The following is a 111313-nucleotide window of genomic DNA, read 5'->3' as shown; positions in this document are numbered from 1 at the left end:
GACGACACCGATGGCTTCGCCGGGCGCGACGGAGAACGTCACGTTGCGCAGGGGCCAGAACTCCCCGGGGCGGCTGCGGCGCTTCGACCCGGCGAAGAGATCCTTGAAGCTCCGGCGGGAGCGTCGATTGCGTTTGAAGCGGATGCCGGCATCCTTCACCTCGATCACCGGCGTCGCGATCGCCGCGGCCCCGATTTCCGGTGCGACGGTCATCAGATCTCCTTCAACACGGTCTTGATGGTGCGGCGGAAGACGAGCAGCCCGATGCCGAGGATGATCAGGCACATGATCGCGCTCACGATCACATCGAACCACTTGAGTTCGAGGGGGAAGAAGGCGGAGCGGTAGAGAGAGAGGATTCCTGACATCGGGTTGAAGGCGGCGAGCGGCCGAAAGTCCTTCGGCACGTTCACCAGCCCGTAAACAATGGGGGAGGCGTAGAACATGAAGCGCAGCCCGAGCTTGACCGCACGTTCGAGGTCGCGGAAGAACACCACGAGCGGTGCGACGATCAGGCCCACACCGAGGGTGAGCACGGCCTGCATCACGATGGCGAGCGGCACAAGGAGCACCTCGATGTGCAGTCGGGCCGGGTCGGGCGTTCCGAGCGACAGCAGTGCGAAGAAGACGATCACCGGGATACTCACGATGAACTCGATGCCCTTGGACAGCACGAGCCGCGCTACCCAGATCGTGCGGGGAATGCGGGTAGAGCGGATGAGCTTCGCCTCTTTGGTGAAAGCTCGCGTCGAATCGGAGATGCTGCCGTTGAACCAGGTCCACGGCAGCAGCGCCGTGAGCAGGAACACGATGTAGGGTTCGTGCCCGACGCCGCGATGGAAGATCACCGTGAAGACGAACCAGTAAATGGCCGCCATCACCAGCGGATCCAGGATCGACCAGAAGTAGCCGAGGAACGACGTGGAGTATCGGACCTTGAGGTCGCGCGTCGTCAGCAGCCACAGGGAATGCCGATAGCGCGCAAACTCCGAACGCTCGGGGCGTGCTTCGAGAAGTGCACTCACGCGTTACGGGTCCTTAGCGTCACGCACTCCGCTTGACTTGCGCGAAGGGTGGGAACTCAGACGAAGAGGTTCGCCCGCTCGAGGTCTTCCGCGAAGTCAACCTCTACGGCGTAGAGGTCGGAGATGTCTACCGGCTCAAATCGTAGCTTGTCCTGCTCGATTGCCAACTCGATGCCGCGCTCGAAGTAGTCCTGGTCATCGACGCGACCGAGCTGGCGGAGGAGCGCCGCCTTGTCGCCGCGGGCGACGTAGTTGATGCCGACGGCCTCTCCGAGCCCGCCCTTGACGGTCTTGGACAGCTTGTTGATGTAGCCCTCGGCATCCACCGTGTACTTGACCTCCTCATCGGAGACCTTCTCGGTGTTGACCGATACGAAGGACTGGTCGGCATCGACCATCTTCTTGGCGCGGACGAGGGCCTCGGGGTCGAAGACGACGTCACCGTTCATCCAGAGCACGCCGCCCTGGCCCGACGCGCGCAGTGCACGCATAAGGCTCTTGGAGGTGTTGGTCTGGTCGTACTGCTCGTTGTAGACGAAGGAGGCGCTGGGGAAGGCCTCGATGATGTGCTCGAGCTTGTAGCCGACGACGATGCTGACTTTGGCGCCGGTGCCGAAGGCCTGCTGGATGTTGTCGAACTGCTGCTGCATGATGGTGCGGCCGTCACTGAGCTCGGTGAGCGGCTTCGGCAGCGAACGGCCGAGTCGGCTACCCATGCCGGCGGCCAGAATTACGATCTGTGTGCTCACGATTTGTCTCCTCAGTTGACTGTGGTCTTGACCGGGGCAGGTGCCAGAATCACTTCGAAGTCCGATCGTCATTAGGTTGCGATCGTGAATTGATTCACCTTTTATTCATCCCCAGACTGTTGCCTGGACACGTCGTTGTGCGTTACCACCCTACCGTTTAAGGCCAATTCGGCACAGGGGCGGGCAGATCACGTTCCCAATTCGTGATGAGATGCCCAGTTCGCGCACAGGCACCACTGTCGGCATTGGTACGGTTGACGGGTGGATTCAGAACCTGAGGAGAAGCCAGCGGGAGCATCGGCGGCTCCGCCCTCCGGCGGCGATTCCGAGGCACCGGAACCGCCCGCCGAGACGGCTGCTCCGGCAGCACCGCGGGCCCGCAAACCGGCATCTCCGCGCACCTCGGCCGCGTCGCGGGTGGGTGCAGCGAAGCGTGCCGCGACAGGGTCGCGTGCCGCGAAGCCCGCTGCGGCAAAGCCGGCAACCGCACAGCCGGCAACTGCAAAGCCCGCTGCGCCGAAGCCGGCTTCGGCGAGGTCGTCGACGACCCAACCGGCCACTCCCCGCACCACCACTGCGCGAACGACAAAGCCTCGAGCCACCGGTCCGCGGCCGAACACCACCCGGGCGGCACCCCCGAATGCTCCGGCCCTGCCGTCGAGCGACGTCGTGGATTCCCCGAGCGGCACGGCCGCGTCCGAGCAGTCCACCGAGGCATCCACCGGGCCGTCGTCGGATTCCGTCTCGGCTATGCCGGCGACCACGCCAGTAAGGACAACGAGTCCTCGCCCGACGAAACCACGGTCGACGATTCCGCGCTCCCTATCGGTGCGACCACCGGTCACGCCGGACGCGGCTCCCGTCGCGGCAGACGCGGGGGCAGAGATGGCGACTGCGACTGCGCCTGCCGAATCGCCCGCGTCAGCGGGCGCGCCCACCGCACCCGCGAAGCGCCCACCGGTAATGCCCGCGCCCTCGGCGCCCGAACCCGCCGGGACCGACGTGCCGGCCGAGGCCATGTTCGGCGCCATCCTCACTCCGTCTTCCGCTACGGCGCGCACCGCCATCGCCGACCGGGAAGTCGTCATGGTCGTCTCCGACCTCGTGAAGCGTTTCGGCGACACGGTCGCTGTCGATCACATCAGCCTGTCCGTGCCGGCGGGCACCATCTTCGGCATCGTCGGGCCGAACGGTGCGGGTAAGACCACCACGTTGTCGATGATCACCGGTCTGCTTCGACCCGACGGAGGATCGGTCTCGGTGCACGGGGCGGATGTCTGGACCGATCCCGCCGTCGCCAAGCGCAACATGGGGGTGCTTCCTGACCGACTGCGGCTTTTCGATCGCCTCACCGGTAGCCAGCTCCTCTACTACGCCGGCACCCTTCGTGGCCTGGACGCCCGCACAGTGCAGCAGCGATCGGGCGATCTCGCCGCGGCCTTCGGCCTCGAAGACGCGCTCGGGCGTCTCGTCTCCGACTACTCCGCGGGCATGACAAAGAAGATCGCGCTGGCCTGCGCGATGATCCATTCCCCTCGCGTTCTGGTGCTCGACGAACCATTCGAATCGGTGGATCCTGTCTCCGCAGCCAACGTCACCGCCATCCTGCAGCGATATGTCGCGGCCGGCGGCACGGTCGTGCTCTCGAGCCACAGCATGGATCTGATCCAACGCATCTGCGACCTGGTGGCGATCGTCGTGAGCGGCCGGATCCTCGCTTCGGGCACGATGGCGGACGTGCGCGGTTCCGGGTCGCTCGAGGAGAGATTCCTCGAGCTCGCCGGAGGGCGCAAGACGGCAGAGGGCATGGAGTGGTTGCACAGCTTCTCGGACTGAGAGGGGCTCTGCGAATCGAAGGGAACAGATGGCGATCACCGATGCGACCGCGCCGCTCCCGGCGGGGTTGACCACCGAGGAGTTCCGGCTCCGTCCCATCGTGGCCGACGACGCCGCGATGGACTACGCCGCCGTCGTGGAAACCCGGGAGTACCTCCGGCTGTGGGAACAGTCGGCCTGGCCAGACGACGACTTCACGGTCGAGGCGAATCGCGAGGATCTCGAGGATCTGCAACAGCGTCACAACGATCGTCGCGCCTACACCTATACGGTGCTCGACCCGAGCGGAGGCGAGTGCCTCGGCTGCGTCTACGTCTTCCCGGCGACCGCTGCATTCCTCACAAGGGCCTCGGTGACCCAGATCGGTCTCGACGCCTGGGCAGACGTGGACGCCGTCGTGTATTTCTGGGTTCGTCGCAGCCACATGGCCACGGGTATGGACGAACGCCTTCTGGCCGAGCTACGACGGTGGTTCACCGGAGCGTGGGGACTCGACTGCACTGTGTACGTCACGAACGAGCAATTCACTCACCAGGTGCACCTCATCGGTCGCACCGACCTTGTGCTGAAGTTCGAGTTCGTAGAGCCCGACAAAGCGGGCACTTACCTCGCTTTCGGGTGAGTTGATGGTGCCCTCTTCGCCCGCGACGCATCATGCTAACGTCGCAGGGAACCGCGAGAAAGAAGCCCCGCAATTCCAGTCTTGACCCGCCAGCTTCTCGGACTGAAACTCCGCGTACTCGCCAACACTTTTCGCCGCAGTCCGCTGCAGGTGGCCGGGATCGTGATCGGTCTCGTCTACGGGATCGGCGCCGCCGGAGTGACGATCGCCGGGCTCGGCTCGCTCCGCCGCGTTGAGCCGCTGCTCGCCGGCAGCATCACCGTCACGGTCGGTTCGGTCATCGTGCTCGGGTTCCTCCTCGTGCCGCTCGCGTTCGGGGTGGACAACACTCTGGATCCGCGGTCTTTCGCCCTGCTCGGCATTCCGGCCAAGCGCCTTGCCGTGGCGCTCGCCCTTGCCGGACTGGTCTCCCTTCCGGCACTGGTCATTGCCGCGATCTCGATTGCGCAGGTCGTGACCTGGGCGCGCGACCCGCTGTCCGCAACGCTCGCGGTGCTGTCCGCGATCCTCATCGTCGCCACCTGTGTGCTTGGCGCCCGCGTGTCGAGCTCGATCGCGGCGCTGCTGCTCGCCACCCGCCGGGCGCGGGATGTCACCACGCTGGTGCTGCTCGTCGCGCTGGTGTCGCTCGCGCCGATCGTTGCCCTGCTCGCCTCTGTCGACTGGGATCGCAACGGCCTCAGCGTGCTCGAATCCGTTGCGGATGTTTCGGGCTGGACGCCCCTCGGAGTGGCCTGGTCCGCTCCGGCTGAGGCGGCATCCGGCAACGACGGCGTGGCGGTGCTCAAGACGCTCATCGCGCTCGCCGTGGTTGCGCTGCTCTGGCTGGCCTGGCGGGCACTCGTGAGCTGGCTGGTCGTCACTCCCCAGCGGCCGGACCGCGAGTCGCGCTATGTGGGGCTCGGCTGGTTCGGTCGTCTGCCCGATTCGCCGGCCGGTGCCATCGCTGCCCGGAGCATCACCTACTGGATTCGCGACGCCCGCTACCACACGGCGTTGTTGGCCGTGCCGGTCGCCCCACTGCTATTCGTGATCGCTCTCGCGGTGGCCGGGGTGCCCGCCACCGTGCTCGCGCTCATCCCGGTACCGGTGATGTGCCTGTTCCTCGCCTGGTCGGCCCACAACGATGTCGCCTACGACAGCTCGGCGGTGTGGCTCCACCTCGCATCGAACACCGCCGGCTGGGCTGACCGGCTCGGGCGTCTCGTGCCGACGCTGATCATCGGCATCCCCCTCGTGCTCATCGGCGCACCGCTCTCTACAGCGGTGTCTGGTGATGGCGCAGACCTGCCGTCGCTGATCGGGGTGAGCTTCAGCCTGCTCTTCGCTGGGCTGGGGCTCTCGAGTGTGATCTCGGCGCGATTCCCGTACCCCTCCGTGCGCCCGGGAGACAGCCCATATGCCCAGCCGCAGGCAAGCGGAACCGGGGCGGGCCTCATCCAGTCGATCTCCTTCTTCGCGACCGTCGTGCTCTCGCTGCCGGCGATGTGGTTCGCCCTTCTCGGACTCCTCAACCCCGGGGAACGCGGCTGGCCGCTCGCATCGCTGGCGGTCGGGGTCGGGCTCGGGCTGGTGCTCCTCGCCCTCGGCATAGCCTGGGGTGGTCGCATCTTCAGTCGCCGGGCGCCGGAGCTGCTGGCGTTCACGCTGCGCCACTGATCGCGGTCGCACCGCTCGCCGGGCGTAAAATAGACCCATGAGCGGTGACACACAGCAGGGCGGCGGCGGCACGGACACGCTGGACCGCGAACTCGAAGAGCTCCTCAACCAGGAGCAGATCGAGGAGGGCGACCACGAGCGCTTCTCGCACTACGTGCAGAAGGAGAAGATCCTGGCGTCAGCCCTCAGCGGCAAGCCGGTAATCGCCCTCTGCGGCAAGGTCTGGACTCCCGGCCGCGATCCGGAGAAGTTCCCCGTGTGCCCGACCTGCAAAGAGATCTACGACGGCCTGAAGAAGTAACGCGTCCGGCCGCCCGATCCGGCCACCACCTCCCGTTTTTACGACCACAACCCTGTTCAGACAGGCAGGTGGTCGTAAAAACGGGAGATGGTGCGGGCGAGGTGGAGAGGGCTCAGGCGTAGCGGGTCGGGATCACCGGATCGCCGCGACCGAGGCGGAACGCCTCCTCCGGCAACTCCGCGATGGCCGCAGCCCGGTGTTCCCTCGCGAGACGGGTGCCCGACTCCCCGCGGAAGCGCTCGACCGCCACCCCGTCCACCATCAGGGGTACGAGAAGCGGGCGGTGGGCGGATGTCGCGGGCTCCGGCTCCCCGACATGGATCACTTCGGCGCTCGCCGTGCCCGCCGCGGTGAACTCCCGCACGGGAAACTTGCGGCCCCCGATCGACACCTTCTCGGGCGACCTCTTGGCGACGGAGATCCAGTCGCCGGCGGCATCCTTGCGCGCCACGAGTTTGTAGACGAGTCCGGCGGCGGGGGAGCCCGACCCGGTGACCACCGAGGTGCCGACCCCGTAGGAGTCCACCGGCGCGGCGCGGAGGGCGGCGATCGTGAATTCGTCGAGGTCGTTGGTGACGGTGATCTTCGTGTTCACCGCGCCGAGGGCGTCGAGCTGGCGGCGTACGGCGCCCACCTGCTCCGGCAGATCGCCGCTATCGATGCGCACGGCGCCGAGACCGGTGCCGGCCACGCGCACCGCGAGGTCGACGGCGGCCGTGACGTCGTAGGTGTCGACGAGGAGGGTGGTGCCGGGGCCGAGCGCGGCCACCTGGGCGCGGAAGGCATCCTCCTCGGTGTCGTGGAGGAGCGTGAAGGAGTGCGCGGACGTTCCCATGGTCGGCACGCCCCAGCTTCGGCCGGCCTCGAGGTTGCTCGTCGCGGCGAATCCGGCGATGAAGGCCGCCCGAGCGGCGGCGACGGCACTGCGTTCGCCGGTGCGCCTCGATCCCATCTCGGCGAGAGGGCGACCGCTCGCGGCCGACACCATGCGCGAGGCGGCGGTGGCGACCGCAGAGTCGTAGTTGAGCACACTGAGCGCAAGAGTCTCGAGGATCACGGCCTCGGCGAAGGTGCCTTCTACGACGAGAATGGGGGAGCCGGGAAAGTAGACCTCGCCCTCCTGATAGCCCGAGATCGTGCCGCTGAACCGGTAGTCGGCGAGCCAGTCGAGCGCCCGGTCGTAGACGACCTCGTTGTCGCGCAGCCAGTCGAGCTCACGGTCGGTGAACCGGAAATCTTCGATGAGGTCGAGCAGCCGCCCGGTGCCGGCGACGATCCCGTAGCGGCGCCCTCCCGAGAGGCGGCGCGCGAAGACCTCGAAGACACAGTCCCGATCGTGGGTGCCGGCGCGAATGGCGGCGTTCAGCATCGTGAGCTCGTAACGGTCGGTCAACAGCGAAGATACGGCGTCGGTCACGAGTGCCAGCCTAGCCAGCAGTTCGCGCGTGTACCGTGACACCAATGGAGCGCACCCGTTGGATCTTCGCCGGCCAACTGGGCGAGTCGTTCGATGACGGCGGACGGATGCTGCTGGTCGAGGCTCGCTCCGCCCTGCGTCGGGCTCCCCTTCACCGGGCGAAGGCGCACCTGATCCTCTCCGCGATCCGGCACCGCGCCGCCGAACTCGGAGCCCGGGTCGAGTTCCATCAGGTGGAGCGGTACCGGGATGTTGTGAACGGCCGCGACGATCTCGAGGTGATCGATCCCACTTCTTATGCCGCCCGGCGTCTGGTGCGCTCCGTCGGAGCGACTGTCTTGCCGAGCCGGGGTTTCGTCACGACTGAAGCGGAATTCGCCGAATGGGCGGATGGCCGAAAGGGCCGACCGATCATGGAGGACTTCTACCGCTGGGTGCGCAGCCGCACGGGCATCCTGCTCGACGGCGATGCTCCGGCTGGCGGGAAGTGGAACTTCGACCATGAGAATCGGCAACCGCCGCCGAAACGCGCCGTCTCGCTCGACCTGCCGGAGCCCTGGTGGCCCGAGGAGGACGACATCGACCGGGAGGTGCGGGCCGACCTGGATCGCTGGCAGGCGGCGGGGGAGATCCGCCTTGTCGGTGACGATGGCCCGCGCCGGTTCGCGGCGACGGCGGCAGAGGCTCGGCTCGCCCTCGACGACTTCATCGAGAGCCGCCTCGGCGACTTCGGCCCGTTCGAGGATGCGACGCTCACCGGCGACTGGACGATGGCCCACTCGCTGCTCAGCGCGCCGCTCAACCTCGGCCTGCTCGATCCGCGCGAGGTGATCGACCGGGTCGAGGCCGAGTATCGCGCCGGACGGGCCCCGATCGGCAGTGTCGAGGGCATCGTGCGCCAGCTGTGCGGCTGGCGGGACTGGGTCTGGCACCTGTACTGGCGACTCGGGGAGGACTACGTCGACCGCAACGCCCTCGGCGCGACGACACCGATCCCGCGCGAAGTGCTCGAGCTCGAGGCATCCGCGATCGAGGCCAACTGCCTCAGCCAGACGATCGGTGGAGTTCGGGAGCACGGCTGGGCGCATCACATCCAGCGACTCATGATCATCGGCAACTGGGCTCTGCAGCGCGGGTACGACCCTAAGCAGATGAACGAATGGTTCACCGGCATGTTCGTGGACGGCACCCCATGGGTCATGCCGGCGAACGTCGTCGGCATGAGCCTGTTCGCCGACGGCGGCATCGTCGCGACCAAGCCCTATGCATCCGGCGGCGCCTATGTCAATAAGATGACGGACTACTGTGGCGGCTGCCGGTTCGACCCGAAAGTGCGCCTCGGCGCGGATGCCTGTCCGGTCACCGCCGGCTACTGGGCGTTCCTCGACCGGGTGGAGCCGGCGATCCGCGGCAACTTCCGGATGGCGCAGCCGTTAGCCGGACTTCGCCGTCTCAGCGACCGGGAACAGGTCGTCGACCAAGAACGCCGTCGCGTGGGGCTCTAGGCCAGCCGCGTAAACTCGGTGCCTATGGATGACGCGCCGATCGGGATCTTCGACTCCGGGGTCGGCGGGCTCACCGTGGCTCGCGCCGTGATCGACCAGCTTCCGCACGAGTCGGTTCTCTACGTCGGGGACACCGCACACTCGCCCTATGGCCCGAAGCCCATCGCCGACGTGCGGCGCTATACCCTCGAGGTGCTCGACGACCTCGTGGCGCAGGGGGTGAAGATGCTCGTGATCGCCTGCAACACGGCCTCTGCAGCCATGCTTCGGGATGCGCGCGAGCGCTATACCCAGGCCCTCGGCATCCCGGTGGTCGAGGTGATCCAACCCGCCGTGCGCGCCGCCGTACGGCAGACCCGCAACGGCCGGGTCGGAGTGATCGGCACCGTCGGCACCATCGGATCCCGCGCCTACGACGACGCCTTCGCGGCGGCCCCGCACCTCGCGCTCTTCAGCGAGGCCTGCCCGCGATTCGTGGAATTCGTCGAGGCGGGTGTGACCAGCGGACCGGAGCTGTTCGAGGTCGCCGAGCACTATCTCGCACCGCTCAAGCACGCCGGGGTCGACACCCTCGTGCTCGGCTGCACCCACTACCCCCTGATGTCCGCAGCGATCCAGTACGTGATGGGCGAGGATGTCACGCTCGTCTCGAGCGCGGAAGAGACCGCGTTCGACGTCTATCGCACGCTCGTGAAGCACGGAATCGAACGGGGTGCCGGATCCCCACCCACCCACGTCTTCGAGGCAACGGGTGACTCGCAGGTCGAGTTCACCCGCCTGGTGCGCCGCTTCCTCGGGCCAGAGGTCTCGTCCGTCGAACTCGTGGAGACCGGCTCCCTTTCACTTCCCACCATCACATCGCCCACGATCCAGAAGAAAGGCGGCACCCCATGACCGCATCAGGACCCCGCGCCGACGGCCGCGAACTCGACCAGCTGCGAACGGTCACCATCGAGCGTGGCTGGAGCGACCAGGCCGAGGGATCTGCCCTGATCTCCTTCGGGCGCACGAAGGTGCTCTGCACCGCCTCCTTCACCAACGGCGTGCCTCGCTGGATGACCGGCAAGGGAAAGGGCTGGGTCACCGCCGAGTACTCGATGCTTCCCCGGTCGACTAACGACCGCATGGACCGTGAATCGGTCAAGGGCAGGATCGGCGGCCGCACCCACGAGATCTCCCGCCTGATCGGTCGCTCGCTTCGCGCCGTCGTGGATATGAAGTCCCTCGGCGAGAACACCATCGTGATCGACTGCGACGTGTTGCAGGCCGACGGCGGCACGCGGACAGCAGCCATCACCGGCGCCTATGTGGCGCTCGCCGACGCCCTCGAGTGGGGCCGGACCAAGAAGTTCATCGGGCAGAACGCGAAACCGCTCATCGACAGCGTCGCGGCGGTCTCCGTCGGCATTATCGACGGCACTCCGATGCTCGACCTCGCCTACACCGAGGACGTGCGGGCCGAGACCGACATGAATGTCGTCGTGACCGGGCGTGGCCTCTTCGTGGAGGTGCAGGGCACGGCCGAGGGCGCGCCCTTCGATCGCACGGAATTGAACGCGCTGCTCGATCTGGCCCTCGGGGGCGGCGCCGATCTGACCCGGCTGCAGGTGGAGAGCCTGGCCCGATGACCGCCCCGCTCGTGCCTCTCGTGCTCGCCACTCACAACGCGCACAAGGTCAGCGAGTTGAGACGCATCCTCGGCGCCCGACTCGACGGCATCGACCTGCTGGCCTACGACGGGCCCGAGCCGGTGGAAGACGGCGACACCTTCGAGGCGAACGCCCTGATCAAGGCGCGGGCCGCCGCCGCCCACACCGGTTTCGCGGCGATCGCCGACGACTCGGGGATCGCCGTGGCCGCCCTCGGGGGCGCTCCCGGCATCCACTCGGCACGGTACGCCGGCACACGGGACGACGCCGACAACGTGCGCCTGCTCCTCGCGAATCTGCAGGGAGCGGATGATCGCGGTGCCGAGTTCCTCTGCGCCGCCGCCCTCGTGCTTCCCGATGGTCGCGAGACCGTCGAGCTCGGTCGCTGGCCGGGCACCGTGCTGCTCGAGCCCGTCGGTGCCGGCGGATTCGGGTACGACCCCGTCTTCAAGCCCGCCGGCTATAGCGTCTCCGCGGCCGAACTGCACCCGGATGAGAAGAACGCCGTCAGCCATCGCGGGCGTGCTTTCGAGGCACTGATGCCGACCGTGCGGGAGTTGCTGCTCGGCCGGCCCACCTAGAATTCGGGGATGACCGCGACCGCCCGCAGCATCCGCCCGGCGGCTCGGGGTCTCTTTCTGCTCGGCCCCGCTTTCGTCGCAGCGATCGCCTACGTCGATCCCGGGAATGTGGCGGCGAACCTCACCGGGGGCGCGCGCTACGGCTACCTGCTGGTGTGGGTGCTGGTTGCCGCCAACCTGATGGCGGGGCTGGTGCAGTACCAGTCCGCCAAACTCGGGCTGGTGAGCGGGCGCACCCTTCCCGAGCTGCTTGGTGACCGGCTGAAGCCCACATCGCGCCGACTGTTCTGGGCACAGGCCGAGCTCGTAGCGGCGGCCACGGATCTCGCCGAAGTGATCGGCGGTGCCATCGCGCTCAACCTGCTCTTCGGGCTGCCCCTATTCGTCGGCGGTCTGATCGTCGGCGCCGTCTCGATGGCGCTGCTCGCCCTGCAGTCGCGCTACGGGCAGCGGCCATTCGAATCGGTGATCATCGGGTTGCTCGCCATCATCGCGATCGGGTTCCTCGCCGGACTGTTCATCACCCCGCCTGACGGTCTCGCGGTGCTCAATGGGCTCATTCCGCGATTCGACGGAACGGGCTCGGTGCTGCTGTCGGCGAGCATGCTCGGCGCCACGGTCATGCCGCACGCGATCTATGTGCACTCCGCGCTTGCGCGCGACCGCCACGGCCACGTCACGACACCCGAGGGGCGGCGACGCATTCTGAAGGTGACCCGCTGGGACGTGATTGTCGCGCTCAGCATCGCCGGCGTCGTCAACATCGGGATGCTCCTGCTCGCCGCTGTGAACTTGCGCGGCGTCGACGACACAGACACCATCGCGGGAGCCCATGCGGCGATCGGCGCATCGCTCGGACCGGGGATCGCCCTGGTCTTCGCCATCGGGCTGCTCGCCTCGGGGCTCGCATCGACCTCGGTGGGCAGCTATGCGGGCGCGACCATCATGGCGGGACTTCTTAAGCGCCGCATCCCGGTGTTCCTCCGACGCCTGATCACCCTGGTGCCGGCTGTCGCCCTACTCGCTGCGGGGATCGACCCGACCTGGGCTCTCGTGGTGAGCCAGGTCTTCCTGAGCTTCGGCATCCCGTTCGCCCTCATTCCGCTCCTGAGGCTCACGAACGACACCGCAGTGATGGGGGAGCAGGCCAACCGGCGCCCGGTGCGCCTGGCGCTGTCGCTCATCGTGGTGTTGGTCGTCGCCCTCAACCTCGCCCTCATCGGCCTCACCATCTGGGGCTGACCGGGCCGGACGCGAGGGGGGAACGGGAACGGTACCCTTGGAACCCTTATGGCTTCCGCATCCGAGTCTCCCGTCCAGATCGATGATTCCCCCGGGGATCGCATCGCCGCCGCCGTCGCGCGGTTCGGCGAGCAGGTGGTCGTCGATCGCTCGGCGTCGCTGCTCCGGGGCGGAAACGAGGGCGAGGAATTCCTCCTCATCGTCGGTGGCCGTCACGCCCAGGGAGTGCTCGACGGTGCTCCACCGCTCTACTGGCCGGAGGTCTGGGGCGCACGGGCCCTCACGTTCGTGTGGGCCGACTCCGCGGCATCCGCTGTCCATCGCGGACTCGGCGACCAGGCCTGGCGGGTGCGGGAGATGTGTGCCCGGGTGGTGTTCGTCCGCCGGCTCGACGAGCAGGACGCCCTCACCGCGATGCTCTCGGACGAGGTTGCCAGAGTGCGTGGCGCCGCGGCGCGGGCACTCGGCGAAGTGGGGGATGCCAGCCATCTCGAAGCGCTCAGCCTGCTGCTCAAGGATGACGAGAAGGAGGTGCGCCGATCCGCCCACGATGCGATGGTGCGCCTCGAGAAGCGCACCACCGCACCGTAACGAAGATCAGTCGGGCTACTCGTACCGGAGAGACTCGATCGGGTCCTGTCGCGCGGCCTTCGCGGCCGGGAGCGTGCCGGCGACGAACGCGATGGCCATCACGACGAGGATGATCGTCGCGATCGACCCGGGGCTGAATGCGATGAGTGTAAGGCCGGGCAGGGCGGAGAAGACCGATCCCGAGAGTGCCGCACTGACGCCGCTCCCGACGAGGATCGCGATACCCGCTCCGATCGCGCTGCCGAGGAATCCGATGAACACGGCCTCGAAGCTGAACAGCCCGAACACCTTCCCTCCTCCCATGCCCATCGCCTTCATCAGCCCGATCTCGCGGGTGCGCTCCTGCACCGACATGAGCAGGGTGTTCACGATGCCGAAGCTCGCGGCGAGCAGGGCGATAACGGCGAACGCGTTGAGCACGAGGACGATCGCGTCGATCACCGTCTTGAAGGTGCCGATCTGGTCGGCGACGGTCTGTCCCTCGTAGCCGGCCTTCGTCAGGCGGTCTTTCAACTGGGTGACTTCGGTGGCGCTCGCTGCGGTGTCGAAGCGCACCGACGCCTGCGAATAGCGATCCTTCGCGCTGCCCGCCAGACCGACGCTCTGGGCGTCGAAGAGCTTCTGGGTGAGGGCGGCGTTGGTGGTGGCCGCGTCCGCGACGGCGCCGAGACTGGCGTCGGAGATGCCCACGATGGTGGCATCGACGGTGGAGGTGTTGCGCGCGGAATCCGTGACGCCTATTTTCACCGTCGTGCCGATCGCTGAGGCGTTGCTCGAGAGCCCGAGCGCCTTGACATAGGACTTCGCCAGCACGATCTGGGACTCACCCGAGGTGGAGCTCGGCTGCGAACCGGCCGCGAGCTGGAGCTTGATACCCGGCACCGCGCCGCTCGCATTGAGCGTGTACTTGGTGCCGGATCCCACTTGAACGTAGCCGGGACTGATCGACAACGTCGGCTGCACCGACTTCACCCCTTTGAGCGAGGTGATCGTCGAGATATCGCTGGGGGTCAGCGCTTGCACGGTGCTTCCGGGGCGTCCGGCACTGGAGGAGAGCAGGTCGGGGTTGTACTTCTTCGGGCCCGTCGTCGCGGCATCGGTGCCCACCTTCGTGACCGTGAGCACGTCCTGGGCGCCGATGGCCGCGACTGTGGTGTTGATGTAGTCGTTGATGCCGGTGCCGAGGCCGTTGGTGATCGTGAGGGTGAACGCGCCGATGAAGATGGCGATCACGGTGAGGGTGGTACGGAGCTTGCTACGGAAGCTGTTCTCGATCGCCGTGCCGATCACGTCGATGGTTTTCATGCGGCCACCGCGCTCTCGACACCGACGACCAGGCCGTCACGGATGTAGATGCGGCGATCGCAGCGCGCCGCCAGGTCTTCGTCATGGGTCACCACGATCAGGGTGATGCCCTTCTCACGGTTGAGGCCAAAGAGGATGTCTTCGACCACCCCACCCGTTGCGGTGTCGAGGTTACCTGTCGGCTCATCCGCGAAGATGATCCGCGGGTCGTTGACCAGCGCCCGCGCGATCACCGCCCGCTGCTTCTGTCCGCCCGAGAGCGCACTCGCCTTGTTCGTCGCCTTGTCTTTCAACTCCAGCTGGTCGAGGGCCGCCAGCCCGCGGCGCTTACGTTCGCGGGATCCGATGCCCGCGATCTTCAGGGGCAGGATCACGTTTTCGAGAACCGAGGCGCCACCGGTGAGGAAGAACTGCTGGAAGACGAACCCGAAGGTGCGATTGCGCGTGGTGTTGAGGGTGCGCCCGGTCAGCAGCAGCGCGTCCGAGCCGGCGAGTTCGATGGATCCACTGCTCGGTCGGTCGAGGAGCGCGAGCAGGTGCATAAGCGTTGACTTGCCCGATCCGCTCTTTCCGACGATCGCGACGGACTCACCCTCGAAGATCTCGAGGGAGACCCCCTTGAGGGCGTCGAAGCGCCCAGGGCCGCGACCGTAGGACTTGGTGACATCACGGGCGGCGAGAATCGGTACCGGCATACGAATGAGCTCCTTGGTGGGGGTGCGCCACCAGCCTGCGCCCTCGGCGGCCTCCCGCCGTCATCCCGGGGTACGAATCCCGGCTACTCCCCGGGGCGTAGGGGCCGCGGTCAGTCCTTCTTCTGGTCGAAGTATTTCTGGTCGATCGTCACATCGGCATCGGTCGGCGTCGCGGCCGGCTGGCCTCCGGACAGTTTCGCGGCCTTGCGCGCCTTCAGGGTGGACTGGAGGAGGTGGAAGACGGTGGGGATGAGCGTGAGCAGCACAACGGCGAGGAGCACGACATCCACGTACTTGATCACGAAGTCGGCGACGGGCTTGATGTTGCCGAGGAGGAAGCCGAGTGTGGTCACGCCGGCGCCCCAGATGAACGCTCCGACCGCGTTGTAGAGCGAGTACTTGCGGTAGTCCATCTTTCCGACGCCTGCGGCGATCGGGGCGAAGGTGCGCACGATCGGCACGAATCGGGCGAGGATCACGGCGAAGCCCCCGAATCGCTCGAAGAAGGCGTTGGTGCGTTTGACGTTCGCGATACTGAAGAGCCCGGTCTCCTTGCGTTCGAAGATGCGGGGACCGGCCTTCTTGCCGATGTAATAGCCCACTTCGCCCCCGAGGAAAGCGGCGAGCCCGATGGCGAGGGCGACCCACCAGATCGGGATCTGGATGGTGCCGGTGAAAGTGAGGAGACCGGTGATGAGAAGCAGTGTGTCACCGGGGAAGATGAAGCCGATCAGCAGGCCGGTCTCGGCGAAGATGATCGCGCAGACCAGAAGCAGCGCCCACGGTCCGGCCTGATTGATGAGCAGGTTCGGGTCCAGCCAGGGGATGAGTGAGCTGTGCAGCAAGGCGAGGTACTCCAGTCGTCTAGTGATGTTGACCTGTGCGGAAGAAGGGACTTGAACCCTCACGCCTTGCGGCACAGGTACCTAAAACCTGCGTGTATACCAATTTCACCACTCCCGCGAGTGCGGCCCCAGTGTACCGGGCACCCGGTCCGAAGGCCTGATGAGAGCCTGCCCCAGAAGTCGCCTGAAAAAATCAGGCGACCGATGTATCTGTGGGGGCTTGCCCCGCTCTTGAGGGGTGATGAGAATTCAAACCATGACTGACAACGACTCCGTCCGCGGCCGACCCGACGGCCAGCGGACGCAGTCGCATGTCATCTGGGATGATTCGGCGGCGGCATTCAGCCGCTGGCTCTCCGGCGAACCCGGAGCGATGGATGAGTTGGTCCACACCATGACACCCGTTCTCTGGCAGGTCGTCCGCGCCTATGGTCTTGCCCAGGACCAGGCCCAGGATGTCGTGCAGACTACATGGCTGACACTCGTTCAACGCTCCGGGTCGATCGCCGATCCCCACGCCATCGCGGCGTGGCTCCTCACTACCGCGCGCCGAGAGGCCTGGCGGGTGTCCAAACGCAATGCCGTGAGCATTCCCGTCTCCGACGAAGTGCTCGAAGCGGTGACCGAGGACGAGGCATCTGCGGAGGATGTGGCGCTCGCCCGCGACGGCGAGAGCCGGCTCTGGGCCTGCGTGCGCCGGCAGTCCGAGCGGTGCCAGCGACTGCTGAGGATCGTCGCTTTCGAACAGCGACCCGACTACGCGAAGATCGCCAGGGATTTGGAGATGCCGGTGGGGAGCATCGGTCCCACGCGAGGGCGCTGCCTGTCGAAGCTGCGGGAGGCCCTCGAGCTGATGGAAGGTGCACCATGATGACCGACGACTACTCCCGTGTCTCCGACGAAGACCTTTTTGCCCGCCTGCGACGACTGTGGCGCCGACGCGACCCGATGCCGGCAGAGCTGGTGGACAACGTGCTCGTCGCGCTTGCCACCCACGACCTCGTCGTCGAATACGCCATGCTCACCCTCCTGGAATCCAGCGACGTGTCGGCGGGAGTGCGGGGAGTCTCCGACGTGCAGTTGCTCGAATTCAGCCACGGCTCGCAGTCGGTCATGCTGCGCGTGAGCGATCTCGGCGGCGGGCGTCGCCGCATCGACGGTTGGATCGCCCCGGCGTCCCCCCTGTCGGTGCGGCTCGAACAGGACGATGATGACTTCACCAGCGTCGACTTCAGCACCGTCGCGAGCGCCGAGGGACGGTTCGACTTCGCTGACGTTCCCGCGGGCCGCACCCGGATGTGGCTCGAGCCCGAAGTCGGCGCGGCCGACTCCCGCCAGGGATTCACCACCGAGTACTTCACCGTGTGACGAGATCGATCAAATTGTAAGGAGATCGGATTGAGCGAGCAGGACGACACTGACGCATCCACTGGCGGGTCGATCGGCCGGTACCGGCGTCGCCGACGCTGGGACGACCGCTTTCCGGCACAGGTGGGGCGGCTTCTCGACTCCACTGCGACGACTGTCGACGGCATCCGGGTGCATCCCACCTGCTATGTGCCGGATCGCATCCTCGTCTCGACACTCGCGGATGTCGCGGCGAGGGCGGAGGTCCTCGGTCGTGTGGCCGGCGAGCTCGGCTGGACCCTGACCCTCGACGAGAAATTCGTCACCCCGCAATTGCCGGAGTCGGAGGATGCCCGCAAGGAGCGGGTGCGCCGCTACCCGTGGGCGACCGGGGCGCTCGGCGTCGCTCGCTTCGTGATCTCGGTTCGGCCAGGGGAGGCGGTCCCGGCACCGGATGCCTGGACCCTCCTGCAACGGGCGCGAGCGATCCTCGGGCGGGATTCCCTCACCGGCGTCGGGCTCGATCACCTGCTCACCGTCGACACGATCGGCGCGAACCCGTTCCATTCGACCAACCCGTTCCATTCCACGAACCCGTTCCACTCCACCAACCCGTTCCACTCGACGAACCCGTTCCATTCCACGAACCCGGCAGGCTCGAGCGTGGATGTCGGTGCGATCGACAGCTACGGATCGCAGGGCAGCGGGGGACTCCAGCCGGTGGCCTATGCCGGTCCGGCCCCGTACCGCCGGGATCGTTCGGCGAACGATCCGCGGCGCCCGGTCGTTGCGACCCTCGACACCGGCTGCGGACCACACACCTGGCTCGACCCGATCGTCGACACCACGGCGCGGCTCGATGGCGCGGCGATCGGGCACATCGATCCCGCCACCGACCCCGAGCTCGACGGCGATCTGGTGGGCGCGATGGACGGCGGACTCGACGAGGTGTCGGGCCATGGCACCTTCATCGCCGGACTCATTCACCAGGCCTGCCCTGAGGCCGACATCGTGGCGTGGCGGGTCGTCGACTCGGACGGCGTCATCGTCGAGTCCGAACTCATCGCTGCCCTCACGGCCATCGCAACCCTCATCGGCCGCGCGGCCCTCGGGCTTCCCGGAGGGCTCGGCATCGATGTGTTCTCGCTCTCGATGGGTTACTACCATGAGACCCCGGAAGATGGGCTGTTCGACCCGACGATGTACGAGTTGCTCGCGTCCATGGGGCGATGCGGCACGGTCGTGACCTGCTCGGCAGGCAATGACGCCACCGATCGGCCGATGTTCCCCGCGGCCTTCGCCCCCTGGCAGGGCGGCGGCGGGCCGGTGAACCTGGCGCCCGATGCCGTGCCGATCCTGGCGGCGCGTGCCCTCAACCCGAACGGATCGACGGTCGCACTGTTCAGCAACGACGGTCCGTGGATCGGCTGCAGCGCGCCGGGAGGGGCCGTCTTCTCCACGATGCCCGCCTTCAACGGCGGCGACCAGCCACTCGCGAGGGTCGAGAGCGATTTCGGGGGCATCATCCGCACCCGCGAATCGATCGATCCGGATGATTTCCGCGGCGGGTTCGCCATCTGGAGCGGCACCTCCTTCGCTGCTCCGCTCATCGCGGGCGCCGTGGCAGCCGCCCTGGATGCATCATCGCTGCAGCCGTTCGGATCGGGCACTCTCGCCGATCTCGTGAAAGTGGGGTCGGCCGCCCTGCAGAAAGTCGCCGCCGCCGCGCCATAATGAGGAAATGCTGTCGGCGGCGGTCCTGTACGAGCGCGGTGTCGAGCACTCCAACGCGGGGCGCCACGCCGCCGCGCGTGCCGCGCTCGATGAGGCTCTTCGGCGCTCGACGGATGCCGAGCTCACGGCCCGCATCACCGGAACCGTCGCCTACCTGGTCTCGGAGACCGGCGATCCGGACCGGGGGATCGCGCTCTGCCGGTCGGCACTGGACAGCCCCGGTCTCAGCAGACACACGCGAGCGGTGCTCGGCAGCCAGATCGGGCTGATCGAGGTGCGCCGGGGGGACGGGGATGCCGCGCTGCCCTACCTCTCTGCCGCGATCGCCGACCTCGGCGAGGATCCCGCCAGGCTGGGTCGGGTACTTCTCAACCGCGGCCTCGCCTACCTCGACCGGCGCGAGGTCGTGGCGGCCGAGCGGGACTTCGACGCGGCAGCGGAGGCCTTCCGGCGCAGCGAGGAGCCGGTCGAGCTCGCGAAGGCCCGCAATAATCAGGGCTATGCGGCGATGCTCGCGGGCGATCTGATCGCCGCGCTTCGCCTCATGGACGAGTCCCGGCCGGTGCTCGCGGCACTCTCCCCGGTCGCCCTCGCCACCTGTGATGCCGACCGGGCCGAGGTGCTGCTGAGCGCCGGGATGACCTCGGAGGCGATCGAGCTTCTGGAGACGGTCGCCCACACCTACGGGCTCCGGGGACTGCGGCAGGCCCAGGCCGAGGCGGAGTTCGCGCTGGCGAGAGCGCTGCTGTTCGACGATCCCCGCCGGGCCGCGACGGTCGCCCGACGAGCGGCCCGACGGTTCCGCGCTCGGGGGAGCGAGAGCTGGGCACTGCGGGCGGAGGCGTTCTCGTTCGCCGCCACCGTCGCCTCCGGAGCCACCGGTTCGGCCCGCGCGATCGAGGTGCTCCAGGCCCGGATCGAGCAGACCGCCACAGCGCTGTCGGACCGGCACTTCGAGGGCGACGCACTCTCCCTCCGCCTGCAGGCGGCGCGGTTGCGCGTGCAGTCGGGGGATGCCGCGGGAGCCCGGTCGGCGCTAGCGTCGGCACCGCTGCCGGCGGGTGCCACCATCGGCACCCGACTGCTCCACCGTGAGGTCGGCGCCGAGCTCGCAGTGCTCGAACGGCGCCGGCCGCGCGCACTCACCCTCGCCCGCACCGGTCTCGACGAGCTTGCCGAGTGGCAGTCGAGCTTCGGCAGCCTCGACCTCCAGAGTGCGCTCGTCGCCCACGGCACGCGCCTGATCACGGTCGGCATCAGCCAGGCGGTCGAGAGCGGCCGCGCATCCGAGGTCTTCGAGTGGTCGGAACGCACGCGCAGCCTCACCGGCCGGATCGTGCCGCTGCGGCCGCCCGCCAATGCCGCGAGTGCCGCCGACCTCGCCGAGCTGCGGCAGTTGCGTGCCTCCGATCCCTCCCCGGCCACGGCGGACGGCCGGGCGGAGTCTGCCCTGCGAGCCACCATCCGCGCGCGGCAGTGGGAGGGGCGAGGATCCGGCAGCCTCGAGGATCTTGCGACACTCGATGAGGTACAGGGGGAGCTCGGTTCGGAGGATTCGGCGCTGCTCGCCATCCTCTGGTCGGGGCAGCGGCTGACCGCCCTCGCCGTCACGCCGCAGAGCGCGACAGTCGTCGATCTCGGTCCGCTCGGCCCGATCCGCTCCGAACTCGACGGGCTGCTCGCCGACCTCGACATGGCCGCAGCGACCCTCCCGCCACCGATGCAGGAGGTCGTGAACGCGTCGCTCGCGCACCGCCTCGAACGGCTGGACGCTCTCATCGTCGGGCCGGTCCGGCGGAGTATCGGGACCGGAAGGCTCGTGGTAACTCCGCCCGGTGTGCTCGCGGGCATGCCCTGGTCGCTGTTGCCGACCCTCACCGGGCGCCCGCTCACTCTGCCGATCTCGGCCACCCGGTGGCGCACCCAGCGCGCGCGGCCCCTGTCCCTGCACTCCGTGGCTTTCGCGGCGGGACCGGGGGTCGCCCGCGCCGAGGAAGAGGTGACGGATGCGGCGGCCGGCTGGGCGGCATCCACAGTGCTGGTCGGGGCAGCCGCCACGAGCGCGGCGGTGGCGCAGGTCGCCCAGCGGGTCGATCTGCTGCACGTCTCCGCGCACGGAAGGCACTCTGCCGACAATCCGCTGTTCTCGGGCGTACAGCTCGCGGACGGTCCGTGGTTCGGGTACGACGTCGACCAGCTGCCTGCAGTGCCCGCCGTGGTGGTGCTCTCCGCCTGCGAGGTGGGACGCTCGGCGGTGCGCTGGGGACAGGAGGCGCTCGGCATGTCGCAGGCCTGGCTGCATGCGGGGGTGCGCTGCGTGATCGCCTCGCCGGCGAGTGTCGACGACTCCCTGGCCTGCGAACTCCTCACCGAGGCGCATTCCCTGATGGCCGCGGGAGTCACCCCCGCGGAGGCGCTCGCCACGGCCGGTCCGGCCTCGGGTCGCCGTCCGGTATTCCAGTGCTTCGGGGCCGGCTGGTAACTCTGTTCTCCCAGATGTAAAAAATACTAGACACTGTGTGAGCTTTGCATTACATTCGCTGATGTCAGCAATTCTTTACATCTGAAACAACAGGAGAGAACACGTGTCCGTTTCCGAAAAACGAGCGTGGATCATGGTGGTCGTCGCGACCGTGGCCTACGCCACCTACCTCGCGATAGTGCTCGGCCAGGCCGGCGGTCATCCGCTCGCCGAGGTGCCGTACGAGTGGACGCTCGTCTGGAGCGTCGTCGGGGCCATCCTCGCGTCGATCCTGATCGACATCCTCAGCTCCTTCTTCGCTCCGAAGGGCGCCGCGGAGAAGGACCAGCGCGACCGGGAGATCAACCGGGTCGGCGACTACATCGGTCAATCGTTCCTCGTGATCGGAGCCGTCGCTGCCCTGGTGCTCGCGCTGCTCTCCGTGGTCCCGTTCTGGATCGCGAATGCCATCTATCTCGGCTTCGTGCTCTCTGCCGTCGTCGGATCCGTCGCCAAGATCATCGCCTACCGCCGGGGCTTCCAGGAATGGTGAAGGCGACGCGCATCACCAACGACATCCGGCGCCTGCGGTTTGCCACCGGCGAGCTGACCCAAGCCGACCTCGCCGCGAGGGTCGGCGTCACCCGCCAGACCATCATCGCCATCGAACAGGGGCGCTACTCGCCTTCGCTCGAGGTGGCATTCCAGATCGCCCGCGTCTTCGGCGTACCGCTCGACGACGTGTTCCACTACCCCCGCGCCGAAGGAGAAACCCCATGAAAGCCCTTGTCCAGGATCGCTACGGCTCAAGCGACGTGCTCGAGCTCGCCGAGGTCGAGATGCCGGTGATCGGGGATGACGACGTACTGCTCCAGGTGCGAGCGGCCTCCCTCCACCGCGGAGACTGGCACATGATGACCGGCCTGCCTTCCCTCATCCGCCTTCTGGGCTTCGGACTTCGTCGCCCCAAGTCCCGGATCCGGGGCATGGATGTCGCGGGCGTCGTGCACAGCGTGGGAAGCCGGGTGACCGACCTGAAGCCGGGCGACGAGGTGTTCGGTGTCTGCCGGGGATCGCTCGCCGAATATGCCGGAGCATCCGCGAAGGGGCTCGTACCAAAGCCTGAGGGGATCAGTTTCGAGCAGGCCGCGGCGGTGCCGACCTCGGCCGTGTCGGCCCTGCAGGGTCTCCGCGACACCGGCCGCCTCACCACGGGCCAGCGCGTGCTGGTCATCGGTGCGGCCGGCGGCGTCGGCATCTTCGCCGTCCAACTGGCGACGCAGCTCGGGGGCATCGTGACCGGGGTCTGCAGCACGCCGAAGGTCCAGCTTGTGACCTCTCTCGGCGCGGATGCCGTGATCGACTACACCCGTGAGGGGCTCGGAACCGAGCGCTACGACCTCATCCTGGACCTGGCCGGCAACCGGCCGATCTCGCTGCTTCGCCGGTCTCTCGCCCCGACCGGAACCCTGGTGATCGTCGGCGGTGAGAACGGCGGACGTGTCCTCGGCGGCTTCCAGCGCAGCATCGGGGCGATAATCCTCTCCCTCTTCACGCGCCAGCGCCTGACCGGGCTCACCGCGGTGCAGCGTCGGACCGACCTGCGGACGCTCGCCGACCTGCTGGCGGCAGGATCGCTGGTGCCGGTCATCCATCGGGTCTATCCCCTTGCCGAGGCTATCGATGCGATGCGGATGCTCGAGAGCGGTGATGCGCGGGGGAAGCTCGTCGTCACGCCGTAGCCCGCCGGCCACGGGGAGTCGCTGCTGAGGATGAGCCACCTGGTGGAGTCGCATGCGGCGCGATCCGCGCGGAATCGATTCTCGTTCGATCTATCGAAGGATGCCCTGCTGGCGTGCCGCGGATACCGCAGCCGTGCGAGACGTCACGTCGAGCTTCGAGAAGATGTGTGCCAGGTGCGATTTCACGGTGGTCTCCGTCACAAAGAGCTCGCGCGCGACCTCGGTATTGGAGCGTCCCGCCGCCACGGACTCGAGCACTTCCATCTCCCGGGCGCTGAGGCTCACCTGGGGCGCCCTCATCCGGCTGAGCAATCGCGACGCGATCACGGGAGCCAACGCACTCTCGCCCGCGGCGGCCGCAAGCACAGCGGCGACGAGTTCGTGGGGCGGTGCGTCCTTGAGAAGGTAGCCGCTCGCTCCCGCCTCGACGGCCCCGAGAATGTCGGCGTCCGAGTCGTAGTTCGTCAACACGAGCACATAGGGCGGAGCCGCCAGGGCGCGAATTCGTCTGGTTGCATCGGCCCCGGTCGAGGTCTCGCGAGCGCCGAACTGCAGGTCCATGAGCACCACGTCGGGATTCTCCCGCTCGGCAGCGGCGACGGCCTCGTCCGGTGTGGCCGCTTCTGCGACGACGTCGACGTTGGTCTCGGAGCCGAAAAGGGCCCTGAGTCCGGCGCGCACGATCGGATGATCGTCGGCGATCACCAGTCGGATCATGAGCTCTCCTGCAGCGCGAGGTTCACAGTCACGATGGTCCCCTTTCCGGGAGCGGACTCGACCGTGAGGATGCCACCGAGCTGGTCGACGCGCTCCTGGGTAGCCTGCAGCCCGAAAGAATCAGTCTTTCTGGCGCTGTGGCTCGCCGACGGTTCGGCCGAGTCGAACCCCCTGCCATCGTCGGCGACGGTGAAGGTGAGGGCCTCGGAGTCGACCGCAAGTGTGATGGTGGCGGTGCGTGCCTCGGCATGCTGGATGACATTGGCCATGGCGCCCTGCGCGATTCGCAGCAGGGCGGTCTGGAGCTGCATCGGCAGGCTGAGCGAGTCGGAGATCCTCACGTTCACGACGAGACCGTGGCCGGCCCACTGTGTCTCGGCCAGGCGACGGAGTGTGCCTCCGAGCCCGACCTCGTCGAGGTTGGGCGGGGTGAGTTCGCGGATGAATCTCCGGGTATCGGCGAGGCTGGATGCGGCGGTCTCCCGAGCGAGGCGGATGTGCTCGAGGCCCGGCCGGTCGGTGTCGGCTCGTTCGGCGGCATGGAGCAGCATCTGGATACTGGAGAGGCCCTGGGCGACGGTGTCGTGGATCTCGCAGGCCAGGCGTGCGCGTTCGGCCAGTACGCCCGATTCGTGTTCGGTGGCCACAAGCTGGTCCCGGGTGGCGATGAGCTCCGCCATCAGGAGTTCGCGCTCGTGCGCCTCGCGGGCGAGAGCCTGGTAGCCGAGCCCGATCATCACCGCGACGGCGGCGCCGACGACGGGACCGATCACTCCTCCGACGGTCCATCCGCCTTCGGCTCCGAGAACGAGAATCGCAACGACCGTAGTCGCGATGACCATGACCGTGCCGATTCGACGTCCGAGCAGGTGGAGGTAGAGGAAGAACAGCGGGAAGACCAGGTAGGCCGCAACGGAATTCAGCCAGAGCAGAAGCACCCATTCTGCGGTCACCAGCGCAAGCCAGACCAGGCCAGGTACGCGCCCGCGCGTGCGTGAGGCGCGTGCGAAGATGCCGCCTGTGGCATAGGTCGCCAGGAGCATACAGGACAGGGCGACGAGTGCCACGCTGGCCCGCGTGGGAACCAGGATGGCGCGCCCGATGACGAGCACAGTGAGAACCCCGAAGAGGAGGTGCAGACCCGTGCGCAGGCCCACGAATACCGGGGTGAGCGCGGTGTGGGCCATGACAATCAACAGTACGCGGCGGGCCCGCGGCATCCATCGTTCGAAAGTAGGAGAGAGACCTCCATCTTTTCAGCGCGGAACAGTGTGCCGGCGACGGATGCCCGGGATCACGCCCGACGGAAGAGTTGTTCCTGTCGCCACCACGGTGACACGAAAGGAACGCCCATGTTCGTCGCCCTCCGCGACCTTCGCTTCGCCCGCGGCCGGTTCATCCTCATCGGCTCGGTCGTGGCCCTCATCACCATCCTCGTCGGGTTTCTCAGCGGGCTAACCGGCGGCCTCGCCGCCCAGAACATCTCCGCGGTCCTCTCGATCCCCGCCGATCGCATCGTATTCTCCGCACCCACCGTCGACAGCGCCGGAGCGAGTTTTTCCGACTCCGCGATCACCGCGACGCAGGCAGACACCTGGGCGTCCACGAGCGGCGTGAGTTCGGCCAAGCCCATCGGCATCACCCAGACGCGAGCAGAGCACGGCGATTCGCGCGCCGCAATCGCGCTGTTCGGAGTCCGTCCGGCTTTCGACAGCACCAGCCCCACCGCGGACGGATCGCTCAGCCTGTCCACCTCCGCCGCGAAAGACCTCGGTGTCTCGACCGGTGACGCGGTCACTATCGCCGGCACGTCCTACCGGGTCCAGTCGATTGCGGGTGACTGGTGGTACAGCCACACGCCCGTGGTGAAGATGACACTGAATGACTGGCAGGCATATTCGAAAGCCACCGGAAGTCCCGACGCCTTCGCCACGGTGCTCGCCGTATCGGGAGAGCCCGACTGGGCGACGGCATCCGACCGCACCGGTACCGACGTCCAGACGACGCTCGGATCCCTCACCGCTCTCAGTGCCTTCAAGTCCGAGGTCGGATCGTTGCTGATGATGGTGGCCCTGCTGTTCGGTATCTCGGCTCTGGTGATCGGCGCGTTCTTCACCGTCTGGACGATGCAACGCACGGGTGACATCGCGGTGCTCAAGGCACTGGGAGCCAGTACCCGTTCGCTCGTTCGCGATGCCCTCGGCCAGGCGCTCATCGTGCTGGTCATCGGAATCGGGCTCGGGATCGCCATCGTGGCACTGCTCGGCACCCTCGCCGGCGGCGCACTGCCGTTCATGCTCAGTCCGCTCACCACAGTCCTGCCCGGGTTCATCATGATCGCCCTCGGCCTCGCAGGAGCAGCGTTCGCGCTGCGCTCCGTCACCTCCGCCGACCCCCTTACCGCCCTCGGGAGCAACCGATGATCCGCCTCGACAACATCACCCTCACCTTCGAAGACGGAGACGCTCGCGTCACCGCCGTAGATCATGTCTCATTGACCGCCCACCCGGGAACTGTCACCGGCATCACCGGGCCCAGCGGGTCGGGCAAATCCAGCCTGCTGGCCGTCGCCGCGACGCTTATCGCCCCCGACTCCGGGCGGCTGATCATCGACGACGTCGATGCGACGCGGCTCAGTGCAGCCGCCGCAAGCGACCTGCGCCGGGATGCTGTCGGAATCGTCTTTCAACAGTCGAACCTGATCCCCTCGCTGACGGCTCTCGAGCAGCTCCAGGTGATGAACGAGCTCGGCGCCCGGCGCAGCCGGAAGGCGCGCGCCCGGGCCACCAGACGAGCGGGCGAACTTCTCGACGCGGTCGGGCTGGGGGACCAGTCACACAAGCGGCCCCACCAGCTCTCCGGCGGACAGCGTCAGCGGGTGAACATCGCGCGGGCCCTGATGAACGACCCGAGCGTGCTTCTCGTCGACGAACCCACCAGCGCTCTCGACCAGGAACGCGGCGCGAGCATCATCGAGCTGATCCTGCGTCTCACTGATGACCTCAACACCTCCACCCTGCTCGTGACGCACGATCTCGTGCACCTGCCGCGAATGCACGCGGTCGTGCACATGGTCGACGGACGCCCGTCGGAACGCGTGCTCGTCTGACCGCGCGCGATCATCGCCCCTCGATGGTCGCGAAAGCACTTCCGCCGAGTCGCGATCGGATCCGGTGTCACAGCCTCGACCGTGCCCGTCGCGTGTAGAGTGACCGGTTCGACTTCGGCGCCCCGCCGCTACAGATGGAGCAATCGTGACCACTGAAATGACCTGGATCCCCCCTGCTGTCCTCGCGACTCTCACCGAGGAATTCGCCCACTTGACCAGCCTTCCCCACCCGACCGACCGTGAGGCCGAGAGGACAAGCGAAGTGCGTCGGCTGCTGCGGAGTGCAGAGGCCACGATCAAACCGGATGACGGGCTCGTCGAACCGGGAATGCGCATCACTGCTCGGCTCGCCGGGGAATCGCGGGCGACCGTGTTCGTACTCGGCGACAGGAACCTCTCGATTCTCGACCCGAACATGACGACCGATGTGTATTCCCCGACATCACCATTGGGGGCTGCCATTCTCGGGACCCGCGTCGGTGACACCATCAGCTACACCACACCATCGGGCTCCCGAACAACCGTGGAGATTCTCGCAGCGGTTCCGTACACGGGCTGATTGCGGCACCGGCCAGTGCCGCCGCGGACATCGGTGATGTCGTAATCCGGCTGCGAGGGTTGCTAACGCGCGGCCAAGACGCAGAATTCGTTTCCCTCCGGATCGGCCATGACCACCCAGGATGCGCTGCCCTGACCGAGGTCGACGCGGCTGGCTCCCAGGCGGACGAGTCGCTCGACTTCGGCGTCCTGGTCGTCGGGCACCCAGTCGAGATGGAGCCGGTTTTTGCCCTGCTTGTGCTCGGGCACCTCGACGAACAGGATGCTGGGCGTGTGACCCGGTGCCGGAGCCAGCTCTACCGCGTCGCTCTCCTCGCCCACGATCTGCCACCCCGTGGCGGCCTGCCACCACCGGGCGAGCGACGCACAATCACGACAGTCGACAACGATTTCCTCGAGACGAAGAGCCATTCCCCCACACTAGGCAGGCGCCGCCCCAAACTCGAGGGACAGTGTGCCGCTACGCGCCCCGGTGGCACGGCATCGGCCCCCTGGCAGCGAATGGATGGACCGCGCGGCGCATTCTTCCCCAGGCGAACCAATCCGGCGCGCGAGTGCCTGTTGTCATGAGAGAGGGTCGGGCATAGTTTGGGCGGGCGGGCGGCACGACGTCGGTCGACGCTCGCACCACACAGCCCGAGGGAGTGCTCCACGGGGGCGCATCGGTCGCCTTCGCGGAAACGCTCACCTCGTTCGCGGGATTTCTCGCCGTGGACCGTGCGCGCTTCCACGTCGTCGGTATGGAGATCAACGCCAACCATCTCCGGCCGGTCGCCGGGGGTTGGGTGGCGGGGATCGCTCGCCCCATCCATCTCGGCGGACGAGTTCACGTCTGGGAGGTACGAATTGTCGACGAGCAGGAGCGGATCGTCTGCATCTCGCGGTGCACCCTCGCCGTGATCGAGAAACCCAGCGCCTACACCACGCCGGAATCTCGACCGTGAGCCTCAGCGCGGGAGGTGGCCCGTCACGCGGTCGAGGAAGAACTCCGGGTCGAAGTCGGGGAAGATCGCGGCCTGCAGGATGAAGCCCTGACTCGCGGCGAGGAACAGGGGTGTCTGCTCGCGCGCGACCGCATCGGCGGCCAGCGGGTCGAGTCCGTGCTCTCGCTGCTGCCAGAGGGAGATGTAGGAGCTGTAGGCCGAGATGAGCCGGTCGAAGACGCCGGACGCGAGGGCGCGGAGTTGTGGATCCGTGACCGCTTCGCCCCAGAGTTGCACGAGAATCGCCGGGGAGCCCACCTCGCCGAGCATGCCCCTCAGCAACACGCCCACAAGTTCGCCGGGAGGCGGCATGGGGGAGGACTCGGCGAGCCTCGAGATGTCCTGCACGCGCCCACCGATCACCCGGCTGGCCACGTCGAAGACGATGTCCGACTTGCTCGAGAAGGTGCCGTAGATGGCGCCAGCCGACATCCCGGACTCGGCGATGATGTCCGCCATGGATGTCGCCTGAAATCCCCGGCGGCTGAACGCCCGGAGCGCGGCCGCGGCGATCTCGGCGCGCTTCGCCGTGCGGTACTCCTCGGTTACTTTGGGCATGCCTCAGCATAAAAAAGAATGTTCGTTCTTGACAAGCGGACACGCCGCTGGGAATATCAAAGAACGAACATTCGTTTTGGAAAGGCCGGTCATGACCGTCGTCGAATCGCATTCCCCTGGGTCTCCCCGCACGCCGTGGGCCCGGCTCGTTGCCGTCGGCGTGGCGCTCGCCGCCGGGCTGAGTGTGCTCCTGGTCGCCTTCCTCTGGCCCAACGTCACCGCGTCGGTGAAGGAGCTGCCGATCGCGCTCGTCGGCCCGTCGGAACAGACGAGCCAGCTCGAGACCGCCTTCGAAGCGAAGTCGCCCGGCTCTTTCACCTTCACCACAGTGACCGACCGCTCCTCCGCCGTGGATCGGATCGAGACCCGCAGGGCGTACGGGGCGATCGTGATTGGGCAGAAGCCCGAGGTGCTCACCGCGTCAGCCGCAAGTCCCGTCGTCGCCCAGTTGCTCAGTGGGCTGGCGCCTTCGCTGCAGACACAGCTCACCGCCGCAGTCGCAGCCCAGGGAATTACCCTTCCCGCCCCGATCACCATTGCCGTGACGGATGTCGTACCCCTCGCCTCGACCGACGCTCGCGGGGCCGCCATGGCGACATCCTCATTCCCCCTGGTCCTCGGCGGGATGATCGGGGGTATCGCCCTCTCGCTGCTCGTCGTGGGAGTCTGGCGCCGCATCACGGCGCTTGTGGTCTACTCCGCGGTCGGCGCACTCGGCATCACCGCAAGTCTGCAGGGCTGGTTCGGCGCCCTGCAGGGGGACTTCGTGGTCAATGCGGGCGCCGTGGCGCTCACCCTCCTTGCCATCGGGGGAGTGATCGTCGGCTTCGCGGCCCTCGTCGGGCCGGCCGGGGTCGCGATCGGCCCGGTGCTGTTCTTGCTTGGCGCCAATCCCATCTCCTCGGCTGCCCAGCCCCTCGAGTTCCTCCTCGCGCCGTGGGGAGTCGTCGGCCAGTGGTTCCCCCCGGGAGCCGCGGCAACCCTCATTCGGGAACTCAGCTACTTCCCGGCCGCGGACGTGACCTTCCCCTGGCTCGTGCTTGCGGGTTGGGCGGTGCTCGGCCTCGTGTTGGCGACGGTCGGCCACTACCGCGACCGTGGGGCGGCACTCGAGTCGTCAGTCGAAGAAGCTCTCGTTCCGCCAAGAGAGTCCGTTGCCGCCTAGCTGTGCTGGCTGGGGACGAAGCTCCCGGTGCATCGACGAGCGTCAGTGCACGCCTTCTCCCCCTGTGCGCCTAGCGAGTTTCGAACAGCTCGACCTTGTTCGCTTCCGCCCAGGCCTGCGCAGCGCGGGCGACATCAGCTTTGACCCCTGGTGGGATCTTGGAAGCGGGTACGGTCTCGGAGGCCATTACCTTCCATATTTCCGGGTCCGTGTCGGGGAGTCTGACCAGAAACGCGAGGGGCTTCCTCAGCGCGGTCGATTGCCGATTGAGGAAGCCTTGAAACGCAGCGTCGTCGCTCACCAGCCCGGCGAGCTCCGGATGCTGCCCATGGTTGGGCGTGTCGGACCCAGTAAGGAAGGTGCTCCGCGCGAACTGGCTAGCCTCATCCACCACATACTGACGCACGCAGTCCGGAAGGCTCGTCTCGGGATCGACGATCATGTAGCTACCGTCGAAAAGCTTCACGGCAGACTTGTTCGTGCTGGTATAGGCGAGCAATTCGGAGGTGATTTCATCGACCGTGTCACCCGCGTGAAGGTCGTCTGGGTTGGGAAGCGCGGCCCTCGGGCTGGGTGAAATCGTCGGGGCAGTCTGGTGGTCGCCCGCCGGTGTGCACCCGGCCAAGAACATTACGAGCACCATCATCGTGGCCACCGGCACCGGCGTGAATCTCACTGGGCACCTTCCTGGTAACGAGACACTGGCCTTCGATCGTTGCGTAGGTGTCTGTTCAGACATTAGTTGATGAAATATCAAATTGCAACCATCGTCTTCGCTGGGCAGGGTTCACGGAGACATCCAAACCTTGACGAGCCATCCGCACGGATGATTGCCTGTAAGTCGCACCGGACTATCTCGCCAAGGGGGGTCGATGACTACGCCAGGCAGGAGCCGTCGCGACGAACTCGCGCAGCGAATCCGCGACGCCCTGACCGCGCGCGCCGATGTGCGCGAGGTGAACATGTTCGGCGGCCTGTCGTTCATGATCGACGGGCGGATGGCCGTCGCCGCCGGTCGCGACGGTGACCTCCTCGTGCGCACCGACCCCGCGAGACGCGACGAGCTCCTGCGACACGGGGGCGAACCGGCCACCATGGGCCTCGATCGACCGATGGGGGAGGGCTGGCTCACCGTGCCGTCCACCCGTATCCCCGGCGAGGCGGATCTCGCGTTCTGGGTGGCCGTCGGGCTCGAATCCGGTCACCAGCCCATCTGATTGGATGGCCCCATGACTGCTGATCGCGCGATGACCTCCCCACCGAAGCTCTCGCCCGGCGATCGGGTAGCGATCCTGTCGCCCTCCTTCGCCGCCCCGGGGTTCGCACCGGCGGTCCACGAACAAGCGATGCGTCGTCTCGTCAGCGCGACCGGGCTGGTGCCGGTGGAGTTCCCGACAACCCGCCGGCTCGGTGCGACTCCGGAGGATCGCGCGGCCGACATCACCGCCGCGTTTGCCGACCCGAGCATCCGGGCGATTTTGGCGAGTGTCGGCGGCGACGACCAAATCACCGTCATCCCTCACCTTGACGAAGACATTGCCAGGGCCAATCCGAAGATCTTCCTGGGCTACAGCGACAACACCCACCTCCTGAACTGGCTGTGGTCCCTCGGCATAACCGGCTATTACGGCGGGTCGACCCAGATCCACCTCGGGCCGGGTCCCGGGATCGATGACATCCACCGCTCGTCGCTGACCGCCGCCCTGCTCACCGGGGATGAACTGGAGATCACGGACCCCGGCGAATCCGAGGATTTCGGACCCGATTGGCTGTCGCCCGCGGCGCTGACCGAATTCGGCGCAAGGGAGGCAACAGAACCGTGGACCTGGTCTGGGCCGGCACGACAGGTCACCGGTCGCACCTGGGGCGGCTGCATCGAGATCATCGACCAGTTGGCGATGGCCGACCGGTTGCCCGCACTGGACGAACTCGAGGGCACAATCCTGCTGCTGGAATCCAGCGAAGAAGTGCCACCGACTGAGTGGGTGATGAGGTGGGTCCGGTCCCTCGGCGAGCGCGGAGTTCTCGCCGCGGTGGACGGTGTCCTCGTCGCGAGGCCTCCCGTAAGCAATCACGGTGACGTGCCGGTGCCCTCGGCGGAGGAGCGCGCTCGACTCCGCACCGCCCAACGCGATGCCGTGATCGGCGAGATCACCCGCTACAACCCCCAAGCGGTGGTGAGCGTCGGAGTGCCCTTCGGCCACACGCGACCGCAATGGATCGTGCCGTATGGGGGACGGGTGCGGCTCGACGGCCGGACCCGCACGATCACGGCGGACTACAGCTGAGCCAGGCACCTCGTCGAGTTGCCGCCTACCGGGCGCGCTGCTCTGCCGCGGTGCTGCCGATGGCAGCCTGGATGGTCCGAATGGTCGACCCGAGGGCGCCCGATGAGAGAAGTCCGGCCCCGAGTGGGCCCGCAGAGTCCTCTCCCACCGGGGGCAACCGCCGAAGCGCCACCCTGACCGGCTCATTCATGTGCTGGAGTTGCCAGGAGATTTCGTCGGAGACGGCCGAAAGGTGGTCCGGGTCGGCCAGCCCGGCAGCTTTCGCGGCGTAAGCTGCGGCCCCGAGCGCGTGCGCGCCCATGTGTGCGACTCCGGAAGCTTGTCCAGCCGACCGAGCGGCGGCCACCGCCGCTGGAGAGCTCACGGAGCCCGCGGCCCGACCGGCAACGAAGCGCCGACGAATTTCACTGGCGGCGTCGAGGTCACCCCGAGCGAACGCCCGCGCGCGAGCGATGGCATCCCGGGGTCGATCGTCGGTCGGAGCCTCGGTCTCGAACAAGACCAGGACTCGCTCAGCGCAATCTGCCGCCCACGAAGCGACGAGTCGGCGGTCAGTTTCGTTCAGCGACTGCGGGGAGAGCATTGGAGCATTCTCGCACCCGTCCCAGTCCAGGTCGGTCTATCGGGGCCGCTAACTGATCGCTCTGAAGGCGCCCTGTCCGCCCTGCCGGATTCTCCCCAGCCAGTCGACGACCAGGGCCGAGCACAGCTCCGCCTGCTCGAAGAGGATGTTGTGACCGGCTGCATCGAGCGTGACGAATGATGCGCGCGGATAGTGGTCGATTCGACTCCACGCGTCGAAGTAGCCGACGACATCATCCTGCCGACCGGTGATGTGAAGGGTCGGCTGAACAAACAATTGCGGGTGCGCGTCTTCGGGTTCCCGGTCGAGTGAATAGTGCTCCGAGATTCGATTCAGGGCCTGGCTGTCGGCGCCGTCGAGTCCCGGCAGAACGAACTGCAGGAACGCCCGCGCGTCGACTGTCGATTCCACCACCGCGTCCTCCCGGTACTGTTCGAGCGCAGATCCGAGGAGCGGCACGATCTGGGGATCCTCTCGGAGCACCGTTCTGGGCGGCACGGTTCGCGCATCGCGTGGAGCGACGAAGACGCTGGCCACGGTGGCGAGCCCGAGAACCTGCGAGCGAAGTTCGTGGGCGATGTAGCGGGCGATCATCCCGCCGAACGAGTTGCCGAGAATGGCGAACGGTTGCGCGCCGACGCGGACATGGACCTCCTCGAGCACCGCCTCTGCGACCTCCTGCGAGCTTCCGATCGCATTCGCCGATGACCGTGTTGCGCCCGGCAAGTCGAGGTAGATCCGCCGCCAGCTCCCCGAGTGCTCGAACGAGTGATCCAGCGGAAGGAGGCTCCTATGATCCATACCGAAGCCGTGGAGGAGCACCACCGGGGTACCAGAACCTATTTCGTGGGCAAACACCCTGTGAGACTACTGGAGGGGTCGCAGCCGCAAGGTCGGATGGCGCTGCACGACGAGAGCGTCACAGCCGACCGTGCTCGGCGGCCGGATAGTTGCTAGGTTTCGCGCATGCATACTGCCGCCCAGCCGTGTCAGGACACCTCGCGGTGGCGCGGCGTCCACCGGTGCCGGCCCATCCCTCAGATTGCGAGTGACTCGTGAACCTGTTCGATGAGGAGGGCCGGAAGACGGGGCCCTGGGAGGAAGCTGATGCCCATGGCGGTACCGTCTCCGGGCACTACCTCGCGGGGGAGCGCACGGGACTGTGGCAGCACCGCTTCGCGGATGGCGCGGTGCGTTCCGAGTTTCACTACGACACCGGGGAGCTGAACGGGGACGCTATCTGGTACCGGCAGACCGGTGGACCACTGCAAAAAGGCGGGTTCCTGAACGGGGAGAAGCACGGCCGCTGGCAGCGGTGGACCGCGACCGGCGCCCCACTGGATGAGGGCACCTTCGACCGAGGCGTCAAGTCCGGTGTGTGGACCTCCTTCGCGCCCGACGGCAGCATCACGAAGACGGTCAACCATCGAACAAGGGGTTGATTGCCGACAGTGTCGACGGGCGTGGCATCGCCGACCCGTCCGCCCTCACAGCCGATCCTGCTCGGCGGCCTCGCTCGGAATGAGCGGGATGGCGGCGGCCGGCAGCAGTGCGACCGCAGCGAACGCGAGCGGATAGCCCACGAGTCCGATCAACGCCCCGACGGCGGGACCAGCGACTGATGCCGCCAGGAATTGCCCGGTGTTCTGGGCGCCGAGCGCACGACCGGCCCAGAATGGTCCGGCCATCTCGGCGACGGAGGTGAAGGCGAGCCCGTTGTCGGCCACGGTGACGGTCATGGCGATCACCAGCACGATGGCGGCGGCACCCCAGCGCGGCTCCCCGACGGAGGCGAGCAGCAGCATCACTACGGATGCCGAGATCGCGACCCAGCGCAGCGGGCGCACGCGACTGCCGACCCGGTCGCTCAGGACCCCCACCCCGATGCGGCCGATCGCCCCGACGAACTGTGCGGCGCCGACCAGGATGCCCGCGGCGAGGGGCGGCCAGCGCAGCTCGGTCACGAGCCACACCAGCCCGAAGATCGAGAGGGTGAACTGGGGGAACACGAGCAGCAGCGAGACAGCGTGGATGCGCCAGAGGAACCCGTTCGACCGGTAGGGGTTGGCGGTGGCCATCCCGGGCACCCTCTCGGCTCGCGGGGGATCGCGGATGCCGATCGCGCAGGCCACGGCGAGCACACTGGTGAGCGCGAGTGGCACGACCAGCGCGGCGCCGATGCCCCCGGAAGTCGCCAGCGTCGGAACGGTGACAGCGGCGATCGTCACGCCGAGCGGCTGGCAGGTCTGGCGGATGCCCATGGCGAGTCCGCGGCGATCCTTGGGGAACCAGCCCACCACGACGCGACCGCTGGCGGCGTTCGCGCTGGCAGCAGCCATCCCGCCGAGCAGGAAGAAGGCGCCGAGGGCCACGTATCCGGGTGCCAGCACGGCTCCGATTGAGGCGATCGCCACCAGCGCCAGCCCTCCCGAGATCACCCACCGCTCGCCGATGCGGTCGGCGAGGGCTCCCCAGGCGATGAGGGTCAACACCATTCCGATGGTGGGGGTCGCGGCGAGCAGGCCCGCCTGCGCGAGGCTGAGTCCGCGCTCGGTATGCAGCAGTGGGATCAAGAACGCCGGCACGCTCACGAATACCGTGCCGGCGGTCTGCGCCGCGACGCCGAGGGTGAGAACCGTCCACGCCCGCCGTGCCCGAGGGAACGGCATGCGGGTGGTCGGGTCGGTACTCATGAGCTTCGAGTGTAGGGACAATCCGCAACCCCACCGTCGCCCCCCGTTCACCCGGCGGCCAACTGGAGTCCGTTTCGCCTTCCTAGTCTCGCAAGAACGTGAGATTCGAAGAGCGGAGAAGCAGATGAGCATCGTCGCAGTCATTCCCGCGAGAGGCGGCTCCAAGGGCATCCCCGGCAAGAACCTGAGACCCGTCGCCGGCATCCCGCTCGTGGTGCGGTCCATCGAGGCCGCCCGGTCCTGTGGTTTGATCGACCGGGTCGTCGTCAGCACGGACGATCCGGCCATCTCGGATGCCGCGCTCGCCGCCGATGCGGAGGTCGTGGATCGTCCGGCCCACCTGTCCGGCGACCGGGCTACCTCGGAGTCGGCGGTGCTCCACGCGCTCGAACACATCGATCCTGCCGCCGAGATCGTGGTCTTCCTTCAGCCCACCTCGCCCTTCATCGACTCCGCCGCGCTCTGCGAGGCCATCGAGCGGGTCCGGAGCGGTGTGGAGGACGTCGTCTTCTCCGCCGTCGAGACCTTCGCCTTCCTCTGGAGACTCGACGGCGAGGGGCGAGCGACCGGAGTCAACCACGACCCCTCCGCGCGCCCGCGGCGACAGGATCGCGAGCCGCACTTCCAGGAGACCGGCGGCTTCTACGTGATGCGCGCCGCCGGCTTCAGCCGGGCGCGGTTCCGGTTCTTCGGCCGGGTCGGCGTCGCCATCGTCGATGAGCGCACGGGCATCGAGATCGACACCCTCGACCAGCTGACCCTCGCCGATGCGATCGCGCCTCTCGTCGATCCTCCGACTTCGAACCATCCGTTCCCCTCCCCACAATTGGAGCACTCATGACAGTCCACATCGGCACCTCAGTTCTCGGCGACGGCGCACCGGTCTACGTGATCGCAGAGATCGGCCTCAACCACAACGGCAGCGTCGACACCGCGATCCAGCTCATCGATGTCGCAGCGGATGCGGGTGCCCAGGCGGTCAAGTTCCAGAAGCGCACTCCCGCGATCTCCACGCCGGAGCACATGAAGAACACTCCGCGCGACACCCCGTGGGGCACGATGACCTATCTCGAATACCGCTACCGGGTCGAGTTCTCGCGCGAGCAGTACGTGGAGATCGGTGACTACGCCACCCTCCGCGGGCTCGACTGGTTCGCCTCTCCGTGGGACGAGCCCTCCGTCGACTTTCTCGAGGACCTCAACGTGGTGGCGCACAAGGTCGCCTCGGCCTCGGTCACCGACATCGGGATGCTCCAGGCCCTCGCCGCGACCGGCAAGCCGATCATCCTCTCGACCGGAATGTCTACCCTCGAGCAGATCGACCGGGCGGTCGAGGTGCTCGGCACCGATCGCCTGGTGATCCTGCACGCGACGTCCACCTACCCGCTTCCCGCGGAAGAGGCGAACCTGCGCACCATCACAACACTGCAGGAGCGCTACGCGGGGGTGCCGATCGGGTACTCCGGCCACGAGCGTGGCCTGCAGATCTCGATCGCGGCGGTGGCGCTCGGCGCCGTCGCCGTCGAGCGTCACATCACCCTCGACCGCACCATGTGGGGATCGGACCATGCCGCCTCGCTGGAGCCGCAGGGCTTCGAGCACCTGGTGCGCGACATCCGGGTGATCGGTGAGGCGATGGGTGACGGCGTGAAGCGCGTCTTCCCGGGCGAGCTCGCCCCCCTGGCGAAACTGCGGCGCGTTCCTGCATGACACTGACCCACGACCTGGCGGACGATGCTGTCGCACCGGAGTCCGATGCGACTCCGGTCGCCACGGTCACCGTCTTGGCGATCGCGGACTCCGACTCTTACGTCAAGTGGGGAGCGGCTCTGCTCGGGCAGGCCCCCGAGCACTGGCAGAGTTCGCTGATCGTTCTCGCGAGCCCGGTACTCCCGAGCGCAGACCAGCTCGCCGCCGCGCTCAGCGGAACGGCGCAGACCATCGAATCGCCGCCCATCCTCGACCTCTCCGCTCTCGCGGTGCGCATCGCCACCCTGAAGCCGGATGTCGTGCTCCTGTCGGTGCGTGGGCCATTGGTGAAGGTGGTGGTGCGCGCCATCGTCGGGGCGTCGGTCGTGCGCCCGGTGATCGTCAGCGGGCTTCCCGGTATCTCGATCCCGGCCACGAAGCGAGCCGTCTCCCATCGCGCGCAGGTCGACTATTTCGTGCTGCACTCGCAGCGGGAGATCCGCGAGTTCGAGCAGCTCGCGACTCGAATGGGCATCGCAATGCCGTTCGGTCTGGCGACGCTGCCGTTCCTGCCGCGGAAGGTGCTGCCGCAGAAGACCCCCGGTCGCAACCAGAACGGCGAGGTCATCTTCGCGACGCAGGCGAAGGTGCCGGCAGAGAAGGCCGACCGCCTCGCCCTGCTGAGCTGGCTCGCGGAGTCGGCTCGGCGGCATCCGTACCTTCGGGTGGTCGTGAAGGTTCGAGCGGCCAGGGGTGAGCAGCAGACCCATGCCGAACGCTACGACTATGCCGACCTCATCCACGAGCTCGAGCCTCCGGCCCCCCACAACCTGGTGGTGGCCGGTGGGGCGATGTCCGACCATCTCGCCGGGGCGGCCGGGCTCGTCACGGTGAGCTCGACGGCGGCGATCGAGGCGATCGCGCTCTCCATCCCCGTGATCGTCATCGAGGACTTCGGGGTGAGCGCCGAACTCATCAACACCGTGTTCGAGGGTAGCGGTCTGCTCGGCAATTGCGGCGACGTAGTGGAGGGAAGATTCCGTCACCCGAGCGCGGCCTGGCTCGACGACAACTACTTCCACGCCCCCGACCGCAACACCTGGATCGAGGGGGTCGGTGCGCTCCTCGTCACGAGAGCGACCGGCGAATTCCCCCTCAAACCACTGAGGCACGGGGCCTTCGGGGGAGTGCTTCGGCGGGCTTGGGATCGCAAACGCGCGCTCGGCCGGTTCGACCGCTCGTGGAGTGGGCTCGTCGCTCTCGCGATCGGCACGCCCGCCCGCTTTGCGGTGATCGCCGTGCGACGGGTGCGCAGCCGACGCGCTCGCGCGCGACTCGCCGTCGTGGAGACCATCGGCGAACAGTGACGGCGATCCTTCAGCCGACCCGACCTGCCGAACCTGCAGTACGCCCGGGGTTCCGTCCGGACATCCAGGGACTGCGCGCGGTGGCCGTCGGCCTCGTCGTGCTCGGCCACGCGGGTGTGCCAGGGCTTGGCGGTGGATTCATCGGGGTCGACGTCTTCTTCGTGATCTCCGGCTTCCTCATCACCGGTCACCTCATTACCGAGCTCGAACGGCACGGCCGCATCCGATTCGGGCGCTTCTACGCCCGGCGTGCCCGGCGCATCCTGCCGGCCGCCCTCACCGTGCTGGTGCTCACCGTGGTCGCAGCCCTCGCTGCAGTGCCCCCGCTCCGGCTTCCCGAGATACTCAAAGACGCGGCGGCGAGTGCGCTGTGGGTGCCGAATGTGCGATTCGCCATCGATAAGACCGACTACCTGGCGGGCAGCGCGCCATCGCCATTCCAGCACTATTGGTCCCTCGGGGTCGAGGAGCAGTTCTACCTGGTCTGGCCCCTGTTGCTACTCGCTCTGTTCGTGCTCACCCGACGCTCGCGGCGGGCGCTCATTGTCGCGATCGCCGGGATCGCCGCGCTGTCTTTCGCAGCCTGCCTCGCCCTCACCCCGCTCGCCCAGCCGGTGGCGTTCTTCTCGTTGCCGACCCGTGCCTGGGAGCTCGCGGTCGGTGCACTCGTCGCCGGGGTGGCATCTCTCGCTCTTCGCCTCTCGCCTCGACTGCGTCTCATCGGCGGTTGGCTCGGCCTCAGCGCGATCGTCATCGGAGCCCTCGCCTACCGTCCCGAGACGACCTACCCCGGTGCCGCGACCCTTGCGCCGGTACTCGGCACGGCGCTGGTGATCGTGTGCGGCTCGGCAGGCGGCAGGGGCGTCGTGCGGGTATTGGGCATCCGCCCCTTCCTATTTCTCGGGCGCATCTCGTACTCCCTCTACCTGGCGCACTGGCCGATGCTGGTGATCGTGCATGAGGCCCTCGGGCTCGCGACGCCGCTCCCGGCGTGGCTCGGCATCGCCCTCGTAGTGGCTTCCGTCCCGCTTGCAGCGGTGCTGTACGCGACGGTCGAGGCGCCGCTGCGATTCGGGCCGCGGAGTCCGGTGCGTCGGACCCTGATGCTCGCGTCCGCGATCCCGACGCTGCTCGCTGTGACGTTCCTCGGTGCGGTGCCGGTGGTCGCCGGCCTGCCACTGCACTCGAATCGCTCGGTCGGGCCGACCAGTATCTCTGCGCCCCCGGACGCGACGGACTTTGTGCCCGTTGGCATCGACCCGACGCTCGCAGGGGCCGCGGGTGACACCGGCGAGCTCTCGAAGAACGGATGCCAGCAGTCCAAGAGCGGAGAGGCCGTGCTGCGCTGCGCGTTCGGGGAGCCCAGCTCGGACTTCGTCATGGTGCTGTTCGGCGACTCTCACGCCGGTCGATGGTTCCCGGCTCTCGATGCGGTCGCGCAGGCCCGCGGTGTCCGCCTCGAGACCTTCACCAAATCGGGGTGCCGGTCGGAGGAGACGGACGCGCTGTGGGATGCGTCGGAGAACCCCTCCTGTGCCGGTTGGCGTGCTGCAGTGGTGAAGAGGCTCGTCGCCGAGAAGCCCGATGTCATTGTGGTGACAAATCATCTCGGTCCGTCTTCGGGAACCAACGACGGGGCGGTGCACTCCGACTGGGAGCGCGCGGCCGCGAGCCTGCGCGACCGGCTGCCTGCCGCATCCCGTGTCGTGACCATCGCCGACACTCCCCAGTTCGCGGCCTCCCCGGTGGACTGCCTCTCGGCACACCTCTCCGATGCCTCGAAGTGCTCGGCCGCGCGAGACTCGGTCTTCAACGAGGCCATCTCGTCTGCCCAGAGCGATGTGGCCCGACGGGCGGGTGGGGGGTTCGTCGACCTCTCCGACTACTTCTGCGGACCCGCCAGCTGCCCGCCGATCATCGGGTCGACGCTGGTGTACTCCGACGAGCACCACATGACGGCCACCTTCAGCCGCCAACTCGCCCCGGCACTGGATGCCGCGCTCGCACCGTACCTGCCGGGCTCCTGACCGAGTCGCCCTCCTGACCTATTGGGGGCCGACCACTCCGCGCGCGCACCACGCCAGGGCAGAGACCTCGAAGGGTGCCGCCGGAAGGGACTCGGCACAGTGCGCCCGCAGCGCTTCGCGAGCGTCGTCGGTCAGCCCGTTGACATACGCGCCCGCCGGGCCGACCCCCAGGGTGTAGGGCTGCCACCAGTCGTCGAAGGTCGCGAACCGCCGGGAGACAGTGAGGGATGACGACTCGATCCGCCCGAGTCCGGCGGCGGCGAAGATCTCCGCGAGGTGCCCGTCCCGGGTTCCAGGGAGAGTCGCTTCGCCCGGCGCATCCGGGTCGAGATCGTGCACGGCGCTCCAGAACACGGATAGCGGCCCACGATCGCCGGCGTGGTCCCATACGCACGCCGTGACGAGGCCGCCGGTGCGGGTGACGCGGGCCATCTCGCGGATGCCCCGGACGGCATCCGTCATGAAATGCACGACCAGCTGGGCGAGCGCCACGTCGAACGCGGCGTCGGCGAACGGCAGCTCTTCCGCAGTGGCGAGGCGCACATCGACCCCCGGAATGCGCTGCCTGGTAGCTTCCACGAAAGAGGCGGAGGGGTCTACGGCCGCCACCGCGCCGGTGCCAAGTCGACCGGCAAGCACCTCGGTGAGAGCACCGGTGCCGCACCCCACGTCCAGGGCGCGCTGGTCGGCATCAACCTCCGACCAGTCGACGAAGAGGCCTGCGAGGGGTTCGGAGTACTGGCCCATGAATCGGCCATAGGCCGAGGCGGAGACATCGAAGCTCATGAGGGAACGGTACTCGCGCAGAGTGCCTGGGGATACGGGCCCTGTGGATAACCTCGGCGCGGCTGCACTCGGGCGATCCATGATGTGGGGATGCCCACCGCCGTCGCCCTGATCACCGAGCTGGTGCGCGAGCGGGTGAGGCGCGACGGAGTCGACCTCGGGGGTGATCACGCGCAGGGCGCGCTCGTCGACCGGTACGTGCGCGAAGAGGTGCGACGGTACAGCGAGCGCGCGCTCGGCGGCTCCGTGCCGATGCTGCTCGACGAGCACCAGGCCGCCCGCGAGATCGTGGCCTCGATCACCGGCTTCGGAGCGCTGCAGCCGTTCTTCGACGATCCGGACATCGAGGAGATCTGGATCAACGGCCCCTCGAAGGTCTTCATCGCCCGCAACGGGGTGCCGGAGCTCACCAGCGTGCTGCTCTCCGACACCGAGGTGCGGGACCTCGTGGAGCGGATGCTGCAGTCCACCGGCCGGCGGGTGGACCTCTCCTCACCCTTCGTCGACGCCTCGCTGCCCGACGGATCGCGGCTGCACGTCGTGATCCCCGACGTGACCCAGCGGCACTGGGCCGTCAACATCCGCAAGTTCACCAAGCGTATCCGCGACCTGCAGCGTCTCGTCGCCCTCGGTTCGCTCAGCCACCAGGCGGCGGAATTCCTGCGCATGTGCGTGCTCTCTGGCCAGAACATTTTGGTCTCCGGTGCGACCCAGAGCGGCAAGACCACGCTCCTGAACGCGCTCCTCTCGGGCGCGCGCACCGGCGAGCGAATCGTCACCGTCGAGGAGACATTCGAACTCGACCTCGCGGCACGGGATGTCGTCGGCATGCAGTGCCGCCAGCCGAGCCTCGAGGGCACGGGCGAGATCACCCTGCGACGGCTCATCAAAGAGGCGTTGCGGATGCGCCCCGACCGGCTCGTGGTGGGTGAGGTGCGCGAAGCCGAGTCCCTCGACCTGCTCATCGCGCTCAACAGCGGGCTGCCCGGCATGTGCTCGATCCACGCCAACAGCGCGCGGGACGCCCTCTCCAAGCTCTGCACGTTGCCCCTGCTGGCCGGGCGAAACATCGACTCCTCCTTCGTGGTGCCGACGGTCGCGGCATCCGTCGACATCGTGGTTCACTGCGAACTCGCCCGCAATGGCCAGCGACGGATCACCGAAATCCTCGCGCCGAGCGGCTTCGTCACCGGTGGCACGATCGTGGAGGCCAGCCTCATCTTCGGCCAGCAGCGCGGGGTACTCACCGCCACCGGAAGCTATCCGACCCGCACCGGCAAGTTCGAGGCCGGCGGCTTCGACCTCGCGTCGATTCTGGCGGGGGTGGCCGCGTGACGCTCACGGTGGTTCTCGGTCTGCTCCTCGGGCTCGGTCTGGTGCTGGTCGTGTCGCCTTTCGCCTGGCCGAACTCGAGGGCGGCCCGCGCGTCCTCGGTCGGCAGGATCGGCCTCCTTCGCCAACGGCTCGCTCAAGCGGGCTTGCATTCCGTGTCTCTCACGGCCCTCGCCGCGGTCTCACTGATCGGCGGCCTCGCCGTGGCGGCACTCACCTTCGCTCTCGTGCCGGTGGTGGTGATCGCCCTCGTCGCGGGGTGCGCGGCACTCGCGCTGCCCCTGGCGATCGTGCAGTGGCGGGCACAGTCACGGCGCCGAGCCGCCCGGGTGCTCTGGCCCGACATCGTCGATCACCTGGTCTCCGCGGTGCGCTCGGGGCTCGCGCTCCCCGACAGCGTCGTCACGCTCGCCCACACCGGGCCGGCACCGACAAGGGACGCCTTCGCGCAATTCGAACAGGACTACAGGGCCACCGGCAATTTCGGCATCTCGGTCGATTCCCTCAAGACTCGACTGGCCGATCCGGTGGCCGATCGCATCCTCGAGACTCTGCGGATGTCCCGGGAGGTCGGGGGAAGCGAGCTCACGACGGTTCTGCGCAACCTGGCGTCGTATCTGCGGCAGGAGGCGGCCATCCGCTCGGAGGTGGAGGCGCGGCAATCGTGGGTGATGAACGCCGCCCGCCTCGGGGTGGCCGCACCCTGGATCATCCTGTTGCTGCTGGCGACCCGGCCAGAGGCGGCCGCGGCCTACAACACCTCCGGGGGCGTGCTGATCATCGTCGGCGGACTCCTGGTCACCGCCATCGCCTACCGCCTCATGCTCGCGCTCGGCCGTATTCCCGAGGAGCGCCGATGGTTCGCCTAGACGCCCTCAGCGGGTGGGGAGTGCTCTGTGGCCTCGCGCTCGGCCTCGGACTCTGGTCGCTCGCGAGCCTCGTGCCGCGGTTGAGTCGGCCGCGCCTCGCCACCCGGGTCGCGCCCTACGTGGTCGACGTCTCCGCCGGCGCCCGCGAGTTGCTCGCCCGCCGCACCGTCGATCCGCTTCCCGTGGTCGGAGCCCTCTTCGGGCCGGCCTTCGAACGTCTGCGGTCGCTGCTCGGCTCGGCACTCGGGGGAGGGGCGACCATCGAGCTGCGCCTGAGGCAGTCATCCTCACCGCTCACGGTGGAGTCGTTCCGCTCCCGCCAGCTGGCGTGGGGGATCGGGGCCGCGCTGGTCGGACTGGTCGTGCCCCTGGCCATCGCCCGTGTACGACCGATCGCGCCGGCCGTGATCGGTGCGATCGTGGTGGTCGCGGCGGCGCTCGGCATCGTTCTCTGTGACCGGATGCTGCAGCGGGCCGCGCTGAAGAGGCTCGCCCGCATCACCAGCGAACTGCCGACCGTACTGGAGTTCCTCACTCTGAGCCTCTCGGCGGGGGAGGGAATCCTCGATGCCCTCCGCCGGGTCGGCCGGGTGAGTCACGGGGAGCTCGCCGCAGAACTGTCCGGTGTCGTGACGGAGGTGAACACCGGCGTGCCGCTCGCCGAATCGCTGAACGCCCTCGCTGCGGGCATCCGCCTTCCCGCCTTCACCCGCTGCGTCGAGCAGGTGACCGGAGCCCTCGAGCGGGGAACGCCGCTGGCCGAGGTATTGCGCGCCCAAGCCCAGGATGCCCGGGACGACGCGAAGCGCGAACTCCTCGAGGTCGCCGGCAAGAAAGAGGTGGCGATGCTCGTACCGCTGGTATTCCTGATTCTGCCCGTGACCATTATTTTCGCAATCTACCCCGGGATCTTCGTCTTGCAGTTCGGACTCTGACCACTACCCACCCCCTGAAAGGACATCGACTATGAACAGGCTCCGCAAATTGAGCGACGACCGCGGGGATGTCCCCGGCTGGGTGCTCATCACGCTGATGACCGCCGGGCTCGTGATCATCATCTGGGGACTCGCCGGCCCCGCCCTCAGCGCGGTCTTCGAGCAGGCCATCCAGCGCGTCACCGGCTTCTGAGCCGGGTTCGTCGTGATCACGCGCCGGCTGGGATCGATAGTGCACGACGACGCCGGCTCGGCCGTCGCCGAGTTCGTGATGGTCGGCGCGCTGCTCACGATGCTCACCCTTTCGGTGATCCAGCTGGGGCTGGCCCTGCACATCCGCAATACCGTGCTCGACGCGGCCTCCGAGGGGGCGCGGTTCGCCGCCCTCGCCGACAGCTCGCTCGGAGAGGGCGTCGCACGGTCGCGTGAGCTCATCACGACGGCGATCGGGCCCGGCTACGCGGAAAACGTGACCGCGAGCTACGGGCGATACCTCGGGCATCCGTCGGCGACCGTGACGGTGCGAACGCCCCTTCCGCTCATCGGCCTGTTCGGCATCGACGGCGGGCTGGAGGTGACCGGACATGCGGCGGTGGAGACGATTCCGTGACCGTGTCGGTAGCGAGGACGGCACCGCCTCGCTCGAGTTCGTCACCGCCGGAATGATCCTGCTGCTGCCGATGGTGTACCTCGTGCTCACGATGTCGGCGCTACAGGCGGCATCGCTCGCCGTCGAAGGGGCAGCGAGACAGGCGGTGCGAGTCTATGTGCAGGCGGCCGACACCCGGAGTGCCGAGGCGGAGGCCGAGCGCGCGATCCGTTTCGCTCTTGCCGACTACGGACTCGACGCTTCGCAGGCGAGCGTGGCAATCTCGTGCAGCCCCCACCCCTCCGACTGCCTGCAGCGGCGTGCCACCGTGACGATCAGAGTCGGTGTCTCCGTCGGGCTGCCGCTCGTGCCGCCCGCGCTGTCGATCGATGGTCCGCTGACCATTCCGCTCCGGTCGACGGCGACCGAACAGGTCTCGCGGTTCTGGGGTGCACCATGAAACACGCACTGAAGGGAGAGGATGGGTCGCTCCTGCCTCTCACCATCTTCTACGGCTTCCTCTCGCTGGTGCTCATCCTGCTCATCGTCGCTGCGACGTCCCTCTACCTGGAGCGCAAGCGGCTGTTCACGCTCGCGGATGGCGCGGCCCTGGTCGGCGCAGAGGCCTTCGCCCTCGACGATGTGTCCGTCTCCCCCGGGGGACCGCGCCCCCTCCTGCGCTCCGAGGAGGTGCGGTCGGCGGTCGCGGAGTACCTCGACGACGGGCCGCACGACCAGTTCGAGTCGCTGCGGCTCGAGTCCGCGAACACTGCCGATGGCAGGAGCGCGACTGTGAAACTCTCGGCCTACTGGCGACCACCGGTGGTGTCGCTGCTGTTACCCCAGGGCATCCGGCTCGACGTGACGGCCGTGGGGCGGTCGGTCTTCGGCTGAGAAGCACAGTCCGAGCGGATGCCCATGCGCGAGGCTGGCCCCCTGCCTCTCCGCTCGCTGAACATCAGTTTCTCGGCATCCGGGTGCTTCGACATCAGTTTTTCAGACGTTCGCGCCGGCGGATGATGTCGAGCGCGGCCGCGACCCCTGAGCACCCGGCGGGGATCATGCTGAGAGCTTAGGGGCGACCGGCTTGAGCGGGTTGCGGCTGGGGTACTGTCGGGATTTATGGAGGATGGCGGCGCGTACCCGGCGCGCGATGACGCTGCTTCGGCAGGTGTCATCTGGGACGTGCTGGTGGTCGGAGCCGGCCCCGCGGGTTCGTCCGCAGCGCGGGTCGCGGCCGCGGGTGGGGCATCCGTCCTTCTTGTCGATCGCGCACGTTTTCCGCGCTACAAGACCTGCGGCGGCGGCCTGATCGGCATCTCGCTCGCCCACCTCCCGGACTCGGTGTTGTCCACGGTGGAGCAGCGGACCCGCGAGGTGAGGTTCTCACTGCGCGGGGGTTCGTCCACGACCTACCGGCGCGCCCTGCCGTTTCTTGCGCTGGTGCAGAGAGAGCGTTTCGACGAGGCCCTGGTCACGGCGGCCGTCGCCGCGGGAGCGTCCTTCCGCGACTCCGTCGTGGTGAGGGCGGTGGAGGAGGCGGATGGGTTGGTCACCGTGACGACGGACGGCCCCACCCTGCGTGCGCGGGTCGTGATCGGCGCCGACGGCACGAGTGGTCGCATCGGGCGTTACGTCGGCGTGCAGAATCGCGGCATTGACCTCGCCCTCGAGGTGGAACTGACCCGCACCCCGGAATCCCAGGCCTGGGACGACAGCATCGCCTTCGACTGGGGACCGGCGCCGGGCAGCTACGCGTGGGTGTTCCCCAAGGAGAAGGTGCTCACCGTCGGCGTGATCCAGGCGCGGGGAGAGCCGCAGCAGACCCGGGACTATCTCGAATCCTGGCTGTACAGCACCGGCCTCGACACCCTGGAGACCGAGCGATCGAGCGGCCATCTCACCCAGTGGAGGGCACCGGACTCCCCGTTGCGCCGCGGCAGTGTGCTTGTCGCGGGAGATGCCGCCGGCCTCCTCGACCCGTGGACCCGCGAGGGCCTCTCGTTCGCGCTGCGCTCCGGATGCTGGGCCGGCGATGCCGCCGCAGCCGCGACCACCGGAGGCGGCTCGCTCGACGACTACGGCCGGCGGGTCGACGCGGAACTCGAGCCGGACATCCGGGCGGGGGAGCGCCTGCTGCGCTTCTTCGAGAAGCATCCGCGGATGGTGCACTTCGCGCTGGCAGATACCCGCACGGGAATGAGGCTGTTCCTCGCGGTCTGCGACGGCACGAAGACGCTGGGCGGCATCCTCTCCAACCGGGTCTTGAGTCGAGCACTGCGAGTGTTCGGCTCGTGACATCGGCGGAAGCAGCCCTGCTGCTGGGAGTGGATTTGGATGCGACGCCGGCCGAGATCGAACGGGCATTCAAGCAGCGCGCGCGGATGTCGCATCCCGATCGGTTCACGGGAGCCTCGCCCGCCGAATCCCGCGCCGCGGCGGCGGAGTTCATCCGGGTGAGCGAAGCGCGCAACCTGTTGCTGCGGCTGGCGGCGGAGCGGGTCGGCGCGGCGGGAAGGCCGAGCCCCCCACGCATCACCGAGTCGCTCGTCTACACCTCGACACCCGGTGACCGACCCGTGCCGCGGCGCAGTGGGGCAACCCTGATCTGGACCTTCCTCCTGCTCGTCGCCAGTGTGTTCTGCTTCCTCGGGGGCACCCTGCCGCTCTCGCCGTGGAACCTTCTGCTGCTCGTGCCCCTCGACCTGTGTGCCATCGCCTATGCCCGCACGAGTCGTCAGAGCGCACTGGTGGGTACTCTCGTGTTCGGCGCGATCAATGCCGCGGTCGCCGTCACGATCGCGTCATTCGGATCCCTCGTCGCCCTCGAAATCCTGCTCGCCCCGGTGATCGCCCTCGTGGTGATCGGTCGAAGCCGCCGCGGGCGTCGATTGGTGTGAGCCCCGACTAGTCGAGGGGCGGATGTCGCGGGGCATAGCGCGGCACGTAACGCAGGAGCACCCCGGCCCCGAGCAGCCCGACCACTCCGAGCACTCCGCTCGCGAAGGCGATCGACACCGCGGCGGTGAGGGCGGAGAGCACGAGCGGCGACACCGCGCTCCCGGCATCCCCGGTGAACCTCCAGGCGCCGAGGAAGGGCGCGGGATTAGCCTGGTCGGCGAGGTCGGCGCCCAAGGTCATGAGGATGCCGCTGCCGAGCCCGTTAGCGAGCGACATGAAGGCCGCCGCGGCGATGAACCACGGCACGGCGGTGGACAGGTCGTGGGTGACCGCGAGCACCAGGTGCCCGACACCGAGACCGATCATCGACGGCAGCGCGCTCCACAACCTCCCGAACCGGTCCATGATCTGCCCGCTCGCGTAGAACAGCGCGAAGTCGAGGGCTCCGGCCGCTCCGATGATCAGGGCGGTCTGGGCATCCGGTATTCCGATGCTCACCGCCCAGAGAGGGAGGATCACCTGGCGGCTCGCGCGCATCGCCCCGATCAAGGCAGCGCCGGTGCCGAGCCGGGCGAGCACGGCACGACTCGACCAGATGGTTCGGAAGAGGCCGCGCGACTCCGCGGCGAGGAAAGCGCCACCCTCTCGATCAGACGGCGGGGTCCGCCGCTCGGCGAGCGCTTCGGAGGGGTCGCGCAGCACGAGAAGGAGCACCGCAGCCCCGATGCAGCCGGCGATGTGCACCCAGAACACGGACTGGGTCGACCCGGTGAGGTGGATCACCGCGGCGGCGATGAACGGCCCGACGAAGTAGCCGAGACGGAAGGTTCCACCGAGCGTCGAGAGGGCCCGAGCTCGGAATTCGCGCGGCACGAAGCTCGTCATGAAGGCGTGGCGGGCGAGCGCGAAGACGGCGGTCGACAGCCCGATCGCGAAGATGCCCAGCCCGAGAAGGAAGGGATTCGGGGCGGCGAGGGCGGTCACAAGGCCGACGAGGGACAGCAGCGCGGCGTAGATCATCGCGGTGCGCTCGCCGATGCGGCTCACGATCCAGCCGCTCGGGATGTCACCGAACAGCTCTCCGAGCAGGATCATCGACGCGATGACCCCGGCGACGGCGAGCGAAGCGCCGAGGTTGTCGGCGACCTGGGGGATGATCGGGATGATGGCGCCCTCGCCCACCGAGAACAGCAGGGTCGGCAGGATGGCCGGCAGAGCGATCGACCGGAAGCTGAAGTCCGGTCCGCTGCTGCTCATCGGTAGCGACGTTACCCGCTCAGGGGTCGAACCCCGGCACCCGGTAGTCTTGACGGCGATATGGACGAGCTCGATTTTTCTGAACAGATCGCCGCACTCCGCTCGACCTTCGCGGACATCCGCGCCGTCGTCGGTGTGGAGAAACTCCAGCGTGAGATCGCGGACCTGAGCGAGCAGGCCGGTGTGCCCGACCTCTGGGACGACACCGACAAGGCTCAGAAGATCACCTCGGACCTCAGCCACCGGCAGGCGGAGCTGGCCAAGATCGTGAGCATCCAGAGCCGCCTCGATGACCTCGAGATCATGGTCGAGCTCGCCAATGAGGAGGCGGATGCCTCGGCAGCGGCCGACGCGCAGACCGAGCTCACCAGCATCCAGAAGCTCCTCGGAGAGCTGGAGGTGCAGACCCTGCTCAACGGGGAGTTCGATTCGCGCGCCGCCGTCGTCACGATCCGCGCGGGAGCCGGGGGAGTGGATGCCTCGGACTTCGCCGAGATGCTGATGCGCATGTACCTCCGCTGGGCGGAGCAGCACAACTATCCCGCGAAGGTGCTCGACACGAGCTACGCGGAGGAGGCCGGCATCAAGTCGACGACGATCGAGGTCGACGCGCCCTATGCCTTCGGCACGATGAGCGTCGAGGCCGGCACCCACCGCCTCGTGCGCATGAGCCCCTTCAACTCGGCAGGCAAGCGCCAGACCAGCTTCGCGGCCGTCGAGGTGATCCCCCTCATCGAAACCACCGACGTCATCGACGTGCCGGAGGGCGACATCCGAGTGGATGTCTTCCGCTCGAGTGGCCCGGGTGGGCAGTCGGTCAACACCACCGACTCCGCGGTGCGTATCACCCACATTCCCACCGGCACTGTCGTCTCGATGCAGAACGAGAAGAGCCAGATCCAGAACCGCGCCGCCGCGATGCGCGTGCTGCAGTCCCGGCTGCTGCTCATCGAGCGGGAGCGCGAGGCCGCGCAGAAGAAGGAACTCGCCGGAGTGATCACCGCAAGCTGGGGCGACCAGATGCGCAGCTACGTGCTCGCGCCGTACCAGATGGTGAAGGACCTGCGCACGGACTACGAGGTCAACAACCCCTCGGCCGTGTTCGACGGCGATCTCGACGGCTTCATCAACGCCGGCATCAAGTGGCGTAAGCGCGACCAGAGCGAGTAGGCCCCCGGTCTCGACACGCGCGCTGAGCGCGCTACTCGACCAGCACGCTGCGCGGGTCTCGACACGCGCGCTGAGCGCGCTACTCGACCACCGGACCGCCTGCTGGTCGAGTAGGTCGCCCAGCGACCGTGTCGAGACCTAGACCGTCAGCGTCTCCGGCGCATCCCCGAAGTCGTCGATCGGCAGCCGCACGCCGCCCTGCAGCGCCGACTGGTGGGCGACGATGCCGGGCAGCGTGAACCGGGCCGCGACCCACGCGTTCACCGGGGGCAGAGTGCCGTTCACCACTGCTGTGACGAAGTCGTCGGCGAGGAAGTGGTGGCTGCCCTCGTGCCCGTCCGGCGCGCCGAGGAACGTCTCGGGCAGGCGCGTGGCGTCGTGCACCGGGGCGTGACCGGAGATGAAGGATGCGCGCAGCTCCGGCGCGACGTGCGCGAGCGCCGCATCATCCGCATCCATGCTCTCGGCGGTGGCGAGAAGCGCGGTGACGTCCTCGATGCCCTCCTTGTTCTGCCAGACGGACACCTCCGCGAGCTGCTCGAAGCTGCCCTCGGTGCCGAAGAAGCGGAAACGCGATTCGCGGATGTGCGAGGGGTAACCCACCCGTCGCATCTCGTTGATTCGCATCGATCCTCCGCCGGCCAGCTCGAACAGGGCCGTCGCGTTGGAGAAGTCGTTGTCGAACATGCTGGTCTCCCGGTCGAACACGCCGTCGTCGCGGTCGTCCGTCACTCCGATACAGCTCACGCTGACGGCGTGGGTGGGGATCGCGCCGAGCACTCCGCCGATGGAATGGGTGGGGTAGAGCATGGGCGGGTAGCTCGCGGTGCGCTTCCACTCGGGTCCGCCGCTGTATTCGTAGGCCGCATAGAACCCGAGGTCCATGTCGTGAACGTAGTCTCCCTCGGCGTAGAAGACCCGACCGAAGGCTCCCTCGGCGAACTTCTCCCGGGCGTACACGGTTGCCGGGTTGTAGTAGCTCGTCTCACCCATCATGTAGGTGAGGCCGGTCTCGCGCACGGCATCGATGATCGCGGCGATCTCGTCCTCGGTGATCGCCATCGGCACGGCGGAATAGACGTGCTTGCCCGCGCGCAGCGCTTCGAGCACGAGCGCCCCATGGGTCCAGCGCTGGGTGAAGATCGCTACCGCATCCACGTCGGAGGCGAGCATCGCGGCGAAGTCGGTGACGGTGCCGTCGAGCTGCTGAGTCTCATTGAGTTCCGAGGCGCGCTCCGGGAGGAGATCGGTCACCAGGACGCGGGAAACCTGGGGATGGAGCTTGAACAGCTTCGAGAACTGGCCGGCGAACTGGCCGGCGCCGACGACGCCAATGGAGATCGACATGAACAACCTTTCAGGGGATCACAGCTTCGTTACTGCACGAATCCTTAACTGCACGATCAAATCTACTCGTGTAGTCAAATCGTCCGCTTTCTGAGAGTCGCGACATCCGGCCTGTCGCACTTCCCGATTCGGGAGTAGCTCTTTAGAGTCAAACGGTCATGATTCGGTTTGATCAGGTAACCAAGCTCTACAAGGGGAACGCGCGCCCGGCGCTCAATGCGGTGACGCTTGAGATCCTCCGCGGCGAATTCGTATTCCTCGTTGGAGCGTCCGGTAGTGGAAAGTCAAGCTTCCTGCGCCTCGTGCTGAAAGAGGAGAACCCTTCGAAGGGGCAGATCCATGTGCTCGGCCAGAATCTCGGGCAGCTCACCAGCCGCAAGGTGCCGTATTTCCGGCGCAACCTCGGAGTGGTGTTCCAGGACTTCCGCCTCCTGCCGCAGAAGAACGTCTTCGACAACGTGGCGTTCACCCTCCAGGTGATCGGCAAGTCGAAGGGATTCATCCAGGAGGCTGTGCCGGATGTCCTGAAGATGGTCGGCCTCGCCGGCAAGACCAATCGGCTGCCGCACGAGCTCTCCGGCGGCGAGCAGCAGCGCGTCGCGATCGCCCGAGCAATCGTGAACAAGCCCGCAATCCTGCTGGCGGATGAGCCGACGGGAAACCTCGACCCCTCGACATCCGCCGGCATCATGACGCTGCTCGAACGCATCAGCCAGAGCGGAACGACGGTGATTATGGCCACTCACGACGCCGGCATCGTCGACCAGATGCAGCGCCGTGTGATCGAGCTGGTCAGTGGCCAGATCGTTCGCGACGAACGCCAGGGCGGCTATCAGACCCAGACCATCCCGGTGCAGGGCTTCGGGCCGGCATCCGTCTCCCGGTCACACCTCGGCATCGCCGGGCAGGCCGAGGAGGTCACCCGATGAGGTTCGGACTGATCATGTCCGAGGTCGGCAACGGTCTGCGGCGTAACATCTCGATGGTCGTCTCCGTGGTGCTCGTGACCTTCATCTCGCTCACCTTCGTGGGCGCGGCGATCCTGCTGCAGTTCCAGATCGGCCAGATGAAGGGGTACTGGAACGACCGGGCGCAGGTCTCGGTCTACATGTGCACCGATTCCTCCACCGCCGGCCAGTGCAATCTCGTCGAGGCGACCAAGAGCCAGAAGGCCGAAGTCGAAGCGCAGCTGAAGTCACCGGCGCTCGCCGGACTGATCAAGTCGGTCACTTTCGAGAACCACGACCAGGTCTACAAGAACTACAAGACCTACTTCAAAGACACCACCGGTGCGGACTTCATCACCCCGGCCTTCCTCTCCGAGACCTTCTCCATCAACCTCAAGGACCCGTCGAAGGCCGACGTCATCCGCGAGAGCGTCGCGAGTCTCGCCGGTGTCGAACAGGTGGTCGACCAACGCAAGTACCTCGATCCGATCTTCGCCGCCCTCAACGCCGCCAGCCTCACCGCGGTGAGCATCGCGGTGCTCATGCTGGTGGCGGCCGTGCTACTCATCGCCACCACCATCCGGCTGTCGGCATTCTCAAGGAGACGGGAGCTCGGGATCATGCGCCTGGTGGGTGCATCGAACCGGTTCATCCAGACCCCGTTCATCCTCGAAGGGGTGATCGCCGCACTCATCGGATCCGTCCTCGCGAGCCTTGCCGTCGTGTCGATCGTGCGGTTCTTCGTGCAGGGGTACCTCGGCACGCAGTCGCTCGACACTCCCTTCATCGGCATGTCCGACGCCTACGTCGTCGTGCCGATCCTCCTCGTGGTCGGAGCGGTGCTCGCTGCGGCATCCGCGAGTTTCGCGATCAGTCGGTACCTGAAGGTCTAGACCCCGTTAGAGTGGAGGGCTGCGCGCGGATCGCCTGCGCGCAATCTATCCAGGAGTGAATCGTGCCGAAGGAACGTGGCCAGAAGGTTGTGGCCACCAATCGCAAAGCGCGCCACGACTACACGATCGAAGACACCTATGAAGCGGGGCTGGTTCTCACCGGCACCGAGGTGAAGTCTTTGCGTGAGGGTCGGGCGTCCCTTGTCGACGGCTACGCCTTCGTCGAGTACGGCGAGGCCTGGCTGGATGCCGTGCACATTCCCGAATACAACCAGGGCACCTGGAACAACCACCCGCCCCGCCGCAAGCGCAAGCTGCTGCTGCATAAGGCGCAGATCCTCAAGATCCACAACAAGACCAAAGAGGGCGGCTACACCCTCGTGCCGCTGAAGATCTACTTCAGCGACGGACGCGCGAAGGTCGAGATCGCCGTCGCAAAGGGCAAGCGCGAGTACGACAAGCGGCAGGCACTGCGCGAACGCCAAGACAATCGCGAAGCGGATCGGGCCATGTCCGCTCGCCGCAATCTCGGCGACTAAGCCCTCCGAGTCTCTAGCCCGTGTCGGGTCGCTTGAGCGGCCGTGATCTCGTCGATTAGTCCCGCCCGGATGCCCGCGGTCGGCCCGATAGCGGAGATCCTCGGACGCGTTCGGCGCGTCGCGTCCCGGCAACGGCGTGTCGCCGCGAGTCTCCGCTGTGGGGCATCCGGATCAGGGCGACGGGCGCGGGCCAGACCCGGGTCGCGCAAGTCCTCGCCACACGGCCGTCCGCACCGGTGCGCCGAGGCTTGCGCGCCCGTTTGTTGACCATCCGCCGGAATATTCGGCAGCATGGAGCACAATCGTCAGCGCAGTCGGCGAATGCGGGCAGGCAAGCGCAACTCAGCTCGCGACGAACCGCGCGTCGACCACGGCGTCGACCTCGATGTCTTCCGGCGTGAGCGAGAGTTCCGGGGCGGAGCCGGTGGCCATCATCCGCGACATCGGGTGCGATCCGCCGTCGTCGGATGCCCCCACCCGGTCGCCGAGCATGCCTTGGTCGGCGAGAGCGACCGCGCGAACCGACCCGAGCCCGATGCTCTGGGCGTAGACGCTGGCCTTGGCCACGGCATCCTTCACCGCGCGAGAGCGCACTTCGGCGATGACCGCCGTGCGGCGTCCCTCGGTGAGAGCCCACGTGATGTCACCGACGGTGAGGCCGTCGAGCACGGCGACCTGCTCGATCCATTCCGCCATCGATGCGAAATCGCTGAACTTGACACTGAAGCCCACGCGGGAGTGGAACACCGGGGGAAGTTGGGTTCCGTCCTGGCTCCACGGCTTGGAGCTCCAGACCTGGATGCTCTCGCTCGACCACCACGTGATCGGGCCGGCGGCGGGGTAGTGCAGGGCCGAGACGAGACCGCGCACCGTGGATGCCACCGCAACCGTTTCGGAGAAGACGGACTCACGATCCGCCCCCTCGAATCCGACGGAGAGCCGCACCGTCGCGCGCTCCGGCGGGTAGAACGATGAGAATCGGCCCTGCACGGTGATGATGGTGTCGGTCACACTGTCTCCCCAATGGTGGTCGAAGCCGTCCCCGTATCCTGCCATGCCTTTCAGCGGTGGCGGAAGCCGGGCATCCGACGTATGCTTGAGGGCTGCCGAGAGGCAGAGTGGCTCGCCTGCGAGCCGTGACAATTCAACAGCGCGCGATAGCTGCTCACACTTCCTGCAAGACGGGAAGGTGCACCTGGGGATGATCGGTTTCGACATTGCCTGCGTGAGTGTGAGAAGCGGGTCGAGGATGCAGGGTTATCTCGTAAACGATCTCTGCAAACAACAAGTGCGAAATCTAACCGCGCTGACTTCGCTCTCGCTGCCTAAGCAAGAGCACTAATGAAGTCCGTCAGACCGGGGATGCTCTCTAACCGGATCCTGGCGTAATTTAGAGAGATTGCTGTGGCGCGGTGTGTAAAAGCACCAAGTCTTAGGGCGCCGCGGGACTTTTACTGGGACTGGGCTCGTCGGATTGGATGCCAGTGGCAAATTCCGGAGCCGAGTAGAACGATTTCACTGGATACACCCGTAGAAGGCATATGACCACAGCAGTGGACGGGGGTTCAATTCCCCCCATCTCCACCCTGGTGGCTATCGCGCGTTGTTGACTGTCGCACAGAACGGTGGGCGAGGCATCCGGGGCTCTGAAGGCGGGAATCGACGCATGGCCAGGAAGCGCGAGAAGCGCCCTGCGGCGGGCCGTCCCGAGTCCGGGCGCATCAAGCCGAGCCGTCCCTATGTGCGGATGCCGGTGGCGGAGCCGATCTCCGTGGAGCGTGCCGTCGAAGAGGGGCTCCTGATCGCCCGCTCGGCTCTCACCATGGACGTAAAGAACCGTATCATCGTGAGTGCCCTGCGTGACGATCACCGTTTCGATGCCGCCGAGACGGCGTCCTGGGTCGCGCTGGAACTCACGGGCCTGTCAGTCGAGCAGGCGGAATACGCCGAACGGATGAATGACCTCGCTGCCGAGGTGACGGACCGGCACGGTCCCACTCGCCACGAGCACGACTACGGCCCCCGCGACTACCGTCTCCTCACCAGGAGGGGGTTGGCCTACGCGGGCCTGTCCGACGAGCTGGCCCGCCTGGTGGATGACCCGACGTTCGTCGAGAGCGTGGTCGAGGATGCCCGCGGCCAGGCCTGGTCGGAGATCGGCACCGCCATCGAGTCACGCCTGGACATCGCGCCGATGCGGCATCCGGATGACCTCTACGAGCTCGAGCGTGACACCCGCTTGCGCGCCTTCATCGCGATCGATCTCGCCCGGCTGCGACGCAGTGCGGGCGAGATCGCCGTGGGTTGAGACCGACTGCGCGCCCGAAAGTGGACCGCGCCGACGATCTTTTCGCCGCACGGTCAACGAATGGCAGCAGAGTTCGGTTGAGCTCTGCGCACACGGCAAGAGCGCACTGCACCGGGGGCGCGGCTCAGCCGACCCGCAACCAGAGGAACCGGCGGGCTCCGAGTGTGACTCCGCCCGAAAGGGTCACGACGTGGCCGTTGACCAGGTCGGTCGCACGGTCGGGCATGCCCGACAGCGTTTCGGCCGAGACCTCCTCCGGGGCGTCGGAGAAATTCGCGAGCACGAGAACTATGGTGTCCGGCCCGGGGCGCTGGTAGCCGAGCACGTGGGGGTTATGGGTGGTGAACGGCACCAGTGTGCCTCCCGCGAATTCGGTGGTGTAGCCGCGCACCTCGATCAGCCGGGTGAGTCCCTGGTAGATCTTGCCGGCATCCGTCGTCGGATCGGCACGAGTCGCGTAGGCAGCGGCCGGATACGGCGGCCGGCCGACCCAGCGGCTGTCATCGGCGTGCGCGGGAACCTCGAGATACCCGTAATCGTTGAGCTGGCCCACTTCGTCGCCGAGGTAGAGCAGCGGGATGCCCCCGGTACTCAGGATGATCGAGTGCGCAAGCAGGATGCGATCGACCGCGCCGGGGTCGTTGGCCTCCAGCCCGGCGAGCGAGGCCGTGGTGCCCGAGATGCGACAGTCGCCGGTGCGCGGGTTGTCCTGGAAGGGCACTCCGCGGGCGAAGCTTCCGTCGAACCGGTTCACGTAGAACGAGTTGAGGAAGCGGCGGTGGTCCGAGCCGTTGATACCCAACTCCGCGGCATCCTCGTCGGCGAAGGTCCAGCCGATGTCGTCGTGCCCGCGCACGTAGTTGACCCAGGCTGTGCCATCCGCGATCTCGTGCCGACGCTCGAGGGCCTGCGCAAGCAGCCCGACCTCCCGCGTCGCGAGCGAGTTCCAGATGAGGGCCATCTGAAGGGGGTTGTAGCTGAGTTGGCACTCCTCGAGAGAGATGTATTCCGCGACCTGGTCGGGATGCACGATCGCCTCGGACTTGAACAGCAGGGCGGGTGCGGCGATGCGGCACACGGCGTTGAACGCCTGGATCAGCAGGTGCGCTTCCGGCAGGTTCTCGCTCGAAGTGCCGAGCTGCTTCCAGATGAACGCGACGGCGTCCATGCGCAGCACATCCACACCGAGGTTCGCGAGAAAGAGCATCTCTCCCGCCATCGCGCGGAAGACCGCGGGATTGCGGTAGTTGAGATCCCACTGGAAGGAATGGAAAGTGGCCCACACCCACCGTCCGTCGGGCAGCGGCACGAAGGAACCGGGATGGTCGTCGGGGAAGATCTCGCGCACGGTGAGTTCGAATTCGTCGGGCATCGTGCGGTCGGGATAGATCCAGTAGAACGCCTCGTGGGCGGGGTCGCCGGCGAGGGCCTTCCGAGCCCACTCATGCTCGTTCGAGGTGTGGTTGAAGATGAAGTCCAGTACAAGCGAGATGCCGTTGGCGCGCAGCTCGGAAGCGAGCTCGGCGAGCTGCGGCATGGTGCCGAGGCTCGGGTTGACCTCACGATAGCTCGAGACCGCATAGCCGCCGTCGGAATTCTCCTCCGGCGCGAGGTAGAGGGGCATGAGGTGCAGGTAGGTGAGACCGAGTTCACGGAAATAGGGGATGCGCGAGCGCAGGCCGGACAGATCGCCGGCATAGAGGTCCACGTAGCAGACCCCTCCGAGCATCCGATTCGACTGGTACCAGTCCGGGCGCGCATCGCGGGTCGCATCGAGGGTGCGGAGATCCGCCGGGCGATGCTGCCAGGAGTGCGCACAGTCGATGGCGAGCAGTGCGAGTTGCTCGCTCGCCTCGGCACCCTCGCCGTAGATACGGCGGAAGAGCTCACCGAGCCGGGGGGATTCCGTGTCGAATCGCGCCTCGAATGACGTCCAGTCTGCGTCGGTGGTGGTGTCGCGGCGGCTGGCCGAGACTCGGTCGCGGAGGGGATGCGCCGTCGCTTCCATCCGCTCGTCAGTAGGGGACACGGCTGCAAGTGTATGTGCCGCGGTCAGCCTCGGCCCGGTTGTACCGTCGCGATTCGGCGATGAACCGACTTGGTCTGGAGGTAGGCGTTCAGCCCCTCTGGCCCGAACTCGGTCCCCAGCCCGGAGTCATGTCGGCCCGCGAAGGGGGCGGCGTGATTCGAGGCGAAGAAGTTGATTCCGACTGAACCGGTGTCCAACCGGCGGGCAAGGGCGAGGGCGGCGTCGTCATCTGCCGAGAAAATCGTGCCGCCGAGACCGAAGCTTGTGTCGTTGGCGATGGAGACCGCCTCCTCGATCGACGAGTAGCTGAGGATCGACAGCACCGGCCCGAAAATCTCCTCCCGGGCGATGCGCATGCCCGGTGTCACATCGCGGAAGACCGTCGGGGTCACCCAGAAGCCGCGATCGAAGGGGGGCGGCACGTCACCACCAGTGGTGGGCCGTGCGCCCTCGGCGATCCCGGACCGGATGTAGCCAAGGACCGTGTCGCGCTGGGCGGAGGTCGCAGACGGACCGAACACCGTCGACGGGTCAAGCGGATCACCTTGCGGCGCGGCGGCGATGGTCGCCGTGATCATGTCGACGACTTCCTCGTATCGCTCGGCGGGCACGAGCATCCGGGTGGAGATGTAGCAGGTCTGGCCGGTGTTGCGCATGCAGGTGCGGATGAGCACGCGAGACAGGGCATCCAGGTCGGCATCGGGCAGCAGGAGCGCACTCGACTTGCCCCCGAGCTCCAGGGTGACGGGTCTCAGCAGTTCCCCGCAGGCCGCGGCGATGGAGCGCCCGACCGGCGTGGACCCGGTGAACGCGACCTTGGAGACCAGCGGATGACGCACGAGGGCATCACCGACCGCGCTCGGCCCGGTGACCACATTGAGCACGCCGGCCGGAAGCCCGGCGGCTGCTGCGGCGTCCGCGATGAAGCGGATGGACAGCGGCGTCGCCGATGCCGGCTTGATCACCACCGTGCATCCGGCCATCAACGCCGGTGCCAATTTCGCGACAACGAGGTTGATGGGGAAGTTCCAGGGCGCGATGAGAGCGCAGACACCGATGGGTTCCCTCCACACCACGGTTTCTGCCGAACCATCCGGGAACGGGCGGATATCGGGTGCGGCCAGAGAGTTCGCGAGCCCCGCGTAGTAGCGGAAGATGCTCGCAGCATTCGACGCCGCCCCGGAGGTCTCTGCTACCGGTGAACCGTTCTCGAAGGTGTTGGTGTGCGAGAGCGGCCCGGATAGTTTCTCGATCTCGTCTGCGAAACGCAAGAGGATGGCCGCTCTTGCACAGGGTGCGAGGTCGCGCCACCCCGTGCCGACGAAGGCGCGATGGGCCGCGGAGACCGCTCGATCGAGGTCCCCGGAACTCGCCTGAGGCACCGACCCCCACATGTCGCCGGTGGCCGGGTTCGTCACGGCGGTGCGCGCGGATCCCTCTGCCCGCGTCCATTCACCGTCGATGAACAGGTCGTCGGTGTGCGTATAGGGCAGGTCGGGCTGTGCGCCGGCGAGGGGCAAGGGGAGGGCGATAAGGGGAGCGCTCATCAGATCAGCGAGGTCCTCAACAGCGCTTCTGCGCGCTCGAGTTCGGTCTGCGCCATCTCGAGCGCCGCGGAGGTGATGAGCTCCGGGATGATGTCCGTGCGCAGGCGCTGGCAGTAGACCGAGGGAACCTGGCCGAACCAGCTGGATGCGAGAGCGATGCCCGCCGGGGTGAATCGCCAGAGCCGGTCCGCATCGCGCACGAGCGAATCCTCGATCGAATACGACTCGGCACGGGTGTCGTGGCCATCGATGATGTCGGTCACCCTCGCGATGAATTCGTCGTCGAAGCCGAGTCCCGGCAACACCTCCCGCGCGATCTCGCAGCCCTTGATCTCGTGCTCGAAGCGGATCTGAGCCCGGCGCCAGTCTTTGCCGAAGCCCTCCGAGATGATCTTGGACTCGTCGACCCGTGCCCATCCGGTGTCGTGCAGCAGGATGGCCACGCGCACGACGAGGGAGTCCGCTTCCGGGTAGGAGTCGCAGAGTCTCTCGGCGAACGCGAAAGAGATGGGAATGTGGATGTTGTTGCCCCTGGTCTGCATCTCCACCTCGACTGCTCGCCACAGTCCGTCCAGGTCGGAGGCGGAGTCGGCCGCGATGGAGATCGGGGAGGTGTCGACCGGATGTTGGGTCTGAAGCGTCACGACGCTCTCACTTTCTTTCTAGCGCTGGCTCGGCAGCGAGGAGCTTTTTGAGGGAGGCGGAGGTGTCGGTCACGAGGCCGGCCGGGATCACCTGGCCAGTGTGGAGGGCGTTTCGAACCGTGATGAAATCCAGCGGGCTGTTGATGCAGTCCGCGGCGATGATCTCGCCGTCGCGGTAATAGACCACAGAGAACTTCTCCGAGTCGGGGTCACCCCGAAGCACGACCTGGTCGTGTCCCGCCGAGAGGCCGGCGATCTGCAGCTTGAGGTCGGCCTGGTCCGACCAGAACCAGGGCACGGTCCTGTGCTCGGCATCGATGCCGAGCAGGGTAGCCGCCGCCACCGTGGCCTGCTCGACGGAGTTCTGCACGCTCTCGAGACGCACCCGCCCGTTTCCGAAGTCGGTGATCGACGGATTGGGCATGTTCGCACAGTCACCGGCGGCCACGGTGAGGCCGTCGGAGGTCCTCGCGTGGGAGTCGACGACGATGCCGTTGTCGATGGAGAGACCCAGTTGCTGCGCGAGTTCGGTGCGGGGTACGACTCCCACCCCGATGAGCACGAGATCGGCCGGCACGATCGACCCATCGGCTAGCTCGACACCGGACACCGAACCGTCCACGCCGACGATCCGGGTGACCCGCGCGTCGAGGACGATGCTTGTGCCCCGGCGGCGATGGGCTCTCAGGTAGAACTCACTCGTGGCTTCCGAGACGGCTCGTCCGATCAGCCGGGGTGCCGCTTCGAGCACGGTCACGGTCTTGCTAGCGGCGCGGGCGCCGGCCGCGACCTCGAGCCCGATGAATCCGCCACCGATCACGACGACGTCCTTCGCCGTAGCGAGGCTCTTCGCCAGAGCCGCAGCATCCTCGAGGTCTCGCAGGTAGGTGACGCCGCCGAGGTCAGAGCCGTCGAGCGGGATGCGGCGCGGGGCCGCGCCGACCGCCAGTGCGAGCCGTGCGAAGCGGAAGATCCGCCCGGATGCCGAAACGGCTTCGCCACCCCGCGCATCTCGCGAAATGTGCACGATCTGCTCACCGGTCACGACTTGGATGTGGTGGTCGGAGTAGAACTCGGGAGTTCGAAAGGTGAGGGACTCCGCCGTCGCCTCTCCCTTCAGGAATGCCTTCGAGAGCGGCGGGCGCTGGTAGGGCGCATGCGCCTCCTCACCGACGAGCACGATGGGATCGGTGTCACCGAGCTCGCGGAGGCTCGATGCGAGTTGCACCCCGGCCTGGCAGTTGCCGATGATGAGAGTGCCGTGACGCTCGACGGACGACAGGTCGGACACGGCGGTCACACCTGTGTTTCCGGGGTGCGCACGCGAACGGCGACGCCGTCGTCCAGTGACAGCTGGCACGAGAGGCGGGAGTTCTCTCGACGGTCCACCGCGGTGCCGTCGAGCATGTCGTCTTCGAGGTCCTGCATGGGAGGGAATGCCGCGGTACTGTCCGCGCACAGGAACACGTGGCAGGTCGCGCAGGAGAGGCTTCCTCCGCACTCGGCGACGATCCCCGGCACGCCGTTGCGAACGGCGGTCTCCATGACGGAGTCCCCGGGGCGGGCGTCGAGGGTGACCTCGCTGTCGTCCTGGGCGATGAAGGTGATGGTGGGCATTTTCGGGTCTCCTAGGTGAACTGCCGGCCGCCGTCGACGACGATGGTCTGGCCGGTGATGTAGGCGCTGCCGGGTCCGGCGAGGAAGAGCGCGGTTCCCACGATGTCGTCGGGCTCACTCGAGCGACGTATCGCCCCGCGGTCCACCCCGTAGGTCGCCGCATCATCCATGAGTCCGTAACTCGCTTCGGTGAGGGTGAATCCCGGGGCGATCGCATTGACCGTGATGGAGCGTGCGCCGAGTTCCTTTGCGAGCACCCTGGTGAGGGCGATCACGCCCCCTTTCGATGCCACGTAGTGGGCCCAGTGCGCGGACCCGCTCATGACCGTGGCCGAGGAGAGGTTGATCACGCGCGCGCCCTCCGAGAGGTACGGCGAGCACGCGCGGGTCACCAGCCACGGGCCCTTGAGATTGACGGCCATCACCCGATCCCACTCCTCCGGATCGATCTCGGTGAAGGGGGAGCGGGTGATAGTCGCGTAGATCGCGGCGTTGTTGACGATCACCTCGATGTGGCCGTCTCCGAACTCCGCCGCCTCCGTCGCCATCGTCGACACCGACTGCAAGGAAGTCACGTCGACGGCGAGCGGGAGCGCTCGTCCACCGGCCGATCCGATGAGGGCCGCCGTCTCCGCAGCGCCCTCGAGGTTCACGTCGGCGACGACGACTCGGGAGCCCTGCTCTGCGAAGGCGAGAGCGAAGGCACGGCCAAGGCCACCAGCCGCACCGGTGACGAGCACCGTCCGTCCGGTGGTCGCGGCCGTGCCCGCGTCAGGCATGGCTGCTTGCGAGAGCGGGTTCGGCGATCACCGGTGCGTCGATGATCGTGACCCTGCCGGTGTTGCCATCGACACGGAGCCACTGTCCCGTCGTGATCTCGGCGGAGGCAGTGCCGGTGCCGGTCACGGCCGGCATGCCGTACTCGCGGCAGACGATGGCCGCGTGGCTCATCATGCCGCCGATGTCGGTGACGGTGGCCCTGATCTTGCCGAAGATCGGGCCCCACGACGGCGCGGTGACGGGAGCCACGAGGATGTCGCCCACCTGCACCTCCGAGAGCTGGTCGGAGCTGCTGATGACTCGTGCCGGCCCCTCCGCGATGCCGCTCGAGGCGGCCATTCCGCGGAACTCGCCTTCTGGAGCATCGGAGTCGCCCAACCAGTTCGCGATCTGGTCGGAGGTGATGCCCCACAACATGAGGGTGAACGGTTCCGTGATGACGGCGGGTGGGGTGTTGAGAGCGGGCTGCGGGCGCTGCTTGGACAGGGCGTCGATGATCACTGCACGCCGAGCGATCTCCGCCGGCCAGTAGTCCGGGCCGATGGCCGGGGCGCCGACCGCCCATCCGGTCACATAGTCGAAGAGTGCCTCACGCACCTCGTCTCGACGCAGGTAGAACATGTCGTTCGGGTTCGCCCAGAAGCCCTGCTCGTGCAGCATGTTCGACAGCTGCCGTGCCTTCCGCCAGAACACGCCCATCGTCCAGTGCTCGATGTAGAAGTTGTGGTTCTCCACGTAGGGATACACCTGCCTGGCGAGGCCGAGCTTGCCCTGGAAGGCCTCGAGTTGTTCGGGCGAGAGCAGCTCGGAGTACTCCTCGGTGATTCGATCGCGCTCCACGATGAGTTCGGCGACGGGGCGGTCGATGTTCTCGCCGAGCTCGAGCCGGGAGATGTAGTCGCCGATGTATCCGAGCGGAAGCTCGAGGTAGTCCATCCAGTACTTGTCGTGGGCGTAGAAACCGTTGCCGACCGTGAAGTTGAACCACGGGTCCTTGGCTTCCTCCCACGCGGCGAGCCACGCGGATCCACCGGTCGCCGCCCCGATCGCGGCAAGAGTCGCTTCCGGATCGGCCGTGTTGCCGAAGTGCCCGGTGAGGCCGAGCTCGATGGCGAGCTTCGCCAGCTTCTTGAGCTCGTCATCCGGTCGGAACAGCTCCATGTCCACTCCCTGCACCATCTTCGCGACGGCCTGGTCCGGGATGCCGGGGAACACCTCTGTGCAGTAGGTGAAGAAGTCGAGGTAGGCGACGTAGCCGAGGTTCAGGAATTCGAAGTGGTACTGCCAGGCGCGGAAGGCGAGGGAGATGAGCTTGTCGAAGGTGTTCATGAGGTCGTCGTTCGGGCCGGTGCCCTTGCCCGACAGCACGTCGTCGATGTCGACGGCATCCGGCAGCGCCTCGAAGCTCAGGGCATTGAGCTCCTCGATCGTCGAGTGGATCTTGCCCTTCCACCGTTCGAGCAGCGTGTCCCAGTTCTGGAAGTAGTGACCGGCGCGCTGCATGAACTGGGGCACCCGTGCCGCGATCTCGTCGGGGGCGACACCGACCGGGGACATGAAGACGTAGCCGTTGTGGATGCGGAACTCGATGCCGTTGGCCGGCGGGATGAGCAGGTGGCGCGAGTTGTACTGGCCGAGACAGGACACGGCGAACTCGAACCCGATCGTCTCGAAGGGCTTCGTCACGGTCGGCCAGTGCTGGCTGTCGCAGAACCAGAACTTGCTCTCCTCGACCTCGCGGCGATTCTCCTGGAAGACGAGGTTGTAGGCGTAGAGATCCTTCCATCCCTCGCCCCCTTCCGCGGGCTCGAGGGCATAGGGACTCGGGAATGACTTCTCTGTCATGTCAGGCAACCGTTCTGTTGGAGGTGCGGGTCTTGGTGGGGTGTCTCAGGCCCGGGCGGCCTGGGACAGGAGTGATTTGGTGATGCTCTCGATGCCGAATCCGGCGGAGGAGATGGTGATCGACCCGCTGTCGGTCGACGAGAACACCGTCTCGGGCCGGGACTGGAGCAAGAGCAGGTTCTCGCCGGCCGGGAGGTCCCGGTCGAGCGCCCATTCGATGTCCTGGGGCGCCTTGAAGTGCCGCTCGGCCCTCTTCGCGATCGTGGCGATCGCGGTGATTTCGGCGTCGTCGATGCAGAACTCATTTCGGCGCGCCCCGGTCACTTCGATCTCGACGAGAGCTCGCGCATCGACATCCGGAACCAGTTCGGCGTGCTTGTCGCCCAGGGTCTGCTTGACGACCATGAGCATGACCTTGTCCACCACGATGTTGTCGGGTGTCACCTGGCCGGAAACGACGAGCTCGCCGAGTCCGTAGGACGCCTCGATGACGATCTTCGATCGGTCGCCGGTCGTCGGGTCCATCGTGATGGCGACGCCGGCCACCCTCGCATTGACCATCTTCTGCACGGCGACCGCCATCGACAGTCCCTCGTTCGGGATCTTGTTCTTCAGGCGGTAGATGATTGCGCGCGAGGTGTACAGGGAGGCCCAGCACCGACGGATGTGCTCGGTCACCTCCGCAAGGCTCGTGAGCCAGAGGTAGGTGTCCTGCTGTCCGGCGAAGCTGGCCTCCGGAAGGTCCTCCGCGGTCGCGGACGAGCGAACGGCGACCGGGACGGGACTGTCGAATCGAGCCTGGAGCGCCGCGTAGGCCTCTACGGTGGCCGCATGGAGCTCCGTGGGTACCGGGCGGGAGGTGATCTCCGACCGGAGTCTTTCCGACACCCGATCGACGGCATCGATGTCGTCCGCGTCGAGGCTGAGCAGGAGGGAGTGGATGTCCTCGGCGATGCCGGCCTCGGCGATGAACGCGTCATAGGCGGCGGTCGTGATGGCGAATCCGGGAGGCACCGGCATGCCGGCTGCGGTCAGGGCGACAAGTGAGGCGCACTTGCCGCCGAGCATCGCGTGCTCCGGCAGGGTCTCGCTGTCGAAGAACTGGATGAATGGGTGACTCATTTTTCGAACTCCCAGCTGACGGGCACCGACGTCGGTGCGCGGAATGACAGGTTCTCTCCGAAGGTGATCTTCTCCCCGTCGACGAGTCGGAGGGTGGGAACGGCCGCGATCGTCTCCTCGATCACAATCCGGTCCTGCAGCTTCGCGAGGATGTTGCCGAGGCAGTAGTGGATGCCGAATCCGAAGGCGAGGTGAACGCGAGCATTCGGACGGCTCACGTCGAACACCTCCGGCTCCTCGAAGACGGTCGAGTCGCGATTGGCCGACCCCATCAGCAGCAGGATGTCCGCGCCGCGCGGAATGGGAGTGCCGGCGATCTCGGTGTCGACGAGGGCCTTGCGGCGCCAACCGACGATCGACGGGCTGAATCGCAGCGTCTCATCGATGGCGCCGGGAATGCGGGCCGGGTCCTCGACGAGCTTCTTCCATTCCTCCGGATAGCTCAGCAGCAGTCGGATCGTGTTGGAGATCAGGGTGGTGGTGGTCTCATGCCCCGCGAACAGCAGGCTGTAGCAGATCGACGCGATCTCGTGATCGCTGATCTCCGCCCCCTCGCCCTGGGCGCGCACCAGGTCGGCGACGAGGTTGTCTCCGCCGTTCTCATGGGCGTTCGACACCAATCGCAGACATTCGTTCCAGTAGTCCACGAGGTTGTGGGCGTGAGGGATCTGTTCTTCGTCGGAGAGATCACCCCAGGTCATCGCCGCTCGCGAATCCGACCACTTCTTGTAGGTCGGCACCATCTCCGGGCCGACCCCCAGGAGTCCGAGGATCGTGATGGTGGGGATGTCCACCGCGACATCCGCGAGGAAGTCGCCGCGGGCATCCGAGTGCGCGAGCATCTGCTGGAGCAGCCGAGCAGTGTTCTCGCGGATGACCGGCTCGAGCGTCTTGAAGCGGCGGGGGCTGAATTCCTTCTGCACGATCGCGCGCATGCGGGTGTGCTCCGGGGGAACGCGGGCGGAGAGTCCGGAGTAGGCCGTGAAGCCGCCCTCGTTCATGATCCGCACGGCTTCGGCGCTGCGCGGTCGAACCGGTGCCTGGGCATTCTCGCTGCTGAAGGTCTGCCAGTCGGCGAAGACTGCCTTGATGTCCTCGTAGCGGGAGACCACGTAGTACCCGATGCGCTCGTCGAACATGACGGGTTCGTCGGCGCGCAATTCTGCGTAGGAGGGGAAGGGATCGTTCATCACGAATGGCTCGTACCCGTGGTGGTTCTTCGCCGCACCGGGGACCGGGCATCCCGTCGAGGCGGCGACGCCCGGGGAAGAGGCGGTGGTCTGAGCGTTCACGTCGAGCTCCTTCATGGGTTCCACACCTTCGTGGAGTTGGCACTATCTAACGTCGTCACCGGGTCGAGGAAGCGTGACTTGTCCACTGGGTGGACTCGAGCTGAGCGAGCGACTATTGCTCTGGCCGGCGGTGGAGCACCTCGTTGCGGAGCGTGGAAGCGGGCACCCGGGCGATCCCGGACTGGATCCGATCCGCGGTGCCGAGCAGGATGGGCAGGTTGTGCTCGAGTTGGTGTGCGCGAGAGGTCGGGAGCACCATGCCGAGGGCGGCGACGACATGCCCCGCGCCGTCGAAGACCGGAACGGCGATCGAGCACGATCCGAGGCGCACCTCCTCAGACGCGATGGCGAATCCCTTTGCGCGGACCCGTTCCAGGTCCTTGCCGATGAGCGCGGGATCCGTCTTGGTGAACTCCGTCCGCTGGACCAGTCCGTTCACGAGCACGGCGTCACGCACCCAGTCCTCCTCGAAGGCCAGCATCGCCCGCCCGACGGCAGTGGCGTGCATCGGCAGTCGCCCTCCCACCCGGGAGGCTTGGGGAACCCTCCGGGTTCCGTAAACCCGGTCGATGTAGAGCACCTCGGCTCCGTCACGGATGGCGATGTGCACGGTCTCCCTGGTGAGCCCGAAAAGGTCCTGGAGAAAGGGGCGAGCCACATCCCGCAGTTGCCGGCCGGCGTGCTGGCCGAGCTCCCACAGCCTCAGGCCGATCTGGTAGCGGCCGCGCGCATCCTTCTGCACGGCCCCCCACTCTTCGAGCTCGCCGAGGAGTCGATGGGTCGTGCTGTGAGGCAGGCCGCTTGCCGCGCTGATCTCGCTCAGCGACCGCGCGGCCGGGCTTCCCTCGAACACCGCGAGGATGCTCAGGATGCGGGACGTGACCGATTGCCCCGGTGTGCTCGTGCCGCCTGCCATGCCGCGCTCCTCACGCCGTCGACCACCGACAGCAACGGCGCCATTCACGGACCTGTGAGAGAAGTGTCTCACCGGATGTTCCGGCGCCCGGGACCAAGGTCATGCGCTGCGGCGAATCGTCAATGCCGCCACGGTGGCCGTTTAGTGCGAATTCGCACATCCCGAGTGCGAAAAGAGCCGTTGACCCCATATTTGCGTGCAGGAATACTCAGTAGGTCGGGTCTTCGGGTTCGGCATTCCTCCAGCGCCGCCAGGAAAGAGAATCGATGAACAGCTCGACAGTGCCGTTGAACACTCCACCGGACGGCGGTTCCCTTGCCGGATTGCGGGCACTCGTCACCGGCGGCGCGAGCGGTATCGGAGCGGTCTCGGCGCGCGCGCTCGCCGCCCGGGGCGCCCATGTCGTGGTCGCGGACGTCGATGCGACCGGCGCTACAGCGCTCGCCGCCGAGATAGGCGGCTCCGCCTGGGCCGTGGACCTCCTCGATGCGGACGCCATGACCGATGCCGCGCTCGCCTCACCGCTGGAGGGCATCGACATCCTCGTGAACAATGCGGGCATCCAGCGGGTCAGTCCGATCGAGGAGTTCGCTCCGGCGGATTTCCATCGCATCCTTGCGCTCATGCTCGAGGCTCCGTTCCTCCTGATCCGTGCCGCCCTTCCGGGAATGTATGCCCGTGGGTTCGGTCGCATCATCAATGTGTCGTCTGTTCACGGCATCCGTGCCTCGGCATTCAAGAGCGCCTATGTCGCGGCGAAACACGGGCTCGAAGGTCTCTCGAAGGTCACCGCCCTCGAGGGGGGAGAGCGCGGAGTCACCAGCAACTGCGTGGCTCCGGGCTACGTGCGCACGCCGCTGGTCGAGAAGCAGCTCGTGGAGCAGGCGGCGGCGCATGGCATCCCTGAATCGGAGGTGCTGAGCCGCATCATGCTCACCGAGAGCGCCATCAAGCGCCTGGTGGAACCGCACGAGGTGGCGTCCCTCATCGCCTGGCTCTCCTCTCGGGACGCCGCGATGGTCACCGGTGCAAGCTACACCATGGACGGCGGATGGTCGGCCCGCTGAGCACCCGGCCTCAGCGACTCGCGAGACCGAGCAGCTCGGCCTCGAAGGCGACCGTGCGGTCCCTCAGGGCGTCGGCGACGGCGGCCACCGCGGGCTGGCGAAGCGACTCGCTGCGCAGCACCATCCAATAGGGCAGCTGTTCGGCGAACTCCTCGGGCAGCAGTCTCACGAGATCGTCGTGACGGTCGGCCATGAAGCACGGCAGGAATCCGATGCCCGACCCGGCGCGAGTCGCCTCCACGTGCACGAACACGTTGGTCGAGCTGATCGAGTCCCGCATGGTCGGCACCAACCGCCGCGGAGCATCCAGGTCGTCGACCTGCAGCATCGAGTCGACGAAATAGACGAGCGGATGCGTCACCAGCTCCGCGGCATCCTTCGGCGTGCCGAATTGCGCCAGATAGTCGCGCGACGCGTACATGCCGAGCACGTACTCGCCGAGTTTCACGGCTTCGGCCCGGTGCACCTGGGGGGCGCCGACCACCACCTCGATGTCGAGACCGGAGCGGTGCTGCATCGCGCGCCTCGTCACCGTGAGGATCTCGACGCTGAGGTTCGGATGGTGACGCTGCAGGGCGGTGATGGCGGGAGTCGCGATGTAGGCGCTGAACCCGTCGGTCGCCGACATCCGCACGACGCCGCTCAACTGGCGCGAGTCGTCGCCGGTGCTTTCAAGCGCGATGATCGCCGATTCCACCTCCTCGGCCGCCAGCACGGCACGACGGCCGAGCTCGGTCAGCTCCCAGCCGCCGACAGTGCGTGAGAGCACGCGGCCGGCCAGGACCTTCTCGAGTGACGCGATACGGCGGGACACCGTGGTGTGATTGAGCCCGAGACTCTCGGCGGCCGAGGTGAACCTGCCCGTGCGCGACACGGCGAGCAGCACGAGGAGATCGTCGGGATTGGGGGAGGCGGATGTCGCGGCAGAGTCCAGCACATCTGCAAGTATGCACATAAAATGTGCGCAACTGGTCATTGAGGCACCGGCGGTCTGCAGCAATACTCAGTGGAGCCCCGACCGCTCGCCACATCTGAGCGTGCGGTCCCATCGACAGGTGTCAGAGACGACACTGGAGGAGAGCGACATGAGCGTCAGCAGAAGCGCCGGAACCGTCCCGGGTTCCGGTACAGGGCAGCCGGGGAGCGGTGGACCGGCGGATGCCGTGACCAGCACCTCCGGACTTCGCAAGATCGTCGCGGCCTCCATGGCCGGCACGGTAGTCGAGTGGTACGAATTCTTCCTCTACGCCACCGCCGCAAGCCTCGTCTTCGGCACCTTCTTCTTCCCCAACGCGGGCACCCAGCTCGACGGCATCATCGCTGCCTTTCTCACCTACGCGGTAGGGTTCATCGCCCGGCCGATCGGCGGCATCGTCTTCGGCCAGATCGGCGACCGCCTCGGCCGCAAGCACACGCTGCAGGTGACGATCATCCTTGTGGGCGTCGCCACCTTCCTCATGGGCTGCCTGCCGGGCTACAACACCATCGGCTACTGGGCTCCGGCGCTCCTTGTCGCGCTGCGGTTCATCCAGGGATTCGCGGTCGGCGGAGAATGGGGCGGTGCCGTGCTGCTGGTCGCCGAGCACAGTCCCGACAAGTCGCGGGGGTTCTGGTCGAGCTGGCCGCAGGCCGCGGTGCCGGTCGGCAACCTGCTCGCAACCCTCGTGTTGCTCACGATGTCGTGGATCCTCCCCAACGACCAGTTCCTCAGCTGGGGATGGCGCGTCGCATTCTGGCTCTCCGCCGTGATCGTGGTGATCGGGTACTACATCCGGTCGCACGTCAACGAGGCGCCGATCTTCCTCGAGGCTCGCGCGCAGGTGGACGCCGAGAAGGCCGTCAGCTATGGCGTGACCGAGGTCCTGAAGAAATACCCGCGCGGGGTGCTCCAGGCGATGGGTCTGCGGTTCGCCGAGAACATCCTGTACTACATCATCGTGAGCTTCTCGATCGTGTATCTCGTGACGGTTCACCAGTACAACACCAGCCAGCTGCTGCTTGCCCTGTTGATCGCGCACGTCGTGCACTTCCTGGTGATCCCGCAGGTCGGTCGACTCTCCGACCGCTTCGGTCGCAAGCCGATCTATCTCACCGGCGCAGTGCTCGGGGCCACCTGGGCGTTCTTCGCCTTCCCGATGTTCGACACGCTGAACCCCGTGGTCATCGTGCTCGCCATCACGATCGGACTGATCTTCCACGCGTTCATGTACGCCGGCCAGCCGGCGATCATGTCTGAGATGTTCCCCACCCGCATGCGCTATTCCGGGGTCTCTCTCGGCTACCAGGTCACCTCGATCCTCGCCGGGTCGCTCGCCCCCATCATCGCTTCTGCGCTGCTGCAGCAGTACAAGTCGTGGGTGCCGGTGGCGATCTACATCGTGATCGCCTGCGTGATCACCGCCGCGACGGTGCTCACTCTTCGTGAGACCCGGGGCTCGTCGCTTCGTGAGGTGGATCTGGTGGATGCCCGCAAGCACGGCCTGGTGCCGGCCGGGGAACGCTGACACCTTCCTCCCATCGTGAGTTGCACTCTTCTGCGACCTGGACCACGGTCCGACCCGCGGAAGGGTGCAACTCGCGCGTGGCCCGGCCTACAGTGTCGGCATGGGTGAATCACCTGCGCGCCGGTACCTCCGCCTCGAGCTGGATTCCTTCCGCCCGCCGCCTCGGACGCCGGTCGCAACTCGAGTGATCACGGACGAACGATTCCTGCCGATCGCGGAGCTCATGGTGGAGGCCTACACCGCCACCATCGACTTCGAAGACGACAACGTCGACGACGCGCTGCGGGAGCTCTCCCTCTCAGCATCGGGGGAGTATGGGGAACCCCTCCGGCAGCACTGGCTCGAGGTGGTCCGGGACGACGGGTCGCCGTGCGCCGCTATCATCTGCACCCGGCTCTCCGGGATCCCGTTCGTCGCGTTCACCTTCACGAGTCACCGTGACACGGGCCGGGGGCTCGCGACAACGCTGGTGGCGGATGTCGCGGCCGCCCTCGAGGCCGAGGGCGAGACGTCGTTCAGCCTCGGCGTGACGGTGGGCAACCCCGCGGAGCGGATCTACGAGCGCCTGGGCTTCCGGGATGCGGAACGACCGCGGCAGAGGACCGACTAAGCGAAGATGCGGAAATCGAGCAGCTTGTAGACCGGCGTCAACACGGCGAGGAGCGGCGCGAGCAGGCGAAGCAGGTAGGTGATGACTGCCACGTGCACGAAGTCGCCGAAGGCGAAGAGCACGATGCCGATGAGAGCGAGGATCACGGCGGCGACCAGTCCGTTGGTGGTCTTGAGGAATGGGGCGGCGAATCCGACCGAGACGGCGAGGATGCCTATGTCTACGAGGAAGGCCCCGGTCTCGGCGTTCGGAGCGAGGTGCGAGACCGACCAGAGCGTGATCCCGATGGCCCAGCCGAGTACGAAGACCAGCCCGGCGATCGGCTTGGTGAGATCGCGTGATGCGGGCATGTTGAACGCTCCTTCTCGAAACAGTCGAACGGCCGACCGAGTCGATCTTATCGCGGCTCCGTTAGGGTGATTGCGCCGGCGCCTTCGCGAGGTTGTTGCTCGCCCAGGCGGCGAGTTCGTCGAGCGCTGGAAGCAATGCGAGACCCGATGCGGTGAGGCAGTACGAGACGGAGACCGGTGGTCCGGCATCCACTGCCCGCTCGACGATACCGGCGCCGGCCAGCTCCGTCAGCCGTTCGGACAACACTGAATCACTGATGCCGTTGACAGCTCGCTTGAGTTCGGAGAATCCCGAAGAGCCGTTACTGAGGGTCCCGAGGATGACGCCATTCCAGCGCTTCCCGAGGAAGTCGAAGGCACGGGCGAGCGCGGAGTCGCACATTCTCGCATCGCGGGCGACGGTGATCGATTCGGGCATGAGCCCTAGTGTAGCGTGCTACGGTAATGCGAGTCACTTCGATTTTACTAGTGACCCCCTCAGACCGTTCGAATGGAGTCTCAATGACCATCTCCTCCGCCCCGACCCTCGACCCCCTGAGCGACGCGGGTCGCTCGCTGCTCTTCACCGAGGCACGCACGGCCAATACCTTCTCCGATGTGCCAGTCACCGATGAGGAGCTCGTGGGCATCTGGGACCTCGCCAAGTGGGCACCCACCTCCGCAAACCTGCAGCCGCTCCGGGTGCTCTTCGTCAACAGCGCCGAGGGTCGCGCCCGTCTGGTCGAGCACATGAGCGAGGGCAACAGGGCCAAGACGCTCGCCGCTCCCGCCGTCGCTGTGCTCGCCCTCGACTCCCGTTTCCACGAGCACGCGCCGACAGTCATGCCGTTCATGCCTCAGTTGCAGGACGTCTTCGAGTCGAATGAGGACGCGCGTTCCGGCTCGGCCAAGCTGAATTCCGCACTTCAGGCCGGCTACTTCGTCCTCGCCGTGCGCGCCCAGGGACTCGCCGCCGGCCCGATGACCGGCTTCGATGCAGCCGCCGTCGACGCGGACTTCTTCCCTGACGGCCGCCTGCAGTCGTTCATGGTCGTCAACATCGGTCATCCCGGAGAGGGCGCGTTCCGCGACCGCCTGCCGCGCCTGGATGCCACGCAGGTCGTCGAATTCGCCTAGGCCCCTGTCAGGCCAGCGCCGCGACCACCCGGTCGTGGAGCAGGCCGTTGCTTGCGAGGGCGGAGCCGTGCCATGGCCCGTCCTCGCCCTCGACCGACGTGAAGGTGCCCCCGGCCTCCTGCACGATCGGCACGAGGGCAGCGATGTCGTAGACCTGCATGTCGTACTCGCCCGATACCTCGAGCAGGCCCTCGGCCACCATCATGTACGGCCACATGTCGCCGTAGTCGCGGGTGCGCCACGCCTCGCGGGCCAGCTGCATCAGCTGGGGTAGTTTGCCCGCGTCCTCCCAGCGCGTCAATCCGCTCAGGCTGATTGAGGCATCCGCCAGCTGCGCCACCTTGGACACGTGGATGCGGCGTGCCTGGTGGGAATCGACCGAACCGATTCCCTCATCGACGAATGCCCCGTGGCCGGTCGCACCCCACCAGCGAGAACCGAGAGCGGGGGCGCTGACCACCCCGACCACGGGAACGCCGTCGATGGCGAGCGCGATGAGAGTGGCCCAGATCGGAACGCCCCGCACATAGTTCTTGGTGCCGTCGATGGGGTCGATGATCCATTGGCGGGACGAGTCGCCCTGCAGGCCGAACTCCTCGCCGCGCACGGAGTCGCCCGGCCGACTGTCGGCGATCGCCGCACGCAGGGCGGTCTCAACCGCCCGGTCGGCATCCGAAACCGGGGTCATGTCGGGCTTGGTGGTGACCACGAGGTCGACGGAGCGGAAGCGATCCATCGAGATGGCATCGGCCATGTCGGCGAGTTCACGAGCGAGTTGAAGGTCGGAGGCACGCGAGTATTCGGTCACGACTGCAAGGTTAGGGCAGGCCCCCGCTGAGCGAGGCCAGAAGGCGTTGGAACGAATCGAGCCGAAGTTTTCCGGATTCGCCGAGTTCTCCCGCGGCCACCCGTTCGTTCATCGCGCAGTCGGGAGCATCGGGCAGGTGCGTGCACCCGCGGGGGCAGTCCTCGGCGATGGCGGCCAGATCGGTGAATGCCCGCAGGATGTTTTCGGTTTTCACGTGGCCGAGGCCGAAGGAGCGCACGCCGGGGGTGTCGACGACCCAGCCGGTTCCCACCCGGTAGGAGATGGTGGATGACGAGGTGTGGCGGCCGCGCCCGGTGACACTGTTCACCCGACCGATCGCCCGGTTCGCGTCGGGGACCAGCGCATTGACGAGAGTGGATTTGCCGACGCCGGAGTGGCCGACCGCGACCGTCGTGTGGCCCTCGAGCAGAGCCGCGATCTCGGCGGTGGGCATGGACCCGATCCCGCTGCGAACGACCGTGATGCCGAGACCCTCGAAGTTGGCGAGGAACTCGGTGGGGTCGGCGAGGTCGGTTTTCGTGATGCAGAGGATGGGCGTGAGCCCGGCGTCGAAGGCCGCCACCAGGTAGCGGTCCACCAGCCTCGGGCGCGGCTCCGGGTTGGCCGCTGCCACGACGATCAGCATCTGATCGGCGTTCGCCACGATGATGCGCTCGACCTCGTCCGAGTCATCCGCACTGCGTCGCAGCACCGTGGTGCGCGGCTGGATGCGCACGATCCGCGTGAGGGTGCCCTCGTCGCCCGAGGTGTCACCGACGAGGTCGACGTAGTCCCCGGTGACGATCGGCTGCTTTCGCAGTTCGCTCGCCCGCGATGCGAGCGCAGCGTGCTCGTCGGCGGTGCCCTCGCCGACGATCACGGAGTACCGGCCGCGGTCGACGGTGAAGACCCGCCCCGTGACGGCATCGGTGTGCTCCGGACGGATCTTGGTTCGCGCGCGGTTACCCTTGGGGTTCGGGCGATTGCGTGCCTCGTAGTCGGCGTACTTGTCGTCGTCTTCGTCGTCGTCCTCGGTGAGCCAGCTCATGGGTCAGATCAGATCGAGCGGATCGGAGGACCGCGCGTGCCGGCCAAGCAGCGGTCCCGCCCAGAGTTCGGGAAACTGGGGAAGGGTCTTCGCAGTGGTGGCGATGTCGTCGACGAGCACCCCGTCGACGGCCAGTCCGATGATGGCGCCGGCCGTCGCCATCCGGTGGTCTTCGTAGCTGTGCCAGAGTCCGCCGTGCAGGACACGTGGGCGGATGACGAGACCGTCGTCCGTCTCGGTCACGTCACCGCCGAGACCATTGATCTCCGCGGCGAGGGCCGCGAGCCTGTCCGTCTCGTGACCGCGGAGGTGGGCGATGCCGGTGAGCACGGTTTCGCCGTCGGCAAGGGCCGCGAGCGCGGCGATGGTGGGAGCGAGTTCGCTGGCATTGTCGAGACGGATGCCGCGCAGACCGCCCGTGCCGGTGACGGTGAGCTCGCCGAGGCCGTCACCGGTCGTGACGACGGACACGTCGCCCCCCATGTCGGCGAGGATGGTGGCCATCTCCGCCCCGACCTGCGTCGTGCGGGTCGGCCAGCCGGTGATCGTCACCGAGCCTCCGGCGACGAGCGCTGCTCCGAGGAACGGGCCGGCGTTGGAGAGATCGGGCTCGATCGCGATGTCGATGCCGGCGATCGGGCCGGGTGGCACGATCCAGACACCGGGCTCCGGGTTCTCAACGGTCACGCCCCGGCGCGCGAGGGTCGCGATCGTCATGTCGATGTGAGCGAGGCTCGGCAGCCCGTCACCGATGTGTCGCAGGGTGAGGCCGTCCGTGAAGCGCGCTCCGGCCAAAAGCAACCCGGAGACAAACTGACTCGACGCGGAGGCATCGATCTCGATCTCCCCGCCAGCGACGGAGCCGGTTGCGTACAGGCTGAACGGGAGCTTTCCACGGCCGTCGTCGCTGACATCCACGCCGAGTGCCCGAAGCGAGTCGATGGTGGTGCGCATCGGCCGCTTGCGCGCAGATTCGTCGCCGTCGAAGGCGACCGGGCCGAGCGCGAGGGCCGCGACCGGCGGGAGGAACCGCATCACAGTGCCGGCAAGCCCGCAGTCGATGGAAGTGCCGCCGGAGAGCTCGCCGGGGGTGATCAGAAGGTCGGGCCCGAACGGGGAATCGCCCGGCAGCTCGACGATGCTGGTACCGAGCGCTCGGAGGGCCTGGATCATCAGCGCGGTGTCGCGGGAGTGCAGAGGAGCCCTCAGGGTAGACGGGCCGCTCGCGATCGCGGAGAGCACGAGTTCACGATTGGTCAGGGACTTCGACCCGGGCAGCGCGAGCCGCGCCGACAGCGGTCCGGTGGCGACCGGTGCGACCCATGGGCCGGGTTCGCCGCCCACGATGAGACCCTCGTCGCCGAAGGGGTTGAACTCTGGGCCGGAATACTTGAATACGTGCATCGGTTACTAAGGGTATCGGCACCATCGCCCCCGAAGGGCGGCGGCCGAAGAAGAGGATGCCCCGTGTCAGTAGTGCTCGATCGCCCCCCGGTGCGCGGGGTCCCGCTGCGCGTCCGCCGGCAGCTCGGCGTCGTGCCATTCGGAGGCCAGCCCGCCGGCCAGGTCACCCGCACGGGCGGCGAAGTAAGCTTGTCGGCGATGACAACTTCGAAGGATGACACCGCGCCCGCCGAGTCGGAAGCCGTCGCATCCGTGTCCGCAGCCCCAGAGCCCGCGCTTGCCGGGCCCGTCCTCGACGAGCCGGAGGCTCCGGTCGTCGACGTGCGCACGCTCTTCGAAGCGCAGGCGATCCCGTTCATGGACCAGCTCTACGCCGCGGGCCTGCGCATGACGCGCAATCCGTCCGATGCTGCCGACCTTGTGCAGGAGACCTTCGTCAAGGCGTTCGCGGCGTTCGCGCAGTTCCAGCAGGGCACCAACCTCAAGGCCTGGCTGTACCGCATCCTCACCAACACCTTCATCAACAACTACCGCAAGAAGCAGCGCGATCCCTACCAGGGCACCATCGACGAACTCGAGGACTGGCAGCTCGGCGGTGCCGAATCGGTGACCCAGGGGCGTTCGACCCGTTCGGCCGAGGCAGAGGCGATCGATCATCTGCCCGACAGCGCGGTCAAGGATGCCCTCCAGGCCATCCCGGAGGACTTCCGGATGGCCGTCTACTTCGCCGATGTCGAGGGCTTCTCCTACCAGGAGATCGCCGACATCATGAAGACCCCGGTGGGGACCGTAATGAGCCGCCTGCATCGTGGCAGGCGGATGCTGCGGGACCTGCTTTCCGAGTACGCGCTCGAACGAGGCATCAACACCTCCGGCACGCGTGCCCAACCCGCCACTGCTGGGAGCAAGAAGAAATGACCGACTGCGGATGCGACAAGGCGAAAGCCGAACTCGAAGAGTACCTGCACAACGAACTGGCCAAGGCGGATGCCGCGGACATCGCCGAGCACATCGCCAACTGCGACGACTGCACCGGTGAGGCCCACGTGGGCATCGTCCTGACCCAGGCCGTCCAGCGAGCCTGCCGCGAGACAGCGCCGAGCGACCTCCGCGACCAGGTGCTGCTCACGCTGCGCACCCTGCAGTCGAACCACTAACGCCTCGCGGGTAGCCCCCCACCGCGTCCCCCGACTTTCCTGTCGCAAATGCAGGACTGAGTGTGACTGCTGTGACGGGTGAGCCACAGCTGCCCCTCTGGTATCAGGGAGTCCTGCATTTCACGCGGGGGACGGAGGGCGAGGCAGGGGCATTGCCCACGGCCTGCACCCCTTGTGCCGAGATGGCCGCCACCCCAGGGTGGCGGCCATCTCGGCGCGACTGCCGCACCGTGCTGCTAGCGCACCGTGAGGGCGTGGTCCATCAGGTCGACGAGTTCCTGGGCGCTGCGCTTGGCCGAGCCGGTGGCGGGACTCGCGGATGCCGGACGCGAGGCGACCGAGATCGTGCGGCCGGCAGTCAGGCGCTTCGCCAGCTCGAGGCAGATGAACGGCCAGGCGCCCATGTTCTCCGGCTCCTCCTGTGCCCAGACCAGCTCCGCATCCGGATACTGCTCGAGCACTGCGGTGAGCTGCTCCTGCGGAAGCGGGTAGTACTGCTCGAGCCGCACAAGCGCGACATCCTTCTGTTGGCGCTTCTCCACCTCGGCGAGCAGGTCGTAGTGGATCTTGCCGGCGTGCAGCACGACCCGCTTGACGGCGCTCTTGTCGGTGATGGAGGCGTCGTCGATGACCGGTTCGAACTTGCCGTTGGTGAACTCGGCGATGTCGCTGGTCGCGCCCCGCAGACGCAGCATCGCTTTCGGGGTGAAGACGATGAGCGGACGACGCGGGCGGGCGTAGGCCTGGCGGCGCAGCAGGTGGAAGTATGACGCCGGGGTCGACGGGCGGGCGACGGTCATGTTGTTCTCGGCGCAGAGCTGCAGGTAGCGCTCGATCCGGGCGGACGAGTGGTCCGGGCCCTGGCCCTCGTAGCCGTGCGGCAGCAGCAGCACGACGCTCGAACGCTGGCCCCACTTCTGCTCGGCACTCGAGATGAACTCGTCGATGATGATCTGAGCACCGTCGGCGAAGTCGCCGAACTGGGCCTCCCAGAGCACCAGCGCGTCGGCTCGCTCGACCGAGTAACCGTACTCGAAGCCCATTGCTGCGTACTCGCTCAGCAGGGTGTCGTAGATCCAGAACCGGGCCTGGTTGTCACTGAGGTTGCCAAGCGGCAGCCATTCCTGCCCGTTCATGCGGTCGTGAAGCACCGCGTGGCGCTGCACGAAGGTGCCGCGCCGTGTGTCCTGCCCGGCCATCCGAACGGGTGTGCCCTCGAGCAGCAGTGAACCGAGCGCGAGCAATTCGCCGAAGCCCCAGTCGATCGAACCGCTCCGGCTCATCTCGGTGCGCTTCTTGAGCAGCTGCTGGAGCTTCGGATGCACCGTGAACCCGGCAGGCGGGTTGTCGTGGGCGTCTCCAATGGCGGTGATCACGGCATCGCTCACCGCGGTCGAGGTCGGCTCGCCGGAGCGGTCGTCCTGCTGGGACCCGGGGCGCTCAAGATCGGCGACCGCATTTCCATCCGCGGTGATGATCGGCATGGAGCCGGTCTGCGCGGCATGCGTCTCGGCGAATGCGCGCTCCAGGCGATCCTGGAAGTCGGCGTGCGCCGCGTCGTATTCCTCCTGCGTGATGTCGCCGCGACCGACGAGGGCCTCAACGTAGAGGGTGCGCACGCTGCGCTTGGCCTCGATGAGGTTGTACATCAACGGCTGGGTCATCGACGGGTCGTCGCCCTCGTTGTGACCGCGACGGCGGTAGCAGATGAGGTCGATGACGACGTCCTTGTGGAACTTCTGGCGGTACGCGAAGGCGAGCTCCGCCACACGGATGACCGCTTCCGGGTCGTCGCCGTTCACATGGAAGATCGGGGCCTGGATCGTCTTCGCGACATCCGTGGAGTAGATCGAGGTACGACCCTCCCCGGGAGGGGTCGTGAAGCCGACCTGGTTGTTGATGTTAACGTGCACGGTGCCGCCGGTACGGTAGGCCCGCAACTGCGACATCTGCAGGATCTCCGCGACGATGCCCTGGCCGGCCATCGCGGCGTCGCCGTGCACCATCACCGGCAGCACGCTGAAGGTGCCGATCGGCTTGCGGTCCTGTTTCGCGCGCACGATGCCCTCGAGCACCCCGTCGACGGCTTCGAGGTGGGAAGGGTTGGCGGCGAGGTAGACCGGGATCTGGTCGCCCTTCGCGCTGGTGAAGGTGCCCTCGGTACCGAGATGGTACTTGACGTCACCGGAGCCCTGCACGGTGCGCGGGTCCTGGGTGCCCTCGAATTCACGGAAGATCTGGCCGTAGGTCTTGCCCGCGATGTTGGTGAGCACGTTGAGGCGCCCGCGGTGGGCCATTCCGATGGCCACCTCGTCGAGGTCGGCCTCGGCCGCACCCTGGAGCAGGGCATCGAGCAGGGCGATGGTGGATTCGCCGCCCTCGAGGCTGAATCGCTTCTGGCCGACGTACTTGGTCTGCAGGAAGGTCTCGAAGGCCTCGGCCTCGTTCAGCTTGCCGAGGATGCGCAGTTGCTCGTCCTTGGTGGGCTTCGTGTAGACCTTCTCCACGTGCTCCTGGATCCAGGCGCGCTGGCCCGGGTCCTGGATGTGCATGTACTCGATGCCGATCGTGCGGCAGTAGGAGTCGCGAAGCACACCGAGGATCTCGCGCAGCAGCGCGGCACGCTTGCCACCGAATCCACCCGTGACGAATTCGCGGTCCAGGTCCCAGAAGGTGAGGCCGTGGCTCGAGATGTCGAGGTCGGGATGGGTGCGCTGCTTGTATTCCAGCGGGTCGACATCCGCCATGAGGTGTCCGCGCACGCGGAACGAGTTGATGAGCTCCTGCACCCGGGCGGTCTTGCCCACCTGGTTGCCGAGATCCACGTGGATGTCGCTCGCCCAGTGGATCGGGTCGTAGGGGATTCGCAGGTCGGAGAAGATCGCGTTGTAGAACTCGCGCTGACCGATGAGAAGCTCGTGGACCTTCTTGAGGAACTCCCCGGAACCGGCACCCTGGATGACGCGGTGGTCGTAGGTGGAGGTGAGCGTGATCGTCTTGCCGATGCCGAGATCGGCGAGGGTAGTGAGAGACATCCCCTGGAACTCGGCCGGGTATTCGAGCGCGCCCGCGCCGATGATCGAGCCGGCTCCCTTCATCAGTCGCGGAACGGAGTGTTCCGTGCCGATGCCACCGGGGTTCGTGAGGGAGATCGTGTTGCCCGCGTAGTCCGCTGCGGTGAGCTTGTTGTTGCGCGCCCGGCTGACCACGTCTTCGTAGGCGATCAGGAACTCCCCGAAGCCCATCGTCTCGGTGTTCTTGATGCCGGGAACGAGCAGGGCGCGGGTGCCGTCGGGCTTCGGGATATCGATCGCGATGGCGAGGTTGATGTGCGCGGGGGCGACGACAGAGGGTTTGCCGTCGACCTCCTCGTAATAGACGTTCTGGCTCGGGAACTCCTTGAGCGTCTGCACGAGAGCCCAAGCGATGAGGTGGGTGAACGACACCTTGCCGCCGCGGGCGCGCTTGAGGTGGTTGTTGATCACGATGCGGTTGTCGATCATGAGCTTGGCCGGGATGGTGCGAACGCTCGTCGCCGTCGGCACGGTGAGGCTGGCGTCCATGTTCGCGGCGAGTGACTTCGACATGCCCTTGAGCGTGGAGACCACGTCCTGCGGCTCGGCGGTGGCAGCATCCGTCGTGGCGATCGGCGCGGTCTGCGGCGATGACGCGGGAGCCTGCGCGGGGATCGGCTGCGGTTTCGGCTGGATCGAAGTGGTTCGGGCGATCGGCTGCGAGCCGGTGGTGGTGGGCGGCTCGATAGGGGCGACCTCGACCGGCGCCGGCGGCGAAGAGGGGGCAGTGGGGGCCGGGGCTGCAGGAGCGGGGGCGGCATCGACCGGTGCTTGCGGTGCGACCGGCTCGGCCGGAGCGGCTGGCTCGGCCGGAGCGCTCGGCTCGGCGGGAGCCGTGGGTGGGGTCGGTGCCGGGGGAGTCGAGGAGGCCTCGACCGTGGTCTGGTGGTAGCTCTCGAGGATCGGCCACCACGACTGGTCTACCGAATTGCGGTCGACGATGAAGCGTTCGTACATCTCATCGACGAGCCATTCGTTCGCTCCGAATTCGCCGGAAGATCCATCCTCTGATGCCACTCCGGTCACTTGGCTAGACACAGCCGATCGCCCACTCTCTGTGAATCGTTTCGTGTCGATTCGTTCGTCGTCACTGATTGCATCGGTACTGATTGCATCGTGTCGCGGCCCGGTGTTCCACGCTGGCCACAGACGAATCAAGCTTAATCGCATCGGAGCGGCCATCCTGTCCCCGGCGGCGAGGGATTACCTTTAAAACTATGGAGTTTTACGAGACGACACCCCGGCACGATCTGACCTATTCCGATGTGTTCCTGGTGCCGAGCCACTCGGATGTGGGAAGTCGCCTCGCGGTGTCGCTCGCGCCAGAGGATGGCACGGGAGCCACCATCCCGATCGTCTCCGCGAACATGAATTCGGTCACCGGGCCGCGACTCGCCGCCACCCTCGCCCGGCGGGGAGGCCTCGGTGTACTGCCCCAGGATCTGCATCTGCAAGACCTCGATGCGGCCATCCGCTGGGTGAAGGCGCAGCCGGTGGCCTTCGACACCCCGCTGTTCCTGTTCGACAGCCAGACCGTCGCCGATGCGCTGCGCCAGATACCGCCTATCGGCGGGCACGGCATTGTGATCACCGACGACAAGGGCGTGTTCCTCGGCTGCATTCCGGCGATCCGCCTCGCAACGGCCCTTCCCGACGCCCGCCTGGGCGACCTGCTGCACGGGCGCCTGGCGTCGATCGACGCGGACGATGTGACGGATGCCCGCGCCGCGTTCGATCTGATGGTGGCGGCCGACCTCGAATTCGCCCCCGTCCTGCATCACGGTGCCGTCGTCGGCACGCTGAGTCGCACGAGTGCCCTGCGGTCCACCCTCTACCAGCCCGCCCTCGATGCGAACGGACGGCTGCGGGTCGCCGCGGCCGTCGGCATCAACGGGGATGTCGCTGGCAAGGCCGCAGCGCTCGCCGCCGCCGGAGTCGACGTGCTCGTGCTCGACACCGCGCACGGTCACCAAGAGGGGATGCTGCGCGCGATCCGCACCGTGAAAGCGCTCGGGCTGGCCGTGCCGATCGTGGCCGGGAACGTCGTGACGACCGCCGCCGTCAGGGATCTGGTCGCAGCGGGAGCGGACATCGTGAAGGTGGGGGTCGGTCCCGGCGCGATGTGCACGACGCGCATGATGACCGCCGTCGGCCGCCCGCAGTTCTCGGCGGTGCTGGAGACGGCCGAGGCCGCACGGGAACTCGGTGCCCAGGTGTGGGCCGACGGGGGAGTGCGGTACCCGCGGGACGTGGCGCTCGCGCTCGCCGCCGGGGCGGCATCCGTCATGATCGGATCCTGGTTCGCCGGCACCATCGAGGCACCGGGCACCCTGGAGACGGATGCCTCCGGCAGGCTCTATAAGGAGAGCTGGGGCATGGCGTCCACCAAGGCCGTTCATGACCGCTTCGATCGTCTCGACCCCTACGAGCTCGCGCGCAAGACCCTGTTCGCCGAGGGGATCTCCTCGTCGAAGATTTATCTCGACCCGCTGCGACCGTCGATTGAGGACCTGCTCGACATGATCACCTCTGGCGTGAGATCGTCACTCACCTACGCCGGAGCCGCGAATCTCGCGGAGTTCCACGAGCGTGCGCTGGTGGGCATCCAGTCTGCCGCGGGCTATGAAGAGGGCAAGGCGCTGCCGGTCAGCTGGTAGTCACGGTCGGTTGACGGGTGCCGTCCCGTACACTTGACCGAATAATGGACGACCCCCCTTCATGGCGCCCGTGCCCTCTCGCCGTCCGCGGTGATGCCCGTGTATGAGCTGATCATGCTCGGGGTCGGCCTCCTGCTCACCGTCGGCACCGGATTCTTCGTCGCCTCCGAGTTCTCGCTGGTGAACCTCAACCGGTCCGACCTCGAGTCGCGCGCCGCCCGTGGTGAGAAGCGCCTCGGCCTCACCATCGGCGCGCTCAAGATCACGTCGACCCACCTCTCGAGTGCGCAGCTGGGCATCACGCTCACCACGCTCCTCACCGGCTACACGATGGAACCCGCGATCGGAGGGCTTCTCGAAGGTCCTCTCGCGGGGCTCGGGCTCCCCACCGCGGTGACCAACGTCATCTCGTCGATCCTCGCCATCGTGTTGGCCACCCTGCTCTCGATGATCGTGGGCGAGCTGGTGCCGAAGAACTTTGCACTCGCCCTCCCCTTGCCGACCGCGAAACTCGTGATTCCCTTCCAGGTGGGGTTCACCGCGGTGTTCCGTCCCTTCGTGACCCTGCTCAACAACACGGCCAACGTGATCCTCCGCTCGGTGGGCATCGAACCGAAGGAGGAGCTTTCATCGGCGCGCACCGCGGAAGAGCTGCGGTCCCTGGTGCGCCGGTCGGCCACCGAGGGGAGCCTCGACCGCGACACGGCCACCCTCCTTGCCCGCACCCTGGTCTTCAGCGAGCACATCGCCGCCGACGTGATGACTCCGCGGCCGCGGGTATCGAGCGTCGACCGCACCGACTCCGCGCACACGGTGATCATGCTCGCCCAGCGCACCGGATTCTCGCGCTTCCCGGTTATCGACGACTCGATCGACGACGTCGTCGGGCTCGTGCACGTGAAGCAGGCCGTCGCCGTACCGCGCGGGAAGCGGGTGGATGTTCCGGTCTCGGCCCTGCAGTCCGAGGCGTTGCGCGTGCCGGAGACGATGAAGCTCGATGTACTGCTTGGCGAACTGCGCGGTCGCGGCTACCAGATGGCCGTCGTCGTCGACGAATACGGCGGGACCGCCGGAGTCGTCACGCTCGAAGACCTGGTGGAAGAGCTTGTCGGCGAGGTCGCCGACGAACACGATCGCACGCTCGCCGGCGTCGTGCGCTCGCGGGACTGGCTCACCTTCCCCGGAATGCTCCGCCCCGACGAACTGCTCGAGCGGGCGGATGTGGTGATCCCGGAAGAGGGACCCTACGAGACCGTAGGCGGCTTCATGATGAGCGAACTCGGGCGCCTGCCCCTCGTCGGCGACATCGTCGCTGTGGAGGGCGGAGAGTTCCGGGTCGAAAGGCTCGACGGGCGGCGCATCGATCGCGTGCGCTACACCCCCACCGCAGACCCCTCGGCGACCACAGACGGGGTGCCCTCATGAGCGACGGGTGGGGCATCGCCTGGCTGGTCATCCTGCTGCTGATCAACGGCTTCTTCGTCGGCGCGGAGTTCGCCGTCATCTCCGCACGACGCTCGCAGATCGAACCGCGGGCGGAGGCGGGGAGCCGCGCGGCGAAATCGACGCTCTACGCGATGGAACACGCGACCATGATGCTCGCGACCAGCCAGCTCGGAATCACCGTCTGCTCCCTGCTCATCCTCAACGTGTCTGAGCCGGCGATCCATCACCTGCTCGAGTACCCCCTCGCCCTCACCCACCTGCCCGAGGATGTGGTGGGCACGATCGCATTCATCATCGCGCTGGTCATCGTCTCGTTCCTTCACGTGGTGATCGGGGAGATGGTGCCCAAGAACCTGTCGTTCTCGGTGCCGGATCGCGCCGCGCTCATCCTCGCGCCGCCGCTGGTGTTCGTCTCGATGGTCTTCCGCCCGATCATCTACGCCCTCAACGCGACGGCGAACGGGGTGCTTCGCGCCTTCCGGGTGGAGCCGAAGAACGAGGCCAACAGCGCGTTCACGGTGGATGAGGTGGCGAATATCGTCGCTCAATCGACACGGGAGGGTGTGCTCACGGACACCATCGGAGCGCTCAACGCGGCCTTCGAATTCACCGAGAAGAAGGTGAAGGACATCGCCGTGGGGATGCCCCACCTGGTGAGCCTGTCCGAGGCGGCGACCCCGGCGGACGTCGAGCGTGCCGTCGCCCAGAACGGCTTCTCGCGCTACGTGCTCGTCAACGACGAGGGCGAACCCACCGGCTACCTGCACCTCAAGGACGTGCTCGACCTCGATGAGGCCGGCGAATTCGACGAGCCTGTGCCGCCGAAGCGTATCCGGCAGCTGATCTCGATCTTCCGCGGGATGGACCTGGAAGACGCGCTCGCAGCGATGCGTCGCTCCGGAGTGCACCTCGCGCGAGTCTTCGACGACTCCGGGCAGACCCGCGGCGTGCTGTTCCTCGAGGACATCATCGAGGAACTGGTCGGAGAGGTTCAGGACGCGACCCGTCGCGGCTGACCCCTTCCGGCGGAACGCATCGTCTCAGGCAGGCCATTTCGCCCGGAGGTACTGGGCGGGCCAGTAGTCCAGCTCGACGCCGAGCTCGTGGGCGGCGCGAAGCGGGAAGTGCGGGTCGCGCATGATCGCGCGGGCCAGCATCACGGCATCCGCCCGGCCGGAGGCGATGATCTCCTCGGCCTGCTGCGCCTCGGTGATGAGCCCGACGGCGCTCACCTCGACCGAGGAGGCGTGCTTCACGAAGTCCGCGAACGGCACCTGGTAGCCGGGGGCGAGCGGGATGTCGGTGCCGGAGACCAGACCGCCGGTCGAGATGTCGAAGAAGTCGGCACCGGCGTCCCGTGCCCAGTCGGCCACGGTCGCGGTCTGCTCCTGGTCCCAACCGCCCTCGGCCCAGTCGGTGGCGGAGAAGCGCACGAACAGCGCCGCGGCATCGCCGGCCTCGGCACGAACGGCTGCGATCACCTCGAGCAGCAGGCGGGCCCGGTTCTCGAGGCTGCCCCCGTATTCGTCGGTGCGGAGGTTGGACAGCGGCGAGAGGAACTGGTGCAGCAGGTAGCCGTGGGCGGCATGGAGTTCGAGCACATCGAACCCGGCGTCGAGGGAGCGGCGGGTGGCGGCGGCGAAGTCCGCGACGACGCCTTCGATGCCGGCACGATCGAGCTCTGTGGGCACCGCGTACCCGGAGAAGGCCACCGCCGACGGCGCGACCGCAGACCAGCCACCCTCGGATGCAGACACCGTGCCGCGCGCCGGAGCCCAGGGCCGCCAGGTGGAGGCCTTGCGTCCGGCATGGGCGAGCTGGATGCCGGCGACGGCTCCCTGGGCGTGGATGAATGCCACGATGCGCGACCAGGCGTCCCGCTGCTCGTCGGTGTAGATGCCGGTGTCCTCGGGGGAGATGCGCCCTTCTGGGCTCACGGCCGTCGCTTCGGTGATGACGAGTCCTGCGCCGCCCCGGGCGAACGCGCCCAGGTGCACGAGGTGCCAGTCCGTCGGCACACCGTCGTGCTTCTCCACCGAGTATTCGCACATCGGTGCGACCCAGAGTCGGTTGCGCATTGTGACGGAACGGACGGAAAACGGCGTGAAGAGGGCGGAGCTCGGCATGGTCACCTGTCTGCGATGGTGGAGAGGAAGCGGCGCAGTTCTGCGGCTCCGACGAAGTGGTGGCCGGTGATGCCGAGCGACACTGCGCCGTCGACATTGACCTGCTTGTTGTCAATGAAGACCATTTCGGCGCAGGATATTCCGAGTTCACCTGCGACCTCGAGATAGATGTCGGCCTCCGGCTTGAGCTTGAGCATCTCCGCGCTCACGAACATCCGCTCGAAGAACCGGGCGATGGGGGAGTACCGGAACGGACTCGCGAAGTCGAATCCGGCGTTGGAGAGAAGTGCGACACGGGTGCCTCCGGCGTGCAGGTCGGCGATCACGTCGAAGACCTCCGGGTCGACGCTGATCCACCCGGTGAAATCGGCGGCCCACAGCTCGTGGATGCGCGCCTCCGACCAGTGGGCGCCGGTGTCGGCGGCCACGAGCATCCAGTAGTCCCGGATGCTGGTGGTGCCGCGGTCGAGCCCGTCCCGGTGGGCGTCGTAGGCGGCTCGGAAGCGCTGAGGATCCACCCCGGCGAGCTCTTCGAGCGAAGCGCGTGCAGCCTCGCTCGGCGACCGGGAGATCACCTCGCCGTAGTCGAACACGACGACGCGGTCGGGAATGGACAGGGCGTGGGCGGTATCGGTCACGTCTTCCAAACTATCGTGAGACCCATGAGCACTTTCACGCCCTGGACTCCCCGCGACGCCGCCGGTCTCGTCGCCGTGCCGATGCCGGATGACGACAAGTACTCCCGCGGGGTGCTCGGCGTCGTCACCGGATCGGCCGCGTACCCGGGCGCCGCCGTGCTCGGAGTGGAGGCCGCACTCCACACCGGAGTCGGCATGGTGCGCTACCTCGGCGACGAGCGGGCCACGACCTTCGTCCTGCAGCGCCGCCCCGAGGCCGTCGCGTCCGCGGGTCGGGTGCAGGCCTGGCTGATCGGATCGGGGATGGATGCCGCGCTGAGGGACACGGCCACCGCGGACCGCCTCGGCGCGGCGCTCGAGTCCGGGCTGCCGATCGTGGTGGATGCGGGCGCCCTCGACCTCCTCGGTCGCGCGACCGGGCCGGCGATCATCACCCCGCACTTCCGGGAGTTGTCCCGCGTGCTGGAGGAGTCCGCCGAGGATATCGCCGCGGACCCCGGAGCGGCGGCCGTGCGTGCCGCTGATCGCCTCGGGGTGACCGTATTGCTCAAAGGCCACCGCACGTACGTCGCCGCTCCGGATGGCACTCGGCTCGTCGCCTCATCCGCCCCGGCCTGGCTCGCGACCGCCGGTGCGGGGGATGCCCTCGGCGGCATCCTCGGAGCTCTGGTCGCTACCCACTCGCGACAGATCGCGGCGGATCCGTCCCTGCTCGCCCGGCTCGGCGCCACAGCCTCGGTGCTCCACGGACTGGCTGCTGAGCGGGCTAGCGCCGGAGGACCCCTCACGATCCTCGACCTGATCGGCGCCCTGCCGGCGACGATTGCGGAGCTGCTGCGCTCGCGCTAGCGGTACCGATGCTCCTCCCGTCCGGGCCGCTCCGTCCGGCCGCGAGTTGCACTCTTCTGCGGGTGCGGATGCCGCCACACCCGCAGAAGAGTGCAACTCGATGCCGTGGCGAGTGCCCGCGGCGGGGAACCCTAGCCCGCGAGCCCGCGAGCCCGGTGAACCGGGAGAGGAAGTCGCGGGTGCGAGGCTCCCGCGGCGACGACTACGAATTGTTACCGGATACCCTTGCCACCATGACCCCTTCGGCACCGCTGCGTGCTCTCGCACGCAATCCCGTGCTGGTATGGGCGGCGTTCATCCTCGCCCACCTGTGGCTCGGCGCGCTGAACCTCTACGGACCCGGCCAGCCGTTCGGTGACGTGACGATCGTCTACAAGTTCTGGGTGGACCAGGCGCTGGTTTCGGGTTACTGGGTCGGCGTCGACGGATCCTGGGTCTATCCGATCGTCGCCCTCGTGCCCATGCTGGTGTCGTGGGCGTTCGGTCCGGAGCTGTTCCCCAACACCTGGCTGAGCCTGGTGCTGGTGCTCGACCTCGCGGCCTTCGGTGTGCTCACCGGCTGGGGCGCCCGGCGCAACACCGCGGTCGCGTGGTGGTGGGTGGCGTTCCTCGTGGTTCTCGGCCCCATCGCGGTCGGGCGGATCGATTCGATCACCGTGCCACTGGCGATCGTCGGGGTTCTGCTCGTGGCGACCCGTCCGGCGGCAGCGACGGTGATCCTCACCGTAGCGACCTGGATCAAGGTCTGGCCCGCCGCACTGATCGCCGCGATCCTGATCGCCGTGAAGGCACGCCGACAGGTGGTGGTCGGAGCGGCGGTCACGAGTCTCGCGATCATCGCCGTCACTCTGTCGTTCGGGGCGGGTGCCAACGTGTTCAGCTTCGTGACCCAGCAGTCCGTGCGGGGGCTGCAGGTTGAGGCGCCGATCAGCACCATCTGGCTCTGGCAGGAGTTCGCCGGGGCGGCGAACACCTTCGTCTACTACGACCAGGGTCTCCTCACCTGGCAAGTACGCGGACCGGGCGTCGAGGCCGCGAGCGTGCTCATGAACCCGCTGATGATCCTGGTGGTGCTGGCCATCACGGTGCTCGCGGTGCTCGCCGCGCGCAACCGGGTCGCCGCCCAGGATCTGCTCCCGTCGCTCTCCCTCGCCTACGTCGTGGCGCTCATCGCGTTCAATAAGGTCGGCTCGCCGCAGTACATCACCTGGCTCGCTGTGCCCGTGATCCTCGGCCTCGCGACCAACGCCGTCGGCCGTGGCCGCCCGTTTCGCACCCCCGCAATGCTGGTGCTGGTAATTGCCGGGTTGACCCAGCTGATCTACCCGTACCTCTACGGGTACGTGCTCGGACTCCACCCGGTGATGCTCATCGTGTTGAGTGCCCGAAACCTTCTCTACTTCGTGCTGCTCGGCTGGGCTGTGGTGAGCCTGTGGCGTGCCTCCCGCGACGGCGGTCTCGTCGAGTCGCCTGCGGATCGATCCGGCGAATCCTGGCTGCCCGCGATCTGGCCATTCGGAGGAGAGCACACGGATCCCGACGATCGTGACAGGCTGGGCGAAGACGAATTGGCGCGCTGAGCGCCTGGCTGACCGGCGACCCCTGCGGCGGTCGACCATCAACGCCCCTGACTTGAGGAGATCCCATGCTCGTCGCTTTCTCGGTAGCCCCCAGCGGTGCGCCGGATGCGGATGACTCGGTGCACGACGCCGTCGCCGCGGCCGTGCGCATCGTGCGTGAGTCTGGCCTGCCGAACCACACCGACTCGATGTTCACGACGATCGAGGGCGACTGGGACGAGGTGTTCGACGTCGTCAAACGTGCGACGGAGGCCGTTGGGACCTTCGGCACCCGCGTGTCGCTCGTGCTGAAGGCCGACATCCGTCCTGGCCACACGGGGGAGCTCACCGGCAAAGTCGAGCGCCTCGAGAGGGCGATCGACGCAGCGGGCTGAGCACTGCATGCCCTGGTCGCCCTAAAGTAGAACCCGGGTCCGTCGTCGACGCGCCCGACGATGCTCGACGGTGAGTCTTCGCACTCCCTCGTATCTCGAATGGTCGCGCCGCCCTGTGAAAGCCCTCTCTCCCGCCCGCACCCGGCTCGCGCTGCTTGCTCTCGCCCTCGGTGGCTTCGGCATCGGATCGACCGAGTTCGTCGTGCTCGGCCTACTTCCCAACATCGCCCACGACCTTCTTCCGGCGCTCTACGCGCGCTCGCCAGAGGTCGCCAACGCCCAGGCCGGATGGCTCGCCTCGGCGTATGCGCTCGGTGTGGTCGTCGGCGCACCCACGATCGCCGCATTCGCCGCGCGCTTCCCCCGCAAGAAGCTGCTGCTCGTGCTCGCTGCTGCCTTCACTGTGGGAACGGTGCTCTCCGCGGTGCTGCCCACCTTCGGCCTCGTACTCGCGGCGCGCTTCCTGGCCGGGCTGCCCCACGGTGCCTACTTCGGCATCGCCTCCCTCGTCGCGGCGTCGCTGATGGGTCCGGGCAAGCGCGGAGCAGGCGTCGCCTACGTGTTGTCGGGGCTCACCATCGCCAATGTGATCGGGGTGCCCGCCATCACCTTCCTCGGCCAGCAGGCGGGATGGCGCGTAGCCTACTTCGCGGTCGCCGCCATCTTCGGCCTCACCTTCGTGGCCCTCGCCCTGCTGCTGCCCGACCAGCCCGGGGATGCGACGGCCACCATGAAGCGGGAGCTTAAGGCGTTCGGGAGATCGCAGGTCTGGCTCACCCTGCTCACCGGTGCGATCGGATTCGGCGGATTCTTCTGCGTCTACACGTTCATCTCGCCGATCTCTACCGACATCACGGGACTTTCTCCCATCTTCGTGCCGATCGTGCTCGTGGTCATCGGCCTCGGAATGACGCTCGGCAACATCGTCGGCGGCTGGGCTGCCGACAAGAGCGTCGTTCGAGCGATCTACTCCTTCTTCGGACTCTTCGTCCTGTCGCTCGCCGGTCTCGCCCTCACGGCACACACCGTGCCGGGGCTGTTCGTCTTCGTGTTCCTTGTCGGCGTCGCCGCGGCCGGGATCTCGCCGGCCATCCAGACACGGCTCATGGATGTGGCGGGGGACAGCCAGACACTCGCCGCGGCCGCCAACCACTCGGCCCTCAACATCGGAAACAGCCTCGGCGCCTACCTCGGGGGCCTCACGATCGCCGCCGGCCTCGGCTATCTGTCGCCGGTATGGGTCGGGCTCATGCTCTGCGCGCCCGGGCTCGCACTCGTCACCTGGAGCGTGCTGCTGCAGCGCCATCGTGGCGGATCGCTCGACAGCTCGCGCCGGACGCCTGCAGTGCCGCTCGGTGCGGAGTAGCCCGAGCGGGTTGGTCGGACTGGGGCAGCGCCTTCTCGTAGGTACGTGGTTCGTGGTTCGTGGTTCGTGTGCCGCTGATCCCTGTTCGCGGATCAGGATCCGTGGGCGACACGCCGGTGCAGGGAGTCGCGACACGCGGCATCCGCTCCGCAACTCCTGATCCGTGAACACGGGGAGCGTGTGGTTCCGGCGTATGCGAGCAGGCGGCGGGCTCGACGCCTACCGGCCAGGTCGCTAGACCTCAGCGGCCGCCGTCCTGTTCGCGGATCAGGATCCGTGGGCGACACGCCGGTGTGGGGAGCCGCGACGCGCGGCATCCGCTCCGTAACTCCTGATCCGCGAACACGGCACGGCCAGCGGGACGGGGCCCACGCGAACAGGGCAGGGCCAGCGGGACGGGGCCCGCACGAACAGGGCACGGCCAGCGGGACGGGGCCCGCGCAAACAGGGCCGGGCCGGCGGGACGGCCCACGCGAACACCGGCCGGTCCGAGGCAGCCACGGCAAGTCGCCCCCAGCAGGATGGGTCGGAGACGAACCGCTGGGTGGATCGCAGACTAGAAGCTGTTCGGCCCGTCGGTGGAGATGAGGATGCCATCCTGGATGGCGCGCTTGCGCAAGGCCACCTTCGTGCCGACGTCGATTCCGGCGACCCGGTACTTCTCGCGGATCCGCTTCAGGTAGCTCTTGGCGGTCTCCTCGGAGATTCCGAGTTGGAAGGCGACGGCCTTCACGGGCTCGCCGCCGCCGTAGAGGGCCATCACCCGTCGCTCCTGGGCGCTCAGCTTGGGCGCCCCACCGACGTCCCCGGCGTTCAGGGCGAGATCGAGTTCGGCCGAGACGAAGGAATCTCCCTTCGCCGCCGCACGGATCGCCTCGACGATCATCTCGGCGTCCTCGCTCTTCACCAGGTATCCCAGTGCGCCGGCCGCGAGGGCCTCCCGCACCACATTCGGCTCGGAGTAGGTGCTCATGAGCACCGTCTTCACTCCGGTGGTCTTGAGGGTCGAGATCTTGAGGGAGATTGGGATGTTGTCTTTGAGGTCGAGGTCGAGCAGCACGACATCGACCGGGAACTCGCGGTGGGTCAGCAGGTCGGGCCAGGTGGAGACCGCGGCGACCATGTTGATGTCCGATGCCGCGTTGCGGATCCACTCGGTGAGCGCACCGAGGAGCATCTTGTGGTCATCGACGAGTGCGAGGCGGATTCGATCGTCAGTGGGTGGAACAGGGCTGTCTGGCACGGGGGCTTTCCATTCTGTGGACGCGACTGGTTCGATGCTATTGGTCGGCGGGGTTCGTGACGATGCACTCGATCTCGACACGCAGGCTCGAGTTCTGGCTGGAGTCGAGGAACCGACCGACTTTGCCGATCGCATCCCAGGTGGCCGGATCCACCTTGTTCCGCGGCACCGCGGTGGTCGTGATCACCAGCGGAACGGTGATCGTCTTGGATCCGGGGTCGGGGATCGCGGTGACCGGGCCGATGGTGAGCTGGGCGGTGGGAGTCGCTTTGCTCTGGTCGCTCACGAGCAGCCAGACCGCGGCAAGGAGCCCGTCCCTCTGCTGCGGGGCGAGGAGGCCGGCGAGGCTGCCACGATCGGCGAGGGTCACGGACTTGCCCAACTGCTCGGACTCTGTGATCGCGTGGTACAGCCAGGTCTCGCGCCGTCCCTCGATGAGATGGAGCCGGAGTTCGGTGGCGAGGGAGGCCGCCGTCGAGGCGGTCTTGGGGGAGAGCGGGAGTTTGGTGCGACCGGTTGCCACGGATTCGAGCAGTTCCTCGGCGGCGAGGTCGAGCCGTGCGAGTTCTTCCGAGGCCAGCATCCCCACCGCGAACCGTGGCGCGGAGACGGTGCTCTGCACCAGCACGCGATCGAGCTCCAGCTGAACGATCCGCCGGAACCGCCGCACGATGTAGATGCCGAATACGACGGGCATCACCGCGACGGCCAGCAGCAGAATCTGTGCGGGGATGTTCGCGGGGGTCAGTTTCGTGGTGAGGACGATCGCGACCAGGAGCACGACCCCGAGGGTGGTGGCGGCGGCAAGGAGCTCGCGACTGCGGCGCAGGGTGAGGGCCGCGAGCAGACCGAATCCGGCGGATGCCGCGGCCGTGGCGTACCGACCGACATCGTGGAGCGTCCAGATGGCGATGAGGTCGAAGGCCACGACGCCGGCGAGCGCGAGAAGGAAGGTGCCGAACAGCCAGTCGGGCATCTGCTCGCCGCGGGTGGCGATGGTGGTGGCGACCCCGACGAGCGCGAGGGCGTAGACGGCCCAGGCTGCGGCCGCCGGGATGATGTTGGGATAGTCGCCCGCATGACTCACGAACATGCCGACGCCGTAGACGCCCTGGAGGGCGGCGAGCACACTGGCCCCGATGCCGAGATAGCCGGTGCCGAGACTCGCCCCCCGGGCGCTGGCCTGGCGCATGGCGCGACCGGCAGTCGAACCCGCGGGCACCCCGGCGCGGTTGCGTTTGCCGAGGATGACACCGAGCGTGTTCTCTTCCGGCCGGGCGTAATCGGTCACTTCGGCACCTCCAGCACGACGGTGGTGCCGGCGCCGGGGGAGGAGAACAGCCTGGCGTTGCCGCCGACGTCCTTGAGGCGAGCGACCACGGAGTCCTTGAAGCCGAGCCGTGCCTCATCGATGTCCGAGATGTTGAAGCCGACTCCCGCATCAGTCACCATGGCGCGCACCGTCGACTCGTCGTCGGTGATGGTCACATGGGCGTCGGTGACCCCGGCGTGCCGGCGCACGTTTTCCAGACATTCGGCCAGGGCGAGAAGGAAGGCGTCGAGCACTTCGCTCGGAAGCAGCACCTGTCCGGTGCCGTGCCAGCTGACCTCGAGTCCCATGCGGCCGAAACGCTGTTTCACCGACTCGAGCGTGGTGCCGAGCGCGGTCTCCTCGACCGGCTCAAGGTTGTAGACGCCGGACGACTGGGGCACGGGGGTCGCTCCGAGTCGCAGCTGGCGAAGGAGCCGGGCATCCTCTCCGGCCTGCTGCTGGAGGGCGGATGCGGCGACCCCCACTCCGGAATGGGCGAGAAGGGTGAGCGTGGCGAGCACGGTGTCGTGGAGCAACCGCGCCCCCTGGCGGCGCTGGGCCTCGGTCTCGCTTGCCTGGCGTTCCGCGCGGTGCGCACGCCCGATGCTGTAGATACGGCGCGCTGCCCGGGGGATGCTCGCCGAGAGCCAATAACCGAACACCGACGCGAGCACCCAGCCGACGATGATCTCGGCATCCTGCACCGACACGGACCCCGGGATCGCGAGTTCCGCGAGCACGACGGTCGCGACGAATCCGGCGACGAGCAGGATCATTCGGCCGACCCCGGAGCTGAGAACCACGGCGAACGAGGCGATCGCGCCAGCCGCCAGAGGCACGATGGCCGTGCCGAGTGACGGACTCGCCTGCGCTTCACCGGGGAGCTGCACCACCACGAGGATGCCGAGACCGGAGAGCATGCCGAGCACGATCCAGACCAGCGACTGGTTGACGCCGACCCGGTAGAGGCAGAAGGCGAGCAGCGCGAAGAGAGGGAGGGAGGAGAGAAGCGTCGTCAGGTGCAGCACTCCCGGCACCGAGAAACAGACAAGGGCCACAACCGTCGAGCCGAGGCCGATGAAACGGGCGGATCGCTGCAGAAGTCGATCACGCTCTTTGGCGACGAGTTCCACAGAGCAATAGTCACACACCGCCGCCGCTCATGGGGGCAGACCGGCCTGTCCGACACACCCTGGACAACCCGGTCTACTCCGGAGTCAGCCAGCCTTCGCGAATGCCATGGCGACGGAGGAGGATCTTGGTGCCGAGATCGATCCCGATGTCACGGTATTTGCGGCGTGCCCGCTTGATGTACGACTTGACGGTCTCCTCCGTGGTCCCCATGTCGCCGGCGACCTCGCGAATCGATCGCCCGGAGGCGTAGAGCATGATCGCTCGCAGTTCTTGGCGGCCGAGGCCGGGCTCGAGCGTCCTGCCGTCGCTGGACAGCGCGCCGGCGAGCGGCCCGTTCTCGTAGCGTTGGCCGGCGGCGGCGGAGTGGATGGCACGCACCAGTTCATCGGCCGATTCGGTCTTCGGCACGAAGCCGAGTGCTCCCGCCCGGATGGCGCCGTGGACCGACGACGGCTCCGCGTGGCGACTCATCACGATGGTGCTCGAGCCGGCAGCGCTGAGCGCCCTCACCTTCGCGCCGATCGACACGCTGTCATCGAGGTTCAGGTCGAGTACGACGACGTCGACGGGGAATTCGGAGTTCGCGAGAAGGCCCGCCCAACTCGATTCACCGATTGCCACCTGGATGCCGTGGCGATGCGCGTGGATGTGGGCGACGAGTCCGTCGACCACGAGTCGGTGATCGTCGACGATCGCGACACGTATGAGCGCAGACTTCTCTCGCTTGTTGACCACTTGCTCCGGCTTTCCCCCGTGATACCGGCCTGCTCGGGTGCTGGCACAGACCACTCTGTCCACCCAGCATACTCAAACTGACAGTCGCTCGTGTGCGGCCGGTTGCCCCCCGAACGGCCTCGATCAGGAGTCGAGCAGGCGCGCGAGTTCCGGGCCGACGAGGTCGTCCTCGATGAGAAAGCCGTCGTGTCCGAACTCCGAATGGATCACCACGGCGCGCCCGCCGTCGATATTGCCGGAGACCCCGCCGGCGATCGTCACCTGGTCGGCCACCGGGAAGAGCCGGTCGCTGTCGATGCCGATGACCAGGTTCCGGGCGGTGACTCGGGCGAGCGCCGCAGCCACTCCACCCCGGTCGCGCCCGATGTCGTGCGAGTTCATCGCCTGCACGAGTAGCACGTAACTGTTGGCGTCGAACCGCCTGGTGAACTTGTTGCCATGGAAGTCGAGGTAGCTCTCGACGGCGAATTTGCCCTCGGCGCCGAGCGGGCTGACACTGGACTGCCAACTGCGCTCGAATCGATCGTTGAGCTCGGTGGGGGAGCGGTAGTTGAGAAGGGCCATGCGCCGGGCGAGGGAGAGCCCGCGGTAGGGGCCGTCGCCATCCGCACTCTCGTAGTAGTCGCCATCGGCGAATCGCGGATCCATGTTGACCGCCTCGATCTGCACGGAGTTGAGCGCGATCTGGTCGGCACTGGAGATGGTGGGCGCGGCGATGACGGCCACCCGGTCGAGTCGGTCCGGATGCCCGATCGCCCATTCGAGGGCCTGCATTCCGCCCATGGAGCCGCCGAGCACAGCCGCCCAGCGGTCGATGCCGATGCCGTCGGAGAAGGCGACCTGGGCCGAGACCTGGTCACGGATCGTGAGGTAGGGGAATCGCGGCCCCCACTCTCGGCCGTCCGGGGCGAGGGACGCGGGGCCGGTGCTGCCCTGGCAGCCCCCGAGCATGTTCGGTGCGACGACGAACCAGCGATCGGTGTCGATGTACTTTCCCGGGCCGATGATCCCCGACCACCAGCCCGCCGTAGGATGCCCGGGGCCGGCCGCTCCGATCAGGTGGCTGTCGCCGGTGAGCGCGTGGAGCACGAGCACGGCGTTGCCCCGGTCGGCGTCGAGCTCGCCCCAGGTCTCGTAGGCGATGCGGCCGGAGGGGATGCTCCCGCCCCGCTCGAACTGCTGCGGGCCTATGGAGACGAAGAGGCGATCGCCGGGGTTGTCGCCCTCACGCCATGCCCCGGTCGCGGGTGGCTTGCCGATGATCGCCCGCGTGTTGGCTTCGGTCACGAAGCTCGATGGGACCGTGTCCTCGGAAGTCTGCCAATCCATGTCGAGACAAGTATCTCAAGGTTCGGTCGTCGAGTTCGTTTGTTACAGCGTCGCCCGACCGGCTCGGTCGCCGGCGCCCCACCGAGTGACACCCGCGCCCGGTTGTGCGGGCGCGGGTGTCACTGGCGGCGGCGGAGGTGTTGCCGCGACGGAGCTAGGCGCTCTGGGCGGCCTTGGTGACGGCACGGGCGGCGGCGAGGCCGGCCGTGAGGTCGGCGATGATGTCGTCGATGTTCTCGAGACCCACCGAGAGGCGTACAAGCCCCGGCGTCACACCGGAGGTGAGCTGCTGCTCGGGGGTGAGCTGCGAGTGCGTGGTCGACGCCGGGTGGATGATGAGGCTGCGGACATCCCCGATGTTGGCGAGATGGCTGAACAGCGTGACGCTGTCGACTAGGGCAGCTCCGGCATCCACTCCGCCTTTGAGCTCGAATGACAGCACGGCTCCGACACCCTTGGGAGCGTACTCGTTGGCCTTCGCGTACCAGGGGCTCGACGGGAGTCCCGAGTAGTTGACCGAGGCGACGTCCTCGTTGTTGTCGAGCCATTCGGCCACGGCCTGGGCGTTCTGCACGTGGCGCTCGATGCGCAGGCTCAGTGTCTCGATGCCCTGGATCAGCTGCCAGGCGCTCGCGGGGGCGATCGCCGATCCGAGGTCGCGCAGCAACTGCACGCGCGCCTTGATGATGTACGCAATGCCGTCGCCGAGCACGGTGGTGTAGCTCGCGCCGTGGTAGGACGGGTCAGGCTCGGTGAGTCCCGGGAACTTCTCGACGTTCTTCGACCACTCGAACTTGCCGCCGTCGACGATGATTCCGCCGATGACCGTGCCGTGTCCGCCGAGGAACTTGGTGGCGGAATGCACCACGATGTCGGCGCCGTGCTCGAACGGTCGGATCAGATACGGGGTAGCGATGGTGTTGTCCACGATGAGCGGCACGCCGTTCTCGTGGGCGACATCCGCCACCTTGCGGATGTCGAGGATGTTGATCTTCGGGTTTCCGATGGTCTCGGCGAAGAACAGCTTCGTGTTCGGGCGCACGGCGCGGGCCCACTCGGCGGCATCGTCCTGGTCTTCGACGAAGGTGGTCTCGATGCCGAGCTTCGCGAGCGTGTACTTGAACAGGTTGTAGGTGCCACCGTAGATGGACGACGACGACACGATGTGGTCGCCGGCCTCGGCGATGTTGAGCACGGCGATCGTCTCGGCGGCCTGGCCGGACGACACCAGGAGGGCGGCGGTGCCCCCCTCGAGCGCGGCGACCCGTTCTTCGACGACGTTCTGCGTCGGGTTCTGGATGCGCGTGTAGATATTGCCGAATTCGGCGAGCGCGAAGAGGTTCTTGGCGTGCTCCGCGCTGTTGAACACGTAGGACGTGGTCTGGTAGATCGGAGTCGCGCGAGCGTTCGTCACCGGGTCGGGTGCAGCTCCGGAATGGATCTGCTTGGTCTCGAACTTCCAGTCGGCCGCGTTGTCGCTCATGGGTGTCTCCTCAAAAGTGGAGCGAGCAGGGTAGTCACTCGCTGGAGCGAGCCTAAGCAGGCCGCCCTGAGCGATCAATGGGCGGTGAAACTTGGCGTAATAGAGATTGTCGACGCGAATTGACACATAAGACTACTTTTGCAAGAGTAGTCGCATGTCGTCCATCCGCCTCTTCGTACTCGGCTCCCTCGCCGACCGCGGCGCGATGCACGGCCACGGGCTGCGGCTCCTCGCGGAGCAGGAGCACATCGACGAGTGGACCGACTTCACCGTCGGGGCCGTCTACGGCGTACTCAAGCGTCTGGCCACCGAGGGACTCATCGAGGTGGTGCGCACCGAACGCGAGGGCAACTATCCCGAGCGGCAGGTGTACGACGTGACCGCGGCGGGAACTCTGGCGCTCGACGGTCTTCGTCGGGCGGGCCTCGAGGTCTTCGAACTGCATCCCGACTCCTTCGACCTCGCGCTCTCGCGCCTGGACCCCGACCGGCTCGACGAGCTGGAGGGAGTCATCCGCGCCCGCCTCGCCTCCCTCGAAGTGATGCTCGCGGAGAGCGCCGCCCATCATAAGCAGATCGACCAGTACCTCTGGAAATCCGAGCAGTGGGCGATGAGCCACAAGCTCTCCAAGCTCGAGGCCGAGATCACCTGGCACCACCGACTTCTCGGGGCGCTGCCCGAGATCATCTCTGACGAACGGGCCAAGCGGTCCGCGAAAGGACAGAAGTAATGACCGAGACATCCGAGGTTTCCGCCGGCCGTCCCTCCTGGGTCGCTCCGGAAGGGGTCACCGACCGGCGCGCCTGGGCTTCCCTCGCCGTGCTCCTGATCGGGCTGTTCATGTCGCTGCTCGACACCACGATCGTGAATGTCGCGCTGCCGACAATCCGCGACAGCATCAACGCGGATGAGGCGACGCTGGCCTGGATCATCTCCGGCTACGCCCTCGCCTTCGGGCTCGTGCTCATCCCGGCAGGTCGGATCGGGGACCGATTCGGCCACAAGTGGGTGTTCTTCACCGGTCTCGCCGTCTTCACGCTCGCTAGCCTGTTCGCCGGCCTCGCCCAGAATTCCACCGAGCTGATCGTGGCCAGGGTGATCCAGGGCGTCGGCGGAGGCATCTTCTTCCCGCCGGTGACGGCCTTCATCCAGCTGCTCTTCCCGCCGATGAAGCGGGGAAAGGCATTCGCCATCCTCGGCGCCGTGCTCGGCGTCTCCTCCGCCCTCGGTCCGGTGGTGGGCGGCCTGCTGATCCAGGCCCTCGGTGACGCGAGCGGTTGGCGCTATATCTTCTTCGTCAACCTGCCGATCGGGCTCATCGCGCTCGTGGCCGCGGCCATCGTGCTTCCGAAGGTCGTCGCGGGCGAGAAGGCCTCGATGGACTTCGTCGGCCTCGTACTGCTCGCCGGTGGTCTCGTCGCGATCCTCGTGCCGCTCATCCAGGGGCAGGATGAGGGATGGCCGCTCTGGACCTACCTCTCACTCGCGGGCGGCCTCGTACTCATCGTGCTGTTCGCTCTCTGGGAGCTGAGGCTGGCCCGCCGCGGGTCGTCGCCGCTGGTGCCTCCGCACCTCTTCTCCCACCCGGCATTCACCGGGGGCACGATCCTCGCACTGGTCTACTTCGCCGCGTTCACGAGCATCTTCTTCACCATCTCGCTGCTCTGGCAGGCGGGCCTCGGCCACACCGCCCTGGAGTCCGGCCTGGTGTCGATCCCCTTCGCCGTCGCCAACATCATCGGTGCTTCGCAGAGCGACCGGGTGGCGCAGAAGCTCGGCCGCAACGTGCTCGTGCTCGGCGCGGCCCTGGTGGCCATCGGACTCATCGCTCTCTGGATCATCTTCCTCACGGTGGAACCGACCGATCTCACCAACTGGATGCTGCTTGGCCCACTGGCGATCGCCGGTTTCGGAAACGGCTTCTTCATCGCTCCGAACGCGCGGTTCATCGTTGCGACGGTCGACCGCGCCGAGGCCGGGGCTGCCAGCGGCGTGATCGGCACGATGCAGCGCATCGGCAGTGCCATCGGTATCGCAGTCGTGTCGAGTGTGCTTTTTGGGGTGGCGAACCTTGCCGGGCTCAAGACCGAGGTCGCCGACAAGGTGACGAAGGCCATCCCCGAGGCGATGAAGAGCGGGGACTACGCGACTCCGGCGGCGGCGGCGAAGGCCCTCGGAGCCCAGATCTCGCAGTCCAGTCTCGCCACGCATTTCGGAGACGCGGCGACCGTGTCGATGCTGGTGAGCGCGATCTTCGCGATCGTCGCGCTCGCACTCGTGTTCATGCTCCCGAAGCGGGTCAACCTGCACTGATCCCGCTCAGCGGTCCCGGGTGGAGCCGGTCGGATCCCGTCTCGACGGTCCGGCCGGCTTCCTCTGTTTGCCGGTGTCGAGTTCGATGAACAGCCAGCGCGGCTTCGGCTCGATGATCGGCCGGAAGACGCGACGCACCAGCGGGCTCGCGAGGGCGATCGAGATGGCGATCCCGGCCAGGATCACCGCGACGAGCATCAGGTCGGGCGCCGGGTCGTTCTTGAGGATGCCGGTCTCTCGCAGCGGATAGAGGATGAAGCTGTGCAGCAGGTAGACGTACATCGTCGCCTGCCCGAATCCCGTGATCCAGGTTTCGGAGCGGGGGACCAGCACGAAGAACGCGGCACTGAGCAGCGCGGCGAGCAGCAGGAAGGCCAGCCTCACGAATCCGGCCCACCAGTCGCTCTGCCCCAGCCCGTCGTAGGAATCGTCGTAGAACAGCCAGTGCACGTCGATCGATTTCCAGAAGTCGATGAAGATCACGAGAACGGCAGCCCAGGCCACGAAGATCGCCATCGCGATTCCCCGGATCAGCCAGGTCTGCTTCTCGATCACGTGCCACTTCTCCACGAGCTTCCACTGGCGCAGCTGCCACCCGAGCACGAAGAAGGGGAGGATGCCGATGGCCCGAGACAGCGAGAAGGTGCTGTCCACGTTGCTGAAGTAGCCCACCCCGACCGAGAAGAGCACCGACCAGAGCAGCGGGTAGCGCAGCAGTACGAGGTAGGGAAGCACCAGACGGAAGACCCCGAGGGCGAGCAGGAACCACAGCGTCCAGTGCGGGGTCGTGGGGTTGAGGCTGGTCGAGCCTTCCACGAGAAACTGCACGACCGTCCAGATCGTCTGCATGATCACGTAGGGGAGCAGGATGTCGGTGATCACGCGCTTCATCTGCCGCGAGGTGGGCGGGGCGGCGTTGGAGAAATACCCGCTGATCATCGCGAAGGCCGGCATGTGGAAGGCGTAGATGAAGAGGTACACCACCAGGGCATGGTCATTGTCCGCGGTGAGCCGCTGAACACCGTGGCCGACGACGACGAGGGCGACGCAGGCGAAGCGCGCGTTATCCCAGAGCGGCACCCGCGGCTTCGGTGCGGCCGACTTCTGGGCGGGCCTCGCCTGCGCGGGTGGGGCGGTCGGGGCGCTCGTCATGCGATCACCATAGCCGCGCTACGGTTGGAGAGGGCTAGACGAGGGAGAGCAGTGACGTCACGACGCGTGGTGGTAACCGGTGCGAGTTCGGGAATCGGGGCGGCCACGGTGCGCCTGTTCCGCTCGCACGGGTGGGAAGTGGTGGGCGTCGCCCGCCGCACGGATCGCCTCGAGGCGCTCGCCGCCGAGACCGGTGCCGACATCTTCACGGCCGACCTCACCGACCAGTCGCAGGTCGACGCGCTTCGGGACCATCTCGCCGCGCTCGGCCCGATCCACGCCCTCGTGAACAACGCGGGCGGCGCGTTCGGCATGGCCTCGGTGGAAGAGAGCGTCGCCGAGGACTGGGCCCGCATGTTCGACGTGAACGTGGTCGCGGTCAAGCGGGTGACCAGCGCCTTGTTGCCGCTGTTGCGAGCTGCCGCTGCCGAACCGGATGCCACAGGCGTGGCCCATGCGGACATCCTCACCGTCACCTCGATCGCCGGCCACATCGCCTATGAGGGCGGTGGCGGCTACAACGCCGCCAAGTTCGCGGCCCATGCCCTGGTAGCTGTGTTGCGACTGGAGCTCGCGGGAGAACCGATCCGCGTACTCGAAGTGGCGCCGGGCATGGTGAAGACCGACGAGTTCTCCCTCGTCCGTTTCGGGGGAGACAAGGCCCGGGCGGACGCCGTCTACGACAATGTGGCCAACCCGCTCCACGCCGAAGACATCGCCGAGGCGATCGTGCACGCGATCGAGCTTCCGGGTTTCGTCAACCTCGACCTCGTGACCATCAAGCCCGTTGCGCAGGCCGCCCCGCACAAGGTGATCCGGGGAGCGCTCGCCCCGAAGCTGTAGGTCGTGGGGTGCCGGCTACTCGTCCGAGACATCCGCGAACGCGAGTTTCGGCACGAAGAAGAGCAGCACCGCCGCGACCAGCGCGCCCACCCCGCAGATGATCCACACGGTGAGGTAGCCACTGAGGCTCGATGCCGTGCTGGTGGCGACGGTGAGCACGCCCATGGCGAGCACGATGCCGAAGATCGCCGAGGCGAAGGATCCGCCGATCGTCTTGGTGGTGTTGGTGAGCGCGGCAGCGATGCCGGTCTGGCCCCGGGGCGCCGCCGCGGCCGCCGCGGCAGGCATTGCGCCGACGAGGGCGCCGGATCCGATCCCGGCGATGAACATATTGACGAACACCTGCCAGGTCTCGAGGTGGAACGGCACGAACAGCAGGTAGCCGATCGCCACGAGGAAGGCGGCGATGATCAGCGCCACGCGCGGCGAGAACCAGCGTGACACCAGGGGGAACAGCAGGGCGCCGCCGATCATCGAGATGAGGTAGACGCCGATGAGGGTCGACCGGTCGCCGGAGTCGAGACCGAGCCCGTAGCCGTTGGCCGGGTCGGTGCCCGCATACGCGCTGAGCGGCGCCTGAGCCCCGAGCAGGCTGATGCCGATGAGTCCTGCGGTCAGCTGCACCGGCCACATATTGGGCTGCCGAAGCACCCGGAGGTCGATCGCCGGGTCGTCCTGCTTCAGTTCGTAGAGCCCGAAGGGCACGAAGACGAGCAGGCCGAGCACGATGAGGATGTAGACCCACCACGCCTCCAGGCCGTTGAGCCGAAGGAAGGTGAGGCCAGAGGTGATGAGCAGCAGGCCGATGGTCAGCATGCTGAACCCGACGACATCCAGCCTCCGGCCCGGAAGCGGGGTCGACTCCGGCACCCCGAACAACACGGCGAAGAAGACGAGGGTGACGGCGATCGCCGGGATGGCGAGCGTGAGGGGCACGTTCTCTCCGAACCATCCGAAGACCCGCCCGCCGAGTAACGCGCCGACGATCGCGCCGGCTTCGAGCGCCACGACGAGGAAGCCGGCCGCTCGCCGCGTCTGCGATGCGCCCCGGCCGGTGCGGCGGCCCCGGTCGAAGATGAGGGCTACCTCCAGCGGCAGCCACACCACGTAGAAACCCTGCAACGCCCAGGCGATGAGGAAGGTGGTGAAGTTGTCGGCGAAGACGAGGGCCCAGCTCGCGCCGGCCGTGAGCACTGTCGAGACCAGCAGGATGCGCTTGTGGCCGAACATGTCGCCGAGCTTCGCGAGGATCGGCACCACAAGCGCGGAGAGCAGCAGCTGGGCCGCCTCGAACCAGTTGAAGTCGGCGTCGCGGATGTGGAGGTACTTCACCAGGTCGCTGATCAACGGAACGTAGTAGCCCTGCAGGATGCCGCTGACGATCTCGACAAGGAACAGGTAGCCGATGAGGCCGAAGGTGATCGCCCCCGCCTTCGTGCGCACTGTTGTCATGAACGGATGCTACTTGTCCGGGTGCGCGCGCGCGGCGGAATCGCGTGCGGGCGCGCCCGGATCTTGATCGGTTCTCGCTGAAGTCGCGCAGCCGCTAGCGTGAAGGCATGACAATCGATGAGCAGGCCATCCCCGATCGCGAGGTCCTGGGCTGGGACCAGTTCGGCGACGCCAGCCGCGAGCTCGCGACACAGGTGCACGAGAGCGGCTTCGAGCCCGACATGGTCGTGGCGATCGCCCGCGGCGGCCTGCTGCTGGCGGGATCGGTGGCATATGCGCTCGACGTGAAGAGTTGCGGCGCCATCAACGTGGAGTTCTACACCGGTGTCGACCTCCGACTCGACGAGCCGGTGCTGCTCTCCCCGATGCTCGACACCCCCGCCGTCTCCGGTCAGCGGGTACTGCTCGTCGACGATGTCTCGGACTCCGGCCGCACCCTCGCAATGGTGCTCGCTCTGCTCCAGAAGGCGGGCGCGGATGTTCGCAGCCTCTGCCTCTACTCGAAGCCGAAGACCGTGCTCGAGCCCGACTTCGTCTGGCGCCAGACTTCGAAATGGATCGCTTTCCCGTGGTCGTCCCTGCCGCCGGTCACCGCCTGAGATGACCGTTCGACCCCTGTCCGAACTCGTCGATCCCGGCTGGGCGGATGCCCTCGCTCCCGTCGCCGGTGCGATCGCCGGGCTGGGCGACTTTCTGCGGGCGGAGACCACGGCGGGCCGCGGATACCTCCCGGCGGGGGAGAACGTACTGCGCGCCTTCACCCTCCCGCTCGCCGAGGTGCGGGTGCTCATCGTCGGCCAGGACCCGTATCCGACTCCGGGGCATCCGATCGGCCTCTCCTTCGCGGTGGACCGGGCGGTACGCCCGGTGCCGCGCAGCCTGCAGAACATCTACCGGGAGTTGCGCGACGACCTCGGGATCGAGCCTCCGCCGCACGGGGACCTCAGCGCCTGGTCCGAGCAGGGGGTGATGCTGCTCAATCGGGTGCTCACCGTGCAGCCGGGCAATTCGGGCTCGCACCGCCGCAAGGGCTGGGAGGCGGTCACGGCCACCGCTATCCACGCGCTCGCCGGGCGGGGCGGCCCGCTCGTCGCGATCCTCTGGGGCCGGGATGCGATCTCCCTCGAGTCGGCGCTCGCACCGGTTCCGGTGATCAAGTCGGTGCATCCGAGCCCCCTGTCGGCATCCGGCGGATTCTTCGGCTCGAAGCCGTTCAGCCGGGCGAACGCGTCCCTGATAGCGCAGGGTGCGGCTCCGATCGACTGGACGATCCCGGCGTAAGCTCGATCCATGCTCGAGGAGGAATACCAGGCGACCCATCGCCCGCGGGAGGCACAGCGAAACCTGCCGCCGCTCGAGGTGCCGTTCGAATACTCGATCCGTGATGCCCGTCTCGAGGACATGCCCGATGTGCGCGAGATCTACAACCACTACGTGGCCAATTCCACGGTGACCTTCGATGAGACCCCACTCACCCTGCGGGCGACCCGATCGAAGTTCCAGCACCTGCAGAAACTCGGGATGCCCTACCTCGTGGCCGAGAGCCCGAGCCAGCAGATCCTCGGCTACGCCTACGTGTACCCGTGGAAGGAGAAAGCGGCCTACCGCTACACCGTGGAGAACTCGATCTACCTTCGCGCCGCCTCAACCGGCAAGGGGCTCGGCAAAGTGCTGATGGGGGAGCTGATCACACGGTCGAAGGAGGCCGGCCTCAAAGAGATCATCGCCGTTATCGCCGACAAGGGCGCCGAGGCGTCAATCAAGATGCATCAGGACTTCGGCTTCAAGGAGATCGGGCGCATGGGCAAAGTGGGCTTCAAGTTCGAGCGCTGGCTCGGCACCGTGCTGATGCAGAAGTCGCTCAAGTAGAGCCTTCGGCAGACCGCAGGATGTCGCGGAGCGCGGTTTCCACCTCGGACGCCGACTCCGGCTCTCCCCGCCAGAGCATCCGCAATATGAGCCCGTCGATCGCGAGGGCGACCACCCGCGCCAGCCGTGGATTGGGCACGAACGGGTCGATCGCCTCCTCGAGTGCGCGATACCAGAGGTCGGCGGCCTCGCGGAGCCCGTCGCGCCGCATGGCAAGGAACAGCAACTCGTACTGTGCGATGGCGGATGCCCGGGAGCCGTAGACCCACTCGCGGAGCACCGCCGCGGCATCCGCGAGGGATCCGCTCTCCAGGTGCGCGAACAGCGCGACCTGCTGGCGGGTGACCCGCAACAGCGCACTCACGAGCAGGTCGTCGATACTGGCGAAGTAGTAGGTCGCCGCCGCAAGCGGTACGCCGGCTTCGGCGGCTACGGCACGATGCGTTACCGCGCCGGGACCGCCCTTCTCGAGCACCCGGATCACGGCATCCTGCAGGGCAGCACGGCGCGCCTCGCCCTTGGCGGTCGTGGCCACGGTGTCAGTGCTTCCCGCCGAGCTCGAGCATGGTGACGCCGCCGATCACCAGCACCATCCCGGCGATCTGCACGAGGGTGAGCGGCTCCTTGAAGAACAACCAGCTGATCACGACCACCAGCACTACTCCCACGCCGGCCCAGATCGCGTAGGCGATGCCGAGCGGCACGCCTTTGGTGAGTGACTGGGAGAGCATGGCGAAGGCCGCGACGTAGCCGAGGGTGACGATCGCGTAGGGCACGATCTTGTTCGCGCCGTCGCCGGTGGCGAATTTGAGGGCGGTCGTGGCGATCACTTCGGCCACGATCGCCCCGGCGAGGAAGAGATATCCCATTCTGTGCTCCTAAGATTGGTACAAATGTACCAGAAATGGCGAGCCCGCGCATCGCGAGTGCCGTCTTCGTCACGCACGGGCGCTACAGTCGGGGGATGCCCGAAGCCCCCCGCAGCCGCCCGGCGAACTCCGTGGTGCTCCACACTCTGCGCGGGCACATTCGTGCGCGGCCGGCGGCGGTGTTTGCGGCCCTCGATGCGCGCTTCCGGCCGAGCGGCACCTCAGACAGCCTGTACCTCGCCGATCCGGCCGCGTTCCTTATCGTTGCGCAGGGCGGGTGGTGGTACCGCGGCGAGTACCGCGTGGTGCCGGACGAGCAGGGATCGCACGTGGAGCACGTGATGCTGAACGTGGCTCAGACCGCCCGTTCGCTCGGGCGTTTCACCGGCCGCCGGGTCGTGGCGGATGCTCCCGCGGCGTTCGAGACGCTGCTGCGGCAGCTGCGCTTGGAGCTTGAATAGGCACCGCCGTGAATAGCGCGCTCAGCCCTTCGCGCGCTGTCCCTTGGTGCAGGTCGCCTGCGCGGCAGTCTGGCCGGTCGCACTGCTCGGAAGGGCGACCCCCGGCGCGCTCGTCGCAGACCCGCTCGCGGGCGGGGAGCCCCCGGGGTTCGGTGCCGTCGTCGCCGTGGGATCGGTGGTCGTACCGTCGCCGGTCTTGCCGGTGAGCGTCACCGGCTGGTCGTTCTTCAGCGCGGTGAACAGGATGCCGGCTGCGCTCCGGATCGGCAGCACCCCGTTCTGTCCCGCTGCCGAACCAAAGCTGCCGGGATACTGCACGAAGACGATGTCTTCGAAGTTGATGTCTTTCACCGCAAGAGCCATGCTCACGAGCGTCGTGGGGTTGGTGAGCGAATTGGTGAGCTGCATGTTGCCGACGACGGCTTTCGCGAGCTCATAGTCCTTGATCGGATTGCCCAGCGTCTCCGGTGTCTTGATCTTGCGCACCAGTGCTGAGAGGAAGAGCTGCTGGTTGCTGATGCGGGCGAGGTCGGTGCCGCCGTCGATGCCGTACCGCACGCGCAGGAACTGCACGGCCTGCTGGCCGACCAGGGTCTGCTGGCCGGCATCCAGGTCGAAGTGGATCTGCTCGTCGTGGATCGCCTTGGCGATGCAGACCGTGACCCCTCCGACGGCGTTCGAGAGACCCACGACCCCCTGGAACTCGGTGAGCGCGGCGAATGGGATGGTGAGCCCGGTGAGATTCTCGACGGTCTTGACGATGCACGGCAGGCCGCCGTAGGTGAGGGCTACGTTGATCTTGTTGGTCTGGGCGGGAAAATTGCCGCCCTTGGGGTTCGGGCACGACGCGATCGGCACGATGAGGTCGCGGGGGAAGCTCACGACGGTCGCGTTGGTGTGGTCGGCGGAGACGTGAAGCAGCATCGTCACGTCGTTGAGGTGCTCTCCGCGCTTTCCGTAGGTGCCGACGTCCCCTCCGCCACTGTCGCTCGCGGCCACGAGCACATTGAGGCCCCCCTCGAACGAGCCGATGTCCGGTGGCGGGCCTTTGGTCTCGCCGATGAGCTCCACCCCGGGTTTCACGCTCTTGGCGACGTCGTAGACCGCGAATCCGGCGACGGCGCCGGCGCTCACGAGCACGACAGCGAGGGTGGCAGCAACGAAACCCAGGACGGTGAGGACCGGGCGGGAGTGGGGCAGCCGGCCGTGGCGGGCGACGGGCGGCATGCGGGGGCTGGGCATAGCACCCGACCCTAGCCGACGACCTAGGCTCGGAGAGTGTTCGAACTCCATCACCTCAGCGCCCAGGAGCAGTGGGACTGGTTGCAGCGCGGCGAGATCACTCCGCTCGAGCTCACCCGGCACTACCTCGACCGTATCGAGCGTCTCGACGCAGGGCTCGGCGCCTTCGTCACCGTGACAGCGGATGCGGCGCTCGCGAGGGCGGCTTCCCTCGCCGACACCGTGCCCAAGACCGCCCCGCTGTGGGGACTGCCCGTCGGCGACAAAGACCTGGTGAACCGGGCGGGCGTGCGCACCGGCTACGGCTCCCGTCTCATGGACGGCTTCGTGCCCGACCGGTCCGACGCCCTCGTCGAGGTGTTGGATGCGGCGGGAGCGGTGAGCCTCGGAAAGACCAGTGCCCCGGAGTTCGGCCTCCCCTCCTACACCGAGAGCCTCGTCGCCCCGCCCGCCCGCACGCCGTGGGATACGGTGCTCGGCGCCGGGGGATCCAGCGGGGGAGCAGCGGTCGCCGTCGCCGCGGGCCTCGTGCCGTTCGCGCCAGGCTCGGACGGTGGGGGCTCCGTGCGCACCCCGGCCGCCGCGTGCGGCCTGGTCGGGCTCAAGCCGTCGCGGGGTCTCGTGCCGAGCGGCACCGGACTCACCTCCCTCGGTGGCCTCGCCGTGCCTGGTCCGCTCGCCCGGTCCGTGGCGGATGCCGCGATGCTGCTCGACGCGCTGGTGGAGGGTGGGGAGTACCCGTTCACTGTGCGCGCCCCGCGCTGGGATGGGGGCGCGCTGCTCAACGCGGCGGTTCGCGGAGAGGGCCGGTTCCAGCTCGGCGTGATGACGACCTCGCCCTGGGATGACGCGTACGACATCGAGATCGCCCCCGAAGCATCCGCTGCCCTCGCGCTCGCCCTTTCCGAGCTCGACGCGGTGGGTCACGGCATCGAGGAGTTCGCACTCGAGCCCGACGATTCATACGCGCCGAACTTCCGCACCATCTGGCAGG

General features: G+C 67.3%; 114 protein-coding genes, 1 tRNA gene and 1 other RNA gene (2 of these 116 running past the window's edge). 65 read left to right on the top strand and 51 right to left on the bottom strand.

Translation table 11 applies throughout. The features are described from left to right. The 4 genes from ACVXZ4_RS12745 to ACVXZ4_RS12730 all read right to left on the bottom strand — a co-directional run. On the bottom strand, positions 1-213 hold the 5' portion of the coding sequence (locus ACVXZ4_RS12745) for an ABC transporter ATP-binding protein (protein ID WP_461795208.1). It extends 564 nt beyond the left edge of the window; only the first 213 of its 777 coding nucleotides appear in the window; its start codon is at positions 211-213; its stop codon lies beyond the left edge, outside the window. After that, on the bottom strand, positions 213-1025 hold the full coding sequence (locus ACVXZ4_RS12740) for an ABC transporter permease (protein WP_461795207.1): 813 nt from the start codon (positions 1023-1025) through the stop codon (positions 213-215). The genes ACVXZ4_RS12745 and ACVXZ4_RS12740 overlap by 1 nt, the downstream gene beginning before the upstream one ends. Positions 1026-1081: 56 nt before the next feature. After that, positions 1082-1774, bottom strand: coding sequence for a phosphocholine cytidylyltransferase family protein (locus ACVXZ4_RS12735; protein WP_461795206.1), 693 nt, complete (start codon positions 1772-1774; stop codon positions 1082-1084). A 188-nt stretch (positions 1775-1962) separates the two neighbouring features. After that, positions 1963-2862 (bottom strand): hypothetical protein, encoded by a 900-nt coding sequence (locus ACVXZ4_RS12730; RefSeq protein ID WP_461795205.1) that lies wholly within the window; start codon positions 2860-2862, stop codon positions 1963-1965. On the opposite strand from ACVXZ4_RS12730, the gene ACVXZ4_RS12725 reads away from it, so the two are divergent. The 4 genes from ACVXZ4_RS12725 (at position 2861) to ACVXZ4_RS12710 (ending at position 6192) form a co-directional block, all read left to right on the top strand. Continuing rightward, positions 2861-3610: an ABC transporter ATP-binding protein gene (locus ACVXZ4_RS12725; protein ID WP_461795204.1), complete on the top strand. Its 750-nt coding sequence runs from the start codon at positions 2861-2863 to the stop codon at positions 3608-3610. The genes ACVXZ4_RS12730 and ACVXZ4_RS12725 overlap by 2 nt on opposite strands. 28 nt (positions 3611-3638) lie before the next feature. Continuing rightward, positions 3639-4232, top strand: a complete 594-nt coding sequence (locus tag ACVXZ4_RS12720; RefSeq protein WP_461795203.1) for a GNAT family N-acetyltransferase — start codon at positions 3639-3641, stop codon at positions 4230-4232. Between the two features lie 81 nt (positions 4233-4313). Further along, the gene (locus ACVXZ4_RS12715) at positions 4314-5891 is read left to right on the top strand and encodes an ABC transporter permease (RefSeq protein ID WP_461795202.1); all 1578 of its coding nucleotides are present in this window, start codon (positions 4314-4316) and stop codon (positions 5889-5891) included. A gap of 37 nt (positions 5892-5928) precedes the next feature. Next, positions 5929-6192: a DUF3039 domain-containing protein gene (locus tag ACVXZ4_RS12710; protein WP_185202991.1), complete on the top strand. Its 264-nt coding sequence runs from the start codon at positions 5929-5931 to the stop codon at positions 6190-6192. A gap of 112 nt (positions 6193-6304) precedes the next feature. On the opposite strand, the gene ACVXZ4_RS12705 is transcribed toward ACVXZ4_RS12710, so the two are convergent. Continuing rightward, positions 6305-7561, bottom strand: a complete 1257-nt coding sequence (locus ACVXZ4_RS12705) for a nicotinate phosphoribosyltransferase (RefSeq protein WP_461797981.1) — start codon at positions 7559-7561, stop codon at positions 6305-6307. A 92-nt stretch (positions 7562-7653) separates the two neighbouring features. On the opposite strand from ACVXZ4_RS12705, the gene ACVXZ4_RS12700 reads away from it, so the two are divergent. The 6 genes from ACVXZ4_RS12700 to ACVXZ4_RS12675 are packed head-to-tail and all read left to right on the top strand — an operon-like array spanning position 7654 to position 13177. After that, positions 7654-9114 carry a cryptochrome/photolyase family protein gene (locus ACVXZ4_RS12700; RefSeq protein ID WP_461795201.1) on the top strand — a complete coding sequence of 487 codons (1461 nt, stop codon included), beginning with the start codon at positions 7654-7656 and terminating at the stop codon, positions 9112-9114. Between the two features lie 24 nt (positions 9115-9138). Beyond that, positions 9139-10008: a glutamate racemase gene (gene murI / locus ACVXZ4_RS12695; protein WP_461795200.1), complete on the top strand. Its 870-nt coding sequence runs from the start codon at positions 9139-9141 to the stop codon at positions 10006-10008. Further along, the gene (rph, locus tag ACVXZ4_RS12690; protein ID WP_461795199.1) at positions 10005-10742 is read left to right on the top strand and encodes a ribonuclease PH; all 738 of its coding nucleotides are present in this window, start codon (positions 10005-10007) and stop codon (positions 10740-10742) included. The genes murI and rph overlap by 4 nt, the downstream gene beginning before the upstream one ends. Then, positions 10739-11344 (top strand): RdgB/HAM1 family non-canonical purine NTP pyrophosphatase, encoded by a 606-nt coding sequence (gene rdgB / locus ACVXZ4_RS12685; protein ID WP_461795198.1) that lies wholly within the window; start codon positions 10739-10741, stop codon positions 11342-11344. The genes rph and rdgB overlap by 4 nt, the downstream gene beginning before the upstream one ends. 9 nt (positions 11345-11353) lie before the next feature. Continuing rightward, positions 11354-12586 (top strand): Nramp family divalent metal transporter, encoded by a 1233-nt coding sequence (locus ACVXZ4_RS12680; protein WP_461795197.1) that lies wholly within the window; start codon positions 11354-11356, stop codon positions 12584-12586. 48 nt (positions 12587-12634) lie between these two features. Then, the gene (locus ACVXZ4_RS12675) at positions 12635-13177 is read left to right on the top strand and encodes a HEAT repeat domain-containing protein (protein WP_461795196.1); all 543 of its coding nucleotides are present in this window, start codon (positions 12635-12637) and stop codon (positions 13175-13177) included. Positions 13178-13192: 15 nt separating this feature from the next. On the opposite strand, the gene ACVXZ4_RS12670 is transcribed toward ACVXZ4_RS12675, so the two are convergent. From ACVXZ4_RS12670 to ACVXZ4_RS12655, 4 genes are all read right to left on the bottom strand, one after another. Beyond that, a complete protein-coding gene (locus ACVXZ4_RS12670) occupies positions 13193-14482 on the bottom strand; it encodes an ABC transporter permease (RefSeq protein ID WP_461795195.1) in 1290 nt (429 codons plus the stop codon). Next, on the bottom strand, positions 14479-15177 hold the full coding sequence (locus tag ACVXZ4_RS12665) for an ABC transporter ATP-binding protein (RefSeq protein ID WP_461795194.1): 699 nt from the start codon (positions 15175-15177) through the stop codon (positions 14479-14481). Before ACVXZ4_RS12665 ends, ACVXZ4_RS12670 begins: the two co-directional genes overlap by 4 nt. Before the next feature lie 110 nt (positions 15178-15287). After that, the gene (locus tag ACVXZ4_RS12660) at positions 15288-16019 is read right to left on the bottom strand and encodes a DedA family protein (protein ID WP_461797980.1); all 732 of its coding nucleotides are present in this window, start codon (positions 16017-16019) and stop codon (positions 15288-15290) included. Between the two features lie 39 nt (positions 16020-16058). Further along, positions 16059-16140 (bottom strand) — tRNA-Leu (locus ACVXZ4_RS12655). Positions 16141-16278: 138 nt separating this feature from the next. On the opposite strand from ACVXZ4_RS12655, the gene ACVXZ4_RS12650 reads away from it, so the two are divergent. The 7 genes from ACVXZ4_RS12650 (at position 16279) to ACVXZ4_RS12620 (ending at position 23306) form a co-directional block, all read left to right on the top strand. After that, entirely contained in the window at positions 16279-16893 is a 615-nt protein-coding gene (locus tag ACVXZ4_RS12650; RefSeq protein ID WP_461795193.1) for an RNA polymerase sigma factor, read from the top strand. Beyond that, positions 16890-17390, top strand: a complete 501-nt coding sequence (locus tag ACVXZ4_RS12645; protein WP_461795192.1) for a hypothetical protein — start codon at positions 16890-16892, stop codon at positions 17388-17390. Before ACVXZ4_RS12650 ends, ACVXZ4_RS12645 begins: the two co-directional genes overlap by 4 nt. A gap of 30 nt (positions 17391-17420) precedes the next feature. Further along, positions 17421-19103, top strand: coding sequence for a S8 family serine peptidase (locus tag ACVXZ4_RS12640; RefSeq protein WP_461795191.1), 1683 nt, complete (start codon positions 17421-17423; stop codon positions 19101-19103). 7 nt (positions 19104-19110) lie between these two features. After that, positions 19111-21585 (top strand): CHAT domain-containing protein, encoded by a 2475-nt coding sequence (locus ACVXZ4_RS12635; RefSeq protein ID WP_461795190.1) that lies wholly within the window; start codon positions 19111-19113, stop codon positions 21583-21585. 103 nt (positions 21586-21688) lie between these two features. Next, the gene (locus ACVXZ4_RS12630; RefSeq protein ID WP_461795189.1) at positions 21689-22117 is read left to right on the top strand and encodes a hypothetical protein; all 429 of its coding nucleotides are present in this window, start codon (positions 21689-21691) and stop codon (positions 22115-22117) included. Next, entirely contained in the window at positions 22111-22344 is a 234-nt protein-coding gene (locus ACVXZ4_RS12625; protein WP_461795188.1) for a helix-turn-helix transcriptional regulator, read from the top strand. Before ACVXZ4_RS12630 ends, ACVXZ4_RS12625 begins: the two co-directional genes overlap by 7 nt. Beyond that, complete coding sequence (locus ACVXZ4_RS12620; protein WP_461795187.1) at positions 22341-23306, top strand: NAD(P)-dependent alcohol dehydrogenase; 966 nt, start codon at positions 22341-22343, stop codon at positions 23304-23306. The genes ACVXZ4_RS12625 and ACVXZ4_RS12620 overlap by 4 nt, the downstream gene beginning before the upstream one ends. A gap of 90 nt (positions 23307-23396) precedes the next feature. On the opposite strand, the gene ACVXZ4_RS12615 is transcribed toward ACVXZ4_RS12620, so the two are convergent. Both ACVXZ4_RS12615 and ACVXZ4_RS12610 read right to left on the bottom strand, forming a co-directional pair. After that, positions 23397-24023 carry a response regulator transcription factor gene (locus ACVXZ4_RS12615; protein ID WP_461795186.1) on the bottom strand — a complete coding sequence of 209 codons (627 nt, stop codon included), beginning with the start codon at positions 24021-24023 and terminating at the stop codon, positions 23397-23399. Further along, a complete protein-coding gene (locus ACVXZ4_RS12610; protein ID WP_461795185.1) occupies positions 24020-25210 on the bottom strand; it encodes a sensor histidine kinase in 1191 nt (396 codons plus the stop codon). The genes ACVXZ4_RS12615 and ACVXZ4_RS12610 overlap by 4 nt, the downstream gene beginning before the upstream one ends. A gap of 165 nt (positions 25211-25375) precedes the next feature. Here ACVXZ4_RS12610 and ACVXZ4_RS12605 point away from each other — a divergent pair, with 165 nt between their 5' ends. The 3 genes from ACVXZ4_RS12605 to ACVXZ4_RS12595 all read left to right on the top strand — a co-directional run bounded on the left by ACVXZ4_RS12605 (position 25376) and on the right by ACVXZ4_RS12595 (position 27691). After that, positions 25376-26446 (top strand): ABC transporter permease, encoded by a 1071-nt coding sequence (locus tag ACVXZ4_RS12605; protein ID WP_461795184.1) that lies wholly within the window; start codon positions 25376-25378, stop codon positions 26444-26446. Next, positions 26443-27132: an ABC transporter ATP-binding protein gene (locus tag ACVXZ4_RS12600; protein WP_461795183.1), complete on the top strand. Its 690-nt coding sequence runs from the start codon at positions 26443-26445 to the stop codon at positions 27130-27132. Before ACVXZ4_RS12605 ends, ACVXZ4_RS12600 begins: the two co-directional genes overlap by 4 nt. Before the next feature lie 145 nt (positions 27133-27277). Further along, the gene (locus tag ACVXZ4_RS12595) at positions 27278-27691 is read left to right on the top strand and encodes a GreA/GreB family elongation factor (RefSeq protein ID WP_461795182.1); all 414 of its coding nucleotides are present in this window, start codon (positions 27278-27280) and stop codon (positions 27689-27691) included. Positions 27692-27753: 62 nt separating this feature from the next. Here the strand turns inward: ACVXZ4_RS12595 and ACVXZ4_RS12590 are convergent, their stop codons facing one another. Next, a complete protein-coding gene (locus ACVXZ4_RS12590) occupies positions 27754-28101 on the bottom strand; it encodes a VOC family protein (protein WP_461795181.1) in 348 nt (115 codons plus the stop codon). Between the two features lie 233 nt (positions 28102-28334). On the opposite strand from ACVXZ4_RS12590, the gene ACVXZ4_RS12585 reads away from it, so the two are divergent. After that, positions 28335-28634, top strand: coding sequence for a hotdog fold thioesterase (locus ACVXZ4_RS12585; protein WP_461795180.1), 300 nt, complete (start codon positions 28335-28337; stop codon positions 28632-28634). Between the two features lie 3 nt (positions 28635-28637). Here ACVXZ4_RS12585 and ACVXZ4_RS12580 read toward each other — a convergent pair whose 3' ends face one another. Further along, the gene (locus tag ACVXZ4_RS12580) at positions 28638-29231 is read right to left on the bottom strand and encodes a TetR/AcrR family transcriptional regulator (protein WP_461795179.1); all 594 of its coding nucleotides are present in this window, start codon (positions 29229-29231) and stop codon (positions 28638-28640) included. Positions 29232-29322: 91 nt separating this feature from the next. Between ACVXZ4_RS12580 and ACVXZ4_RS12575 the strand changes: the two genes are divergently transcribed. Next, a complete protein-coding gene (locus ACVXZ4_RS12575; protein ID WP_461795178.1) occupies positions 29323-30396 on the top strand; it encodes an ABC transporter permease in 1074 nt (357 codons plus the stop codon). 70 nt (positions 30397-30466) lie between these two features. Here the strand turns inward: ACVXZ4_RS12575 and ACVXZ4_RS12570 are convergent, their stop codons facing one another. Beyond that, positions 30467-31072, bottom strand: a complete 606-nt coding sequence (locus tag ACVXZ4_RS12570; RefSeq protein WP_461795177.1) for a hypothetical protein — start codon at positions 31070-31072, stop codon at positions 30467-30469. 196 nt (positions 31073-31268) lie between these two features. Between ACVXZ4_RS12570 and ACVXZ4_RS12565 the strand changes: the two genes are divergently transcribed. After that, entirely contained in the window at positions 31269-31613 is a 345-nt protein-coding gene (locus ACVXZ4_RS12565; RefSeq protein WP_461795176.1) for a TfoX/Sxy family protein, read from the top strand. 12 nt (positions 31614-31625) lie between these two features. Next, positions 31626-32684 carry a S66 family peptidase gene (locus ACVXZ4_RS12560; protein ID WP_461795175.1) on the top strand — a complete coding sequence of 353 codons (1059 nt, stop codon included), beginning with the start codon at positions 31626-31628 and terminating at the stop codon, positions 32682-32684. A 25-nt stretch (positions 32685-32709) separates the two neighbouring features. Here ACVXZ4_RS12560 and ACVXZ4_RS12555 read toward each other — a convergent pair whose 3' ends face one another. Then, the gene (locus ACVXZ4_RS12555; protein WP_461795174.1) at positions 32710-33267 is read right to left on the bottom strand and encodes a putative immunity protein; all 558 of its coding nucleotides are present in this window, start codon (positions 33265-33267) and stop codon (positions 32710-32712) included. Positions 33268-33315: 48 nt separating this feature from the next. Further along, positions 33316-34125 carry an alpha/beta fold hydrolase gene (locus ACVXZ4_RS12550; protein WP_461795173.1) on the bottom strand — a complete coding sequence of 270 codons (810 nt, stop codon included), beginning with the start codon at positions 34123-34125 and terminating at the stop codon, positions 33316-33318. A 197-nt stretch (positions 34126-34322) separates the two neighbouring features. On the opposite strand from ACVXZ4_RS12550, the gene ACVXZ4_RS12545 reads away from it, so the two are divergent. After that, positions 34323-34709, top strand: a complete 387-nt coding sequence (locus tag ACVXZ4_RS12545) for a toxin-antitoxin system YwqK family antitoxin (protein WP_461795172.1) — start codon at positions 34323-34325, stop codon at positions 34707-34709. A gap of 45 nt (positions 34710-34754) precedes the next feature. On the opposite strand, the gene ACVXZ4_RS12540 is transcribed toward ACVXZ4_RS12545, so the two are convergent. Further along, positions 34755-35960, bottom strand: coding sequence for an MFS transporter (locus ACVXZ4_RS12540; RefSeq protein ID WP_461795171.1), 1206 nt, complete (start codon positions 35958-35960; stop codon positions 34755-34757). 124 nt (positions 35961-36084) lie between these two features. Between ACVXZ4_RS12540 and ACVXZ4_RS12535 the strand changes: the two genes are divergently transcribed. Genes ACVXZ4_RS12535 through ACVXZ4_RS12520 form a run of 4 tightly spaced genes read left to right on the top strand, consistent with a single transcriptional unit; the run spans position 36085 to position 41043 of the window. Next, the gene (locus ACVXZ4_RS12535) at positions 36085-36801 is read left to right on the top strand and encodes an acylneuraminate cytidylyltransferase family protein (RefSeq protein ID WP_461795170.1); all 717 of its coding nucleotides are present in this window, start codon (positions 36085-36087) and stop codon (positions 36799-36801) included. Continuing rightward, positions 36798-37670: an N-acetylneuraminate synthase family protein gene (locus ACVXZ4_RS12530; RefSeq protein WP_461795169.1), complete on the top strand. Its 873-nt coding sequence runs from the start codon at positions 36798-36800 to the stop codon at positions 37668-37670. Before ACVXZ4_RS12535 ends, ACVXZ4_RS12530 begins: the two co-directional genes overlap by 4 nt. Continuing rightward, complete coding sequence (locus tag ACVXZ4_RS12525; RefSeq protein WP_461795168.1) at positions 37667-39016, top strand: DUF6716 putative glycosyltransferase; 1350 nt, start codon at positions 37667-37669, stop codon at positions 39014-39016. The genes ACVXZ4_RS12530 and ACVXZ4_RS12525 overlap by 4 nt, the downstream gene beginning before the upstream one ends. Next, complete coding sequence (locus ACVXZ4_RS12520; protein WP_461795167.1) at positions 39013-41043, top strand: acyltransferase family protein; 2031 nt, start codon at positions 39013-39015, stop codon at positions 41041-41043. The genes ACVXZ4_RS12525 and ACVXZ4_RS12520 overlap by 4 nt, the downstream gene beginning before the upstream one ends. Positions 41044-41061: 18 nt before the next feature. Here the strand turns inward: ACVXZ4_RS12520 and ACVXZ4_RS12515 are convergent, their stop codons facing one another. Next, positions 41062-41829: a class I SAM-dependent methyltransferase gene (locus ACVXZ4_RS12515; RefSeq protein WP_461795166.1), complete on the bottom strand. Its 768-nt coding sequence runs from the start codon at positions 41827-41829 to the stop codon at positions 41062-41064. Between the two features lie 90 nt (positions 41830-41919). Here ACVXZ4_RS12515 and ACVXZ4_RS12510 point away from each other — a divergent pair, with 90 nt between their 5' ends. The 9 genes from ACVXZ4_RS12510 (at position 41920) to ACVXZ4_RS12470 (ending at position 48454) form a co-directional block, all read left to right on the top strand. After that, positions 41920-43164, top strand: a complete 1245-nt coding sequence (locus tag ACVXZ4_RS12510) for a CpaF family protein (protein WP_461795165.1) — start codon at positions 41920-41922, stop codon at positions 43162-43164. Continuing rightward, positions 43161-44030, top strand: a complete 870-nt coding sequence (locus tag ACVXZ4_RS12505; protein ID WP_461795164.1) for a type II secretion system F family protein — start codon at positions 43161-43163, stop codon at positions 44028-44030. The genes ACVXZ4_RS12510 and ACVXZ4_RS12505 overlap by 4 nt, the downstream gene beginning before the upstream one ends. Beyond that, entirely contained in the window at positions 44018-44965 is a 948-nt protein-coding gene (locus ACVXZ4_RS12500; RefSeq protein WP_461795163.1) for a type II secretion system F family protein, read from the top strand. Before ACVXZ4_RS12505 ends, ACVXZ4_RS12500 begins: the two co-directional genes overlap by 13 nt. A gap of 31 nt (positions 44966-44996) precedes the next feature. Beyond that, complete coding sequence (locus tag ACVXZ4_RS12495; RefSeq protein WP_461795162.1) at positions 44997-45158, top strand: hypothetical protein; 162 nt, start codon at positions 44997-44999, stop codon at positions 45156-45158. Positions 45159-45197: 39 nt separating this feature from the next. Further along, complete coding sequence (locus ACVXZ4_RS12490) at positions 45198-45575, top strand: TadE family protein (protein WP_461795161.1); 378 nt, start codon at positions 45198-45200, stop codon at positions 45573-45575. Further along, positions 45550-46014, top strand: a complete 465-nt coding sequence (locus ACVXZ4_RS12485) for a hypothetical protein (RefSeq protein WP_461795160.1) — start codon at positions 45550-45552, stop codon at positions 46012-46014. Before ACVXZ4_RS12490 ends, ACVXZ4_RS12485 begins: the two co-directional genes overlap by 26 nt. Next, positions 46011-46448 carry a pilus assembly protein TadG-related protein gene (locus tag ACVXZ4_RS12480; RefSeq protein WP_461795159.1) on the top strand — a complete coding sequence of 146 codons (438 nt, stop codon included), beginning with the start codon at positions 46011-46013 and terminating at the stop codon, positions 46446-46448. Before ACVXZ4_RS12485 ends, ACVXZ4_RS12480 begins: the two co-directional genes overlap by 4 nt. Positions 46449-46676: 228 nt before the next feature. Continuing rightward, entirely contained in the window at positions 46677-47852 is a 1176-nt protein-coding gene (locus tag ACVXZ4_RS12475) for a geranylgeranyl reductase family protein (RefSeq protein ID WP_461795158.1), read from the top strand. Beyond that, entirely contained in the window at positions 47849-48454 is a 606-nt protein-coding gene (locus ACVXZ4_RS12470) for a J domain-containing protein (RefSeq protein WP_461795157.1), read from the top strand. Before ACVXZ4_RS12475 ends, ACVXZ4_RS12470 begins: the two co-directional genes overlap by 4 nt. Positions 48455-48461: 7 nt before the next feature. Here the strand turns inward: ACVXZ4_RS12470 and ACVXZ4_RS12465 are convergent, their stop codons facing one another. Further along, positions 48462-49712 (bottom strand): MFS transporter, encoded by a 1251-nt coding sequence (locus ACVXZ4_RS12465; RefSeq protein WP_461795156.1) that lies wholly within the window; start codon positions 49710-49712, stop codon positions 48462-48464. A 60-nt stretch (positions 49713-49772) separates the two neighbouring features. On the opposite strand from ACVXZ4_RS12465, the gene prfB reads away from it, so the two are divergent. Continuing rightward, positions 49773-50882, top strand: a complete 1110-nt coding sequence (gene prfB / locus ACVXZ4_RS12460) for a peptide chain release factor 2 (protein WP_461795155.1) — start codon at positions 49773-49775, stop codon at positions 50880-50882. Between the two features lie 138 nt (positions 50883-51020). Here the strand turns inward: prfB and ACVXZ4_RS12455 are convergent, their stop codons facing one another. Next, entirely contained in the window at positions 51021-52229 is a 1209-nt protein-coding gene (locus tag ACVXZ4_RS12455) for a Gfo/Idh/MocA family protein (RefSeq protein ID WP_461795154.1), read from the bottom strand. Between the two features lie 158 nt (positions 52230-52387). On the opposite strand from ACVXZ4_RS12455, the gene ftsE reads away from it, so the two are divergent. From ftsE to smpB, 3 genes are all read left to right on the top strand, one after another. Then, on the top strand, positions 52388-53158 hold the full coding sequence (ftsE, locus tag ACVXZ4_RS12450) for a cell division ATP-binding protein FtsE (protein WP_461795153.1): 771 nt from the start codon (positions 52388-52390) through the stop codon (positions 53156-53158). Beyond that, a complete protein-coding gene (ftsX, locus tag ACVXZ4_RS12445; protein WP_461795152.1) occupies positions 53155-54069 on the top strand; it encodes a permease-like cell division protein FtsX in 915 nt (304 codons plus the stop codon). Before ftsE ends, ftsX begins: the two co-directional genes overlap by 4 nt. A 62-nt stretch (positions 54070-54131) precedes the next feature. Further along, a complete protein-coding gene (gene smpB / locus ACVXZ4_RS12440) occupies positions 54132-54608 on the top strand; it encodes an SsrA-binding protein SmpB (RefSeq protein WP_185203085.1) in 477 nt (158 codons plus the stop codon). Between the two features lie 342 nt (positions 54609-54950). On the opposite strand, the gene ACVXZ4_RS12435 is transcribed toward smpB, so the two are convergent. Beyond that, positions 54951-55619: an SIMPL domain-containing protein gene (locus tag ACVXZ4_RS12435; protein WP_461795151.1), complete on the bottom strand. Its 669-nt coding sequence runs from the start codon at positions 55617-55619 to the stop codon at positions 54951-54953. 186 nt (positions 55620-55805) lie between these two features. Here ACVXZ4_RS12435 and ssrA point away from each other — a divergent pair. Both ssrA and ACVXZ4_RS12425 read left to right on the top strand, forming a co-directional pair. Beyond that, positions 55806-56195, top strand: a transfer-messenger RNA (tmRNA) gene (ssrA, locus tag ACVXZ4_RS12430). A gap of 79 nt (positions 56196-56274) precedes the next feature. After that, positions 56275-56916 (top strand): hypothetical protein, encoded by a 642-nt coding sequence (locus tag ACVXZ4_RS12425; protein WP_461795150.1) that lies wholly within the window; start codon positions 56275-56277, stop codon positions 56914-56916. Between the two features lie 124 nt (positions 56917-57040). Here the strand turns inward: ACVXZ4_RS12425 and ACVXZ4_RS12420 are convergent, their stop codons facing one another. From ACVXZ4_RS12420 to ACVXZ4_RS12375, 10 genes are all read right to left on the bottom strand, one after another. Beyond that, the gene (locus tag ACVXZ4_RS12420; protein ID WP_461797979.1) at positions 57041-58924 is read right to left on the bottom strand and encodes an amylosucrase; all 1884 of its coding nucleotides are present in this window, start codon (positions 58922-58924) and stop codon (positions 57041-57043) included. Positions 58925-58968: 44 nt separating this feature from the next. Then, entirely contained in the window at positions 58969-60492 is a 1524-nt protein-coding gene (locus tag ACVXZ4_RS12415; protein ID WP_461795149.1) for an aldehyde dehydrogenase family protein, read from the bottom strand. Further along, positions 60492-61136, bottom strand: a complete 645-nt coding sequence (locus ACVXZ4_RS12410) for an HD domain-containing protein (RefSeq protein WP_461795148.1) — start codon at positions 61134-61136, stop codon at positions 60492-60494. The genes ACVXZ4_RS12415 and ACVXZ4_RS12410 overlap by 1 nt, the downstream gene beginning before the upstream one ends. 7 nt (positions 61137-61143) lie before the next feature. Next, complete coding sequence (locus tag ACVXZ4_RS12405) at positions 61144-62436, bottom strand: NAD(P)/FAD-dependent oxidoreductase (RefSeq protein ID WP_461795147.1); 1293 nt, start codon at positions 62434-62436, stop codon at positions 61144-61146. Then, positions 62433-62753: a 2Fe-2S iron-sulfur cluster-binding protein gene (locus tag ACVXZ4_RS12400; RefSeq protein ID WP_461795146.1), complete on the bottom strand. Its 321-nt coding sequence runs from the start codon at positions 62751-62753 to the stop codon at positions 62433-62435. The genes ACVXZ4_RS12405 and ACVXZ4_RS12400 overlap by 4 nt, the downstream gene beginning before the upstream one ends. 11 nt (positions 62754-62764) lie before the next feature. Further along, a complete protein-coding gene (locus ACVXZ4_RS12395; RefSeq protein WP_461795145.1) occupies positions 62765-63532 on the bottom strand; it encodes an SDR family NAD(P)-dependent oxidoreductase in 768 nt (255 codons plus the stop codon). Beyond that, positions 63525-65378, bottom strand: coding sequence for a PEP-utilizing enzyme (locus tag ACVXZ4_RS12390; RefSeq protein ID WP_461795144.1), 1854 nt, complete (start codon positions 65376-65378; stop codon positions 63525-63527). Before ACVXZ4_RS12390 ends, ACVXZ4_RS12395 begins: the two co-directional genes overlap by 8 nt. 45 nt (positions 65379-65423) lie before the next feature. Beyond that, positions 65424-66500: a PEP/pyruvate-binding domain-containing protein gene (locus ACVXZ4_RS12385; RefSeq protein WP_461795143.1), complete on the bottom strand. Its 1077-nt coding sequence runs from the start codon at positions 66498-66500 to the stop codon at positions 65424-65426. After that, on the bottom strand, positions 66497-67807 hold the full coding sequence (locus tag ACVXZ4_RS12380) for a cytochrome P450 (RefSeq protein ID WP_461795142.1): 1311 nt from the start codon (positions 67805-67807) through the stop codon (positions 66497-66499). Before ACVXZ4_RS12380 ends, ACVXZ4_RS12385 begins: the two co-directional genes overlap by 4 nt. 97 nt (positions 67808-67904) lie before the next feature. After that, entirely contained in the window at positions 67905-68708 is an 804-nt protein-coding gene (locus ACVXZ4_RS12375) for an IclR family transcriptional regulator (protein WP_461795141.1), read from the bottom strand. A gap of 266 nt (positions 68709-68974) precedes the next feature. Between ACVXZ4_RS12375 and ACVXZ4_RS12370 the strand changes: the two genes are divergently transcribed. Beyond that, positions 68975-69775 carry a 3-hydroxybutyrate dehydrogenase gene (locus ACVXZ4_RS12370; protein WP_461795140.1) on the top strand — a complete coding sequence of 267 codons (801 nt, stop codon included), beginning with the start codon at positions 68975-68977 and terminating at the stop codon, positions 69773-69775. Positions 69776-69785: 10 nt separating this feature from the next. Here ACVXZ4_RS12370 and ACVXZ4_RS12365 read toward each other — a convergent pair whose 3' ends face one another. Continuing rightward, complete coding sequence (locus ACVXZ4_RS12365) at positions 69786-70730, bottom strand: LysR family transcriptional regulator (protein ID WP_461795139.1); 945 nt, start codon at positions 70728-70730, stop codon at positions 69786-69788. 130 nt (positions 70731-70860) lie between these two features. Here ACVXZ4_RS12365 and ACVXZ4_RS12360 point away from each other — a divergent pair, with 130 nt between their 5' ends. After that, positions 70861-72279: an MFS transporter gene (locus ACVXZ4_RS12360; RefSeq protein ID WP_461795138.1), complete on the top strand. Its 1419-nt coding sequence runs from the start codon at positions 70861-70863 to the stop codon at positions 72277-72279. 100 nt (positions 72280-72379) lie between these two features. Next, entirely contained in the window at positions 72380-72889 is a 510-nt protein-coding gene (locus tag ACVXZ4_RS12355; protein ID WP_461795137.1) for a GNAT family N-acetyltransferase, read from the top strand. Here the strand turns inward: ACVXZ4_RS12355 and ACVXZ4_RS12350 are convergent. After that, on the bottom strand, positions 72886-73239 hold the full coding sequence (locus tag ACVXZ4_RS12350) for a hypothetical protein (RefSeq protein WP_461795136.1): 354 nt from the start codon (positions 73237-73239) through the stop codon (positions 72886-72888). The two genes, ACVXZ4_RS12355 and ACVXZ4_RS12350, sit on opposite strands and share 4 nt — an antisense overlap. Positions 73240-73300: 61 nt before the next feature. Then, a complete protein-coding gene (locus tag ACVXZ4_RS12345) occupies positions 73301-73657 on the bottom strand; it encodes a winged helix-turn-helix transcriptional regulator (RefSeq protein ID WP_461795135.1) in 357 nt (118 codons plus the stop codon). 83 nt (positions 73658-73740) lie between these two features. Between ACVXZ4_RS12345 and ACVXZ4_RS12340 the strand changes: the two genes are divergently transcribed. Next, a complete protein-coding gene (locus ACVXZ4_RS12340) occupies positions 73741-74355 on the top strand; it encodes a malonic semialdehyde reductase (protein WP_461795134.1) in 615 nt (204 codons plus the stop codon). Positions 74356-74362: 7 nt separating this feature from the next. Here the strand turns inward: ACVXZ4_RS12340 and hisN are convergent, their stop codons facing one another. The 3 genes from hisN to aroA are packed head-to-tail and all read right to left on the bottom strand — an operon-like array spanning position 74363 to position 77615. Continuing rightward, positions 74363-75163, bottom strand: a complete 801-nt coding sequence (gene hisN, locus ACVXZ4_RS12335) for a histidinol-phosphatase (protein ID WP_461795133.1) — start codon at positions 75161-75163, stop codon at positions 74363-74365. Positions 75164-75173: 10 nt separating this feature from the next. Further along, on the bottom strand, positions 75174-76211 hold the full coding sequence (gene rsgA / locus ACVXZ4_RS12330) for a ribosome small subunit-dependent GTPase A (RefSeq protein WP_461795132.1): 1038 nt from the start codon (positions 76209-76211) through the stop codon (positions 75174-75176). A 3-nt stretch (positions 76212-76214) separates the two neighbouring features. After that, positions 76215-77615, bottom strand: a complete 1401-nt coding sequence (aroA, locus tag ACVXZ4_RS12325; protein ID WP_461795131.1) for a 3-phosphoshikimate 1-carboxyvinyltransferase — start codon at positions 77613-77615, stop codon at positions 76215-76217. A 198-nt stretch (positions 77616-77813) separates the two neighbouring features. On the opposite strand from aroA, the gene ACVXZ4_RS12320 reads away from it, so the two are divergent. Both ACVXZ4_RS12320 and ACVXZ4_RS12315 read left to right on the top strand, forming a co-directional pair. Further along, a complete protein-coding gene (locus ACVXZ4_RS12320) occupies positions 77814-78533 on the top strand; it encodes a sigma-70 family RNA polymerase sigma factor (RefSeq protein WP_461797978.1) in 720 nt (239 codons plus the stop codon). Next, positions 78530-78772, top strand: a complete 243-nt coding sequence (locus ACVXZ4_RS12315; protein WP_185203112.1) for an anti-sigma factor family protein — start codon at positions 78530-78532, stop codon at positions 78770-78772. The genes ACVXZ4_RS12320 and ACVXZ4_RS12315 overlap by 4 nt, the downstream gene beginning before the upstream one ends. A 236-nt stretch (positions 78773-79008) precedes the next feature. On the opposite strand, the gene ACVXZ4_RS12310 is transcribed toward ACVXZ4_RS12315, so the two are convergent. Beyond that, positions 79009-82884: a multifunctional oxoglutarate decarboxylase/oxoglutarate dehydrogenase thiamine pyrophosphate-binding subunit/dihydrolipoyllysine-residue succinyltransferase subunit gene (locus tag ACVXZ4_RS12310; RefSeq protein WP_461795130.1), complete on the bottom strand. Its 3876-nt coding sequence runs from the start codon at positions 82882-82884 to the stop codon at positions 79009-79011. 179 nt (positions 82885-83063) lie between these two features. Here ACVXZ4_RS12310 and guaB1 point away from each other — a divergent pair, with 179 nt between their 5' ends. The 3 genes from guaB1 (at position 83064) to ACVXZ4_RS12295 (ending at position 86965) form a co-directional block, all read left to right on the top strand. Next, positions 83064-84503, top strand: coding sequence for a GMP reductase (gene guaB1, locus ACVXZ4_RS12305; protein ID WP_461795129.1), 1440 nt, complete (start codon positions 83064-83066; stop codon positions 84501-84503). A gap of 114 nt (positions 84504-84617) precedes the next feature. Continuing rightward, positions 84618-85928 (top strand): hemolysin family protein, encoded by a 1311-nt coding sequence (locus ACVXZ4_RS12300; protein WP_461797977.1) that lies wholly within the window; start codon positions 84618-84620, stop codon positions 85926-85928. Continuing rightward, positions 85925-86965, top strand: a complete 1041-nt coding sequence (locus ACVXZ4_RS12295; RefSeq protein ID WP_461795128.1) for a hemolysin family protein — start codon at positions 85925-85927, stop codon at positions 86963-86965. Before ACVXZ4_RS12300 ends, ACVXZ4_RS12295 begins: the two co-directional genes overlap by 4 nt. A gap of 24 nt (positions 86966-86989) precedes the next feature. On the opposite strand, the gene ACVXZ4_RS12290 is transcribed toward ACVXZ4_RS12295, so the two are convergent. After that, positions 86990-88075, bottom strand: coding sequence for an NADH:flavin oxidoreductase/NADH oxidase (locus ACVXZ4_RS12290; RefSeq protein ID WP_461795127.1), 1086 nt, complete (start codon positions 88073-88075; stop codon positions 86990-86992). Positions 88076-88077: 2 nt separating this feature from the next. Continuing rightward, positions 88078-88713 carry an HAD family hydrolase gene (locus tag ACVXZ4_RS12285; protein WP_461795126.1) on the bottom strand — a complete coding sequence of 212 codons (636 nt, stop codon included), beginning with the start codon at positions 88711-88713 and terminating at the stop codon, positions 88078-88080. Positions 88714-88737: 24 nt separating this feature from the next. Here ACVXZ4_RS12285 and ACVXZ4_RS12280 point away from each other — a divergent pair, with 24 nt between their 5' ends. The 4 genes from ACVXZ4_RS12280 (at position 88738) to ACVXZ4_RS12265 (ending at position 92882) form a co-directional block, all read left to right on the top strand. Further along, entirely contained in the window at positions 88738-89562 is an 825-nt protein-coding gene (locus ACVXZ4_RS12280) for an ADP-dependent NAD(P)H-hydrate dehydratase (RefSeq protein ID WP_461795125.1), read from the top strand. Between the two features lie 233 nt (positions 89563-89795). Beyond that, positions 89796-91142, top strand: coding sequence for a glycosyltransferase 87 family protein (locus ACVXZ4_RS12275; RefSeq protein WP_461795124.1), 1347 nt, complete (start codon positions 89796-89798; stop codon positions 91140-91142). Positions 91143-91207: 65 nt separating this feature from the next. Beyond that, positions 91208-91516 (top strand): thiamine-binding protein, encoded by a 309-nt coding sequence (locus tag ACVXZ4_RS12270; RefSeq protein WP_461795123.1) that lies wholly within the window; start codon positions 91208-91210, stop codon positions 91514-91516. A gap of 70 nt (positions 91517-91586) precedes the next feature. Next, on the top strand, positions 91587-92882 hold the full coding sequence (locus tag ACVXZ4_RS12265; protein WP_461795122.1) for an MFS transporter: 1296 nt from the start codon (positions 91587-91589) through the stop codon (positions 92880-92882). A 556-nt stretch (positions 92883-93438) separates the two neighbouring features. Here the strand turns inward: ACVXZ4_RS12265 and ACVXZ4_RS12260 are convergent. The 6 genes from ACVXZ4_RS12260 to ACVXZ4_RS12235 form a co-directional block, all read right to left on the bottom strand. Then, on the bottom strand, positions 93439-94059 hold the full coding sequence (locus ACVXZ4_RS12260; protein ID WP_461797976.1) for a LuxR C-terminal-related transcriptional regulator: 621 nt from the start codon (positions 94057-94059) through the stop codon (positions 93439-93441). Between the two features lie 103 nt (positions 94060-94162). Next, on the bottom strand, positions 94163-95416 hold the full coding sequence (locus tag ACVXZ4_RS12255; RefSeq protein WP_461795121.1) for a hypothetical protein: 1254 nt from the start codon (positions 95414-95416) through the stop codon (positions 94163-94165). Then, on the bottom strand, positions 95413-96570 hold the full coding sequence (locus tag ACVXZ4_RS12250; protein ID WP_461795120.1) for a sensor histidine kinase: 1158 nt from the start codon (positions 96568-96570) through the stop codon (positions 95413-95415). The genes ACVXZ4_RS12255 and ACVXZ4_RS12250 overlap by 4 nt, the downstream gene beginning before the upstream one ends. A 73-nt stretch (positions 96571-96643) precedes the next feature. Continuing rightward, a complete protein-coding gene (locus ACVXZ4_RS12245; RefSeq protein WP_461795119.1) occupies positions 96644-97306 on the bottom strand; it encodes a response regulator transcription factor in 663 nt (220 codons plus the stop codon). Between the two features lie 123 nt (positions 97307-97429). Continuing rightward, complete coding sequence (gene metX, locus ACVXZ4_RS12240; protein WP_461795118.1) at positions 97430-98635, bottom strand: homoserine O-acetyltransferase MetX; 1206 nt, start codon at positions 98633-98635, stop codon at positions 97430-97432. Positions 98636-98789: 154 nt separating this feature from the next. Next, positions 98790-100118 (bottom strand): bifunctional o-acetylhomoserine/o-acetylserine sulfhydrylase, encoded by a 1329-nt coding sequence (locus tag ACVXZ4_RS12235; protein ID WP_461795117.1) that lies wholly within the window; start codon positions 100116-100118, stop codon positions 98790-98792. Positions 100119-100272: 154 nt separating this feature from the next. On the opposite strand from ACVXZ4_RS12235, the gene ACVXZ4_RS12230 reads away from it, so the two are divergent. Further along, positions 100273-100848 (top strand): PadR family transcriptional regulator, encoded by a 576-nt coding sequence (locus ACVXZ4_RS12230; protein WP_461795116.1) that lies wholly within the window; start codon positions 100273-100275, stop codon positions 100846-100848. Further along, on the top strand, positions 100848-102431 hold the full coding sequence (locus ACVXZ4_RS12225; RefSeq protein WP_461795115.1) for an MFS transporter: 1584 nt from the start codon (positions 100848-100850) through the stop codon (positions 102429-102431). The genes ACVXZ4_RS12230 and ACVXZ4_RS12225 overlap by 1 nt, the downstream gene beginning before the upstream one ends. A gap of 6 nt (positions 102432-102437) precedes the next feature. Here ACVXZ4_RS12225 and ACVXZ4_RS12220 read toward each other — a convergent pair whose 3' ends face one another. Further along, complete coding sequence (locus ACVXZ4_RS12220) at positions 102438-103583, bottom strand: acyltransferase family protein (RefSeq protein WP_461795114.1); 1146 nt, start codon at positions 103581-103583, stop codon at positions 102438-102440. Between the two features lie 51 nt (positions 103584-103634). Here ACVXZ4_RS12220 and ACVXZ4_RS12215 point away from each other — a divergent pair, with 51 nt between their 5' ends. Then, on the top strand, positions 103635-104426 hold the full coding sequence (locus ACVXZ4_RS12215) for an SDR family NAD(P)-dependent oxidoreductase (protein ID WP_461795113.1): 792 nt from the start codon (positions 103635-103637) through the stop codon (positions 104424-104426). Between the two features lie 15 nt (positions 104427-104441). Here the strand turns inward: ACVXZ4_RS12215 and ACVXZ4_RS12210 are convergent, their stop codons facing one another. Beyond that, entirely contained in the window at positions 104442-105878 is a 1437-nt protein-coding gene (locus ACVXZ4_RS12210) for an MFS transporter (protein ID WP_461795112.1), read from the bottom strand. A 107-nt stretch (positions 105879-105985) separates the two neighbouring features. Between ACVXZ4_RS12210 and ACVXZ4_RS12205 the strand changes: the two genes are divergently transcribed. Genes ACVXZ4_RS12205 through ACVXZ4_RS12195 form a run of 3 tightly spaced genes read left to right on the top strand, consistent with a single transcriptional unit; the run spans position 105986 to position 107747 of the window. Beyond that, positions 105986-106477, top strand: coding sequence for a phosphoribosyltransferase (locus ACVXZ4_RS12205; protein ID WP_461795111.1), 492 nt, complete (start codon positions 105986-105988; stop codon positions 106475-106477). Position 106478: 1 nt separating this feature from the next. Beyond that, the gene (locus ACVXZ4_RS12200; RefSeq protein WP_461795110.1) at positions 106479-107159 is read left to right on the top strand and encodes a uracil-DNA glycosylase; all 681 of its coding nucleotides are present in this window, start codon (positions 106479-106481) and stop codon (positions 107157-107159) included. 9 nt (positions 107160-107168) lie between these two features. Then, complete coding sequence (locus ACVXZ4_RS12195) at positions 107169-107747, top strand: GNAT family N-acetyltransferase (protein WP_461795109.1); 579 nt, start codon at positions 107169-107171, stop codon at positions 107745-107747. Here ACVXZ4_RS12195 and ACVXZ4_RS12190 read toward each other — a convergent pair. Together ACVXZ4_RS12190 and ACVXZ4_RS12185 are read right to left on the bottom strand one after the other, a co-directional pair. Continuing rightward, positions 107740-108282 (bottom strand): TetR/AcrR family transcriptional regulator, encoded by a 543-nt coding sequence (locus ACVXZ4_RS12190; protein WP_461795108.1) that lies wholly within the window; start codon positions 108280-108282, stop codon positions 107740-107742. The genes ACVXZ4_RS12195 and ACVXZ4_RS12190 overlap by 8 nt on opposite strands. A gap of 4 nt (positions 108283-108286) precedes the next feature. Then, positions 108287-108616, bottom strand: a complete 330-nt coding sequence (locus tag ACVXZ4_RS12185; protein ID WP_461795107.1) for a DMT family transporter — start codon at positions 108614-108616, stop codon at positions 108287-108289. 95 nt (positions 108617-108711) lie between these two features. Here ACVXZ4_RS12185 and ACVXZ4_RS12180 point away from each other — a divergent pair, with 95 nt between their 5' ends. Beyond that, positions 108712-109077: a hypothetical protein gene (locus tag ACVXZ4_RS12180; RefSeq protein WP_461795106.1), complete on the top strand. Its 366-nt coding sequence runs from the start codon at positions 108712-108714 to the stop codon at positions 109075-109077. Between the two features lie 21 nt (positions 109078-109098). On the opposite strand, the gene ACVXZ4_RS12175 is transcribed toward ACVXZ4_RS12180, so the two are convergent. Continuing rightward, positions 109099-110319: an LCP family protein gene (locus ACVXZ4_RS12175; protein WP_461795105.1), complete on the bottom strand. Its 1221-nt coding sequence runs from the start codon at positions 110317-110319 to the stop codon at positions 109099-109101. A 36-nt stretch (positions 110320-110355) separates the two neighbouring features. On the opposite strand from ACVXZ4_RS12175, the gene ACVXZ4_RS12170 reads away from it, so the two are divergent. After that, a protein-coding gene (locus tag ACVXZ4_RS12170; RefSeq protein WP_461795104.1) for an amidase crosses the window boundary here: on the top strand, positions 110356-111313 show its 5' portion. 458 nt of this gene lie beyond the right edge of the window; the window shows 958 of its 1416 coding nt (coding positions 1-958); its start codon is at positions 110356-110358; its stop codon lies off the right edge, out of view.

The organism is Lacisediminihabitans sp. FW035, assembly GCF_054880895.1.
Note: the sequence above shows the minus strand (reverse complement) of the source record. Positions and strands in the feature narration are given on the sequence as shown.

Coding starts and splice junctions, on each gene's coding strand:
- ACVXZ4_RS12500 (WP_461795163.1), top strand. CDS start 44,018: ATGGTTCGCCTAGACGCCCTCAGCGGGTGGGGAGTGCTCTGTGGCCTC.
- ACVXZ4_RS12380 (WP_461795142.1), bottom strand. CDS start 67,807: ATGAAGGAGCTCGACGTGAACGCTCAGACCACCGCCTCTTCCCCGGGC.
- ACVXZ4_RS12175 (WP_461795105.1), bottom strand. CDS start 110,319: ATGCCCAGCCCCCGCATGCCGCCCGTCGCCCGCCACGGCCGGCTGCCC.
- aroA (WP_461795131.1), bottom strand. CDS start 77,615: ATGCACGTATTCAAGTATTCCGGCCCAGAGTTCAACCCCTTCGGCGAC.
- ACVXZ4_RS12710 (WP_185202991.1), top strand. CDS start 5,929: ATGAGCGGTGACACACAGCAGGGCGGCGGCGGCACGGACACGCTGGAC.
- ACVXZ4_RS12375 (WP_461795141.1), bottom strand. CDS start 68,708: ATGGCAGGCGGCACGAGCACACCGGGGCAATCGGTCACGTCCCGCATC.
- ACVXZ4_RS12485 (WP_461795160.1), top strand. CDS start 45,550: ATGCGGCGGTGGAGACGATTCCGTGACCGTGTCGGTAGCGAGGACGGC.
- ACVXZ4_RS12400 (WP_461795146.1), bottom strand. CDS start 62,753: ATGCCCACCATCACCTTCATCGCCCAGGACGACAGCGAGGTCACCCTC.
- rdgB (WP_461795198.1), top strand. CDS start 10,739: ATGACCGCCCCGCTCGTGCCTCTCGTGCTCGCCACTCACAACGCGCAC.
- ACVXZ4_RS12565 (WP_461795176.1), top strand. CDS start 31,269: ATGACTACGCCAGGCAGGAGCCGTCGCGACGAACTCGCGCAGCGAATC.
- ftsX (WP_461795152.1), top strand. CDS start 53,155: ATGAGGTTCGGACTGATCATGTCCGAGGTCGGCAACGGTCTGCGGCGT.
- prfB (WP_461795155.1), top strand. CDS start 49,773: ATGGACGAGCTCGATTTTTCTGAACAGATCGCCGCACTCCGCTCGACC.
- ACVXZ4_RS12580 (WP_461795179.1), bottom strand. CDS start 29,231: ATGCCCAAAGTAACCGAGGAGTACCGCACGGCGAAGCGCGCCGAGATC.
- ACVXZ4_RS12730 (WP_461795205.1), bottom strand. CDS start 2,862: ATGACGACTTCCCGGTCGGCGATGGCGGTGCGCGCCGTAGCGGAAGAC.
- ACVXZ4_RS12665 (WP_461795194.1), bottom strand. CDS start 15,177: ATGCCGGTACCGATTCTCGCCGCCCGTGATGTCACCAAGTCCTACGGT.
- ACVXZ4_RS12670 (WP_461795195.1), bottom strand. CDS start 14,482: ATGAAAACCATCGACGTGATCGGCACGGCGATCGAGAACAGCTTCCGT.
- ACVXZ4_RS12600 (WP_461795183.1), top strand. CDS start 26,443: ATGATCCGCCTCGACAACATCACCCTCACCTTCGAAGACGGAGACGCT.
- ACVXZ4_RS12345 (WP_461795135.1), bottom strand. CDS start 73,657: ATGCCCGAATCGATCACCGTCGCCCGCGATGCGAGAATGTGCGACTCC.
- ACVXZ4_RS12220 (WP_461795114.1), bottom strand. CDS start 103,583: ATGACGAGCGCCCCGACCGCCCCACCCGCGCAGGCGAGGCCCGCCCAG.
- ACVXZ4_RS12270 (WP_461795123.1), top strand. CDS start 91,208: ATGCTCGTCGCTTTCTCGGTAGCCCCCAGCGGTGCGCCGGATGCGGAT.
- ACVXZ4_RS12385 (WP_461795143.1), bottom strand. CDS start 66,500: ATGAGTCACCCATTCATCCAGTTCTTCGACAGCGAGACCCTGCCGGAG.
- ACVXZ4_RS12465 (WP_461795156.1), bottom strand. CDS start 49,712: ATGAGCAGCAGCGGACCGGACTTCAGCTTCCGGTCGATCGCTCTGCCG.
- ACVXZ4_RS12515 (WP_461795166.1), bottom strand. CDS start 41,829: ATGAGCTTCGATGTCTCCGCCTCGGCCTATGGCCGATTCATGGGCCAG.
- ACVXZ4_RS12635 (WP_461795190.1), top strand. CDS start 19,111: ATGCTGTCGGCGGCGGTCCTGTACGAGCGCGGTGTCGAGCACTCCAAC.
- ACVXZ4_RS12610 (WP_461795185.1), bottom strand. CDS start 25,210: ATGGCCCACACCGCGCTCACCCCGGTATTCGTGGGCCTGCGCACGGGT.
- ACVXZ4_RS12395 (WP_461795145.1), bottom strand. CDS start 63,532: ATGCCTGACGCGGGCACGGCCGCGACCACCGGACGGACGGTGCTCGTC.
- ACVXZ4_RS12260 (WP_461797976.1), bottom strand. CDS start 94,059: ATGCTCCTCGGTGCGCTCACCGAGTGGATCCGCAACGCGGCATCGGAC.
- ACVXZ4_RS12540 (WP_461795171.1), bottom strand. CDS start 35,960: ATGAGTACCGACCCGACCACCCGCATGCCGTTCCCTCGGGCACGGCGG.
- ACVXZ4_RS12200 (WP_461795110.1), top strand. CDS start 106,479: ATGACCGTTCGACCCCTGTCCGAACTCGTCGATCCCGGCTGGGCGGAT.
- ACVXZ4_RS12185 (WP_461795107.1), bottom strand. CDS start 108,616: ATGGGATATCTCTTCCTCGCCGGGGCGATCGTGGCCGAAGTGATCGCC.
- ACVXZ4_RS12535 (WP_461795170.1), top strand. CDS start 36,085: ATGAGCATCGTCGCAGTCATTCCCGCGAGAGGCGGCTCCAAGGGCATC.
- ACVXZ4_RS12225 (WP_461795115.1), top strand. CDS start 100,848: ATGACCGAGACATCCGAGGTTTCCGCCGGCCGTCCCTCCTGGGTCGCT.
- ACVXZ4_RS12420 (WP_461797979.1), bottom strand. CDS start 58,924: ATGGAAGCGACGGCGCATCCCCTCCGCGACCGAGTCTCGGCCAGCCGC.
- ACVXZ4_RS12360 (WP_461795138.1), top strand. CDS start 70,861: ATGAGCGTCAGCAGAAGCGCCGGAACCGTCCCGGGTTCCGGTACAGGG.
- ACVXZ4_RS12195 (WP_461795109.1), top strand. CDS start 107,169: ATGCTCGAGGAGGAATACCAGGCGACCCATCGCCCGCGGGAGGCACAG.
- ACVXZ4_RS12355 (WP_461795137.1), top strand. CDS start 72,380: ATGGGTGAATCACCTGCGCGCCGGTACCTCCGCCTCGAGCTGGATTCC.
- ACVXZ4_RS12370 (WP_461795140.1), top strand. CDS start 68,975: ATGAACAGCTCGACAGTGCCGTTGAACACTCCACCGGACGGCGGTTCC.
- ACVXZ4_RS12495 (WP_461795162.1), top strand. CDS start 44,997: ATGAACAGGCTCCGCAAATTGAGCGACGACCGCGGGGATGTCCCCGGC.
- ACVXZ4_RS12480 (WP_461795159.1), top strand. CDS start 46,011: ATGAAACACGCACTGAAGGGAGAGGATGGGTCGCTCCTGCCTCTCACC.
- ACVXZ4_RS12365 (WP_461795139.1), bottom strand. CDS start 70,730: ATGTGCATACTTGCAGATGTGCTGGACTCTGCCGCGACATCCGCCTCC.
- ACVXZ4_RS12340 (WP_461795134.1), top strand. CDS start 73,741: ATGACCATCTCCTCCGCCCCGACCCTCGACCCCCTGAGCGACGCGGGT.
- ACVXZ4_RS12295 (WP_461795128.1), top strand. CDS start 85,925: ATGAGCGACGGGTGGGGCATCGCCTGGCTGGTCATCCTGCTGCTGATC.
- ACVXZ4_RS12675 (WP_461795196.1), top strand. CDS start 12,635: ATGGCTTCCGCATCCGAGTCTCCCGTCCAGATCGATGATTCCCCCGGG.
- rph (WP_461795199.1), top strand. CDS start 10,005: ATGACCGCATCAGGACCCCGCGCCGACGGCCGCGAACTCGACCAGCTG.
- ACVXZ4_RS12390 (WP_461795144.1), bottom strand. CDS start 65,378: ATGACAGAGAAGTCATTCCCGAGTCCCTATGCCCTCGAGCCCGCGGAA.
- ACVXZ4_RS12475 (WP_461795158.1), top strand. CDS start 46,677: ATGGAGGATGGCGGCGCGTACCCGGCGCGCGATGACGCTGCTTCGGCA.
- ACVXZ4_RS12320 (WP_461797978.1), top strand. CDS start 77,814: ATGACAACTTCGAAGGATGACACCGCGCCCGCCGAGTCGGAAGCCGTC.
- ACVXZ4_RS12290 (WP_461795127.1), bottom strand. CDS start 88,075: ATGCCGAGCTCCGCCCTCTTCACGCCGTTTTCCGTCCGTTCCGTCACA.
- ACVXZ4_RS12575 (WP_461795178.1), top strand. CDS start 29,323: ATGACCGTCGTCGAATCGCATTCCCCTGGGTCTCCCCGCACGCCGTGG.
- ACVXZ4_RS12605 (WP_461795184.1), top strand. CDS start 25,376: ATGTTCGTCGCCCTCCGCGACCTTCGCTTCGCCCGCGGCCGGTTCATC.
- ACVXZ4_RS12300 (WP_461797977.1), top strand. CDS start 84,618: ATGCTCGGGGTCGGCCTCCTGCTCACCGTCGGCACCGGATTCTTCGTC.
- guaB1 (WP_461795129.1), top strand. CDS start 83,064: ATGGAGTTTTACGAGACGACACCCCGGCACGATCTGACCTATTCCGAT.
- ACVXZ4_RS12555 (WP_461795174.1), bottom strand. CDS start 33,267: ATGCTCTCCCCGCAGTCGCTGAACGAAACTGACCGCCGACTCGTCGCT.
- ACVXZ4_RS12620 (WP_461795187.1), top strand. CDS start 22,341: ATGAAAGCCCTTGTCCAGGATCGCTACGGCTCAAGCGACGTGCTCGAG.
- ACVXZ4_RS12560 (WP_461795175.1), top strand. CDS start 31,626: ATGACTGCTGATCGCGCGATGACCTCCCCACCGAAGCTCTCGCCCGGC.
- rsgA (WP_461795132.1), bottom strand. CDS start 76,211: ATGAGCTGGCTCACCGAGGACGACGACGAAGACGACGACAAGTACGCC.
- ACVXZ4_RS12205 (WP_461795111.1), top strand. CDS start 105,986: ATGACAATCGATGAGCAGGCCATCCCCGATCGCGAGGTCCTGGGCTGG.
- ACVXZ4_RS12235 (WP_461795117.1), bottom strand. CDS start 100,118: ATGAGCGACAACGCGGCCGACTGGAAGTTCGAGACCAAGCAGATCCAT.
- ACVXZ4_RS12725 (WP_461795204.1), top strand. CDS start 2,861: ATGGTCGTCTCCGACCTCGTGAAGCGTTTCGGCGACACGGTCGCTGTC.
- ACVXZ4_RS12315 (WP_185203112.1), top strand. CDS start 78,530: ATGACCGACTGCGGATGCGACAAGGCGAAAGCCGAACTCGAAGAGTAC.
- ACVXZ4_RS12415 (WP_461795149.1), bottom strand. CDS start 60,492: ATGAGCGCTCCCCTTATCGCCCTCCCCTTGCCCCTCGCCGGCGCACAG.
- ACVXZ4_RS12210 (WP_461795112.1), bottom strand. CDS start 105,878: ATGACAACAGTGCGCACGAAGGCGGGGGCGATCACCTTCGGCCTCATC.
- ftsE (WP_461795153.1), top strand. CDS start 52,388: ATGATTCGGTTTGATCAGGTAACCAAGCTCTACAAGGGGAACGCGCGC.
- ACVXZ4_RS12650 (WP_461795193.1), top strand. CDS start 16,279: ATGACTGACAACGACTCCGTCCGCGGCCGACCCGACGGCCAGCGGACG.
- ACVXZ4_RS12510 (WP_461795165.1), top strand. CDS start 41,920: ATGCCCACCGCCGTCGCCCTGATCACCGAGCTGGTGCGCGAGCGGGTG.
- ACVXZ4_RS12455 (WP_461795154.1), bottom strand. CDS start 52,229: ATGTCGATCTCCATTGGCGTCGTCGGCGCCGGCCAGTTCGCCGGCCAG.
- ACVXZ4_RS12525 (WP_461795168.1), top strand. CDS start 37,667: ATGACACTGACCCACGACCTGGCGGACGATGCTGTCGCACCGGAGTCC.
- ACVXZ4_RS12230 (WP_461795116.1), top strand. CDS start 100,273: ATGTCGTCCATCCGCCTCTTCGTACTCGGCTCCCTCGCCGACCGCGGC.
- ACVXZ4_RS12720 (WP_461795203.1), top strand. CDS start 3,639: ATGGCGATCACCGATGCGACCGCGCCGCTCCCGGCGGGGTTGACCACC.
- ACVXZ4_RS12425 (WP_461795150.1), top strand. CDS start 56,275: ATGGCCAGGAAGCGCGAGAAGCGCCCTGCGGCGGGCCGTCCCGAGTCC.
- metX (WP_461795118.1), bottom strand. CDS start 98,635: ATGGATTGGCAGACTTCCGAGGACACGGTCCCATCGAGCTTCGTGACC.
- ACVXZ4_RS12280 (WP_461795125.1), top strand. CDS start 88,738: ATGAGCACTTTCACGCCCTGGACTCCCCGCGACGCCGCCGGTCTCGTC.
- ACVXZ4_RS12530 (WP_461795169.1), top strand. CDS start 36,798: ATGACAGTCCACATCGGCACCTCAGTTCTCGGCGACGGCGCACCGGTC.
- ACVXZ4_RS12275 (WP_461795124.1), top strand. CDS start 89,796: ATGACCCCTTCGGCACCGCTGCGTGCTCTCGCACGCAATCCCGTGCTG.
- ACVXZ4_RS12180 (WP_461795106.1), top strand. CDS start 108,712: ATGCCCGAAGCCCCCCGCAGCCGCCCGGCGAACTCCGTGGTGCTCCAC.
- ACVXZ4_RS12350 (WP_461795136.1), bottom strand. CDS start 73,239: ATGCCCGCATCACGCGATCTCACCAAGCCGATCGCCGGGCTGGTCTTC.
- ACVXZ4_RS12645 (WP_461795192.1), top strand. CDS start 16,890: ATGATGACCGACGACTACTCCCGTGTCTCCGACGAAGACCTTTTTGCC.
- ACVXZ4_RS12700 (WP_461795201.1), top strand. CDS start 7,654: ATGGAGCGCACCCGTTGGATCTTCGCCGGCCAACTGGGCGAGTCGTTC.
- ACVXZ4_RS12680 (WP_461795197.1), top strand. CDS start 11,354: ATGACCGCGACCGCCCGCAGCATCCGCCCGGCGGCTCGGGGTCTCTTT.
- ACVXZ4_RS12625 (WP_461795188.1), top strand. CDS start 22,111: ATGGTGAAGGCGACGCGCATCACCAACGACATCCGGCGCCTGCGGTTT.
- ACVXZ4_RS12615 (WP_461795186.1), bottom strand. CDS start 24,023: ATGATCCGACTGGTGATCGCCGACGATCATCCGATCGTGCGCGCCGGA.
- ACVXZ4_RS12590 (WP_461795181.1), bottom strand. CDS start 28,101: ATGGCTCTTCGTCTCGAGGAAATCGTTGTCGACTGTCGTGATTGTGCG.
- ACVXZ4_RS12705 (WP_461797981.1), bottom strand. CDS start 7,561: ATGCTGAACGCCGCCATTCGCGCCGGCACCCACGATCGGGACTGTGTC.
- murI (WP_461795200.1), top strand. CDS start 9,139: ATGGATGACGCGCCGATCGGGATCTTCGACTCCGGGGTCGGCGGGCTC.